This window comes from Maridesulfovibrio sp. (assembly GCF_963677005.1).
In the GTDB taxonomy this organism is placed as follows: Bacteria; Desulfobacterota; Desulfovibrionia; order Desulfovibrionales; family Desulfovibrionaceae; genus Maridesulfovibrio.
In genome coordinates this window covers 1,547,325-1,662,667 of the sequence record NZ_OY781616.1, presented here as the reverse complement: position 1 = coordinate 1,662,667, position 115,343 = coordinate 1,547,325, and the positions used below count along the sequence as shown (strand labels likewise).

Annotated in this window: 96 protein-coding genes, 6 tRNA genes and 3 pseudogenes (2 of these 105 cut by a window edge); 57 read left to right on the top strand and 48 right to left on the bottom strand. The window is 48.8% G+C overall.

Going from position 1 to position 115,343, the window contains the following annotated elements:
• The 8 genes from ACKU4E_RS07615 to ACKU4E_RS07580 all read left to right on the top strand — a co-directional run.
• Positions 1 to 3,360: the final stretch of an Ig-like domain-containing protein gene (locus tag ACKU4E_RS07615; RefSeq protein ID WP_320170477.1), read on the top strand. Its footprint begins 5,949 nt before the window's first position; 3,360 of the gene's 9,309 nt are visible here — the last part of the coding sequence; its start codon lies off the left edge, out of view; the stop codon is at positions 3,358 to 3,360.
• 48 nt (positions 3,361 to 3,408) lie between these two features.
• Positions 3,409 to 4,293, top strand: coding sequence for a hypothetical protein (locus ACKU4E_RS07610; RefSeq protein WP_320170476.1), 885 nt, complete (start codon positions 3,409 to 3,411; stop codon positions 4,291 to 4,293).
• Between the two features lies 1 nt (position 4,294).
• Positions 4,295 to 6,589, top strand: a complete 2,295-nt coding sequence (locus tag ACKU4E_RS07605) for an ATP-binding cassette domain-containing protein (protein WP_320170475.1) — start codon at positions 4,295 to 4,297, stop codon at positions 6,587 to 6,589.
• The gene (locus ACKU4E_RS07600) at positions 6,589 to 7,881 is read left to right on the top strand and encodes an HlyD family type I secretion periplasmic adaptor subunit (protein WP_320170474.1); all 1,293 of its coding nucleotides are present in this window, start codon (positions 6,589 to 6,591) and stop codon (positions 7,879 to 7,881) included. Before ACKU4E_RS07605 ends, ACKU4E_RS07600 begins: the two co-directional genes overlap by 1 nt.
• Before the next feature lie 35 nt (positions 7,882 to 7,916).
• Positions 7,917 to 9,917, top strand: coding sequence for an HD domain-containing phosphohydrolase (locus ACKU4E_RS07595; RefSeq protein ID WP_320170473.1), 2,001 nt, complete (start codon positions 7,917 to 7,919; stop codon positions 9,915 to 9,917).
• 403 nt (positions 9,918 to 10,320) lie between these two features.
• Positions 10,321 to 11,250 (top strand): tyrosine-type recombinase/integrase, encoded by a 930-nt coding sequence (locus ACKU4E_RS07590; protein ID WP_320170472.1) that lies wholly within the window; start codon positions 10,321 to 10,323, stop codon positions 11,248 to 11,250.
• A 20-nt stretch (positions 11,251 to 11,270) separates the two neighbouring features.
• The gene (locus ACKU4E_RS07585; protein ID WP_320170471.1) at positions 11,271 to 12,209 is read left to right on the top strand and encodes a glycosyltransferase family 9 protein; all 939 of its coding nucleotides are present in this window, start codon (positions 11,271 to 11,273) and stop codon (positions 12,207 to 12,209) included.
• 15 nt (positions 12,210 to 12,224) lie between these two features.
• Entirely contained in the window at positions 12,225 to 13,193 is a 969-nt protein-coding gene (locus ACKU4E_RS07580; RefSeq protein WP_320170470.1) for a glycosyltransferase family 8 protein, read from the top strand.
• Between the two features lie 2 nt (positions 13,194 to 13,195).
• Here the strand turns inward: ACKU4E_RS07580 and ACKU4E_RS07575 are convergent, their stop codons facing one another.
• Positions 13,196 to 16,753, bottom strand: coding sequence for a hypothetical protein (locus tag ACKU4E_RS07575; protein WP_320170469.1), 3,558 nt, complete (start codon positions 16,751 to 16,753; stop codon positions 13,196 to 13,198).
• Positions 16,754 to 17,279: 526 nt separating this feature from the next.
• Here ACKU4E_RS07575 and ACKU4E_RS07570 point away from each other — a divergent pair.
• The 3 genes from ACKU4E_RS07570 (at position 17,280) to ACKU4E_RS07560 (ending at position 22,313) form a co-directional block, all read left to right on the top strand.
• Positions 17,280 to 17,573: a hypothetical protein gene (locus ACKU4E_RS07570; RefSeq protein WP_320170468.1), complete on the top strand. Its 294-nt coding sequence runs from the start codon at positions 17,280 to 17,282 to the stop codon at positions 17,571 to 17,573.
• A gap of 522 nt (positions 17,574 to 18,095) precedes the next feature.
• A complete protein-coding gene (locus ACKU4E_RS07565; protein WP_320170467.1) occupies positions 18,096 to 20,237 on the top strand; it encodes a methyl-accepting chemotaxis protein in 2,142 nt (713 codons plus the stop codon).
• A 345-nt stretch (positions 20,238 to 20,582) separates the two neighbouring features.
• The gene (locus tag ACKU4E_RS07560) at positions 20,583 to 22,313 is read left to right on the top strand and encodes a SulP family inorganic anion transporter (RefSeq protein WP_320170466.1); all 1,731 of its coding nucleotides are present in this window, start codon (positions 20,583 to 20,585) and stop codon (positions 22,311 to 22,313) included.
• A gap of 328 nt (positions 22,314 to 22,641) precedes the next feature.
• Here the strand turns inward: ACKU4E_RS07560 and ACKU4E_RS07555 are convergent.
• The 4 genes and pseudogenes from ACKU4E_RS07555 to ACKU4E_RS07540 all read right to left on the bottom strand — a co-directional run bounded on the left by ACKU4E_RS07555 (position 22,642) and on the right by ACKU4E_RS07540 (position 26,100).
• Positions 22,642 to 23,825, bottom strand: a pseudogene (locus ACKU4E_RS07555) (IS3 family transposase).
• Positions 23,826 to 23,856: 31 nt separating this feature from the next.
• Positions 23,857 to 24,996 (bottom strand): TraI/MobA(P) family conjugative relaxase, encoded by a 1,140-nt coding sequence (gene traI / locus ACKU4E_RS07550; RefSeq protein WP_320170465.1) that lies wholly within the window; start codon positions 24,994 to 24,996, stop codon positions 23,857 to 23,859.
• Positions 24,993 to 25,310 (bottom strand): plasmid mobilization protein, encoded by a 318-nt coding sequence (locus tag ACKU4E_RS07545; RefSeq protein ID WP_320170464.1) that lies wholly within the window; start codon positions 25,308 to 25,310, stop codon positions 24,993 to 24,995. The genes traI and ACKU4E_RS07545 overlap by 4 nt, the downstream gene beginning before the upstream one ends.
• A complete protein-coding gene (locus ACKU4E_RS07540) occupies positions 25,285 to 26,100 on the bottom strand; it encodes a Rha family transcriptional regulator (protein ID WP_320170463.1) in 816 nt (271 codons plus the stop codon). The genes ACKU4E_RS07545 and ACKU4E_RS07540 overlap by 26 nt, the downstream gene beginning before the upstream one ends.
• A 425-nt stretch (positions 26,101 to 26,525) precedes the next feature.
• Between ACKU4E_RS07540 and ACKU4E_RS07535 the strand changes: the two genes are divergently transcribed.
• The 11 genes and pseudogenes from ACKU4E_RS07535 (at position 26,526) to ACKU4E_RS07485 (ending at position 40,756) form a co-directional block, all read left to right on the top strand.
• Positions 26,526 to 28,049 (top strand): class I SAM-dependent DNA methyltransferase, encoded by a 1,524-nt coding sequence (locus ACKU4E_RS07535; protein ID WP_320170462.1) that lies wholly within the window; start codon positions 26,526 to 26,528, stop codon positions 28,047 to 28,049.
• Positions 28,037 to 29,302: a hypothetical protein gene (locus ACKU4E_RS07530; protein ID WP_320170461.1), complete on the top strand. Its 1,266-nt coding sequence runs from the start codon at positions 28,037 to 28,039 to the stop codon at positions 29,300 to 29,302. Before ACKU4E_RS07535 ends, ACKU4E_RS07530 begins: the two co-directional genes overlap by 13 nt.
• Positions 29,303 to 29,305: 3 nt before the next feature.
• Complete coding sequence (locus ACKU4E_RS07525; RefSeq protein ID WP_320170460.1) at positions 29,306 to 30,796, top strand: class I SAM-dependent DNA methyltransferase; 1,491 nt, start codon at positions 29,306 to 29,308, stop codon at positions 30,794 to 30,796.
• Positions 30,797 to 30,800: 4 nt separating this feature from the next.
• Positions 30,801 to 31,808 carry a hypothetical protein gene (locus ACKU4E_RS07520; protein ID WP_320170459.1) on the top strand — a complete coding sequence of 336 codons (1,008 nt, stop codon included), beginning with the start codon at positions 30,801 to 30,803 and terminating at the stop codon, positions 31,806 to 31,808.
• A 29-nt stretch (positions 31,809 to 31,837) separates the two neighbouring features.
• A complete protein-coding gene (locus tag ACKU4E_RS07515; RefSeq protein WP_320170458.1) occupies positions 31,838 to 32,539 on the top strand; it encodes a hypothetical protein in 702 nt (233 codons plus the stop codon).
• A gap of 31 nt (positions 32,540 to 32,570) precedes the next feature.
• Positions 32,571 to 33,754, top strand: a pseudogene (locus ACKU4E_RS07510) (IS3 family transposase).
• A gap of 261 nt (positions 33,755 to 34,015) precedes the next feature.
• Complete coding sequence (locus tag ACKU4E_RS07505) at positions 34,016 to 35,491, top strand: hypothetical protein (protein ID WP_320170457.1); 1,476 nt, start codon at positions 34,016 to 34,018, stop codon at positions 35,489 to 35,491.
• 8 nt (positions 35,492 to 35,499) lie between these two features.
• A complete protein-coding gene (locus ACKU4E_RS07500) occupies positions 35,500 to 36,420 on the top strand; it encodes a MoxR family ATPase (RefSeq protein ID WP_320170456.1) in 921 nt (306 codons plus the stop codon).
• Positions 36,421 to 36,427: 7 nt separating this feature from the next.
• A complete protein-coding gene (locus ACKU4E_RS07495; protein WP_320170455.1) occupies positions 36,428 to 39,307 on the top strand; it encodes a formylglycine-generating enzyme family protein in 2,880 nt (959 codons plus the stop codon).
• Positions 39,308 to 39,473: 166 nt separating this feature from the next.
• Positions 39,474 to 40,274: a formylglycine-generating enzyme family protein gene (locus tag ACKU4E_RS07490; protein WP_320170454.1), complete on the top strand. Its 801-nt coding sequence runs from the start codon at positions 39,474 to 39,476 to the stop codon at positions 40,272 to 40,274.
• 131 nt (positions 40,275 to 40,405) lie between these two features.
• A complete protein-coding gene (locus ACKU4E_RS07485; RefSeq protein WP_320170453.1) occupies positions 40,406 to 40,756 on the top strand; it encodes a hypothetical protein in 351 nt (116 codons plus the stop codon).
• Positions 40,757 to 40,823: 67 nt separating this feature from the next.
• Here ACKU4E_RS07485 and ACKU4E_RS07480 read toward each other — a convergent pair whose 3' ends face one another.
• From ACKU4E_RS07480 to ACKU4E_RS07460, 5 genes are all read right to left on the bottom strand, one after another.
• Positions 40,824 to 41,381: a hypothetical protein gene (locus tag ACKU4E_RS07480; RefSeq protein ID WP_320170452.1), complete on the bottom strand. Its 558-nt coding sequence runs from the start codon at positions 41,379 to 41,381 to the stop codon at positions 40,824 to 40,826.
• Positions 41,356 to 41,583 carry a hypothetical protein gene (locus tag ACKU4E_RS07475; RefSeq protein WP_320170451.1) on the bottom strand — a complete coding sequence of 76 codons (228 nt, stop codon included), beginning with the start codon at positions 41,581 to 41,583 and terminating at the stop codon, positions 41,356 to 41,358. The genes ACKU4E_RS07480 and ACKU4E_RS07475 overlap by 26 nt, the downstream gene beginning before the upstream one ends.
• 108 nt (positions 41,584 to 41,691) lie before the next feature.
• A complete protein-coding gene (locus ACKU4E_RS07470) occupies positions 41,692 to 41,910 on the bottom strand; it encodes a hypothetical protein (RefSeq protein ID WP_320170450.1) in 219 nt (72 codons plus the stop codon).
• A gap of 204 nt (positions 41,911 to 42,114) precedes the next feature.
• Positions 42,115 to 42,201: transfer RNA gene (locus ACKU4E_RS07465), tRNA-Leu, on the bottom strand.
• 59 nt (positions 42,202 to 42,260) lie between these two features.
• Positions 42,261 to 43,958, bottom strand: a complete 1,698-nt coding sequence (locus ACKU4E_RS07460; protein WP_320170449.1) for a YcaO-like family protein — start codon at positions 43,956 to 43,958, stop codon at positions 42,261 to 42,263.
• A 151-nt stretch (positions 43,959 to 44,109) separates the two neighbouring features.
• Here ACKU4E_RS07460 and ACKU4E_RS07455 point away from each other — a divergent pair, with 151 nt between their 5' ends.
• Positions 44,110 to 44,787, top strand: coding sequence for a VTT domain-containing protein (locus ACKU4E_RS07455; protein ID WP_320170448.1), 678 nt, complete (start codon positions 44,110 to 44,112; stop codon positions 44,785 to 44,787).
• A gap of 5 nt (positions 44,788 to 44,792) precedes the next feature.
• Here ACKU4E_RS07455 and ACKU4E_RS07450 read toward each other — a convergent pair whose 3' ends face one another.
• The 5 genes from ACKU4E_RS07450 to ACKU4E_RS07430 all read right to left on the bottom strand — a co-directional run bounded on the left by ACKU4E_RS07450 (position 44,793) and on the right by ACKU4E_RS07430 (position 49,018).
• The gene (locus ACKU4E_RS07450; RefSeq protein ID WP_320170447.1) at positions 44,793 to 46,016 is read right to left on the bottom strand and encodes an ABC transporter substrate-binding protein; all 1,224 of its coding nucleotides are present in this window, start codon (positions 46,014 to 46,016) and stop codon (positions 44,793 to 44,795) included.
• Positions 46,013 to 47,131 (bottom strand): patatin-like phospholipase family protein, encoded by a 1,119-nt coding sequence (locus ACKU4E_RS07445; RefSeq protein WP_320170446.1) that lies wholly within the window; start codon positions 47,129 to 47,131, stop codon positions 46,013 to 46,015. Before ACKU4E_RS07445 ends, ACKU4E_RS07450 begins: the two co-directional genes overlap by 4 nt.
• Before the next feature lie 158 nt (positions 47,132 to 47,289).
• Positions 47,290 to 47,847 carry an arylesterase gene (locus tag ACKU4E_RS07440; protein WP_320170445.1) on the bottom strand — a complete coding sequence of 186 codons (558 nt, stop codon included), beginning with the start codon at positions 47,845 to 47,847 and terminating at the stop codon, positions 47,290 to 47,292.
• A gap of 1 nt (position 47,848) precedes the next feature.
• Entirely contained in the window at positions 47,849 to 48,382 is a 534-nt protein-coding gene (locus ACKU4E_RS07435; RefSeq protein ID WP_320170444.1) for a hypothetical protein, read from the bottom strand.
• An 18-nt stretch (positions 48,383 to 48,400) separates the two neighbouring features.
• Positions 48,401 to 49,018 (bottom strand): recombination-associated protein RdgC, encoded by a 618-nt coding sequence (locus ACKU4E_RS07430; protein WP_320170443.1) that lies wholly within the window; start codon positions 49,016 to 49,018, stop codon positions 48,401 to 48,403.
• Between the two features lie 240 nt (positions 49,019 to 49,258).
• On the opposite strand from ACKU4E_RS07430, the gene ACKU4E_RS07425 reads away from it, so the two are divergent.
• The 3 genes from ACKU4E_RS07425 (at position 49,259) to ACKU4E_RS07415 (ending at position 50,546) form a co-directional block, all read left to right on the top strand.
• Complete coding sequence (locus ACKU4E_RS07425) at positions 49,259 to 49,462, top strand: hypothetical protein (protein WP_320170442.1); 204 nt, start codon at positions 49,259 to 49,261, stop codon at positions 49,460 to 49,462.
• 96 nt (positions 49,463 to 49,558) lie between these two features.
• Positions 49,559 to 49,939: a hypothetical protein gene (locus ACKU4E_RS07420; protein ID WP_320170441.1), complete on the top strand. Its 381-nt coding sequence runs from the start codon at positions 49,559 to 49,561 to the stop codon at positions 49,937 to 49,939.
• Positions 49,940 to 50,174: 235 nt separating this feature from the next.
• Entirely contained in the window at positions 50,175 to 50,546 is a 372-nt protein-coding gene (locus tag ACKU4E_RS07415; protein ID WP_320170440.1) for a response regulator, read from the top strand.
• Positions 50,547 to 50,551: 5 nt separating this feature from the next.
• On the opposite strand, the gene ACKU4E_RS07410 is transcribed toward ACKU4E_RS07415, so the two are convergent.
• Both ACKU4E_RS07410 and ACKU4E_RS07405 read right to left on the bottom strand, forming a co-directional pair.
• Complete coding sequence (locus ACKU4E_RS07410; protein ID WP_320170439.1) at positions 50,552 to 51,514, bottom strand: D-2-hydroxyacid dehydrogenase; 963 nt, start codon at positions 51,512 to 51,514, stop codon at positions 50,552 to 50,554.
• A 29-nt stretch (positions 51,515 to 51,543) separates the two neighbouring features.
• Positions 51,544 to 52,089 (bottom strand): PilZ domain-containing protein, encoded by a 546-nt coding sequence (locus ACKU4E_RS07405; protein ID WP_320170438.1) that lies wholly within the window; start codon positions 52,087 to 52,089, stop codon positions 51,544 to 51,546.
• A 218-nt stretch (positions 52,090 to 52,307) separates the two neighbouring features.
• Between ACKU4E_RS07405 and ACKU4E_RS07400 the strand changes: the two genes are divergently transcribed.
• Positions 52,308 to 52,451 carry a hypothetical protein gene (locus ACKU4E_RS07400; protein WP_320170437.1) on the top strand — a complete coding sequence of 48 codons (144 nt, stop codon included), beginning with the start codon at positions 52,308 to 52,310 and terminating at the stop codon, positions 52,449 to 52,451.
• Between the two features lie 78 nt (positions 52,452 to 52,529).
• Here ACKU4E_RS07400 and ACKU4E_RS07395 read toward each other — a convergent pair whose 3' ends face one another.
• Together ACKU4E_RS07395 and rfbA are read right to left on the bottom strand one after the other, a co-directional pair.
• Positions 52,530 to 53,015 (bottom strand): hypothetical protein, encoded by a 486-nt coding sequence (locus ACKU4E_RS07395; RefSeq protein WP_320170436.1) that lies wholly within the window; start codon positions 53,013 to 53,015, stop codon positions 52,530 to 52,532.
• Entirely contained in the window at positions 53,008 to 53,895 is an 888-nt protein-coding gene (gene rfbA / locus ACKU4E_RS07390; RefSeq protein ID WP_320170435.1) for a glucose-1-phosphate thymidylyltransferase RfbA, read from the bottom strand. The genes ACKU4E_RS07395 and rfbA overlap by 8 nt, the downstream gene beginning before the upstream one ends.
• 198 nt (positions 53,896 to 54,093) lie before the next feature.
• Between rfbA and ACKU4E_RS07385 the strand changes: the two genes are divergently transcribed.
• The 6 genes and pseudogenes from ACKU4E_RS07385 to ACKU4E_RS07360 all read left to right on the top strand — a co-directional run bounded on the left by ACKU4E_RS07385 (position 54,094) and on the right by ACKU4E_RS07360 (position 58,836).
• Entirely contained in the window at positions 54,094 to 54,729 is a 636-nt protein-coding gene (locus ACKU4E_RS07385; protein WP_320170434.1) for a DUF1614 domain-containing protein, read from the top strand.
• 27 nt (positions 54,730 to 54,756) lie between these two features.
• Positions 54,757 to 55,527 (top strand): MogA/MoaB family molybdenum cofactor biosynthesis protein, encoded by a 771-nt coding sequence (locus tag ACKU4E_RS07380; protein WP_320170433.1) that lies wholly within the window; start codon positions 54,757 to 54,759, stop codon positions 55,525 to 55,527.
• A 157-nt stretch (positions 55,528 to 55,684) separates the two neighbouring features.
• Positions 55,685 to 57,112, top strand: a complete 1,428-nt coding sequence (locus ACKU4E_RS07375) for a TolC family protein (RefSeq protein WP_320170432.1) — start codon at positions 55,685 to 55,687, stop codon at positions 57,110 to 57,112.
• A 232-nt stretch (positions 57,113 to 57,344) separates the two neighbouring features.
• A pseudogene (locus tag ACKU4E_RS07370) lies at positions 57,345 to 57,449 on the top strand (dual CXXC motif small (seleno)protein); the annotation flags it as partial.
• 12 nt (positions 57,450 to 57,461) lie between these two features.
• Positions 57,462 to 58,373, top strand: a complete 912-nt coding sequence (locus ACKU4E_RS07365) for a lytic murein transglycosylase (RefSeq protein ID WP_320170431.1) — start codon at positions 57,462 to 57,464, stop codon at positions 58,371 to 58,373.
• Positions 58,374 to 58,410: 37 nt separating this feature from the next.
• On the top strand, positions 58,411 to 58,836 hold the full coding sequence (locus ACKU4E_RS07360) for a hypothetical protein (RefSeq protein WP_320170430.1): 426 nt from the start codon (positions 58,411 to 58,413) through the stop codon (positions 58,834 to 58,836).
• A 3-nt stretch (positions 58,837 to 58,839) separates the two neighbouring features.
• Here the strand turns inward: ACKU4E_RS07360 and ACKU4E_RS07355 are convergent, their stop codons facing one another.
• The gene (locus ACKU4E_RS07355; protein WP_320170429.1) at positions 58,840 to 59,946 is read right to left on the bottom strand and encodes a glycosyltransferase family 4 protein; all 1,107 of its coding nucleotides are present in this window, start codon (positions 59,944 to 59,946) and stop codon (positions 58,840 to 58,842) included.
• A gap of 213 nt (positions 59,947 to 60,159) precedes the next feature.
• Here ACKU4E_RS07355 and ACKU4E_RS07350 point away from each other — a divergent pair, with 213 nt between their 5' ends.
• Complete coding sequence (locus ACKU4E_RS07350; RefSeq protein WP_320170428.1) at positions 60,160 to 61,044, top strand: glycosyltransferase family A protein; 885 nt, start codon at positions 60,160 to 60,162, stop codon at positions 61,042 to 61,044.
• A 57-nt stretch (positions 61,045 to 61,101) separates the two neighbouring features.
• Here ACKU4E_RS07350 and ACKU4E_RS07345 read toward each other — a convergent pair whose 3' ends face one another.
• Positions 61,102 to 61,464: a molybdenum cofactor biosynthesis protein MoaE gene (locus tag ACKU4E_RS07345; RefSeq protein WP_320170427.1), complete on the bottom strand. Its 363-nt coding sequence runs from the start codon at positions 61,462 to 61,464 to the stop codon at positions 61,102 to 61,104.
• A gap of 29 nt (positions 61,465 to 61,493) precedes the next feature.
• Between ACKU4E_RS07345 and ACKU4E_RS07340 the strand changes: the two genes are divergently transcribed.
• Both ACKU4E_RS07340 and ACKU4E_RS07335 read left to right on the top strand, forming a co-directional pair.
• Positions 61,494 to 64,127 (top strand): hypothetical protein, encoded by a 2,634-nt coding sequence (locus ACKU4E_RS07340; protein ID WP_320170426.1) that lies wholly within the window; start codon positions 61,494 to 61,496, stop codon positions 64,125 to 64,127.
• Positions 64,128 to 64,307: 180 nt separating this feature from the next.
• Complete coding sequence (locus tag ACKU4E_RS07335; RefSeq protein WP_320170425.1) at positions 64,308 to 65,321, top strand: hypothetical protein; 1,014 nt, start codon at positions 64,308 to 64,310, stop codon at positions 65,319 to 65,321.
• A gap of 14 nt (positions 65,322 to 65,335) precedes the next feature.
• On the opposite strand, the gene ACKU4E_RS07330 is transcribed toward ACKU4E_RS07335, so the two are convergent.
• Positions 65,336 to 66,871, bottom strand: coding sequence for an NFACT RNA binding domain-containing protein (locus tag ACKU4E_RS07330; RefSeq protein ID WP_320170424.1), 1,536 nt, complete (start codon positions 66,869 to 66,871; stop codon positions 65,336 to 65,338).
• 13 nt (positions 66,872 to 66,884) lie between these two features.
• Positions 66,885 to 67,247: an RNA polymerase-binding protein DksA gene (gene dksA / locus ACKU4E_RS07325; RefSeq protein WP_320170423.1), complete on the bottom strand. Its 363-nt coding sequence runs from the start codon at positions 67,245 to 67,247 to the stop codon at positions 66,885 to 66,887.
• A gap of 374 nt (positions 67,248 to 67,621) precedes the next feature.
• Between dksA and ACKU4E_RS07320 the strand changes: the two genes are divergently transcribed.
• The 15 genes from ACKU4E_RS07320 (at position 67,622) to ACKU4E_RS07250 (ending at position 79,652) form a co-directional block, all read left to right on the top strand.
• Positions 67,622 to 67,696, top strand: a tRNA-Gly gene (locus tag ACKU4E_RS07320).
• Positions 67,697 to 67,706: 10 nt separating this feature from the next.
• Positions 67,707 to 67,781 (top strand) — tRNA-Cys (locus tag ACKU4E_RS07315).
• A 3-nt stretch (positions 67,782 to 67,784) separates the two neighbouring features.
• Positions 67,785 to 67,859 (top strand) — tRNA-Gly (locus ACKU4E_RS07310).
• Positions 67,860 to 67,928: 69 nt separating this feature from the next.
• Positions 67,929 to 68,003, top strand: a tRNA-Gly gene (locus ACKU4E_RS07305).
• Positions 68,004 to 68,074: 71 nt separating this feature from the next.
• Positions 68,075 to 68,149, top strand: a tRNA-Gly gene (locus ACKU4E_RS07300).
• Positions 68,150 to 68,350: 201 nt separating this feature from the next.
• Positions 68,351 to 69,064, top strand: coding sequence for a methyltransferase (locus tag ACKU4E_RS07295; protein WP_320170422.1), 714 nt, complete (start codon positions 68,351 to 68,353; stop codon positions 69,062 to 69,064).
• Positions 69,064 to 70,791, top strand: coding sequence for a YcaO-like family protein (locus tag ACKU4E_RS07290; RefSeq protein ID WP_320170421.1), 1,728 nt, complete (start codon positions 69,064 to 69,066; stop codon positions 70,789 to 70,791). Before ACKU4E_RS07295 ends, ACKU4E_RS07290 begins: the two co-directional genes overlap by 1 nt.
• Before the next feature lie 196 nt (positions 70,792 to 70,987).
• Positions 70,988 to 71,305, top strand: a complete 318-nt coding sequence (locus ACKU4E_RS07285; RefSeq protein ID WP_320170420.1) for a TusE/DsrC/DsvC family sulfur relay protein — start codon at positions 70,988 to 70,990, stop codon at positions 71,303 to 71,305.
• A gap of 297 nt (positions 71,306 to 71,602) precedes the next feature.
• Positions 71,603 to 71,833, top strand: coding sequence for a 50S ribosomal protein L31 (rpmE, locus tag ACKU4E_RS07280; protein WP_320170419.1), 231 nt, complete (start codon positions 71,603 to 71,605; stop codon positions 71,831 to 71,833).
• Positions 71,834 to 72,146: 313 nt separating this feature from the next.
• The gene (locus tag ACKU4E_RS07275; protein WP_407944125.1) at positions 72,147 to 73,028 is read left to right on the top strand and encodes a DUF1385 domain-containing protein; all 882 of its coding nucleotides are present in this window, start codon (positions 72,147 to 72,149) and stop codon (positions 73,026 to 73,028) included.
• On the top strand, positions 73,028 to 74,101 hold the full coding sequence (gene prfA / locus ACKU4E_RS07270) for a peptide chain release factor 1 (RefSeq protein ID WP_320170417.1): 1,074 nt from the start codon (positions 73,028 to 73,030) through the stop codon (positions 74,099 to 74,101). The genes ACKU4E_RS07275 and prfA overlap by 1 nt, the downstream gene beginning before the upstream one ends.
• A gap of 200 nt (positions 74,102 to 74,301) precedes the next feature.
• Entirely contained in the window at positions 74,302 to 75,165 is an 864-nt protein-coding gene (prmC, locus tag ACKU4E_RS07265; protein ID WP_320170416.1) for a peptide chain release factor N(5)-glutamine methyltransferase, read from the top strand.
• 176 nt (positions 75,166 to 75,341) lie between these two features.
• A complete protein-coding gene (gene lpxC / locus ACKU4E_RS07260; RefSeq protein ID WP_320170415.1) occupies positions 75,342 to 76,265 on the top strand; it encodes a UDP-3-O-acyl-N-acetylglucosamine deacetylase in 924 nt (307 codons plus the stop codon).
• Between the two features lie 421 nt (positions 76,266 to 76,686).
• Positions 76,687 to 78,819, top strand: coding sequence for a methyl-accepting chemotaxis protein (locus tag ACKU4E_RS07255; protein WP_320170414.1), 2,133 nt, complete (start codon positions 76,687 to 76,689; stop codon positions 78,817 to 78,819).
• 2 nt (positions 78,820 to 78,821) lie between these two features.
• Positions 78,822 to 79,652 (top strand): hypothetical protein, encoded by an 831-nt coding sequence (locus ACKU4E_RS07250; protein ID WP_320170413.1) that lies wholly within the window; start codon positions 78,822 to 78,824, stop codon positions 79,650 to 79,652.
• Between the two features lie 268 nt (positions 79,653 to 79,920).
• Here ACKU4E_RS07250 and ACKU4E_RS07245 read toward each other — a convergent pair whose 3' ends face one another.
• The 12 genes from ACKU4E_RS07245 to ACKU4E_RS07190 form a co-directional block, all read right to left on the bottom strand.
• Entirely contained in the window at positions 79,921 to 80,331 is a 411-nt protein-coding gene (locus ACKU4E_RS07245) for a hypothetical protein (protein ID WP_320170412.1), read from the bottom strand.
• 164 nt (positions 80,332 to 80,495) lie between these two features.
• The gene (locus ACKU4E_RS07240; RefSeq protein ID WP_320170411.1) at positions 80,496 to 80,819 is read right to left on the bottom strand and encodes a hypothetical protein; all 324 of its coding nucleotides are present in this window, start codon (positions 80,817 to 80,819) and stop codon (positions 80,496 to 80,498) included.
• Positions 80,820 to 80,825: 6 nt separating this feature from the next.
• Complete coding sequence (gene fliL / locus ACKU4E_RS07235; RefSeq protein WP_320170410.1) at positions 80,826 to 81,524, bottom strand: flagellar basal body-associated FliL family protein; 699 nt, start codon at positions 81,522 to 81,524, stop codon at positions 80,826 to 80,828.
• Between the two features lie 116 nt (positions 81,525 to 81,640).
• Complete coding sequence (locus ACKU4E_RS07230; protein ID WP_320170409.1) at positions 81,641 to 82,024, bottom strand: chemotaxis response regulator CheY; 384 nt, start codon at positions 82,022 to 82,024, stop codon at positions 81,641 to 81,643.
• Positions 82,025 to 82,034: 10 nt separating this feature from the next.
• Positions 82,035 to 82,826 (bottom strand): FliA/WhiG family RNA polymerase sigma factor, encoded by a 792-nt coding sequence (locus tag ACKU4E_RS07225; protein ID WP_320170408.1) that lies wholly within the window; start codon positions 82,824 to 82,826, stop codon positions 82,035 to 82,037.
• Positions 82,768 to 83,595: a MinD/ParA family protein gene (locus ACKU4E_RS07220; protein WP_320170407.1), complete on the bottom strand. Its 828-nt coding sequence runs from the start codon at positions 83,593 to 83,595 to the stop codon at positions 82,768 to 82,770. The genes ACKU4E_RS07225 and ACKU4E_RS07220 overlap by 59 nt, the downstream gene beginning before the upstream one ends.
• Positions 83,596 to 83,705: 110 nt before the next feature.
• Positions 83,706 to 84,794: a flagellar biosynthesis protein FlhF gene (locus ACKU4E_RS07215; RefSeq protein ID WP_320170406.1), complete on the bottom strand. Its 1,089-nt coding sequence runs from the start codon at positions 84,792 to 84,794 to the stop codon at positions 83,706 to 83,708.
• A 29-nt stretch (positions 84,795 to 84,823) separates the two neighbouring features.
• Positions 84,824 to 86,923 carry a flagellar biosynthesis protein FlhA gene (flhA, locus tag ACKU4E_RS07210; RefSeq protein ID WP_320170405.1) on the bottom strand — a complete coding sequence of 700 codons (2,100 nt, stop codon included), beginning with the start codon at positions 86,921 to 86,923 and terminating at the stop codon, positions 84,824 to 84,826.
• Between the two features lie 63 nt (positions 86,924 to 86,986).
• Positions 86,987 to 88,054 (bottom strand): flagellar biosynthesis protein FlhB, encoded by a 1,068-nt coding sequence (gene flhB, locus ACKU4E_RS07205; protein WP_320170404.1) that lies wholly within the window; start codon positions 88,052 to 88,054, stop codon positions 86,987 to 86,989.
• Positions 88,055 to 88,066: 12 nt separating this feature from the next.
• Positions 88,067 to 88,870 carry a flagellar biosynthetic protein FliR gene (fliR, locus tag ACKU4E_RS07200; protein ID WP_320170403.1) on the bottom strand — a complete coding sequence of 268 codons (804 nt, stop codon included), beginning with the start codon at positions 88,868 to 88,870 and terminating at the stop codon, positions 88,067 to 88,069.
• A gap of 294 nt (positions 88,871 to 89,164) precedes the next feature.
• Positions 89,165 to 90,070, bottom strand: coding sequence for a M23 family metallopeptidase (locus ACKU4E_RS07195; protein WP_320170402.1), 906 nt, complete (start codon positions 90,068 to 90,070; stop codon positions 89,165 to 89,167).
• Between the two features lie 75 nt (positions 90,071 to 90,145).
• Complete coding sequence (locus tag ACKU4E_RS07190) at positions 90,146 to 90,895, bottom strand: tRNA 2-thiocytidine biosynthesis TtcA family protein (protein ID WP_320170401.1); 750 nt, start codon at positions 90,893 to 90,895, stop codon at positions 90,146 to 90,148.
• Between the two features lie 214 nt (positions 90,896 to 91,109).
• On the opposite strand from ACKU4E_RS07190, the gene ACKU4E_RS07185 reads away from it, so the two are divergent.
• The 4 genes from ACKU4E_RS07185 to moaC are packed head-to-tail and all read left to right on the top strand — an operon-like array spanning position 91,110 to position 94,269.
• A complete protein-coding gene (locus ACKU4E_RS07185; protein ID WP_320170400.1) occupies positions 91,110 to 92,417 on the top strand; it encodes a DUF4340 domain-containing protein in 1,308 nt (435 codons plus the stop codon).
• A gap of 36 nt (positions 92,418 to 92,453) precedes the next feature.
• The gene (gene rpoZ, locus ACKU4E_RS07180) at positions 92,454 to 92,675 is read left to right on the top strand and encodes a DNA-directed RNA polymerase subunit omega (protein WP_320170399.1); all 222 of its coding nucleotides are present in this window, start codon (positions 92,454 to 92,456) and stop codon (positions 92,673 to 92,675) included.
• Between the two features lie 3 nt (positions 92,676 to 92,678).
• Complete coding sequence (gene dnaJ, locus ACKU4E_RS07175; RefSeq protein WP_320170398.1) at positions 92,679 to 93,791, top strand: molecular chaperone DnaJ; 1,113 nt, start codon at positions 92,679 to 92,681, stop codon at positions 93,789 to 93,791.
• Position 93,792: 1 nt separating this feature from the next.
• Entirely contained in the window at positions 93,793 to 94,269 is a 477-nt protein-coding gene (gene moaC / locus ACKU4E_RS07170; RefSeq protein WP_320170397.1) for a cyclic pyranopterin monophosphate synthase MoaC, read from the top strand.
• Between the two features lie 428 nt (positions 94,270 to 94,697).
• Here the strand turns inward: moaC and ACKU4E_RS07165 are convergent, their stop codons facing one another.
• The gene (locus ACKU4E_RS07165; RefSeq protein WP_320170396.1) at positions 94,698 to 97,574 is read right to left on the bottom strand and encodes a pitrilysin family protein; all 2,877 of its coding nucleotides are present in this window, start codon (positions 97,572 to 97,574) and stop codon (positions 94,698 to 94,700) included.
• A gap of 443 nt (positions 97,575 to 98,017) precedes the next feature.
• Between ACKU4E_RS07165 and ACKU4E_RS07160 the strand changes: the two genes are divergently transcribed.
• On the top strand, positions 98,018 to 98,668 hold the full coding sequence (locus tag ACKU4E_RS07160) for a succinate dehydrogenase/fumarate reductase cytochrome b subunit (RefSeq protein ID WP_320170395.1): 651 nt from the start codon (positions 98,018 to 98,020) through the stop codon (positions 98,666 to 98,668).
• 81 nt (positions 98,669 to 98,749) lie between these two features.
• Here ACKU4E_RS07160 and gatA read toward each other — a convergent pair whose 3' ends face one another.
• The 7 genes from gatA to ACKU4E_RS07125 all read right to left on the bottom strand — a co-directional run bounded on the left by gatA (position 98,750) and on the right by ACKU4E_RS07125 (position 108,243).
• Positions 98,750 to 100,213 (bottom strand): Asp-tRNA(Asn)/Glu-tRNA(Gln) amidotransferase subunit GatA, encoded by a 1,464-nt coding sequence (gatA, locus tag ACKU4E_RS07155; protein ID WP_320170394.1) that lies wholly within the window; start codon positions 100,211 to 100,213, stop codon positions 98,750 to 98,752.
• Positions 100,214 to 100,236: 23 nt separating this feature from the next.
• Positions 100,237 to 100,530: an Asp-tRNA(Asn)/Glu-tRNA(Gln) amidotransferase subunit GatC gene (gene gatC, locus ACKU4E_RS07150; protein ID WP_320170393.1), complete on the bottom strand. Its 294-nt coding sequence runs from the start codon at positions 100,528 to 100,530 to the stop codon at positions 100,237 to 100,239.
• 86 nt (positions 100,531 to 100,616) lie between these two features.
• Positions 100,617 to 102,662 carry a penicillin-binding protein activator gene (locus ACKU4E_RS07145; protein ID WP_320170392.1) on the bottom strand — a complete coding sequence of 682 codons (2,046 nt, stop codon included), beginning with the start codon at positions 102,660 to 102,662 and terminating at the stop codon, positions 100,617 to 100,619.
• 327 nt (positions 102,663 to 102,989) lie between these two features.
• Positions 102,990 to 104,903: a molecular chaperone DnaK gene (gene dnaK / locus ACKU4E_RS07140; RefSeq protein WP_320170391.1), complete on the bottom strand. Its 1,914-nt coding sequence runs from the start codon at positions 104,901 to 104,903 to the stop codon at positions 102,990 to 102,992.
• A gap of 87 nt (positions 104,904 to 104,990) precedes the next feature.
• Positions 104,991 to 105,569 carry a nucleotide exchange factor GrpE gene (gene grpE, locus ACKU4E_RS07135; protein ID WP_320170390.1) on the bottom strand — a complete coding sequence of 193 codons (579 nt, stop codon included), beginning with the start codon at positions 105,567 to 105,569 and terminating at the stop codon, positions 104,991 to 104,993.
• A 259-nt stretch (positions 105,570 to 105,828) separates the two neighbouring features.
• Positions 105,829 to 108,009: a ferrous iron transport protein B gene (feoB, locus tag ACKU4E_RS07130; RefSeq protein WP_320170389.1), complete on the bottom strand. Its 2,181-nt coding sequence runs from the start codon at positions 108,007 to 108,009 to the stop codon at positions 105,829 to 105,831.
• Positions 108,010 to 108,243 (bottom strand): FeoA family protein, encoded by a 234-nt coding sequence (locus tag ACKU4E_RS07125; RefSeq protein ID WP_320170388.1) that lies wholly within the window; start codon positions 108,241 to 108,243, stop codon positions 108,010 to 108,012.
• A gap of 271 nt (positions 108,244 to 108,514) precedes the next feature.
• On the opposite strand from ACKU4E_RS07125, the gene ACKU4E_RS07120 reads away from it, so the two are divergent.
• The gene (locus tag ACKU4E_RS07120) at positions 108,515 to 109,723 is read left to right on the top strand and encodes an aminopeptidase (protein WP_320170387.1); all 1,209 of its coding nucleotides are present in this window, start codon (positions 108,515 to 108,517) and stop codon (positions 109,721 to 109,723) included.
• Positions 109,724 to 109,888: 165 nt separating this feature from the next.
• On the opposite strand, the gene ACKU4E_RS07115 is transcribed toward ACKU4E_RS07120, so the two are convergent.
• The 5 genes from ACKU4E_RS07115 to ACKU4E_RS07095 all read right to left on the bottom strand — a co-directional run.
• Entirely contained in the window at positions 109,889 to 110,470 is a 582-nt protein-coding gene (locus ACKU4E_RS07115) for a hypothetical protein (protein ID WP_320170386.1), read from the bottom strand.
• 2 nt (positions 110,471 to 110,472) lie between these two features.
• Entirely contained in the window at positions 110,473 to 112,041 is a 1,569-nt protein-coding gene (locus ACKU4E_RS07110; protein ID WP_320170385.1) for a sigma 54-interacting transcriptional regulator, read from the bottom strand.
• A gap of 189 nt (positions 112,042 to 112,230) precedes the next feature.
• Complete coding sequence (locus ACKU4E_RS07105; RefSeq protein ID WP_320170384.1) at positions 112,231 to 112,818, bottom strand: indolepyruvate oxidoreductase subunit beta; 588 nt, start codon at positions 112,816 to 112,818, stop codon at positions 112,231 to 112,233.
• Entirely contained in the window at positions 112,818 to 114,662 is a 1,845-nt protein-coding gene (iorA, locus tag ACKU4E_RS07100; protein WP_320170383.1) for an indolepyruvate ferredoxin oxidoreductase subunit alpha, read from the bottom strand. The genes ACKU4E_RS07105 and iorA overlap by 1 nt, the downstream gene beginning before the upstream one ends.
• A gap of 138 nt (positions 114,663 to 114,800) precedes the next feature.
• Positions 114,801 to 115,343, bottom strand: the 3' portion of a protein-coding gene (locus tag ACKU4E_RS07095; RefSeq protein WP_320170382.1) for a tetratricopeptide repeat protein. Its footprint extends 111 nt past the window's final position; the window shows 543 of its 654 coding nt (coding positions 112-654); its start codon lies beyond the right edge, outside the window — the gene reads right to left on this strand; the stop codon is at positions 114,801 to 114,803.

The window sequence follows — 115,343 nt, the reverse complement described above, 5'->3', positions numbered from 1 at the left end:
GGGGACAGTTATGTTACCGAACTGGTCCTCGCGGATGATGATTCCACATGGGAGTATACTCCTACCGATCTCGGCGAAGACGGGTACTACAAAGTTACTGTGGTTTCCGAAGACGAGGCCGGTAACAGGCAGGTCAAGTACATTATTATCGATCTTGATACCACGCCTCCCCAGACTCCTACTTTCGTGCTTTCAGATGGGGGAGTGGACAACACCATAGAGACCACTACGCGAACGACCGATAACACGCCTTTCTTTGAGGGGGAGGCTGAAGCCAACAGTACACTGACCATCTCCATCAGTGAAATAGGCGTTGAGGGTGATGTGCTGTTCTTCACCACAACTACCGATGCCGATGGTAAATGGTCCTATCAGGTTGAACCCGGAGACGCTCTCAATGACGGTTCTTACAATGTTTCGATTACAAGCACGGATGAAGCCGGTAACGAGGCTGAAGGTTCCGCTCAATTTCAGATTACCGGCGAAACTCCTGTTCCGCCGACTATCAATCTTTCCAGTGCCGATGATTCAAATATCGGCACTGACGCTGTCACCAATCATAACTCCGGGCTTACCCTTACCGGCATAGCTGAGTCATACTGCAACGTTAAAATATACAAGACCACGGAGGGAGATACCGACCGGACCGGCGGAGAACTGCTGGACACAGTGGAGGCCGGAGCCAACGGTGTCTGGACTTATGAGCTTGACGGAACATTGGCGGACGGCAGCTATTATTATTACGCCACCAGTGTATATTCCGACGATGCCGGGTATACTTCCGACGAGCTGTTGACGCTTGTGGTTGATACGCAGACCATTACGCCGACTCTCGAACTGGTTGAAGATACCGGGGTCGATAACGATTGGATTGCCGAGGATTCCAACAATACCGCAACGGACTGGACCACATCTGCTCCCACCATTACCGGGGTCGTTGATGAAGGGGCAACCGTAGTAATAACGGCAACGGACATCTACAACAATGTTACTACAATAACCATTGCCCCCGAAAACCTGACCAAAGACGGAGACACGTGGTCCTATACCTATACGCTTTCCGAACTGTCTGACGGTGAATATGCAATTCAGGTTACAACAACCGATCTCGCAGGTAATGAGGCGTCCAGCTCGGAAGAGACCCTTGTCATAGATACCGGGTTCAGCAAGCCGACAATTGATCTGCCGGATGCTTATGACACGGCGGTGAGTGTAAATGCTGATGGTGCCATTCTTCAGGCCGATGGAACAGTTGCCGGCAATGCCTTGCGCAGCCACCTGCCTGCCGATTTCATCTCGACTATCGTTGACGGCTATACCAGCGAGAATTCATTTCCGCTTAGCGGAACGGCAGACACGGGTTCTCTTGTACAGATTGAGATTTACAAGGACGGAGAGCTGATAACCACCACAGACGTATTTACTGTTACCAATGCAGACGGGACCTGGACTTATGACACAGGCACTCTTTCGGATGGTTTATATACTTTTCAGGTAACCTGTACCGATACCGCCGGGAATGAGTTGCAGGCTGATTCATTGAGTGTGTATGTGGATGCCAATGCAACCAGGACGGCCGAGATTGTCCTTAATGATGATTACGAAGGCAACTATACGCCGGATACAACTCCAACTTTCACCCTTTACGGCGACAGCGATTCCGTCTGGCTGCTGTACATCGACGGCGAGTCAGACCCTGTGGCCACAGGAACATTCAACAGCAGTTCCACGGCAACTTATACCCCCACCTTCACTACTGACGGCGAACATACCTATACACTGGTCACTGTGGATAGAGCCGGGAATGTTCAGGTGGCCGATGATTTAGTTTTTACAATCGATACCGATGCCCCTGATTTTCAGTCCGACCCTAGCATTACCTCAGGAACAAAGGGAACCGGTGAAACATACTACACCAACAGCAATACCGCCGACATAACCATTCAGGTCGAGCCGGGCACAGCGGCCAGAATCCTGAATATAGACGGATACAATGTGGACGGTAGTGATACGGATTTTGAAACAGGCTGGGTATACGATACAGACGGGGACGGATACGTAACCTTCAGTCTTGATTCCGGTGTGTACAAGTTTGACGGCGAGTATTCGGATATCACCATCCAGTACCGTGACCAGGCGCACAACTATGATGCGACCCAGGATTACACGTTCGATATGGTTGTGGACACCGTAAAGCCGGTCACCGATATTGCTCTGGACAGTGGTTCGGATCACGGTTTTTCCGATTCCGACAATCTCACCAGCGGAGACCTGATTACCCTTTCAGGTACTATACAGGAGCTCGGTGCCGGACAGGAAGACGGTGATTTCAGCACCGACATAGCCGATTATCACGTTACCCTGACCAATACCGATACCGGAGTGTCGCAGACTTTCGGGTCGGACCATATAACACTTCATGATGACGGAACCTGGGAGGTTACGTTCGGTTCAGCCGGACATGACCTGGCCAGCGGAGACTATACGGCAACGGTAACCGCTACCGATCTGGCCGGGAATTCCCACACCAGCACAACCGATTTTGTGATTGATAACGATTCAGCCGGGCTGCTTGATCACTCTCCTGAACTTAGCACGCAGTCACTTGGGTCCAGCGGTGTGTTCATAACCGGCGATTATTTCGGAGACGATGTCAGTTTTTCCTCAAGCGATTATAAATGTGAAGTTGTCTACTATACCGATGACGGTGCTTCATCCTCGGAATCATATGTTGATATAGATTCTGACGGTTCTTTCGGGAAATACGTCAGTTCATCCACGATCGGTAACTATGATTATGTGGGTATTACGATCATCGACAGTGCCGGAAACGAGTCGGAAACAACTTATATCGATTTTGACGGCAATTCAGTAACGCCGGATACGGTTTCCGCCTCATCCGAGGACAGTTCGGACCCTTCTTATACTTTCACTGATAGCGACTCTGATGCCGATGTCGCCACCATTAATGTCACCCTGACCGGAGACTATGACAACGACGGTACGACGGATGTTACCATAGAAGGAACTGCCTCCGTCAGCGCGGACAATACATGGACCATGGATTTCCTTTCCGAGTTGCAGGACGGACACTACACCCTGCAGCTGGAAGGACTGGACAGTTCCGGGGATGTCATAACCGCTCAGAGTGAATCCACCTACGACTTTACCCTGCTTGACGGTGTGCTGGATTCCGGCGGCGATGGCGGGGGAACGGATTCCGGAACTGAGTCTGCTGATTCCGGCAGTGATTCAGATGGTGATTCAGGAGGAGATTCAGGCGGGTCCGATGCAATCACAACTGATGATGTGCATCTTGAAGTTACCGTTCATACTGACCATATTGACGGTATTGCATAAGAATAGTTAGTTTGTTGAAATATTTCATAAAATATAAGGTAAATAGATATGTCTGCTGATAGTGGGCCGCCGTGGCCGGGGTTTGTCGATGCGTTGTCGACCGTACTTATGATGATGGTTTTTTTCACACTTCTCATGGTGCTGGTTACCGGTACACTTTCTTACATAGTAGCTTTGAAGGAAGTTACTCCCGGGGCAGCGTCTTCAACAGAACAGGTTGAAACAAAGGTTGCGGCTTCTCAGGATTTGTCTTTTCTGGAGCCTCCTTCTTCCATGGATAGGTTGCAGCAGGCAATGAGCAGCAGTGCCGAACTGAGCAGTGAGGATATTGCTCCGGCGCAGGTTGTGAATGAAGAAGATCTGGACAAATTGCGCCGGGAGAAAAAGGATCTGACCATGCGTGTGGCCGTGGCCGAGAATAAGGCCCGTAAAGCCAGACGTGAACTGGATGAACTCAAGAAGAATTACGATCCCGGAGTGGCTGAGCAACTGAAGCAGGCGCTGGCCAAGATTAAGCGTCTGGAGGCCGAAGGTGCCGTTGATAAGAAAATCAAGACAAAGGAAACCTTCGAACCGGCTCCGTTTGTCACTAAACTGGTTAAGGGTATCAACAACAAGAACAGGGTAATTGTTCTTTTCAATCAGCTCACGAGCACCCTTGAAGATGAGACCAGAAAAGAGCTTCTGGACTGGATTGAACTCAACGAGGCGGCCATCCGGCAGAGCGGATTGCAGCTTACGGCTACACTCAATCACGCAGGGGTCTCTTCCAGCATGTCGAATTCCGTTTCGTTCAAGCGGCTTTACGGCTTGATCCGGGTGATAAATACGGAAGGCGGCATTCCCAAGAATCTTATCCGGTTCAAGGCGCTTAGTGACGGTGTGCCCGGAACAAACCAGGTCGTTATCAGTCTTGGCGGCAGGAAAAAATAGTATGCCGGATAATACTGATTTATCGGTTTCGAATGAAGAGAAAACCTTTGGACAGGACCGCGAAGCCATGGTTGCCGGAGAAGACGCCGCACCGGAAAGGAATAATTTCGGTCGCGTTCAGCCTGTTGGCGGGAATCATGATAATGGCGGGGAGAATGGTCCGGTGTCTGCTGCCGCTGTTGAGCCCTCCGGTATATTCGAGCCCGGCCGGACTGAAGAAAGAGGGGTAGCCATTACGGCCTGCCTTAAAAAGGTGGCAGACAGCTTTGGAATAGTTGTAACGGAAAATTCGTTGCAGTTGGGCAATACCTCACCTCTGTCCGAGTATCTGCGCCTGCAGGGCGATAATATGGGACTTGTTGCGGAAACAGGGGAACTCCCGCCAAAAGTAAGAGCCGACAGCCTGCCGATGATTGTTCAGTATCAGGATGGCAGTTTCGCGGTTATTGAAGAAAAGGTCGGCAGGAGTCTTTCTGTCTGGAACGGACATCAGGAGGTTGTAAAAAATAAAATTTCCGGGCTTGGGCAGTTCAATAACTGGTCCTGTACGATGCAGCAGGAGTTCGAAACCGATAGAGTCCCTTTTTTAAGCCTGCAATGGTTTACCGGGCAGGTCGGACGGATGTGGCCGATTTATTCTCAGGTTGTGCTGGCTACTATTATAGTCCATTGTTTTACGCTGGTTGTCCCGCTGCTGATGGGTATTTTTTATGACCGTATCCTGCCGAATCTGGCTGAAAATTCTCTGAGGGTACTTATAACCGGAGCTGTTTTTGTACTTTTTTTCGATTATATACTGAAAAACGTACGCACAGCTCTAGTGGAAAAGGCCGCCCTGCGTGTAGAGCGGGAGGCGGAACCCCAATTGCTGGCAAAGATACTGGACACGACTTTTTCACGGCTACCTTCCTCTGCCGGACATCTGACTCATGCCATGCAGGAGTTTTCGCGGATCAAGTCGCTCTTCACCACCCAGTTGGTTATAGGGTCCATAGATTTTTCCTTTCTGTTTTTTTTCCTGCTGGTGATTTACCTCAACAGCGGTGTCCTTGTAATCGTCCCGGCGACAGTGTCCTTTCTTGTTCTGGTGGTGTCCGCCGTCTACGGTTTTTTCATAGATCACAATGTTTCGGCTCAGAGCAGGCTCCAGTCCCGCAAGACATCTTTTCTGAACGAGGTCTTTCAGGGAGTGGAATCCATCAAGACCACCAATGCGGCGCGGCTGTTTGTTTCCCGCTGGTCCACCGAGGTGGAAAAAGCCGGGGAGATGTCTTCAAAGTACAGGCTTGCACAGGCCAGATGTTCCATGACGACCGGTCTGCTGGGACAGCTTAATTCGGCCGGACTGCTTATCGTGGCCTTTTTTCTGATCAAAAGCGGGGGAATGAGCAGTGGGGGATTGCTGACGACCATGGTTCTTTCCAGCCGTTGCATTGCCGTAACTGCCAGCACGGCAAATCTGATTACCACATATCTTTTCGCCAGACGGTCCTACAAGGATCTCAAGGAACTGCTCAGCCTTGATAAGGAAAACTGTGAATCCAAGCAGTTCAAGGTGCAGCAACTGCATGGCGGAGTCGAATTTGACAGCGTTTCTTTTCGGTATCATCCCGAATCTCCCTATGCCCTTGAGAATGCTTCCTTCAAAGTGCAGCCCGGTGAGAAGGTAGGGATCATCGGTCCCATGGGCAGCGGGAAGAGCACCCTTATCAAGTTGTTGGCCGGCCTGTCCGATCCCACCGAAGGCATAGTCATGCTGGATGGACACAACATGTCTTTTCTAAACGTGGAGAAGATAAGGGAGTTTATGGGTGTCGTTCCGCAGTCTCCGGTCCTTTTTCACGGAACACTGGAATTCAATCTGCTTATGGGAGCCCGTACGGTAACTCAGGAAACCCTGCAGAACGCATTGACTATTTCAGGTGTGGGCAGATTTGTTTCCCAGCACCCGCTGGGGCTCAAGATGCAGATTCTGGAGGGAGGTAAAAACCTTTCACGCGGACAGAGACAGGCTGTGGCAATCGCCCGGGCTCTTATCGGTAATCCGCCGTTGATGCTTATGGATGAGCCGACCAGTTCCATGGATTCAACACAGGAAAAGCTGCTTATCGAACGCATAAGAAATTCCATGGACGGCAAGACAATGTTCATCGTCACCCATCGGCCCCAGATTCTGCAGATTGTGGATCGGATTATAGTGGTTGATCAGGGACGGATTGTCGCTGACGGTTCGCGTGACGAGATTCTCAAGCAGATGTCCAGAGCTTCTTCTCAGCAGCAGGGCAGGGCGAAATAATGGGACGAAGCTGGAAAAGCAATCTGCTCTGGTCGTTGGAGAACAGTTTCGGCAATTGTATTGTGCTGATTCTCATTTTTGTTTTTATGGTTTCTTTTCTGATCTGGGCTCATTTCAACAAGATTGAAAAGACGGTTCGTGCCCAGGGAGTTGTGGCAACCAATCTTACAGATAAGATTGTCGGACACCTTGAAGGCGGAGTAGTTGAAAAGGTTTTTGTTCAGGAAGGGGATAAGGTTAAAAAGGGGCAGGAGCTTGTAGCCATAGCCAACACCAATATAACCGAGAAGCGCAACAAGTCCCAGATCATGTTGAAACGTCTCCATGCAAGGCTTGCCCGGCTCATGGCGGAAAGTACCGACAGCACCGATGACTTTGAAAAGAGCGTGAGTACCCCGGAAGAGCGCAGTGAATTGCAGTTTGCCCGTTTCCGCCGCGAAGCTCTGGATGAGAAGATCAATATTCTCGAAACAAAGATTCAGCAGACGGAAGCCGCACTTGCAGCTAGTGAGGATCACGTAAGAAACCTGCTGGACGAGCAGAAGGTGCTTAAAGAACAGTATGACATGCTGGCACCTATGGTAAAAAAGGGCATAGGCTCGCGCCAGCTTCTTTTGCAGCGCAAGACCGAACTGGCCAAGATCACGACCAGCATAGCGGAGACCTACAACAAGCGTGACGAGTATGCTCTTGAAATCAGGGAACTGCGTCAGCGCATCAGTCAGGAACGGCTTGATTTCTATCGAGACATCAGGGAGGAGATCAACACTGTAAGCTCCGATCTGCAAGCCGTGCGTGAGGAATTGAAGGCCGCCAACGAACAGATTGTCCGCAGTGTGATCAGAGCCCCGGTTGATGGAACTGTTTACAGGCTCAGCGCCAACACCGTGGGTGGAATAGTGCGCTCCGGAGAGTCGCTTGCGGAAATTGTTCCTTCAAACGCATCCATACGCATTGAGGGCAAGGTCCAGCCCAGTGACCGCACTAAAATCTGGAACGGCATGCAGGCAAAGATCCGCCCTTCGTCATATGAATTTTCCGATGAAACAATGCTCAAAGCTGAAATAGTAAATATTTCGGCCAAGACCTATTTTGATGACCTTACCCGCAGCTGGTATTACCGCGTCATATTGGACACTGTCGGCGATGATTCGGGAAAAGTAAGTGATTTTCTTCCCGGGATGATCGTGGAAGTCAATATTCTGTCCGGAGAGGAAAGTGTACTTGAATATCTGCTCTCTCCCATTACCAGAGGAATGCGCGGGGCGCTTTCGGAAAATCCCACCCGGTAGAGTTTGAGGACAAGAAAAAATTTTATGGTGCCGCAATGTTAATAAAAATATTTGATATAGTGAAAAGATTGTTCAACCTGCGCAATATTGCTCTTCTTCTGCTGTTTCTGGCGGTAGCAGGATGTCTTTACTACGGAGTGGATAAACTTTGGCGGGATAAGGAAGCCGAGGCCGCCAAGCGGTTGAGTGAATATCAGGCGGCAGTAATAAGTGACGACGTAGAATTACTCAGTTCTAGGTTGGTGGAATATGTGATCCGGGGCAGGGAACTGGCCAGGGCTCGAATTTTCAGGTTCGCCGTAAAGGGACTTGCAGGCGCGGATAAAAAACACAGGGAAGAAGCCCGCGAGGACTTTGGCAATTTTGTGAAGGTTTCCGGTTTTGATTCAGCTTATCTGTTTAATCTTGACGGCAGTCTTTACTCCACATCGGGGCGGCAGTTGGAAGGAGGCGCTGGAGAATATCGCCGACTGGTCGAGCTTGTATTGAAAAACAGGATTCCGGTTTTTTCCCCTCTCCGTGAGAATTCAGGAATATTGACTTCGGATCTTTTTCTCCCTGTGTTCCCGGCCGAAGCTCTTTCTACCGAGGTTGAACCAACTAAAGTGCTGGTGCTCACCGTACCCCTGAGTGATATTCTCAGGTCCTTTCTTGCTGCTGCACGCGAACTTGAAAACGGCAGTCGCATACATCTGATACAGCAGTACGGTTCAGCTTATCAGGATGTTATACTGGGACATTCGGATAATCTGGAGTTGCAGGACGTCAGCGCCGACCTTTCGGGGATAACCAAAGTTGAGTTCGGAAAAAGGAAAAATCTGCAGAATTCAGATATGGTATATTCCTCTGCCGAGTTTATCCCTGCGATCAACTGGTGGGTACTCATGGAAACTGATGTTGCGGCTGCAAATGATGATCTGAATATTTTCAAAACAGGGACAGCCCTTATCGCGGCCCTTGCGCTTGGATGCGTAGTCTTTTTTGTCCTGACGATTAAATTCATTGTTTCAACTCGCAGGTATTATTTATCCTCCACAAAAAATGAAGAAAATCTGATTCAGCAGCGGAGCGAAAACAGGCTTCTCAAACTTGTCTGCAACACCATGCCTACCCCTGTCAGTGTAAAAAACAGCGGTGATGGGGGATTTCTGTTCGTAAACAAATCGTTTGCGAAAATGGGTGGGCTGGAAAGCCGGGCTGCACTAGGTTTGACTGATAAACAGGTTTTCGGAGAAATCAATGCGGAAACCATTTCTCACGGGGACCAGATGGCGACCATGTCCAATTCCGCATACAGTGAGGAAATGGTCATGCCCGGCAGAGCCGGTTCTTCGGTTCTCCAGGTTACCTCTGTACCCTGCACCGTAGAAGAGGATGGAGATGCCGTTCTGACTGTTTACAGGGATATTACCTCTGATAAAAACGCATCAAAACGAGCCGTTGAAGTTCGTCAGCAGGTCATAAACGCGCTGATCCGGGCAGTGGAAAGCGTACCTTTCCTTGACGGACACACTTCACTCATGCGTAAAATGGCCCTTGAAATAGCGGAAACACTGCTTCTTTCCGATACTGACTGCGCAACAGTGGAGGCCGCTGCAATTCTTTCTCAGGTGGGCAAAACGTTTGTGCCCAGAGAGATAATGGAAAAACAGGGTAAACTTACTCCGGAAGAGATCAGGGAAACCCAGCGTTACATAGAGCATACCTGCAGGATTCTCGAGGGGGTGGAGTTTGATCTGCCCATTCCACAGACAATATGGCAGATGCAGGAAAATCTTGATGGGTCGGGATATCCCAATGGGCTGTCGGGAAACGAAATTTCCATGTTGGCCAGAATTCTAGGTGTAACCAATACCTTCAGCGCGCTGGTTCAGAAACGATCTTACAGAAAAGCCAAAACCGCAAGGCAGGCAGTAGAAATTCTGCAAAGCATGGCTGACCAGAAATACGACAGTTCTGTAATCGAAGCACTTGGGGCAGTAATCTACACCCCGGCAGGGAAGAGCATATTGCAGGAAAGTCACATCGAATTTTAGATTCTTTTCACGGATAATATTTCCCCGTCATTACTTCTTTCTACAAGCCGGCTTACTGTCCGCAATATGAACATTTTGGCTGACTCTAAGTCAGATTGATTCTGCGGCCCCTGCTGTCCAAGACATCTCATAGCCATTGATCTTCCAGGGGCGGCTGAATATTGACCACCGATCCAAGATTCAAGTGTCCCCACTTACGTTCGAGAAATCAGCTGCACGTTTCCATGAATCCATAATTTTAGCCTTTCCATGCTGATATCCGGCTGCGTGTTACCGACAGTTCTTTTTCCGCTTATTTTCACCGACCAATGTTTCATTTGATCTAAATTATTGAATTTATAGCAATTGTACATCCAATCTTTTTGTCGCATGAAAAAACAACAAAAAGAAGGAGATGCTATATATGAAACTGAATCACGCCATAAAATCATTCCTGCAATACTGTTCTTTAGAAAGATGTCTCTCTTCATTAACTATACAAGCATACAATATGGACTTGGAGCAATTTAAAAAAATAACAAATGTTGGAGAAATAAATGTAACTGATCTGGATAAGGATTTAATAAGGTCTTATCTGGTAGAAATTAATGGAATATATAAACCAAAAACATTAAAGAGAAAGCTGGCAACACTTAAGTCTTTTCTAAATTTTCTTGAAAGAGAAGATAAAATTCAATTTTCACCTTTTAGAAAGCTTCATATAAAGATAGGCAGATCGACAGAGCTGCCAAAAACAATTAAAAAAACATCACTATTGAGACTTATTAAATATGCTTATATAGAAAAAAATAAATTTAATCCGAACAGTATTGGTTATAAACAAACAACCAGAGATATCTGCATAATAGAATTGTTGTTCGCAACGGGGATAAGAGTATCAGAGCTATGCAGCATTTCACCATCTGAAATAGATTTAAAAAATAATACATTAAAAATAAATGGTAAAGGTAACAAACAAAGGCTTATCCCTCTTTGTGAAAAAAGTTCGCTCAATATTTTAAAAGAATATTCCCGCCTATATGCATCAACACTGCATGATTCTCCGTCATTTTTCCTTAATAGAGATATGCGTCCTCTTTCCGACCAGTCCGTAAGAAGAATTATCAAAAAATACAGCCAAATTGCCGGGGTAACCGAGCACATCACCCCGCACATGTTCCGCCATACAATAGCCACAATGTTGCTTGAAAACGGTGTAGATATTAGAAATATCCAAACATTACTAGGTCATAGTTCGTTGTCGGTAACGGAGATCTACACCCACGTAAGCCTCTCGTCTCAACGGGACATACTAGCACAGAAGCATCCGCGGAAGAAATTTTTGAGGGAGTGATGTATCGATAACTAAAAATTATGCTGCAAAAGAATGTGTCGGTTGAATCGGGGCTTTTGCCTTTATCAAAAAGCTATGCACGTAAACATAATGCGGACTTGGCTATTCCAAATTGTGCAGGAAGCGGCCTAGGAAACGTCTTAGTCTACACCAGATTAATAGATGATTACGCAATGAGTCTTGGTAGGCCAATCTCTATAATTACCGCACCTATTTCACCCAAAGTTGGTGTTGTACCTAACGAGTCTCCCTATCCTTTTTTTGAAAACAATCCTTTCATCGGAAAAATAATAAACGCAGATGAAGTCGACCAGGAAGGCTTTATCGGTGTGAATAGTGAAGAACTTTCGTTAGTCCAACTCAGTCATGTCATTGAAAATATATGTTTTGCATATGGCATTCGCCCCCGAGTCTTGCGGCCTTCCCTATACTTAACAAAAACAGAGAAGGCTTGGGCACTAAGAGCATTACAACATTTACCGAGGCCATTAGTTTGCCTGCATCCAGGGGGAACAACCAGCAGTCCGGGTAATTGTCCATGGAATGTGCAAAACTGGCTGAAATTAACAGAGATACTACAAGACAGAGCTTCTTTCTTTCAAATTGGAAGAAAGAATTCTGTAGATCAGGATCTTGGCTTGGAAAACCCTGGACGCACCTTGCGTGAAGCAATTGCACTTATCTGGGCTTCAGACTTCTATATTGGTTTTGATAGTTGTCCAATGCACATTGCAACAGCTTTAAATAAAGATCTTATTTCAATATTTCACATGGAAAACAAATATACTTATGAGGCTAAGTACAAGAAAGTTTTTGTTCCATCTGTGATGTTAAGATGGGCATATCCGTTCAATACAAACCTTGCGATCATGCCGGATGACTACGATGGTGAAAAATTACTATTGCGCATAGTTGATAAAGTCTCAAGTTCAATTAAAAAGCTGAAGTATGAAATCTGATTGGAGTTAGTAAGCATGAGTGCAACAGATCTTAAACCCGCTTTCAATAAAAACAATATTCCCATTTTCTATACTTCTGACGATAATTATGTAGACATGCTGTCTGTGTCTATTCTTTCTTTAGTTGATAATTCATCAGAAGAGAACAACTACGATATCGTTATTCTTGAAGATGGCATAAATAAATATTCTAAACAGATCCTGTTAACCATTTTGCAGGGTAAACCTAACATCTCATTACGTTTTTTTTCAGTAACTGATTTTGTAAAAAAAAGTAATTCCGAAACGTGGAAGTTGCCGCAGTCGCTTTCTCCAGCATCGTACTATATCTTGTTTACCCCACTGGTTGCGTGTAACTATTCAAAAGTAATCTATCTTGACTGTGATACTTTAGTGCAAACTGACATTTCCAACCTGCTGAGAATAGACATTAGAAACCACTGCTGCGCTGCTGCTTTAGATCCTAACTGTGATATTGCAGCTGATCTTAATGTCGCAAAACACTTATGCGATGATCTTGGATTCAAAGATATGTCTAACTATGTTAATTCCGGGATTGTTGTCTTTAATATCCAAAAAATAAATGAAGCAAACATCTACGATAAAGTTGTTGATATTGCACACAAGAACAAAGGATATTTTGGCGATCAGGATGTGCTGAATGCGGCATATGATGGTAAAATATTTGTACTCGACCAATTGTGGAATGTGTTCTGGGGGTTGATTTTTGAAAGAGAAAAAATGCGTAATTTATCTGACTCAGAGATAGAACATCTTTTAGATAATGCTTACATCATACATTTTGCAGGACAAAAGCCGACACAAAAACCCAATGAACCGTATGCAGCAAAGTGGTGGATGTATGCTAGAAGAACGCCGTTTTATGAAAGACTACTCCATAAAAGTTTAACCTACGGGTTTAAACAGATATTTCATGACTCATACTGCTCAAGCATTCAGAACAGTTGGGATAATCTTAAATAAATTTAAACTATTACCAAAAAAGGATAGCTTTCGTTATCCCTATTCATTATTTCACAGAAAATTCCGTTAACCGGACGGGAGACCATGCCGGCGTGACTTTCATGATTTAAAAGGTTGTCAAAATCGTCTGAAAAATGGAAATATTCAGGAAATGCGATAGATAGCGATTTAGCATTGTGAAGAACAGTAAAGAACACACTGGAACAGCTCTTATTGTTATTGGGGATTTGTATGCCTAACTTCGCTGCCAAGGAATCGATGCGAGTGGTTATTTCTTCATCATTTTTTAAAAGCTTTTGCCCACGCAGCAATTCATGGCTTTTATCAATCATACCATTTAAGAGCGTTTCCACTGCTTTGAATTCTGGTTCGGCTAAATTTTCAACACATTGCTTGAGTACAATTTGATATATTTTTTCAGCTTCAGCAAAGCTGTTGTTTTTTACATGGGCTAGCAGTAGATTTTGCCCGGCCTTGAGAGCCTCCAGTCTTTGTCCCAGCCATGAAGCTTTTTCTAATGACCTTTTAAAAGCATCACTTGCAATATGCCACTCTTCTTTGGCTGCGAGCCACATCCCCAGACTTTGATGATAACTGATACTAAGACTGTCCATGCGCAAGTCTTCCATTACTTTTTTTGAAAAACTCAAGCAACTGGAAGCGTCATCTAGGTTTCCGCATATCGTCAAAGAGTCCGCATGGGCTAGGTGGGCGTGAGCCAGTTCACGTTTTGAGGCATGAGGATTATCACATGCAGCTTGGGTGAAGCTTAGTCTGCCTTCTCTGCCAAATTCGGATTCGGCTATAAGAGGCGCTGACATGGCATAGTTTACAGAGAGTAAATCAGAATCCTTTTCATGCGAAACTTCATCGCAAAGAACGATAGAAGCCATAGCTCCTCTTATGCCACAAGAATACATCCCCCAATTCCGGCAGATCAGTATATAGCGATTCAGCATCATGCCGATTTCGTGTATGTCTGTAGTTGAATTCAAGGCTTCTTCAGCTGAGTGAAGGTAGTTCCGCTGATCCAGATTCTGAATGTGAAGCCATGTATTAATCCGGTGTAATTCTGATAACTTGTATTTGTAATATGGGTCTGGATAATCCAGTATACTAATGCTTCCATGAAATTCGATAGCTTCATCGGTCAACGCAATCTGTTCTGTTACGGGTAAAGTGTAATGACCATACCACCCGATAGCAGAAAAATTTTCAAAAAATTCATGATGTCGGCCATGGTCTCTATCTATCTTCAGTAGTTTGTGCATTTCTTTATGAGCATCAATTTTAAATATAAAACTGCTTCCGGCGAAGCTTATTGCTGCATTCAATGCCTCAAATGCTTCAGAGGTCGAATTAAGATATCGCCATATTCTTCCCCTGACTATACACTCTTCGAAACTGACAGGTGCGCATGGCTGTGTCGCATTATTTCTGATCCACGATTTGATTCTAGATTGTTTTTCTAACCAGGGAAGAGCAGCCTCTCTATATGATTCATGCGTAAATTTGTATTGATCTCTACGCTGAACAAGAAACTGTTCATCGACTAGAGCATCTAATTCATCTTGCATTTCAGCAATGGATTTTCCGGTCAAACCTGAAAGCAGCCCCACGCCTGGGCTTAACTGGATAATTGCCAACAAACCAAGCAGGTAGCACCCAAGATTCAGTCCTTCTGCAATTAATTTATCATGTGTCTCTGACAAAAGATTATGGATAGCATTATCACGAACTGAAGGAATGCGAGAAAGGCAATTATCCAAGTTTGTTAAATTCGACACAGCATACGCCGAACACCCTTTCTTGCTGGATGGATGAGCATGCAGTTCTATAGCTCCCCGGTGTAGGAGCGTTTGCAAGTTTACGGTGAGATGTTGTAAGTCTCGTCCGCTTTTTGCAGCGATCTTCTTCGCGACGTTTTTTGCATCAGAGCATAGTAATAACTTTTCTAGTTCTCGGGAAACAAATTGTTCTGATAAAGGTTCTACACTATCACAATCCCAAATACTTGCACCATAGTTGGCATGTATGATTTCCCATAGATTGTTGTTTTGTTCTGCCGGAAATCTTTGTTCAAGGAGAATTTTTATTCTTCCCCAGCCAGTATCGGAAAAACCTTTGATTAGTTTTAAAAGGCATCCGGCAACGGCAGGGCTGGTTTTATGTAGATCATGAGCATAAAAGACAATTGGAATGCCCTTGTTTACAATCATTCTTGATAAATTTTCAAGCAATGCATCAGAAGCAATCTCTTCAATAGTGCCCTTAGTTAGTAGAGTTGTAAGAATTTCAATTTCATATTCCGGTATATCTTCCGTACTGCTAGCTATACACCAAGTCTTAATGAAATCTTTCAATGTCTGCTTATTTTTTTTCAGGATCAATTGCATGTCAGGGCTGACAACAGCCCAGGCAAGGGCTGAAATAAAACCAATATCGACATCGCCTAACATACTTACTTCAATAGCAGTATACCCATCTATAGTTGCTTTTCTGCATATCTCCTTACAAAAATAAGATTTGCCTATCCCACTTTCTCCACTGACAAGAGTCAGGGGCATTCCGGAAATTTTCCATCTTTCATAGGCTGAAGAAGTCTCCTTTTCTCTGAAGTCCGGTAAAACAGGAAAGTATTTGTCTGTAAGAACATTTGGAAAAGGCTTCAGATATATCTTTTCAAGATGTTGTTTTCCAGAATACAGGCACAATTTACAGCTTTCATAGTTTATGTCTGGCGCAAACTGGCTGCCTGCAATCTTGGTCTTGAGATTTAAATTTGTACTCCCTTTCAATCTCTCTATTTCAAGAGGGCTTTGAACCTCATCCCCGGCCTTGCTTGTGACAACTAGATACGCACGATCAATTCTTTTTATTTTAGTATGGGTTGGAGGTGTAATCAGCGCTTTAAACAAAATATGCTGCGTTCGGTTAACTGAAAGGTCATCACCCTTATGCGGGTCAATGTTTATCTTATAAAAAACATCTTCCACATATAGAGAATAATGGACCACATCATATGTGCCGCTAAGCGTTGGATCTTCACTTTCTGCGGCAAGTATATCGGGTAAATGTACACCTGATTTATCTGACAATGGAAGCCATATGTGAAAATCAGTGTTTCCCCAAAACAAACGTGAACCGGTAAAAAAACTCAAATATTCTTCTGCTTGTGAAGATAAATGAGTACGAGTTCCTAATGTTAAAGATTGTGGTTTATGTCTGATAGCAACAAGTATTGATTTAGCCAGTTTGTCTAATTCAATTTTTCTTGAGTAGAATTTACATTCAATAAAATAAGCGTTCTTAAACTCGTTCTTAAGGCCATATGTATAAACCTCTCCATTTAAATTCTCTGTAAAATCAGGTTCACCATTATCTTCAATAAGAACTATATCAACCGGAGACGGTGTTGCATTTTTTATTTTAAACTTTTTTCCAGGATGATACTTAGCTGTCCAGTCTTCTATTATCTCTAAACAATGTTTTTCAAACTCTTTGTCATTACGCGGTGCGGCTGCGTATTCGAGATTATCCTTTTTTTTATTATCATCCATAATTTTTAGTTATTCAAACATAATAGTTTTTTAAAAAATTATTACACCATTAGTCAATCAACAAAAACAGTAACTATGTTATCTGAAAACAAACGTCAAATTCTTTTTAAATACATAGATAAGTATATTTAATAAGCTATAATTTGTGTGTATTAATTTTGTTTCATGTTTACTGACGTTTAATATTGAAGAAATTATTTTATGCTGAACGGCCGGTTCGGCTGTGGATCCTATCCTTTATTTTCAGACGTTAAGCCCTGCCCGAAAGACTATGCCATCCTGGCCGCATCAGGTATAAATTCGGCAGGCGAGGGCACAACCTCCGTATATGAATCAGCTTCCCCGGTCAGAATATATTAGGGTGTTGTTTTTATGGCATTTGTATGGTTCAGTGTCGGCGTGTTGATTTTTGAATACAGTTCAGAGTGTCTTGCCCGGTTGTGATTAATACGTGGTGACTGGCAGCAAGGCATCGGCAGAGGCTTTGTATAGTTAAGTTTTTTCAATAAATTCAGGGAGAGTTGAAATGGATGATATAACAAAAGACATAGATGTCCCATGCATGGCAGAGGGAATTGGGCAGGGAATGTTGACAACCAAGCATCCTTCGGGTTCTTGCGGGCATCCGGTGTTTGTTGCAGATTCCTCCTCAGAAGCTTATGGACCCGCTGATATACTGGCAATCCGTCCTGTTGATGGACATGATTACTCCGAGGAGCAGCTTGAGTATGTGCGCTATCACGGTTTGCAGGTACTCGGTGCCAGAGCATGGTATATGGAAGGATGGGCGCCAAGCAACCATGTCTGCAAAGGACACTAGTCGTTGTTGTCTACTTATGGCGAGATTTTCAAGCCCTGCGGTCTTGTATCGCCCGTTGGTGCCGGATGGTATTTTATTATCCCAGGAATCCTTTATCGGGTAAAGCCGGTTTAGTCTCCGTGCATATTATGGAGATTAAATATAGCATTGTCCTTTACGCATCCAGATTCATAGCTTTTTGTGGCACAGGCATACTATGTCTCTGGTGGATTACATATAGAGATAGTTCTTCTGTGATTTGCTATGATGGTATCAACTGCTGCAGCAGAGGGTAAGAAAAGTTCTCCAAATGTATAGTGTCTTGTACACTATCTGAAGTGGCCGCATCAAATGATGCGGCCATTTTCATTTGCATGATTATTTCCAAATTTCATTGTTTTTCAATTTTATCCCTTATTCCCTTTACTTTTTTTGAAACATTAGCGAATAAATACTCTATGTCGCATAACTATATGTAATAAAAAGAGAAACACGACAGAATAGTCTTGAACACGCCAGAACTGTCATAAAAATGGAGTATTCATGAGTTTTAAAAACTGGAGCCTGAAATCAAAAATTATCATTCCTACCTTTTTTGTTGTGGCCCTTATCCTGGCCGCCAGCACTATGGTTATGACCTATCAGGCAAAAGAGATGGCTGTGAAACAGGCAAGAGAAGCCGCAGGCCACATCGCGAAAGGTTATGGCAATGAAATTTCGGAAACAATGGGAAAAGCCCTGACTGTGACCAGAACATTGGGGGTCATGTTTGACGAGGGTGCAAACTACAGCGTTGTGCCTGACCGGGAATACCTTGACTCTGTCTTGATAGGAGTTCTCGAACGTCATCCGGGCCTTGCTGGATCGTGGTGTGCCTTTCCTCCCGAAGTATATGATGGGAGAGAGGACCATTATAAGGATAAATACAAAGGGGCTTATCGCAACTGGTATCATCGCGATGAAGGACGCATTGCGGAGTTTTTTGTCGGTAATAAGGATGTAAGCAACGTAGGCTGGTATAAGAATCCAATGTCCGGCAATGTGGAGACAATCACCGAACCATACCCGTGGGAGGTGAATGGAAAAACATTCTGGCTCTGCTCTACAGGAATTCCAGTCAAGAAGAACGGCAGAAACATTGGGGTTGTCGGGGTAGATTTCTATCTTAATGACCTTCAGGAAACAGTGCTGAAAATCAAGCCCTTTGAAACCGGCTACGCATATCTGCTGACCAACAAAGGCAATATCGTGGCTCATCCCGATTCAGGGCTTCTGGCCAAGAACCTTCGTGATGTCATAGATGGCAGGAACAAACAGGAAATCATGGATGCCATCCAAAATGGCAGAGAATATTCCTACATCACCGAAGCTGATAACAACGAGTTGCAATACATTATTTACACCCCGATCAAGGTCGGGAAGACGACTTTTCCATGGTCCATCGCACTGGTTATTCCCATGAACAAAGTGGAGGCACAGGCCGATGCCATCGCACACAAGAGCATAATCATCAGTGTAGTCGCCATACTTGTTCTTCTGGGTATTCTTTTTGTTTTGGCCGGGGTGATCAGCAGGCCGATTCTTAAAACTGCCGCATATACCAATAAGGTTTCAGAAGGTAGTCTTGATGCTGTTCTGGATATTAACCAGAAAGATGAGATCGGACGCATGGCCGATTCCCTGCGAGCGATGGTCGGAGAGCTGGAAAAGACCATCAGCAGGGCTGAAGATGAGACAAGTAAGGCCGAAGAGGAATCCGCAAAAGCCCGGAAGGCGACAGCCGAAGCGGAAAAGGCTCGTGTGAAGGCGGATATGGCTAAATCAGAGGGATTGCATCTTGCCGCCGACCGTGTTGAGCAGATCCTGATGCGTGTGGTGGCTGCTTCCGAGCAGATGTCCGTTCAGTCCAATGAGCTTCTCCACGGTGCGGAAATCCAGAGCGACCGAATTACCTCCACAGCAACAGCCATGGAGGAAATGAATGCTACGGTATTGGAGATTGCCCGTAACGCAGGGTCTGCCGCAGAAGCTGGCAATGAGTCTCAGGATAAAGCCAAAAACGGCGCTTCTGTTGTCAAAAAATCTAAAAATGCTCTTGATCAGACGGTGACCGAGGTTAACAATCTTAAAGGAAACATGGGAGAACTGGAAAAGCAGGCCAAGGGAACAGAGGCCATTATCGGCGTAATTACCGATATTGCCGACCAGACCAACCTGCTGGCGCTCAACGCCGCAATTGAAGCGGCCCGTGCCGGGGAAGCTGGCCGTGGTTTCGCAGTTGTTGCCGATGAAGTCCGCAAACTGGCGGAGAAAACCATGATAGCCACCGGTGAAGTTTCCAGCTCCATAGGAGCCATTCAACGAGTCGCCGGGGATAATATCCGATCCATGGAAATTGTTTACAGGCATATTGGTGAGGCCAATGAGTTCTCGGAAAGTTCCGGCGAGGTGCTGCAGGAGATAGTAAAGGATGCAGAAGAAAGTGCGGTTCAGATTCAGAGTATAGCCGCAGCAGCAGAGGAGCAGTCAGCCACTTCGGAAGAGATCAACAGGTCTGTTGATGAAATCAGCCGTATTACCGGGGAAACAGTCCAAGGAACAAGGGAATTTACTATGGCCCTTGAGTCCCTTGCAGAGCAGGTCTCTGAAATGCAGATGGTTGTGGAAGACCTAAAAGCTGAATAGTCGCAACAATATGTAAATATGGAATATTGCCAAACGGCCGTATCGAAGGATGCGGCCGTTTTTTGTGTGAGGCACGGCGGCGAGGTGCAAACCGGAATCAGTTAGGACCGGTGGTTCCATGCGTAGAGCCCCACCGCCATACTACCATATCATAGGAGAATCCGAGCGGAAGCCCGGTTGGCTGTGCAAGCATGTTATTATGTGAGTACTGTTGACAGCGCTGGACAACCCAATTAACAAGGCGATTTTTTTCCGCGTGAGACCCAGCCCCTGGCAATCCTGATTTCAAAACATTACCACTGACTGAGCCCCCCGGAGACACCACCAAACCAGGGAGGTTTCTCAATGGACAGTTGCGTCTTTTCCAGACTGAATCGTTTTATTCCAACCAGCATAAAATATATAAAAGCAGGCAGTCCGGCGACTATACGGCAGGATATTGCAGCGGGTATAACTGTAGGTATTGTGGCACTGCCTTTGTCCATGGCTTTTGCAATCGCTTCAGGGGCGACTCCTGCAACCGGCCTTTTCACTGCGATTATAGCCGGATTTATTATATCTGCTCTCGGGGGAACCAGATTTCAGATAGGCGGGCCTACCGGGGCATTTGTAATTATCATTTCTGGGATTATCTCCCGGCATGGATATGACGGGCTGGTAGTCGCTACCATCATGGCCGGATTGATTCTGGTTGTGATGGGGGCTTTTGGTCTTGGCAAGTTGCTGCAATATATTCCATATCCGGTTACGACAGGTTTTACTTCCGGCATCGGACTGCTTATATTTTCCACTCAGATTAAAGACTTTTTGGGCCTGCAGCTTGCCCATGTTCCTTCTGATTTCCTGCCGCGAATCAAGGCATGTGTGGACGGAATTTCGACAACAGACCCGTCGACTTTGGGATTGGGATTGCTGACAGTAGGTTCGATGCTTCTTGTCAGGAGATTTATTCCAAGAATTCCGGCTCCTTTTGTCGGTATCGCTATTGCAACTATAGTATCATATCTGCTGGGATTGAATACGGAAACCATCGGCAGCAAATTCGGTGGAATTCCGGACTCTTTGCCTAGTTACATATCCTTATCCAATATTGATCTGCAGCATCTGAAAAATTTGATCCCGGAGGCAATGACCATTGCCATTCTTGCTGGTATTGAATCCCTGCTCAGTGCCACAGTTGCGGATGGCATGAGCGGTGACCGTCATAATTCCTCAAATGAACTTGTCGCGCAGGGGTTGGCAAACGTTGCTTCCGCTTTATTCGGAGGGCTGCCCGCCACAGGTGCAATCGCCCGCACAGCCACTAATATCCGTGCCGGGGCGTTTTCGCCTTTGGCAGGAGTTGTACATGTTTTGACCCTTATCCTGTTCGTCAAGGTGTGCGCTCCGCTTGCTTCCATGATTCCACTTGCCAGTCTTGCCGGGGTCCTGATGCTGGTCGCATGGGATATGAGTGAGGTTCACCGCATCAAACGTCTTCTTTTCGCACCGAAGTCGGATTCGGTTGTAATGTTGATAGCTTTGCTGCTGACTGTTTTTGTAGACCTTACAGTCGCCGTTGAGGTCGGCGTTGTTATGGCTGCGATGCTGTTCATGAAGCGCATGAGTCAGCTATCGGATATCCACAGTCTGGACGAAGCCCTGCCGAAAGAGGAAAATATCAACCGCAGCAACGGACAGGAGCGGGTGGTCGTCTATGAAATTTCCGGTCCCATGTTTTTCGGTATGGCCCAGAAATTCGTCAACGTAATGAGCTTCACGCGTAAAAAACCCGAAATAATAGTTCTCTGCATGCGTCTAGTGCCTACTATGGATGCAACCGGCATTGAAGCTTTGGAAACCGTTGTCCGCAAGTCGCAGGATAATGGTATCAAGGTGCTTCTTTCCGGAGTTCACCCCCGCATTATGAAAATAATGCAACGTCTTGGTACGGATAAGTTGATCGGGGATGAGAATATCTTTCCCGATTTTTCTACAGCTATTTCAAAGGGAATACTGCCGGAAAAGGAAGATGATATCGGTGATCGCGGATGTGCCGTGGAGGAAAGCAGAAAAAGACTTGCTGCAGCGGAATAATCGGAAGAACTGTAGAGATTCCGTTAACAGCCGTGGCTGTAATGGCGGCACAGTAATGAAATAAAAATATTGAAAATGGCTTAACATAATAAAAGCGGTTAATTGCAAGGCAATTAACCGCTTTTATTATTTCTTTTGGTACCCAGAGCGGGACTTGAACCCGCACAAGCGTAAGCTCGAGAGATTTTAAGCCCGTAGAAAAAGAATCAGCCATGTGTGATTTAACGTCCCTAGCCGCTTTGAATTCAACGGATTCATTGGATATTACTCTGTCCTTACCGCCGGTAAAGTCTATTAGTGATCCTGCCACACTTTTCTGGACAGTCAGCTAAGCCACAAAGAAATTTTCCTGACAGTTGATTTCAAATTCAGCAGGTGACACCCATCCATTACTGGAGTGTCGTCTTCTGCGGTTATAATAGGCCTCAATGTATTGAAAGAGAGCAATTTCAGCTTCCTGCCTGTGGGCAAATTTTCTATGATAGACCATTTGCGTTTTAAGGGTATGGAAAAAGGATTCGGCAACCGCATTATCCCAGCAATTCCCTTTGCGGCTCATGCTTTGGGTGCAACCATATTTTGCCAGCAATTTTCTAAATTCTCGACTGGCGTACTGCACCCCTCGATCGCTATGAATCATCAATCCTTTCGGTGGTCGACGCCTTGCAATTGCTTTTTTCAAAGCGCGGATTACAGAGCTTCTATCTAATGAGGCACTCAAATCCCAGCCAACTATTATCCTAGAAAATAAATCTATAAAAACAGTGAGATAAAACCATTTCTTGCCAACTTTAATGTATGTAATATCCGTAACCCAAGCAGTATTCGGCTTGTATGCCGAGAACCGACGGTCCAGCAGGTTGGGGGCAACCGGCTCCTTGTGAGAGGAGTCTGTGGTGACCACGAACTTTCTTGTCGTTTTACACTGGAGTCCCATCGCCTTCATTTTTCTAGCAACTCGAGCACGACTGACCGAGCAGAACCGTTCTTCATCATGCAGGTCGGCTGTGATCATGGGACTTCCCGCCATTTGACCATGCTCATAATAAAGCTCCTGAATACGCTGGCACAATACTTTGTTTTCAATAGCTCTTTTTGATTCAGGTCTCGATAACCACGCATAAAAACCGCTCCTGGAAACGTCCAGAGTTAGGCACATCTTCTTCACCGGAAAACTGGAGCGGTTCGCTTTTATAAATTGGAACGTCATTTCGGTGCGCTGCTGAAGATGGCCAATGCTTTTTTTAGGATATCACGCTCAGTTTCCGCATCGCGTAATTTTTTCTCCAGCTCTTTGATCCTTCGTTTCTCATCAGTCAAAATTCCATTTTCCTGTCCGGTAAACGCATTCCCACCGTTACGGAAATATTCACGACGCCACCGATAAAGAATATTGGGGGAGATCCCAAGACTGTCTGCAACTTCGGTATGAGTTCGGGATGGATCTTCACTTAAAAGGACTGCATTTCGTTTAAATTCCGGATCGTAATTCCGACGTTTGGATTTGGTCATTCGCTTCTCCTGTGAAAGTCAGGATAGCGGCTTAAGTTCGTGTCCACAATCTTGTAGCAGGATCAACACGCAGTTCCGCACGTTTTCCGGACATTTCCTTTTTAAGGGCTTCCATAGCCTCGGTCTTTCTGCCGGACGCCAGAGCAATCAACCGGCTGCGATCCTTTGGCCGTAGCTTGCGGTCACTTCTAAGTCCCTTTATCTTGCCGTCCCAATGAGAATAGACCTGGCCACGGCGACTATCCTGTTCTTCACGCAGGTCCTCGTAGGCCTTCTTCCTGCCGGAGATGGCCGCACGGTACTCGGCATACAACTCTCCCTGATGTTTATGCAGGGGCCGGGCAACATATCTTTCCCTCTCCTCTGTCCTCGTCTCAAAAGGAGGCTGAAAACATCCGAGTTTGGACTCAAGCTTGGATTTCGTAAAATTCCGGTCAAGCCTGCTGGCCTTGATGGCCGTCCTGGAATGTCGGTCTTTGATGCTGCAGCCACTCCCGCGCAACCGGACCTCAATCCCGATCTGCACCATGGCTTCGTGAAACTCCTGCCAGTTTTGGGCCTTATCCAGTGATTTCAGAATATAATCCTTGCGTTCCTTCACATACGAATCGAAGGACTGCTGGCCGGAATGGGCCTCATAGGTGGCAGCACGGTCATTGCTGCGCTTGGGTTCTTGATCCTTCTGCCTGCCGTTGTCGAACTTCAGGCCAAACTTCAGCTCCAGTTCGCGGTGTAGCCGGTCACGCTTGTAGAAATCACGGTACGGCTCGTACCGAGTCAATCTTTCCGGATGAACCATGTTGTAAGCGATATGCATGTGGATGTTGTTGGTATTCTTATGAACTCCGCAATGCCGCTGATGATCCTCAAAGCCCAGGGCTTTGGAAAATTCCTGCTCGATTTCTTTGAAATCGTCAGGAGAGAGGACGGCCTCGTCTTCCGGCCTGAAGGAAACTATCAGGTGATAGGTCTTCTCCTTGCCGGTGCGCTGATTCAATTCCTGCGTATCCAGAACTTCCTGAATCGCCAGCTCGTAGTCATCGCCTGCCCAGCAACCGGCACACCAGGACATCAAGGTCTTCTCACCTTTGTTCTTGGCATCGGCAATGTAATCGGCCAGCCTCCGATAGTTATCGTTCTGAGGCTTGCAAGCAATTCGGCGGCTGATCATATGGAACGGACCTTATCAACTATCTGTTTTTGAGTCTGACGGATGTCCTCAAGAAGCCTTTCAACATCCGTACGGTACTGGTCATCATCCAGAATCCACATCTTGAGCAAACCTCCCAGACGACCAAGATCAGCATTTGTTTTCAAAAGCTCACGCCGCGCCTGATGGTCAGTGCGGCTTTTGATTTCATGGCCGAGACAAACAGCTTTGGCAAAAGCGGAAAGAGACAAGCTGCATTGCTGCGCGGTCGCGCTTATCTGCTTATATTCCTCTTTAGAAACGTAGGCTTTAATAACTTGCTTCTTTGAGGGCATTCGTTTTACCTGATTCATGGTTAATGCCTTCCCAGATAAGACTTACAGCATGAGGTACATACGATTTAGGCAGGCACTCCAATGAGTCAATGCACATGTCTCCACATAAATTTGCAAGCAGCTCGTCACGTGTGGACTGGCCGCAATAAGCCCAGTAATCAAGCAACCCGTTGACCGGAGACAATTCGTCTTTCGAGCATATATCCTTACCGCGCATTTTAGGCGGAACAATGCGCATGCACATCCTGAGATAAGTCCATGCACTGCTCATGGCCAACGCATCCATTTCATAAAGATCAGGAACCCGGATTGCCCCTTCTATTTGTCTTTTGCCCTGTTCCCAGTTGAGCCCTTCCAGAAAACACCAGTAACGCGCGACACCCTCAAAGGACTTCACAGCTTCCGGAGTTGCCTTCCTATACTGAATCTTTCCCTCCACTGGAGGAATTGTCAGTTGGGCCTCCATGGCGTTAAAGGCCTCAAGAAACTTGATCTTCCACTCCATTGCCTTCTTGCCGGTAAATCCCATGGCGAGAAGGGAAAAGCCGTCGCGGGTCATGTTGAATGAAGGCTGCTCTTTGTTCTGCTTATTTATATAAGAGGACTCCTGAAAATTAAGGCGTCTAAAATCATCTGGGACATCCAAATCATTTATTGATTGAAGGACGTTATCATGACGTTTTTCAAAGAGTTCAGCCACCAGCAATGAAGAAGCCATCGGCTGATCATTCTCCATAATCAGTTCAATTACAGTCGATAACAATATGTTTTTACTGTCTTTTTCGCTCATCTCACATACTCCACATAGTTTGCAGTTTATATCAGCGCAAAATTCAGGAGTCCTGAATTTCGCAAGCAACTTGCGTTGAGCCGAAGGCGAATAAGTCAACCTCAGCCCCAAGGCTGAGCAGGACGTAAGGGAGACCACCTGAAAAGGTGGTCCTACCTTACCTGTCCTGCCTTCGGACTCCGCAGGAGTATAAGCGATTTAGCGGAAAAATTTAAATTTATTTAATTATTACTGTTATTTCTTGTTGATTCTTGTTTGTTCTCGTTGAGTCTTGTTAAATCCTGAAAGCTCTTGTTAGTTCTTGCATAATCTCGCAAAATATCGATATGTTCGGTCGACAAAATTTCGATTACCTTATAAGTCAGCAGGTCCTATTTATTCATTGGGTCCTAAATACATATTTTCAAACGACAGGTTTTATTTAAGTGAATAAGAATAACGGAAATAATATCTCAACCGACACCGAAACCGGCTCCCTTTCCAATCATCTCTGGGAAGCTGCCAACATCCTGCGCGGTCCTGTTGATGCTGCTGATTTCAAGACTTACATTTTTCCACTGCTCTTCTTTAAACGCGTGTCAGATGTTTATGATGAAGAACTGGCCCTTGCTTTAAAAGAATCAGACGGTGATTTCGAATACGCACAGTTTCCTGAAAACCACCGCTTTCAGATCCCTCCAGAATGCCACTGGAAAGAAGTCCGTGCACGAGTCGATAATGTTGGCTATGCCATCCAAAAGGCAATGCGGTGCATTGAGCAAGCAAACCCTGAGACCCTTCATGGAATTTTCGGTGATGCCCAATGGACAAACAAGGACCGCCTTTCTGACTCGCTCCTCAAAGATCTGATTGAACATTTTTCTTCGTTAGATCTTGGCAACAAAGCTTGCAGGGCCGATATTCTTGGGCATTCATATGAATATCTGATTAAGAAATTTGCCGACCTGACCAACAAAAAAGCCGGTGAATTCTATACCCCGCGTTCCGTTGTATCACTTCTGGTAAAAATACTTGCTCCGCAAACGGGTGAAACAATTTATGACCCTGCATGCGGAACAGGGGGCATGCTGCTTGAGGCTATCCATTATGTAAAAGAGCATGGTGGTGATGAAAATCTCATGCTCGGCAAGCTCTATGGTCAGGAAAAGAACCTCACCACCTCATCCATTGCCCGGATGAACCTTTTTCTACACGGAGCCGAAGATTTTCACATTGAACGTGGAGACACTCTCCGGCAGCCTGCTTTTTATTCTGGCGACAGCATATCTGAATTTGATTGTGTCATAGCCAATCCTCCATTCTCGCTAAAAAAATGGGGAGACGATATCTGGGGCAATGATCCATATGGCCGTTGCTTTGCTGGTATTCCTCCGGCCAATTCCGGAGACTTCGCCTGGGTGCAGCATATGATTAAATCCATGGCCCCCAAGACCGGACGTATGGCGGTTGTACTGCCTCATGGTGTTTTGTTTCGCATGGCAAAAGAAGGTAAAATCCGTAAGGCCTTGCTGGAAATGGACATACTTGAAGCTGTTATCGGGCTTGGACAGAATCTTTTCTATGGAACAGGACTGGCTGCTTGTATTTTAATTTTTCGTAAAAGAAAGCCTGAAGCTAAAAAAGGCAAAATACTTTTCATCGATGCGTCGAATGAATTTAAGAAAGGACGCGCACAAAACGAACTGCTTCCTGCCCATGTAGATGCCATCCACAATTGGTATGAAGATTACCAAGATGTCGAAGGTGCATGCAGGGTTGTTGGGTTAGATGAAATTAAGGAGAACGATTTCAACCTTAATATTCCTCGTTATGTAGAGCCTATTATTGAGGAAGAATCCATCACCGTTGAGGAAGCAGTTGAAAATTTGAAAAAATCTCTGGATGCGGCTTATACGGCTGAAGATAAGCTTTCTGCATTGCTTAAAAAAGAGGGACTATGGCACTCCTAGAACAAAAAATAAGGCGTAAATCGTTCGGACAAGTTATTGAACAACTATTATTCCCATTATTTCCAGGAACAAATTTTAGTGACCCTACGTGGGTTTCCCCTCCTCGACGAAAAATGCGCAAATTGGCTATCCAAGTAAGAAACAGTGGCCAAGCCAGACTAACTCTAAAAAATCACAGAGAAGTCAGATGCCAGATTGAGCGAACACAACCTTTTACTCCTCATGAATTAAAAATCATGGACTGCTTTCTAGACCACATTGAAAGAGTACTAAAAGATTGGAGAAAACCTTTTGCCAAAGATACAGCTCAATCATTTATGTCGGAAGTCGTTTCGAAAAGCATTAATCCATCAAATCCACAGCTCGTGTTAAAGATAATTTCTACTTTGTCTGAATGGTCCCAGCAAACATATGAAGGCGACAGAATTGTTTTTTCTCTTGGCATTTCAGGAAGTAGAAAAGGAGGAAGTCTCCATTTTGAAGACTTAGAAGACCACGATTTTTTTAAAGTAATGAGTAACGGGCATGATACTGCGTTAATCTTCGATGATGAAGGGCTATTAGTTAGTCACAAAATTTTTGATGACGATTATGATGTGAGTGAGTTGTATTCCCCAATTAGATTCTCCAAGTTAGCAGCATGGACCAAAGACACTGAAAACATTATTATTTCGCTGAACCGTGGGGGCGAAATACTCATATTTAAAGATGGGAATTTATGCTTTGCCAAACGAAGAGGATACTGGCGTTACTTTGCTCATGAATCAGTTATCAAAAGGCTTACAAACAAAGCAATGGGAAGGAAATCGTCTGAAACATTGCGGAAAGAAATATATCTAACCGCTCTTGATGTTTCCTTTGCAAAGACAGGAGGGTGTATTGGAGTATTGAACGCAAGGAGTAAGCCCACCGCTATCAGCAAAGGACTTATAAACGACAAGGACCTTTTAGAAAAACAAACAACATCAAAATCCAAAGCTTTAAACTATTTAATCAAAAACACTAAATTTCAAAACCTTGATAGACTCCTCAGGCTTGAACTCGTTTCTATAGATGGTGCGACTGTACTTGATCATGAAGGTAATTTTCTTGCCACAGGTGCTATTCTCTCTGTTGAAGGAGGCAGCTCAAGTGGAGGGAGGCAAGCTGCAACCGTAGCTGTTGCAAAATACGGCCTCGGCATAAAAATTTCTAATGACGGGTATATCAAAGCTATCAATCGTGACAAAGAAGAAATAGTAAGGCTCTCATAACTTATGATCTCCCAAACAGAACTAGAATCATATCTCTGGGGTGCAGCCACCCTTTTACGCGGATACATTGATGCCGGGGACTACAAGCAGTTCATTTTTCCTATGCTCTTTTATAAGCGTCTTTGCGACGTTTATGATGAAGAACTAGCTGAAGCTCTTGAGGAATCCGGCGGCGATAAAGAATATGCAGAGCTGCCGGAACAGCACCGCTTTCAAATTCCTGCTGATGCGCACTGGACTGCTACCCGCGCCAAGGTCAAAGACGTCGGTAAGGCTATTCAGGATTCTCTGCGTGCTATTGAGAAAGCAAATCCGGACACCCTATTTGGTGTCTTTGGCGATGCTCAGTGGACCAACAAAGACCGTTTGCCGGACCACATGCTACGTGAACTGATTGAAAACTTTAGCTCTCAGACTCTTTCTATTGCTAACTGTCCAGAAGACGAACTCGGCATTGGTTATGAATTCCTGATCAAAAAATTTGCTGATGACTCAGGGCACACTGCTGCTGAATTTTACACCAACCGCACAGTTGTCCACTTGATGACGGAAATACTGAAGCCCCAACCTGGTGAATCCATCTATGATCCAACATGCGGATCTGCGGGTATGCTGCTCTCTGCCGTTGCTCATCTCAAGCGGCAGAATAAGGAATGGCGCAACCTTCGCCTGTTCGGGCAGGAACGTAACCTGCTGACCTCCGCCATCGGCAAGATGAACATCTTTCTGCATGGCATTGAAGATTTCAAGGTCGTCCGAGGTGACACTCTGTCCAGTCCAGCCTTCACTGAAGGCGATGAGCTTATGAAGTTCAACGTCGTTCTTGCCAACCCGCCTTACTCAATTAAGCAGTGGGATCGTAAAGCATGGTCTTCTGATGCCTGGGGGCGGAATATTTATGGAACTCCCCCGCAGGGGCGTGCGGACTACGCATTCTGGCAACACATCATCCAAAGCATGAACACTGAAAACGGACGCTGCGCGATTCTTTTCCCTCATGGGGTTCTTTTCCGTAATGAAGAAAGCTCCATGCGTGAAAAATTGATTGAGCATGACGTAGTTGAATGCGTCCTCGGTCTTGGACCTAACCTCTTTTACAACTCACCTATGGAGGCCTGTGTCATCATCTGTGCGATGAACAAGCCTACTGAGCGGAAAGGCAAAGTTCAATTCATCAATGCCGTTAACGAAGTTACACGAGAACGGGCTCAAAGCTTTTTGACTGACGATCACATTAAACGGATTGTTAACGCATACAATAGCTTTAGTGATGAAGATGGCTTCTCAAAAATCATTGGTAATGAAGACATCCTAAAGCAGGGAAGCAATCTCAGCATTCCGCTTTATGTTCGTACGGAGAATGGGAATGGTAACGGGAACTGTAAGACTGAGCAGGTTGATTTGAAAAAGGCTGTTGCGGATTGGCGGGAGAATTCTGTTGCTCTCCGTGAATCTATGGGTGAGCTTTTGGATATGTTGGAGAAGGAGCTCTAAAGTAATGATAAATCTTCTATTTAGAAAGGATGATTCTAATAGGATATTAAGAGCTATTACTTATGCAGTAAACTCTGCCTTTAGTGATATGACTCAAAATGAACCTCAGCTAGTTGCAAATCTAGTATGTCTTTTGCCGCGCTATATTAACCGAATTGCTCAGAGTAATAATATAAGAATTTCGGTAAATGGAGCTTTTGTTCATGCTCTCCCTTTAGTTATTTGTAAAACTTTTCCAGACAAAATTCCTGGATCAGTTGAGATTGGTGATCTGTTGCTTTTACAAACGATGGTTTCAAACGACAGAATCACAAAGCAAAATGCACTACTGTTACAAGCCAAGAAAGGAAATAAATACAGCAAGGCTGACAATAAAAACCAGTGGCACCTATATTCTAACTGGCCACCATTCATATATGGACGCAGGTCGGGGTACCTGATGGGTGAACAAAGATATATTTGCGAACCAGACATGTACGACGCTGCAAAATACTTATTCATCAACGGCGCGGGGTGTGCAGAACAGTATGAACTCGAAAAAGTTGAACTACGCCATCAGATCAGATGTGACAACTGTGGACTGCTAACAGCTCAGCCGACCACTCCCAAATTAAGTCGTCACCAATGCTTCATTCATGAATTATTCAATTTCATTCAAGGTAATGCTGGTAAGCCTTACGATACGTCACGACTAGGAAAAGGTGGGTGGGATCAAGTCGTAAACGACTTAATTTCAGCAACAAAAGACCGTGTAAGTGTTTTTACGGATCGAGCTTCAGCATCCTTTGATGCGATGACCTTTCAAAAAAGCGGAGTATTTCTTGCCGGAGCAAGCTCAAAGCACTCTTTATTAAAAGAGTGCTACGACATGCAAAGCAGTCATAATTTCTCAGACCACAACAGTAATGATGGGCCTCCCAATTTTGATGGGGGCTGGCCAGAAGAGCCGGATTATCCTGAAGACAGTGGTGGAGTTTCAATAGTCGAGTTTATCGTGAATGCCGAAGAATAAGCTCATTCCTCAATATATCTGGAGCACTAATGGACGTTATAAATGACATAGCAAATTGGGTTGAAAAAAAACCTCTCATCCTCATTTCATTTGATGAAGCAGATTCTCACTCTTTGCTATACTCTAGACGAGGGCTAGAGCATATAACTTTCACTAGACGTCATGACAGTTTTAAAAATTTCAGGACACCTACTTTTTGCTTAGTAGAATTCATTGATGATCATGAAGTAAAACTATTCATCGGGGTTGTAGCAAGGAAAAGAGCCGTTTCAACGTTGGAGTCACGGCTAACCTTGACTGGTTTGCAAAGAATCGTTCCTAATTCCTTTGAGGAGCTATCCGACCTCATAACAATTTCAAGATTCTACTCGGCTTTCATGGATAAGATTCCAGTCCAAAATGCTACATCCATGCTTTCACCAAAACTAAGTTCTAACATAATAGAAATTTTGGCTGAATTCCCAGAAAACATTAATGCATTAAACAATACTGTGAGCCAAATTCCTAAACTGCGGCCTACACCAAATAAAGAATGGGCACAGGAAAATGCGATTAAAACAGCATTAAATGCATTCGGCATTGACCAATCATATAAGCCAGAAGAGCTAACCATTAAGACAGGACAAGTGTCTGGGCTTAGTAAATATGGTGAACATGTACTAGAAGATAATGTCCTTATTGATGACGCCCGGCAATTTGATCCTGCTACAAGATTGTGGACACGAACTTAAGCCGCTATCCTGACTTTCACAGGAGAAGCGAATGACCAAATCCAAACGTCGGAATTACGATCCGGAATTTAAACGAAATGCAGTCCTTTTAAGTGAAGATCCATCCCGAACTCATACCGAAGTTGCAGACAGTCTTGGGATCTCCCCCAATATTCTTTATCGGTGGCGTCGTGAATATTTCCGTAACGGTGGGAATGCGTTTACCGGACAGGAAAATGGAATTTTGACTGATGAGAAACGAAGGATCAAAGAGCTGGAGAAAAAATTACGCGATGCGGAAACTGAGCGTGATATCCTAAAAAAAGCATTGGCCATCTTCAGCAGCGCACCGAAATGACGTTCCAATTTATAAAAGCGAACCGCTCCAGTTTTCCGGTGAAGAAGATGTGCCTAACTCTGGACGTTTCCAGGAGCGGTTTTTATGCGTGGTTATCGAGACCTGAATCAAAAAGAGCTATTGAAAACAAAGTATTGTGCCAGCGTATTCAGGAGCTTTATTATGAGCATGGTCAAATGGCGGGAAGTCCCATGATCACAGCCGACCTGCATGATGAAGAACGGTTCTGCTCGGTCAGTCGTGTTCGAGTTGCTAGAAAAATGAAGGCGATGGGACTCCAGTGTAAAACGACAAGAAAGTTCGTGGTCACCACAGACTCCTCTCACAAGGAGCCGGTTGCCCCCAACCTGCTGGACCGTCGGTTCTCGGCATACAAGCCGAATACTGCTTGGGTTACGGATATTACATACATTAAAGTTGGCAAGAAATGGTTTTATCTCACTGTTTTTATAGATTTATTTTCTAGGATAATAGTTGGCTGGGATTTGAGTGCCTCATTAGATAGAAGCTCTGTAATCCGCGCTTTGAAAAAAGCAATTGCAAGGCGTCGACCACCGAAAGGATTGATGATTCATAGCGATCGAGGGGTGCAGTACGCCAGTCGAGAATTTAGAAAATTGCTGGCAAAATATGGTTGCACCCAAAGCATGAGCCGCAAAGGGAATTGCTGGGATAATGCGGTTGCCGAATCCTTTTTCCATACCCTTAAAACGCAAATGGTCTATCATAGAAAATTTACACACAGGCAGGAAGCTGAAATTGCTCTCTTTCAATACATTGAGGCCTATTATAACCGCAGAAGACGACACTCCAGTAATGGATGGGTGTCACCTGCTGAATTTGAAATCAACTGTCAGGAAAATTTCTTTGTGGCTTAGCTGACTGTCCAGAAAAGTGTGGCAGGATCAGTTGCGGGGAATGAAATTCGACGTAAGGGACGTTCTCTTAAGAATGGGCGATGATCTGTTCTAGAATGAATTTGTTGTAAATTTACTATGCCCCTCTGGTCAGTCACACGACAATAGTAATCCTGTTGAAGTTGTTATATTTGTTTGTTAATTATTCTTGTTAGTTTTTAGATAATGACTAGATGGGAATTCAGTAGTCGTTCAGGATATCATAATATTGGCGGGAAAGAGATGACCTTAGACTGGATTGCAATTGGTAAGCTCGCTATTAAGAATGCAAAGCCGATGGTTAGTGTTTTATTCCTTTTGAAAAATATCGCTAGTAGCCGAAAGGGAGAATATGACAGTTCTATCAAAGCAAATATAGAGACATATAGATCTTTAATTTTGCCCTCGGAAGGCTATTTTTCATCTTTCAAATCAAAGTTTGTTCGTAGAATATTTTTTGATGATGAAGTTAATACTGATAAGTGCTTTGAGAGGCTGAACTTAATTGATACTGAACAAATTTTAGATTTAGTAAAAATTTATATTTCTGGAAAAAGTTTTGAGCATAGTGAACTTTATAATGACGTTAAAAGAAAATTTTATGAAGACAGTGGTCTTGATGATAATATCTCCGGAAAATTTATAAGGTGCTTGTGTGGATATTTCAGTGTGTTTGTTTGCAGTAGTTCTAAGAATAGGGATTTACTGTCAATATCTATATTAAGCGATCGAATTGAAGAGAAAGTAAATACTTCAACATCATTTGCAGAGATGCAAACTGTCTGTTCCAGTTGTTCGGCTACAAGTGTGTCTGAATGTATGGACAGTCACTTTAGAGAGAGATTTATAGAAGTTATTTTGAATGTGTCTGCAAGTAAAATAATGTTTCTAGATCATAAATATCTTAATGATAATTTTTACAAAAATAAATTGGCTGATTGTGTTGTGCCAAGTTCGGAAATGCGAAATCCTTCAGAACAAGCATATCTAAAATATTTGCAAGAGGTTGGATTTTGGTCTTTTAAAGATGATATTAATGACGCCTTAGATTTGTGCAAAATGAGCCCAGAAGGAGCTGTTAAAGAGGGTGATAAGGCTCATTTTTATAAGGAAATAGCATTTTGTCTAGCTTTGAAATTTATTTCCGAATGTGAAGAGTTCAAATTGTCTTCTCAAAATATTTACAATGTAAATGCATCCTTTGCGCTTAAGTGCCGAACGGTTGCCAAGCACGAGGTTGAGATAATTATTTCCACTGTTACCATGAGTGTCCCTGATCCGACCAATCCTTGTTCTAAGGTTATTTCTATTGGAGAAGTTGGGATGGGATTAGAAAATATGTCCAGAGAATATTTGGATGAACTAGGCCTTGGCTTAGGAATAAGTTCCGCAGTGCCAAGAGAAACGTATGATTATTTTAACGAGCATTGCCCAAAGGAATTGTGCGTTTCAATGTTTGGATCGAATGATACCGTATTTTCTGATGAAATAATAAAACAAGAGCTGAAGTCTAGCTCAAAGCGTAAACAGCCAAGATATTATTATATTATGTTGGAAGAAGAAGTGCATGGCATTGAAATTATGTCACATTTAAGTAGTAGGTTTCAACCCGTGAGATTTATACTTAGAAGTGAGAGCCAGGATGCTTTGCGTTTGCTTAATATTGATTATTTTACTGCGGCGTTAGGGTCGATCAAGACAACATGTGAAATACAGTGAGGGGAAATATGAGCGACAATTACAATTACGAATGGGACCCCAACCACAAATTTGTTGTTGAGGCGGCAATCGAGTTAGGTAGGCCGTTGCTTGTGCGAGGTGAACCGGGAGTGGGAAAGAGTTCCCTAGCAAGGGCTGCAGCAATAAAATATGGCCGGACGCTTATTTCAGAGGTTGTGACTGCACGAACAGAGCCCAATGATCTTATGTGGCAGTTCGATGGGGTAAAACGTCTAAGCGACGCCCAGTTGAAGTGCTCTTTGGATGACAATGATAAAAAATGCATAAATCTCGATAAGGAAAATTATCTGTCCCCTGGGATTTTGTGGTGGGCCTTTCAGCCTGAGCAGGCTGCAAGTATGTATGAAAAATGTAAAGGGAGCTGTTGCCCATCCTTGCATTACAATAAAGAACAGCCTGTAAATGCTAATGGCTGGGTTGTTCTTATTGATGAAATTGATAAGGCTGATTCAGATGTACCTAATTCCATGCTGGAGGCATTGGCTGAAGGTAAGTTTGAAGTCCCATATCTTGATGACCCGGTAGCTATTAGTGCCGGTGTACCAAATCCATTGATAATAATTACGACAAATGAAGAGCGTGAGTTGCCCAAGGCTTTTTTACGGAGATGCCTTGTCTTGCAAATGGCTATTCCTGATGAAAAAAAAGGAGGCAATCCCGTTAAATGGCTTGTTGATAGGGCTATCGCTCATAAGTTCTCCAATACGCTTCCCTTGGATGATATTGCTAAGTTTGTTTTAAAGGACAGAGAAGGATTTCGGGGAAGATATAAGCCGGGTTTGTCAGAGTATCTGGATTTTGTCAGCGCCTTTGATTTAAGTAACAAGTCTAAGAATCTGACTAAGGATCAGGCAAATGACATCTTTGAGACCATTTCATCCTTCACTTTAAAAAAAGATGCCTTGTAATTGAGTTATGGGTAAGTCAGATAAATTTGGTTCCTCTGGTGCTGTAGGGCGGAGTGACTTAGTCCGTATATTGAATAGATTTCCAGATCCTCCGAAGGATGTTTTAGCGGATATACTGGGGTATAAATATACGGCTCCCCAAAAATCACCTCAGAATAATGCGTTAGGTGGTGAAAAATCTGAAGGGGGGGCATTTATTGGAGAAGCTCCGCTTACTACTGGTTGGGATAGTACGTTGAATCCGCGATTCTGGTATGTCAAAGAGCGGAAAATGCATAACTGGAAGCAAGGTAAGGCTTCAAAGGTACAGGAAAGCAAATCCCAGCCTTCTCTACCCAAGCTGTCTGATAATTCAGTCCCTCCACCAAAAGAACCGATAGTTCCTTGGAGACGGCTTTGGCCTGTCTTGAAAGGGATTTTGCAGGGAGACATTCATTCCACTCAGCCTGATGAGCGGGAAGTTTTGCGTGTTCTTTCCCGCGGTGAGGCTTTTACTCATATCCCATTAAAAAAGCGTAAGACTTGGGCTTCCTTTTCACAGATTATAATGGATGGTTCTCGGTGCTTATCTCCTTTTCGAGATGATTTTCATTGGCTAATTGCCGGTGTGCGGAAGCTTACCGGACCATCGCGGTTGGAATTTTGTTGTCTTAGTGACGGTCCATTACAACGTGCTTTTTATCCTGAATATGGAGAATTCAAGCCTGTCAGAATCAATCAAGGTGGTGCCCCTTTATTAATTTTTTCCGATCTGGGAGTGTTTGGCTCTTCTTTTGAGCGTAGTCAGTGGGTGCAGTTTGGTCGAACTTTGCGTGATTCGGGAATTAAGCCGGTTGTATTGACCCCGGCTTCAAAAGACATGTGGGATGATGATCATTCGAATCTGTTTCGGCAGATTTCATTAGACGATTTTGTTCATCCTTCGGCTAATAAAAGTGAAGAGAAGATTTGGGACGAACAGGGGGATGAAGAAGAGCAGGATTATGTTGAAAGTCTTCTGACATTACTTTCTCCGGCAGTATATATTGATACTGGATTAGTGCGTTCTATGCGTAGTTTTCTTCCAGCAGCCAGTGTCGGAACAGAAGCTTTGGTCTGGAATCATGAGGTTGTTAACACTTTTTATAAATCCATTTTATTCAAACCTGACGAGCAGCGAAGATATAGAAATAGATTTGCTTTGCTCCCGGAGGGACAGAAAGAAAGAGCATTAAAGTTGATAGAAACCCATCATGAATTCTTGGCTCCGGAAGTGCAGTTGGAAGAGAGGTTGACTCAGCATGTTCTGCGCAAGGAGTTTGATGTTCATGCGCCTATTCCTGAAGAACTAAAAGATTATCTTTCGTGGATAGGAGGGTGCCTTGATAAGGCCCATAGTTCGGAGGCATCTGCTTTTAAGGCATGGGTAAAACGTATGTGCTGGCGACAGCTTGATCATGTCAGAGGGGTGGATGGGGCAGATAAATTGCTTAAGACTGCTGCAAAAGTTTTTGAGGAGGAATGGGCTTCCCGCGAGAGTAAGACTATACCATCCTTTTTGACCGAAGAGGATTTTGATTCGGACGAGAGGCAGGATGGTGCAACGGACCAATGGGAAGTGCGTCAGGTCGGGACCGGGCTTCATTTGTTCAGTAAAGCCCATCAGAGGCGGAATGGTCTTCCGCTAGTGTCAATCAAGGGGCATCGGTTAATTAAACATGGATCTCGAGATGCTTTAAAACAATGTACCTTTACTGAGGGACTCAGCATTCCTATTCCTTTTGAAAACAATCTTGTTTTAAAATCAAAGTTTGAATCCATCACTCTTGCTGCCGAACCAAAACCAGACTGGGCCGAATCAATCTATCGCGATGCCACTGGATTGTATGCTGCCCTCCCATTTAACGATTCTATAATAAAACATGTTCTTCCAAGCGAAATTGAATCCGTGGAAACTTTTATATTAGATGAGTCTTCTCTAGGTGGCGAATTAAAGCAAGGCGGATTACCAAAATTAAATGCTACTTCATTATTAAGCGGAATAATTCTCGAACATACATCGGAAAATAATACCGAAAATGGATTCTGGTTTAATCAATCTCAATACGAGAGCATACTGTCTACCGAAATACCTGACATATCCTGGGCAGAATCTTACAGCTTTGATCAATATGGCCTTTATGCTGATCTGAATATTTTAGGCGTAAAACAACGCATGCGCTGGATACAGCCCGGCACATTTATGATGGGTTCCCCGAAAGACGAGCTAGATAGGTCTGCTGATGAAGTCTTGCACAAAGTGACTTTGACTGAAGGTTATTGGCTGGCGGACACGGCCTGCACTCAGGAATTGTGGGACAAGGTTATGGGTAGTAATCCAAGTGAGTTCAAGGGTGAGGGGCAGCTACCAGTTGATTCCGTGTCCTGGGATGACTGTCAGGGATTCTTGAGGATTGCTAACGACAAACTTAACGGGTCGAAGCTTCGGTTTCCGACCGAAGCTCAATGGGAATACGCTTGTAGAGCAGGAACACAAACTCCGTTTTCATTTGGTTATAAGATAACTACGGATCAAGTGAATTATGACGACAATAATCCAGGCAAGGGTGAGGCCAAAGGAGTGTATAGAAAACGTACCGTAGCTGTGAAGGAGCTTCCCAGCAATCAATGGGGACTTTACCAGATGCACGGGAATGTTTGGGAGTGGTGCTCTGATTGGTATGGAAAATATCCGGAGGGTGCCAGCGTTAATCCTGAAGGGCCTGATTCAGGCGAGCTCCGTGTTCTGCGTGGTGGCGGCTGGATCTACGACGGCAGGGACGTGCGTTCCGCCAGCCGCAGCAGGGACCGGCCGGTCATCCGTTTCAGGGATATAGGTTTTCGTTTTTCCCTAGGCCAAAAAGGTTAGCCGGAGGCGCAAAATGGGAGCAAGGCCCTGCCGTGCTGCGTCGCGGAGCAGCAGCCAAGGTCAGGGACGGCGTGGGGTCCGCAAATATGGAGAGTGGAGGTGTGATGAGGTATGCTTTTTTTACCATGCCAGAATTTCGAGATGATGCGATAAGTTCGGGAACAAAATGAGTTCAAATAAGTTAGGTTTTATAGATAATTGCGTGCCTCCAAATCCTTTTCCTCCACTATGGGCCAACTCATGGGGGCAGGATAAGTATGGCCTTTGGGCTTCTTTGCTGATTGAAGGTGTGGTACAGGTCATGCGCTGGATACGTCCTGGTATTTTCTTGATGGGTTCGCCTTTCGGCGAACCAGGGCGTTCTAGTGATGAAGTTTTGCACAAAGTGACTTTGACTGAAGGTTACTGGCTGGCAGACACGCCCTGTACTCAGAAATTGTGGGAAAAGGTTATGGGCAATAACCCTAGCCAGTTCAAGGGAGAGGAGCAGCTTCCAGTTGATTCTGTTTCCTGGAATGACTGTCAGGAATTTTTGAGGATTACGAATGATAAATTAAACGGTCTGAAGCTCTGGCATCCGACCGAATCCCAATGGGAATACGCTTGTAGAGCAGGGACGCTGACTCCGTATTCATTCGGGCATAAAATAACTACAGAGCAAGTTAATTATTACGGTTCTGTCCATATAGATAGTACCGTAGCAGTTAAGGCTCTTCCCTGCAACCAATGGGGGCTTTACCAGATGCACGGTAATCTTTGGGAGTGGTGTCAGGATTGGTATGGAGAATATTCGGAAGGTGCTAGCGTTTATCCTGAAAGGTCTGATTCAGGCGAGTTCCGCATTTTACGTGGTGGCGGCTGGATCGACGTCAGCAGGAACGTGCGTTCTGCCAGTCGTCTCAGATCCCAGCCTGTAGTTCGTTCTAATAGCATCGGTTTTCGTTTTTTTTTAGGCCATAAAGGATAGCCGGAGGCGCAGCAGGAAGAGGTGAGACCCTGGCGGGCTGAGTAGTGGAGCAGCAGCCAAGGTCAGGGACGGGGCTAAAGTACGAATATTTTAAGATTGCCAAAGAACGTCTAACCGAAGTGAAGCGTAATATGAAAGTAATTAATAGGATTGTTGCAATTGTGAAGCCCAGACAGCCTTTTGTGGATTGGGCTAAGTCGCTTCCCGATGCGGGAGAAGTGCCCGATGTAACCTTGGCGGATCTTCGCGATGACTGCATGACTTTTTTGGTTCCGGACTATGAGGACAATGGCAAGGCTCTAGAATATATTTTAAAGAACAGTAGGGAAATATTTGAACTTGAGCTGGAATCATGGGATCTGAGGGTTGACTTGTGGCCCAAGAATCGGGATAGAAGGCTTTTTAAAAAATGGTTTGACGTCGTGATCCATTCTCAGGTGGTTGATCTTGGCAAAAATAGCCTTGAGCATGAAGAATACTAATAAATAAAATAAGTTTTATAGGCTTAATTTTGTGTTTTTTGCAGGAATCCCCCCTCAGAGTTCCCTGCTACCTAGTCATGACCATGCCCTTGGCGTTACCCATGCCGAGGGCTTTTTTCTGTAATTTGATATAGGCCTCATTTGCGACCTTGAGATTGGCCTTGCGTTGCCGGAGGATGTTTTTTTCTTCGTGAGAGCCGTCAGCCTTGAGGCGGTTGGTCAGCCTAGCCTGATGGCTTTTTATGAACTTCCTGAAACCGTCCAGTGGCAGGCCGCCTTGTTTTCGTTTACCGGCGTATGTGGAAGCCGCTTTATGGTACGCTTCGCTGTCATGGACCAGCTCCAGAGATTGTCTGGCCTCATCAAGCTGGGTTAAGCCCGGCTTGATACTGTTGACCATCTCTGCCGAGTTGGCAAATTCCTTTTCCTGAATCAGTGCAATTTGTTCAGCTTTCAGAATGGCTTCGGGATCTTGGTATTCAGCCAGTTCCTTGTACATCCCCAAAGTATCCTTGAGGCCATTCTGGAAAGCAATGGCTTCAGGTGTGTTTTCTTTTTGCTGGTATGCTTCCCAATCATCGTTAAGTTTAGAACCTAACTTAAACAGTAAGCCAGTTTTGCCCATATGCTTCGTTAGCCTCCGAAAGGTCAAATTTTGAACTACGTAACTCCTCAGCTCCAACAGTGTCTTTCAATGCCTTGGCCAAGTGCGGCGCAAGAGGAAGCTTGTATCTCAGTTCATAAGCTTCATCATGCTTGCCTTCTGCATCCAGTTTTCTTATTTCCTGAATGATTTGAAATTTTTCTTCACGGGTCATTTTTGCCATATAATTTCTCCTTGTTTGTACGTATCTCCAACCTACCTTTTACCCTTAGAAAAGAAAAGCCTTCGATCTTTCAGATGGTCCCCCCTCAGAGTCCATCTGAAGTTTTTTTTACATCGCCATGGCCTTAGCCGTGGTCTGTTTCTGAACAACCTTTTTCTGCTGCTTGAACAGCCCTGAGAGCTGATTCTGGACTTCTCCAAGCCCGCTGGACTTGTGCAGATCGTTAAAGTCACTCAGCCCCTGTTCTCGTTCTGATGCGGTAAACCTGGGAACAATGGATATCCCGCCTACAGCCTTTGCTGCAGCTTCGGCTTTTTCAACTCCCACATTGTTCTTGTTTCAAAGAGTTTGCCGTCAGGTGTTATGTTTTCGGGTAATGATAGCATTGTTCAAGATGAATGTTGAAATATCATCAATCGGGCTGGCGCCCCTTTCTTCGGTGTCGCCCCATTAAGGCTCAAAATGGCGCTGCGCACAAAAAAAGGGTTTCCGAACAATCTGTGAAGATTGTTCGGAAACCCTTAATTTTTTTGGTACCCAGAGCGGGACTTGAACCCGCACAAGCGTAAGCTCGAGAGATTTTAAGTCTCTTGCGTCTACCAATTCCGCCATCCGGGCACGGAAAGTAGTGTTTGATATACTTTGTGTTTTACATAGTCAAGTTTGGCTGCAGTTTATTACAGAAGATTCTTGATGTCGAGATAGTTGCGATAAAGCCTCTTGCTTACGCGTGAGAACTTGTCGAAATCGGTGACTATCTCCAGACCCGGAACAACTGCCCTTGTTACAGGAATCTGCAGGTCCTTGCGCGTCAGGTTGGCGTAGTGGGGATAGAATCCGTTTGCGGCGAGGGTCTGTTCCAGCACCATGAGGTCGCCTTCCGCACTTCCGGTTGAAAAGTCGGGCAGGGACTCCAGAGAGCGTACGGGCAATCCTTGCGGAAGCTCGGATGTGGGCGGGCCGGGGAACGGGTAGGGCACTTCGGTCAGGGCTGAGATCAGTGCCCTTTTGGCGTTCAGGGAGCACCCTCCGCCTTTGTTCACGTCGCCGTGCTTGCCGATGGCAAAGGCCTTGTAGCAGGGAATTCCGAACTCGGATGTTGTGTCCTGAAACCATACTTTTATGCCGCAGGACTCAAGGTCTGCAAGATGCTTGCTGATGGCCGGGTCGTCCGTTTCAACGGTGAAGCATCTGTCCATGTCAAAGGGAATGGTGGAATCACTGTCCCTTTCCAGAACTTCCAGCAGGGCACTCAGCCTTGCTTCGGCCATGGTGTTGCCGGATGCGAGCCCTGTGGAGCTCAGCCCACTGAACAGGCTCTGTTCATCAAGGTTGCAGAAAAGAAAAATATGCTGCACCGGAAGCATGGAAGGAACATGCGCGGCCCCGTCAAACATTTCAGAGGGCATCCACCACAGCGGCTGGCCTTCGTACGGCACCTCAAGGCTCAACTGTGCAGGATTCAGCGCTGAACCTTTTGCGCTTATCTCTTCATAAGTGCCCTTTATGACAGGAAGATCTTCTGTGCGGCCCATGACTCCGGATTTTCCGATGTCGGCATAGGAACTTACCCGTTCAACCACTTCCATGGCGCAGGACACGCAGGCCTGCTCAAATGTCAACCCACGTCCGTAACTGGTCTGGATGGCCCGCAGGGAATTACTCAGGGCTCCGTTGCTTGTCCTGTTTTCCACCATCCAGTGATGGAGAACCGCAAAGGGGCTTAAACAGCCCTTCTGCCGCATCTGCGGTCCCATGAAAGCTCCTATGGATTCAAGCTTGCGGTTTGCATTGGACGTCACAAGCTCGATGGGGGAACGCGGTTTTGCCGGAGGAAGCTTGTTTTCCGCCTCAAGGCCTGATTTGATTTCCGCTGCCGTCACAGCAGTCTTTGCGGGCAGTTCGTCTTTTGCGTACAGTGCCGTGGCGCCTGTTTCCCCAGGTAAAGGCAGTTCGGTGTGCATTTCTATGTTGTCGGCGAAAATGGAGGTCCAGCTGTTATGCAGCGGCTGGTCTGTCTGCAGATGAGAGCGCAGATGCAGGGTCGGCGAGTATTCTTTTAACTCCGCGGCATCGAAGCTGTTTTCAACTTCGGCCCGGAGGGACTCAAGGCGGGGATGGGTCAGGACCGCTTCGTAGAGCAGGGCGGCCAGAACTTTTTTGTCGGGATTTCCCTTAACTTCCCCGATCAGCTTCTGAACTTTGCGGGTGCGGTGCTTGCCGAGCATATCCAGCATATGGCGGTGCATGTATTCGTCAAACGGATGGGCTTCAAGATGTTCCAGTACTTCGGAAAAGCTAAGGTTCGGGCCGGGAAAAGCCGCGAAACAACCGGCTCCTGAAAGGGTATCCATCAATTTTAACTCGTAGCGCATTATTTTCCCCTGATTATTGTTTTCTGAAAATGTATTTTTCAGTAATAAAACTGCTGTCGGTCAGCGTGTGTTATCCTTATAAGCGACAGTTGTCACGTAAACTTCGGACTTGTACGGTATGAAATAGTGGTCGACAAAGAAAGGGGAAATTATGGTGAACAGATCTGGGCATGGTCACAAAATAATACTGCACGGGCTTGTGCTGCTGGCTGTTGTGGGCGGAATTTCTTATGCCGCGGAGCATTTCGGCGAGGGGCACCTAAGCGCCATTACGGCATGGATCGAGAAAAGCGGTAACTTTGCTCCGCTGGTATTCATGCTGATCAACGTGGTTTGTATGACTCTGGGGCTGCCGCAGACCATTTTTACGGTTGTCGCCGGGGTTCTGTTCGGGGCGCTGAAGGGGACAGCCATGTGTCTTATCAGCATGGCCGGAGGAGCATCCGTATCCTTTGTGCTCGGGCGTTATATCTTCAGGGGGTTGATACTCAGGAAGTTCGGCTCAGACCCTAATTTCAGACGGATCGAGATGCTCAGCCATCACCACCCGGTAAAGGTGCTGGCCCTGAGCAGGCTTGTCCCGGTCGTGCCTTATTCCATAGCCAACTATCTGTTGTCCGTTACCAGAATCCGTTACATTCCCTACATCATAATGAGCGTGGTCTGCCTCATCCCGGAAACAGTGTTCCTCACGGCCGGGGGCCATATCCTTTCCGCCGGAGTTCTGAAAGGTTCTTTCAACTGGAAATTGCTTGCAGCCCTTCTGGTCGCCGGGGGCATGATTGTCCTGCTGGTCAGGGCCACCCGGCGCAGTATAGAGAAAGATTAGCGGGATCAGTCCACTTCCGCAGCCAGCGAAATCTGTCCTGATTGTGACTGCATGATATAGAGCGGTTTGCTTGCAGCCCGTTCATGGAAAGATATTTTTCCGCTCACCCCTGAAAAATCGGTTATACCGTTCAGGGCCGTGCGCAGGGATTTGCTTTCCGGTCCGCCTTTTTCGGCTGCGTCCGCAAGCAGCATAACCGAATCGAAACCCATGGCCGAATAGCCGGTCTGCGGTGCCGATCCGAAAAGATTCGTATATTTCTGCACGAAATCATCAACAAGGGGATCTTCGCGGGTAAGGGCGGCCTGTGCTGCGTAAAAGACCGTTCCGGGCCAGTTGTTGATGGTGCTGCACATGGTGACGGTGTCGAAAGAACTCCCTCCGATGGTTCGGTATACAAGGTCGTTTTTTTGGAGCATTTTCATAACGGCTGCGGCCATGTGCGCAGGCGCGAAGATCACCACGGTCTCCACCATGGGCGGGGCCGGGGACTGATCACGTTTTCCGGTAATTATCACCGCTCCGTCATCGTCAAAATCGCTGGCTCCGAGAGCATCTTCTGTTACCGTGCTGTTTGATGGCGGCGGAGGAATGAGATCCTTCAGCTTGGCGGCAATGAAACCGAGATCCGCGTTTTGTTCGGTTATGCGCATTTCGGTCATGATTTTCCCGCCGTTGTGCTTGAATCTGCGTGCGAAACTGTCCGCCTGTCTGGCGCATGAATCGCTAAGGTCCGAACGTATGAGAGCTATGTTGCCAGTTTGAATCGTATTGGCGGCAAAATCGGCAAGGAGTTGTCCGATGCGGATGTCCGGGACTGCCAGTGTGAATATGCAGTTTCCTGCTGATTGGGCCAGCCCGTCGGTCTGCGCTCCTGTGCACAGAAATGTGGTATCTGCGGCCTGCATGGCCGGGGCGGCGTTCATGGCTGCATCATCGGAGATCAGCCCGGTTACGGCACTTAATCCCTTGATCTCCTGAAATGAGTTGATCGTTTTCAGCACATCTTCCGGCTGTCCGGATGTGGAACGCATTTCAAGTTTTACGTTGATTCCCCGTTTAGCCCCGTTTATCTGTTTGACAGCCAGCAGGGCTCCGTTCATTGCTTCCTGCGCAGTCGCCTGATTCGGGCCGGATATCTCAAAGACGGTGCCGATAGTTATGTCTGCCGCCATCGCCGGTGAACTGAGCACGAGCAGCGCGATGATCAATCTTAGAAATGTTTTCATACTCCTTTGCCCTTCCTTTCCTTGCGTTTGCTTTTTACTATTTTGAAGGTACGTTTGGGGGTGTCCGGCTGTTTTTGATCTTCCTGCTTATTTTTCTGTTCGGTCAGTTGTTCTTTCTTTTGCGCCTTTGTTTCTTTCCTGTTTTCGGAAGCGATTTTCTCCGCTTCCGCCCGTCTGCGTTTTTCCGCACGTAATTCCATTTTCTTACTGTATTCTTGCACCGCATCCTGAAAATTTTCTTTTTTGTTGCTCAGGGCTACTTTACCGGCATGAACAATTTCATTCAGCTTGTTCACTTCCCATAATTCAATCGGACGGGGGTGCTTTATGTAGACCGGAATGATTTCGTGGTGGTGCATGTCTATGGCAAGGGGGAGCTGGCTGGTCAGGATTGAGCGTTTGAAGATGCGCGATGTATTGAAATAGCTTTCCATGAAGCTTTCAGGCTCCGGGTTGCAGGCATCATCGAAATATATGGCGATGATGATGTCTATCTGTCTTTTTACGCATTCCATTATGGGAACAGGGGAGGAGAAAGCCCCGTCGATGAGTTTTCGCCCGTCAATTTCTCCCGGAGGCATCAGCGGGTATATTGCGCTCCCGGCATAGATTGCCTTGGCCAGATTCCCTCGGTCAAGGATGACGGGTTCTCCTGTGGCAAGCTCGGTTGCGGCTATGAGAGTGCGGGGTTTCAGGTCGGAGATGTCGGTTTTTTTGAACAGGATTTCATACGTTCGTCTCAGGCAGTCCGTTTTCAGTATACCGGAGGAGGATGAAAATCTGCCCATGCCTGTGCTGGCTATTTCAAGGACTGAATCGTAGTCTACATCGGTAAAAAAACGGGGATCGACAGTCTTGGAAAAGATGTCCTGAATCTGGCGCAGGTCGTATCCGGTTCCGAGAAACCCCGCCAGCAGTGCCCCGCCGCTGACTCCGATTACCAGATCTATTCCGACCCCCTCAGCAAGCAGGTATTCGATGAACGGCAGGGCGCAGAAGGACTTTATTCCCTCGGAGCCGATTATAAGGGCGACTGAAGGCTTGTTGGGTGATTTCGGATTTTGGTTCGGGGCAGCTTCTTCCCCGGAAGGTTGGGGACTATTGTTTTCTTCCATTCGTTCTCCGTATTTTATCCCTTAAGATAACTTTGCGGAGAAGAAATTACAATATTAATCAGTCCATTGTCGCTGTCTTTGAACGTACGGTAATGAACTTTCGGGGGCCGGTTCTTATCGTTTCTGTGCTTTTGATGCTGAAAAAAGGAAAATCGAGGCTACAGGGAATCAAGAAAATCCCTGACAGTCGGGAAAATCCTTTCAACCATTATCTGAACTCCCTCGTTGTTCGGATGCACTCCGTCCGGCTGGTAATGTTCAGGATTTTCACCGATTCCGTCCGTAAAACTGGGGTAGAGGGGGATGCCGTACTTTTCGGCCACAGCCGGATAAACGGCCGAGAAGGCGGAGGAGTAGGTATGGGGGGTAAAGTTCATCGGTTTGAAGCCCAGCAGGAGAACAGGTGTTCCTGCCTCCTGAAAAGCCTCGATCATGGCGGACAGGTTCATTTCAAGCTGAGCCGGGTCCAGCAATTGAAAGCAGTCGTTGGCGCCGAATTCCAGGTAGACGCAATCCGGTCTGCTTTCAATCACATCGGCAAGCCGGAGCAATCCGTCTGCGGATGTGTCCCCGGACAGGCCGAAATTGACGATTTCCACATGGCAGCCTTCCTCAAGGAGTCTGCGCTCCAGCTGGGCCGGAAATGAGCTGTACGCGGGGAGACCGTATCCCTCGGTGAGGCTGTCTCCGAATGCCGCCAGTGTGATCTTGGACATGCTAGTTTTCGCCTTCCCGGAGCCAGTGTCGGAATTTTGCCACTTCATCCTGCCACTGCTCCGAAATTCTCAGGGTTATGAATTCCTTGAATACGCGGTCGAAAAGGGTCATACATTTTTCGATCAGGTAGATTTTTTCCAGGAATTTCCCATCCGGGTCGTCTCCTTCCTCATCTTTCATATCCACCTTGGGGGTTTTCAATCCGCCCATGGCGAAATCTTCGGCCTTAATCTGAACCTGCCACACGTTTTCATCGATTTCCATCTTAAGTTGCGCGCGGGTGACTTTTTTCCCCGTACGCAGCCCGTAAAGAACCTCGGTCATGTCGCCGCTGGCCGAGTTTACCGTGGCCGTATCGACATTCTCTCCGTCACCGCCCTGCACGGACATGCGCTGTTCCATATAGAGCATGAAACGTTCACCGTTTTCCTGCTCGAACATACCATCGTTTATTTCGCTTTTGAACCAGAGCCAGGTCAGAAAGTCCTGGCCTAAAAGGGTGTTTTCCCTTTCGGCAAGCATCAAGAGGTCCATGTGTGCTCCTTTAGGCGGTTAGCCTACAAAATAAGTGGGGTCCAGGGATTCGAGCTTTTTGGCGGCGTCTTCGCCGAGCATTTCCATGGCCAGAAAAAATGGCGTCAGCGGTTCCAGGGTCAGGTCGAAGGTTTCCGAAAAATAGTCGGTAAACAGTTCCATGACTTTTGAGTTGGTCGCCGCAAGGTAGAGCCGGTTTTCAGGGACGTTCCAGACCACATCGAAAACTGCGGGAATGGGCAGTGAACGGGCTCTGAGCTTCAGGGTAACCTGGTCCTTGATTTCCCTTTTGCGATCCCGGGAGATGAAATTTTTTCCTTCCTTCTTTGCTTCGGCCATCTCGTGGTTCAGGGCTATCTGGTAGTGTTTTTTTAGTACGGCAGGCTGAACGCGGCGGGTATCAAGCCGCAGGGAAAATGTGAAGTACTGGGCTTTTTCCGGTGGTGAAATCGTCCACTTGTCGTCAAGCATGTCGTCCATGTTCACCCATCCGAACGAACGTTCCTCGGCGGTATGATCTATGTCCATGAAGGCGAATTTGATAAGCCTTTCCGGGATTTCCCGGATAAGGTCGTCGCTGATTTCTTCCAGAACCCTGTATCTGGTTATCCCTGTGCTGGCGGAAAGTATTGGCAAAACATGCTCCTTGAACCGGTCTGGGCACTGGCTTCCAGCCGGGTTGTATTAGCTGCGGTGTTTAACGCAAACGTTAATGGTTAAGATCATTTCATCCGGATGTAAAGAGCAAAGAATTTAATCTGCCGTAACTATGGCATGCTAGGTGCATACTCTATTTCAGTTGATGAAGATTGTAAATCAGGCAACCCCCAAGGAGGATCAAGTCAGTCGCAGCTGATGAAAGCAGTGGAGGTCATTATGACCGTATTGAGCGTAAGAATCGAAGGCAGATCGTTTGTTGTTGGAAACCGTGACAGGAAAATGCTGACCAGAGACGGGTGCAACGAACCTTTCAAGGACAGGTTCTGGTGCCCGCGCAAGAAATGGTTCATGAAGTCGCCGTGTCCGTTTATTAATAAGCAGGAATGCGGTAACTACAGAAACATGTGCGGTTCCCTTTAGACCTGTGTGGAAAGAGTAGCGGCTTTTTTCCAGGCTCTCTTGCCTTTGGTGTTTTGCGGAGGTAGACTGGCGCAAAAATTCATCAGAGGTGTTCTAATGACCGGTTCTTACGAAAAGCTTGCAGACTGGCTGGAAGGGGAAGCCCTTCAGATCAGGGAGATTGAAAAGGAAGCATCCTCTGCCCTGCATGATAACTCAGACGAACAGGCATACCGGGAACTGATGCGCAGTAAAGCTGTGCGGTTGGCGGAGATGGCCGATAATAGCGAATCGTACATGATCGGCCTGAAGGATGATGACCGGAAACGGATTGCCAAAAGGTTGAAAAGGTTTTCTTCCTCGGCCTCTACATCGCTTGAAATAGGAAGTGTTTTTTTCATGTCAGCTCTCCTGTATCCTGAGGATTACGTGGATGGAGAAAAGAACGATCTTGAATCGTTTGCCGACATGGTCAGGTCTTCCGGAGTATCTGGATAGAAATCGAGTTCGGGCTGGCTGTTTTCGGTAGTTTTGTTGTTATTTATTCTTCAAATAAACTGTTTGCCTTTGGGTGACTGATGATTTATTAACTTCGCGGGCAATGGGAGGAATGGGCAACATTGCGGTCCATTTTTTTGACACAATAGATGGGTATCAGATGCATTCAGGTGAGTTGAAAAGTGTTCCGGAATCTGCAGGAGAGAGTGGTAAAAATAATGAGGGTGAAAAATCCTTGAAGATACTCCTGGCAGAAGATTGCGAAAACAACGTATTGTTGGTGCGGCTGTATTTGAAAAAGCTGCCCTATTCTATTGATGTGGCCGAAAACGGTGATATCGCGGTGGAGATGTTCATGCAGAACAAATATGACGTTGTTCTGATGGATATCGAGATGCCTTACACGGACGGATACGAAGCTACCGGACGGATAAGGTCTTACGAAAACGACATGAGCCTTTCAAAAACACCCATCATCGCTGTAACGGCACATGCCCTCCCGGAGAACGAGAACCGTGCCTACGACGTCGGTTGCGATTATTTTATGACCAAACCTGTCAGAAAGGCGGATCTTATCGCGGCGGTAAACAGGTTCACCGCCGATTGATTTTTTTAGAGCCCGTTAACCACGTTTTTAGGTTTCCCGCGCAGATAGGATGCCACATTACCAACCATAATTGATGTCAGTCTGGACCTTGCTTCCAGAGTCGCCCACGCTATGTGCGGAGTTATGATGAGGTTCGGAGCCCCGGAAAGGGGATTTCCCGGCAGCATCGGCTCTTCCTCTACCACGTCCAGTGCCGCCCCGGCTATTTTTCCTTTGCAGAGGGCTTCAGCCAGTGCCGCTTCATCTATCAGTGGTCCTCGGGCGGTATTGATCAGAATCGCTGTCGATTTCATGCTTTCAAGCATGTCCCGGTTGATAAATCTTTCATTGTCGGCAGTAAGCGGGCAGTGCAGCGAGATCACGTCAGCTTCGCGGAAAAGTTCTTCCAATCCTGCAAAACGGAATGGTGCATATGGCGGAGCCTGTTTGGGGCGCGGTGCGTAGGCCAGAACCTCCATACCGAATCCGTGGGCAATTGTTCCGACCATCTGCCCGATTCCGCCGAAACCGACTACCCCCATTTTTTTTCCTGCAAGCTCCAGAAGAGGAGATTTCCAAAAGCAGAAATCTTCCTGCGTGGCCCATTCGCCGTTTTTAACCGCAAGGTCATGCATACTGACTCTGTTGGTGAATTCCAGCAACAGGGCGAAAACGTGCTGCGCAACCGAAGGCGGAGAATATCCCGGAACATTGCAGACCGGAATTTTTCTCTCGGCAGCTGCACCAAGGTCGACCACGTTGTAGCCGGTAGCCAGCACGCCGATGAATGAAAGTTTTGGCAGGGAATTGATTATTTCTGCGGTAAGCAGGGTTTTGTTGGTCAGGATTATTTCGGCATCTGCTGCACGCTCAAGAACTTCATCCTGATCTGTGCGGTCATACACAGTCAGATCACCGAGTTTTTCAAGTTCCGTCCAGGGATTGTCTCCCGGATTGACTGTGTATCCATCTAGAATAACTATTCGCATGTATTGGTCTCGTTAACGGATGTGTGAAATCAGAGTTTTATTTTCCGGCCGTCATGTTTTGCTGAGCCGCGTTTTGCATTCCTGCGCGCCTCATCACAGATATCCTTATCTGCTGAATCGGGCTCCGAGCATTTATGTTTGCGTTCAATCTGCCGCTTTTGGGCTGCCAGCACTATCTTGCTGATCAGTTTCTCCTGGCCGCGTTCAAGGGGTGCAAATTCACAGCCGATATGTTTTTTCGCCTGCCGCATCACCTTGAGCTTCAACCCCTTTATAACCGGCTTTCCGGACCAGAACAGTGCCGTTTCTATTGTCTCACCCACAGGGAATTCCGCGGAACTTAAAAAACCGACTCCAGTAGCGCTTATATCACAGACCCGGCACTTCACTCGCGGAGAGCGGCAGATTATGTGCATGTTGTCCACCTTGATCCGGAAGGACTGCCTTGCACTTGGGGTATCCTGCTTGGGATTATACGAGATGTCGAGTGCTTCACAGGGTTTTCTGCCAAGCATTCTATCCAGTTTGGTTTTCAGTCTGCCCAGCAGGCCCGGATCATTTTTTGATTCAGCCATCACGTTGCTTTGTTTTTTATGCAGGTTGCCGGTCATGTCTTTTCAACAGACCAGAGATTCTTGTGATTCAGATACGGCCAATGAGATAATAATAGTCGGAAGAGCGTTATTGTCAATCTTTATGCAGAAACTAGAGCTTGACATTGCTGTAAATAATGGTGATGAATATCAGACATTTTGGCAAATAAACAGGGTTAAATACTTGGAGGTAACAGGGTATGATCGGTGAACTTCTGCACAACATGGGCCACAGCACTACCGCTGGCTTTGTAGGTGTTTCTCTTATTTTCGTTTATCTTGCGTGGATTCTGTACATGGCTTTTTACAGAATTGAACAGGGCAAAAACGAAGGTCATCATTAGAAAATTTCAAAAGAGTTTTTACGGCTCTTTTCGAAAAGCGGCACAACCTGTGCCGCTTTTCGTTTTTTAGGTTCATAATTAATTCAGTTTGGCGTTGATTTTGGTAAGCTGTTTGACAGCTATGCCGAGTTGCGCATCAAAAATATGGGCTAGATCTCTCAAAGTCTGGTCTTTGGCCTTTTTCAGAATATCCAGAACAAACACACGGCGGCGGTTGAAGTCGTTGAAGGCGTAACCGCACTGTTTTTTCAGCCTGCGGGATTCATCGCTTTCAAACCGCTTTTCCGATTTTATCAGTTTTACTACCGAGAACAGAGAATTCAGACTGTGGACCTGCATTTTGCTGGATTTGCAAAGGCCGGACATATCCTGCATGGCGTAAACCCGGTCCGGCTGTGAGTCCATGCCTGCGGCCTTGTCGATCTGCCGGGACAGGGTCGCAAGGGCTGCTTCTATTCCGGACAGCTTGGCAAATGCCGTATGCAGGGTGGAGTCATCGCATTTTGCCCCTGACGGGGCGGCCAGCATCAGGGCCAGGACAAATATTATCATAAATTTACGCATTGTTTCCCGCCTTTGCTTCTTTGTATATTTCCATAAGGTACTGCCCATAGTCGTTTTTGAGCATATCCGTGGCCATTTCCCGCAATTGATCAGCGCTTATGTAGCCCATGCGGAAGGCTATTTCTTCAAGGCAGGCCAGCAGGAAGCCCTGTCGCTGCTGGATGGCCTCCACGTAAGCCGCGGCCCGCAGCAGTGATTCATGAGTTCCCATGTCCAGCCATGCATAACCGCGGCCGAGCAGTTCCACATTGAGCTGTCCGCGTTTCAGGTATTCATTGTTAACATCTGTTATTTCCAGTTCCCCGCGGGCGGACGGCTTTATCTTTCTGGCAATATCAATAACCGTGTTGTCATAGAAATACAGGCCGGTCACCGCAAATTTTGATTTGGGGACTTCCGGTTTCTCCTCGATGCTAAGCACCGAACGGTTTCTGTCGAACTCCACCACTCCGTACCGTTTTGGGTCCTTCACCGCGTATGCGAATACAGTTCCGCCCTCCTTGAGGGAAGCTGCTTTCTGCAGGATGTACGGCAGGTCGTGCCCATAGTAGATGTTGTCTCCTAGAATAAGGCTTACGCTGTCGTTACCTATAAAATCCTCGCCGATAATGAAAGCCTGGGCCAATCCTTCGGGTCTGGGTTGTTCCTTGTACGAAATGTTGATTCCAAGGTTCGAACCGTCTCCGAGGAGATCCGTGAAGCGGTGCAGGTCATCCGGGGTGGATATGATCAGGACGTCTCTTATCCCAGAAATCATAAGCGTCGAGAGGGGGTAGTAGATCATCGGCTTGTCATAGACCGGCAGCAGTTGCTTGCTGACCACTCTTGTCAGCGGGTAGAGTCTGGTTCCGGAACCTCCGGCCAGAATGATCCCTTTCATATGATTAACCTCCGTTTGATCGAAGTGGAACCTGTTACGGCAATTTAGCAATAAAATCTTGAAGTGTCTGCATTAATATCATTTAATACGAACTTCATGCTGCACGAAAATCAAGGAGTACAATTTATGCGCGGCCCGATGTTTTCTTTGCCGACAGTTATGTTTTTGGGTGTTATTTTTTTTGTTTTCATACTCTTTTTGTTTATATTTGTACAGGTTGGCCTCGTTACGGTTGCTTTTTCCAAACTGGGGCTTACTCCGGGGCAGGGGTTTCTGCTGCTGATCGCCACTCTTCTCGGCAGCGGGGTAAACATTCCGGTTTTCAGGTCTTCAAGACTTGTTCCGGACTTCAGTCTGAGAAGTGTGCGTATGTTCAACCCGCACACAAGAATGTTCACAGCTCCCGTGCAGGACAGGGCCCTCACCAATCAGGTTGTGGCGGTAAATTTTGGCGGCTGCGTGATTCCGGTGCTGTTGTCTCTCTCGCTGTTGTCCCGTAGCGGATTCGATTTTTCCATATTAATATGTATTGCCGTTGTAAGTGCTGCTGCCTACGGACTGGCCCGGCCGGTTCCGGGTGTGGGTATAGGCATCCCGGTCCTGATCCCGCCGCTCATCACTGTTCTGGCGACACTTATTTTTGTGCCGGGTGATCTGGCTCCTGCGGCCGCATACGTGGCCGGTAGTTTGGGGACACTGATCGGTGCGGACCTGCTGCATCTGGCTACGCCTGCAACAAGAAAGGTGCTTGATGCGCCGGTTGTATCCATAGGCGGTGCCGGTACTTTCGACGGAATCTTTATTACCGGGATTCTGGCGGTTCTTCTGGCTTGACGGGGTAATAATTCAAAGGAGCTGGCAATGATCAGATGTGATTTTTCCGTTGTTGAGGATATGAAGATCGGTGACCGTATAGTTCTCGGAAATGCCGCAGCGCTTCCTCCGGGAACTCCCTGTGTTCCTGTAGAGGGTGATCTGCGCGATCTGCGGGCCGGGTTCGGGCTTATGCAGGGCGAGAATTCTTTACTCAGAATCATTTCCGCTTTCTGGGCGGACGGGATTCCGGGGTCAAGGCTTCTCACAGCTCAAATAACCGGTCTTCTTCCTTCAGGACCCACAGATCTCTCAATCGAAAAAACCGGCTATTCGTTGGCTTTTATCACCTTAAGTGACAAGGGTGCGGCCGGACTGCGCATGGATGAGGCCGGTCCGCTTATCGGTGAGATGGTAAAAAAGGCACTTCCGGTCTCCATTGTGCAGGGCTATCTTATCCCGGACGAGCGGGATGAACTGAAAGCCCTGATCATGCATCTTGCCCATGTCTGCAGATTTGATCTAATCCTTACCACCGGCGGAACGGGTGTCGGGCCGCGTGATGTTTCTCCCGAAGCCACGGTTGCTGTTATAGAAAAACGTCTGCCGGGATTTGAACGGGCTGTTACCGCAGCAGGATTGGAAAAAACTCCCCATGCCATGATATCGCGCGCTGTGGCCGGAACTCTCGGGGAGAGTCTTGTCATCAATTTTCCGGGCAGTCCGAAGGCGGTCCGGGAGAGCCTTGAAGCTGTGATACCTGCTTTGAAGCATACGGTGGATAAGCTTCAGGGGGATAAGTCCGACTGCGCATCTTAATAAAAATATCTGTTGTATTCTGATTTATCGCGCTTAAGAGCGTGTTTTAAACGAAATTGCCACTTGATTAGTTGTCCCGGAACAACTATAGATGGGGTAATTTTGTTTTTGTACCTGAGTTAAAATGATAACTTACACGTGTTTTAGGATGTGTATAATGAAATTAAGAATTTTCCTTTTGTCTGCCGCGGTACTGGCTTTAATTTTCGCATCAAGCGCTTTTGCGCAGCAGGCCAAGCCGGAGAGCTCTGTTGGTGAAGTCAAAACTCCAGTGACAATGGAGGGGGCTACCACGCAGGTGCCGCAGGCTGTATCCAAGGACGAGCAGGACGCCGACAGAACCCTGACACTTGAAGACTGCGTCAAGCTTGGCCTCAAGCAGAACCCGACCATTGTAGCTGCCCGCAAGGACCTGCTGGCTTCCGATAGCGCGGTCAAGTCGCAGCGCGGTCAGTTCGGGGGCCCACTTAAGGCAACTTACGGATATACGCATTACAACGATCAGCCCAGGAACGGCGATACCCCATCCGGGTATCAGGATGCCTGGGGATTCACGCTCAATGTAAGCCAGCCTCTCTTCAAGGGGTTTGAACTTCTTTCCAAATACCAGAAAACCAAATTGCAGCGGCAGTCCACCGAGGCCAGCCTCTATAATGCGGAACTTGCACTGATCAGCCAGATTCAGACTTCCTTTCTGACCCTGCTGCAGGGGCGCATGGAAGTAAAAAGCAAGGAAGATTCCGTAGCCAGGCTGAAATCCCAGCTGCAGGTAATTCAGGCTTTTTATCAGGTCGGTCTGCGTCCGCGTGTGGACGTGCTCCAGGCTGAAGTTGAACTGGCTACCGCAGAGCAGAATCTGCTGATCGCCAAGAACACTGTTGACTCTCGCGTTGCCAGGCTGAACACTCTGCTCAACCTGCCGATTGATGAGAAGGTAAACTATACCGGCGAGCTTACTTATCTTCCTTTTTCCATGACTCTTGATCAGTGCATTGCAATTGCCGACAAGAAACGGCCTGATCTCGAGATTGCCCAGAAAGCTGTTGAGATCGCTCAGGAAGATGTGACAATATCTGAAAGCGGTTTTTATCCCGATATCACTGCCGATTTGAACTATTCCAGTACCGGCGGTGATCCTTCCGTAAGCAAGAACCAATACAACTACAGAAATCGTCCCGATTCATGGAACGTGGGTGCAAACCTCAACTGGGAGCTTTTCAGCTGGGGACAGACATATTACGATGCCCAGAGGGCGAAAGACAATGTCCTGAAAATCAAAGCCGAGTTTGACAATACCAAGCTTGAGGCTTCTTACGAAATTAAGGACCAGCTTTTAAGCCTGAAGGCTGCCGCAGACCGTATAGGTGTCGGCCGCAAATCTGTTGAAGCCGGTCGCGAAGGCTACAGGATGGCTATGGCCCGTTATCAGGCTCAGGTCAGCACCAACAACGAAGTGCTGAACGCTCAGTCCCGTCTCAGTGACAGTGAAGCACAGCTTATTCAGGCTCTGTCCGACTATCAGGTTGCACTGGCCAAACTCTACGTGGCCATGGGTGAAAAGAACCCTTCGCTCAAGACGAACTGATCTGGTTGCAGATAAATCCGGCCGGATTTCCAAATTGGAAATCCGGCTTTTTTTTTGGGGTAGACATTGGGTCCGATTCAACACTAATATGATCGGGGAGGAAATAATGTTTAATCAAAGAAAAGTTTTCAGGAATATTTTGCGGGAAGACAGCTCTTCCAATGAGGATTGCCGTTGCAGTGCATGCGGTGGAGAACTCTACGTTCAGCGTAGTTGAACATCCGTTTTTTTATGCTGCGGGTCCTGCGGCAGGCATTATGAAATTTCCGATTATTCCATGTTTATCGATGACGACTTTGAAGACGAAATGGCAGATGTTCCCATGAACAGGTTGTAAGGTTTTGTGGTTATGAGTAAGAAGCTTGTACTATTGATTTTTATCTATCTGCTTGCCTTTTCTGCTGCCGTTGCCGCAGCGGCAGATAATGGATGGGACCCACTCAAAGACAGGCTTGTGGCTGACGGATTCAACAGAGAGTATGTGGATACTGTTTTTGCAGCAAGTTCCGTTAAGTTTGATTCCGGAATAATGGCCAGAAAGATGAAAGCCCTGCTGAGACTCAAGTTTGAGCCTCCCGCGAAAAAAAAGAAACGGGAAGCTTCTTTCGATTCCAGATATGTCGGGCCGGTGCTTTTGGCCGGAGCTTATTCATATCTCAGAGAGCATTATGACCTGCTGACCTCGATAGACAAGAAGTACGGTGTTGCGCCTTCGGTTGTGGTGGCTTTGCTCCTTGTGGAAACAAAACTGGGATTTACTCTGGGGGACAATCCGGCTTTCAGCAATCTTGCCAATATGGCGGCAAGTCAGGACCCGGTGCTTTTTTTTGATGAACTGGGTTATGATAAACTTGATGCAAAAGATATGGACTGGCTCAAAAGGCGCACGAAAAAGAAAGCTGACTGGGCTTACCGTGAACTCGCCGCTCTGCTTACATTTTCCTCTGCAAATTCTGTAAATCCAGCAGAGATTCCGGGGTCCCCGTACGGTGCTTTCGGAATCTGCCAGTTTATGCCTACGACTGCCTTGAATTACGCCGTGGATGGCGATGGGGACGGGCGCATTGACCTGTTCGGCAGGGAGGACGCCCTTGCCAGCATGGCAAATTTTCTGAAGCGCCACGGCTGGCGCAACTCTCTGGGCAAAGAGAAAAAGCTGAAGGTCATATACCGCTACAACCATTCCAAGGTGTATGCCCTGACTATCTACGAAGTTGCGGAGCAACTGGAACGGATTAGGTCTGTTTTCGGGCCCAGCTGATCAGCAAAGTCAGGAATACAGGGGCAGGGGGGATTATATGAGCAGGCTGGTCCTGTTTTTTTATCGAGTGGCTTTTTGGCTTTACCGAAAAAAAGTTCCGGTCCTTCCGCAACTGATCAACAAGTTATTCATCCGGATAATATTCAGCTGTCAGATCGGTCTCGGCGCACAGATCGGCAAAGGGGTAGACCTCGGCTACGGAGGGCTCGGCATTGTCATACACCACGATGCGGTGATCGGTGACAATGTAAGTGTCGGAAGTTGTGTGACCATTGGCGGCAGGTCCGGTATGGCTGAAGTTCCGGTCATAGGCAGCGGAACGCTTATAGGCAGCGGAGCCAGGGTTCTAGGTCCTGTCACCGTGGGGAAAAACTGCCGCATAGGGGCCAATGCCGTTGTCCTGCAGGATGTTCCGGACAACCATCTTGCCGTGGGTGTTCCAGCGAAGATTCGCCCGATCTGATTTCTATTCCAGCACGCCCTGATATAAGGTCATGGTCCTTTTCAGAAAATCCCTGCCGGTAAGTTGAGACATGGTCCTGGCGTGCTCTGATAGAAGTTTTTCCAGAAATTCCGGTTTGTTTACCGCGTCGGTCAGTTTCATGGACAGGGCATTTGCATCCTGAGCCGGGACGAGTGCCTCTGCCGGAAGCAGGTCCGGCATCACTCCCACATCCGTTGAGATAAGAGGCCTGCGGCAGGCCATTATTTCAAGTGCTGCCCGGGCAATGGTTTCCGACCACAGCGAAGCTATGACTCCGAGATCAAGTGCGGAAATGCAGGCAGCCACGTCATCCACCACGCCGCTTATGACCGTTATGTCCCCGAGTTGCTTTTCTGCAATCCACGTATCCACTTCGTGTTTGCTGGTGGCTGTGGGAAATCCTATAAGAAAGAGTTTTATCGGCCTGTCTTTGACGTTGAGACGGGTCTTGGCTACGGCTTCTATGAGCTCTTTCTGCCCTTTGACCCGGTCGAAGCGTCCCAGCATGCCTATCACAAAGTCGTCTTTTTCAAATCCGAATTCCCTGCGGACATTTTCCCTGCCTTCGGGGTCGAACCGGAAACGGTCTGTATCGACCCCGCCGTGAATAAGCCAGAGTCTGCTTTCGGCGAGTTCCATTTTCTTCAGAAAATGTTCCGCCATGCGTTTGTTTGTAACCACCACGCCATCGGCAATGGTGGAATGCAGGTGGCGGTTTATGAAATCGCTTTTGGGCAGGCGTTGATCTCCCCTGGTCCTTATAAGCTTGAAACCCAGACGCATTTTTCTGAGTATCCCCCACCAGAAAAATGCCTCGCCCCTGTGGCAGTTGACTATATGCGGTTTTTTCTGGTGTACGAGAGCCAGTACTTTGGAGCAGGCTTTGAAAAGCGTGACCGGACTGGTGGAATTGAGTTCAATTGTTTCCACCGTTAGGCCCATCTGACGGGCTTTTGTCTCCGTTTCGGAGTCCGGGACGGTTATGACCAGAACTTCGTGTCCCGCATCCTGCAGCAAACGGCTGAGGTAGAGGGCATACCATGATGTGGCATTGAACCAGCGGACGTTGATGACTTGAAAGATACGCATGCAGGTAAATGACAATCCGTTTATTAAAGAGTCAAGAAAAAAAGATTGTTAGGAATACGTCTATTCCCTTTGACCAGTGTGGAATTCCTGTTGCGGACTGACATTTGTGGGTGAAAATATTCATGCTCACATGGGATATGACTGTCCGTCAGCCTTTTCAATTACATAAAAAATACTGTTTTTTTATTATAACATCTGCGATGGAAAATCCGTATGGTTAAAAAAATTGAATATTCCGTTCCCGAGGTTTCGGTTATTATACCTACATATAATCGTTCTGCAATGGTTATGAGGGCCGTACAATCCGTTCTGGCACAGACCTGGAGGAATTTTGAATGCATCGTGGTGGATGACGGTTCTACAGATGATACCTTTTCCGTGCTCGCCGAAATAGATGACCGTAGACTGCGGGTTGTTTCCCGCGAGAACGGTGGGGTTTCCGCAGCCCGTAACCATGCACTGAATATTTCAGGCGGACGGTTTATCGCTCTTCTGGATTCAGATGATGAATGGCTGGCAGAGAAGCTTGAAAAACAGCTTGATTTTATGAAGCGGGGCGGGTGGCAGATTAGCCAGACCGAGGAAATATGGATTCGTAACGGCAGGCGGGTGAATCAGTGCAAAAAGCATGAGAAACCGGAAGGATTCTTCTGGGAACGCTCCCTTGAAATGTGCATGGTAAGTCCTTCGTGCGTGATGTTTACCCGATCTTTTCTGGAGCAGATCGGTCTGTTTGACGAACGGATGTCCGCGTGTGAGGACTACGACCTCTGGATTCGGTCCGGCCTCAAGTACCCGGTAGGACTGCTCCGGGAGAGCCTTACGGTAAAACACGGAGGAAGGCCGGATCAGCTATCCAATTCAGTGCCCTGTCTTGACCTGCTACGCATTTATTCCATGGCCAAAATGCTTGCCGGTGGTGATTTAAACGTTGGACAACGTGAATCCGTTCTTACCGAGATCCGGCGCAAGGCCGGTTTTTATGCCGGAGGATGCCGTAAAAGAGGCAGAGAGCATGATGCTTTGAGGATTGAGGAGCTGGTGGAAAAACTGGTGCAGGGATACTCGGTTGACCCTGCCGAATTTATTGGAAATTAAAACTGGTCCGGGCTATACTCCAGCCGGAGTTGACCCGGACCGCGATGTATTGTCGGATCAGGCGAAAATTTCTTTTTTGGTGAAGGCTTCCGACTTTACTCTGTCGAGCAGGCTTGCGAGGCATGCTTTTACGTTTTCGCGGATGTCACCGGCAACAATCAGGAAGAGCACGTCGTCACCGGGCTTGAAGGTGCCTTCGTTGGCGTGGACAACAATTTTATAAATGCCGTCCATCTGCTCGTGTTCCTGGCGGAGTTCTTCAATTTTTTTATGGTCCGCCTGGATTTCAATTCCGCTGACATCGGCATGAGTCCCGCGTGACCAGCCGCGGACTATTCCGTTGTGGATGAGTATCATGCCTACGTTGGCGGCAAATTCAGGGTCTTGTTTCAGTTCGGCAATTTTTTTAGAAATGTCCATTATTCCTCCGCAGATAAGGAGTTGTTGTTTTGTTTCAGATTTCCACCTTATTTGAAAATTTCCCCATTGTCAGCCATTCACGCATGGTTAACCGTGGGTATGGTGTCTGGCTCGCTTGGGGAGAGGATCTGGATGAATCTATTGTGCGCAGCCTGAGTGATTTCGGCGGATTGCTTATGAGCGAATCGCGTAATCAGGCATACTGGTTTTTTTTCAGCAGCGATGTCTTCCGGGTTGCAGCGCGGCTTGAAATATGGGCCAGGCTGAATCCGATGGCCGTGTTCATGCAGATAATGCCGGCCACTCTTCTTGTGGATTACAGTCTTGATCTTTCGCTCAAGGTTGCCGATGAGTTCACTTCCCAGGAAGTGGCAACCCCTAAAGAGTTCGAGGTAATGGTTCATCCCCAGTTATCGGATGAAATCAAGAAGATTGCCGGGCTTAACCTTGAGGAAACAAGGACTCCAACCGGTATTTCGAAGTCGGGATGGGTGACGCTGGTTCCTGATCAGGGTTTGGTGTACGATTCCCTGTTGAGCTGGTATTTCATAATTATCCCGGTAGGCAATCAGTCTGACAAGGAATTTATACGCGGCTGGCGTTCTTTTTTTTCCGATATCCAACTGCTGCTTCAGAAACTCGGTATTCAGTACATTACTTCCGAAGTGCGGGTAATACTACCCATCGGCTCACTTTCCCTGCTGCGCACTTTCCTGCGCGAGCTTCTTTCTATCATAACAAAGGCCAGAGGCAACGATGAAGAGGGGCACTACTGGCCTACAGTAATGGCACTGGTCCCGCAGATGAACATGAGCTTCAATGACGAGATTCTGCGCAAGGTCCACCTTGACTGGGACAAGCTCACTCCGGACAGCCCCCACCTGCGTTATCGGGATGCCTACCTCCTCGGGGCGGATTTCGCCATCAACGAAGTCCGTTTCGGCAGCGAGCAGGAAACCGTGGAGAGCTGGTGCCATGTAAGTCTGAAGCAAGGTGCGCAGGATGTTTCTTCCAGCGCTATTGAAGTCACCATTTCCCGCAGGGTTTCCGTCGGTGAGAACGATGACTGCTTCTATTGCGGAATGAAAAACCATACCCCGGCGGAATGTCCCAGCCGGCAGCTCAAAGGGCTGGATTTGAGGGCCTGGAAAAATCTGGCGGCCATTGACAGCGATAAATTCAATGAAGGGTTCCAGAATATTGATTTGAGCATGCAGGGCAAGGAGAATGTTGCCGAAGAATTTTCCAAACTGGTCGCCGGTGGAAACGGCTACGAAGGAATCATTACCAAGGCTCTGTTTTCCATCAATGCCGTTTCGCAGCTGCGGACACTTTACATGGTCTGGCGCAGCAGAGGCAAGGAATGGCCGCGCGGAATTATGGATCAGGGACCGGAAGAGGGCGAGCTTATCTGGTCGGCATATGATGCCATGGTCAACGGTTCTCTTACAGATGCCGAGCTGCTGACCAAGAACGCCATGATTCGATTCAGCCGAAGCTACCAGCCCAGAGCCCTTATCGGTTTTATAGAACTTGAGAACGGCAATGGAGAACAGGCCTACTTTTACTGGCAGGAAGCGGAACGCCTGAGCTTTTCTCCCCTGCAGCAGGGATATTTCATTTATCTTCAGGCCCGCATGCAGGAGGTCGGAGGAGATTTCGGGGACGCAAGCAATACGTATCGGCGGGCGGCCAGGCTGTGTCCGGAATGGCTTGATCCGCTTTATCGCCGGGCTGTGTGCATGGTTAAAATGGGCTTTGCGGAGCAGGCCGTGCCGTATTTCGAAGATCTCATCGAGCGTGATCCTCATTATTTCAACAGAGTGGCCATTGATCCGGAACTTGATCGAGGACGACTGACCGTCCTGCAGGCTCTGGGACAACTCTGGGAAATTGCCGAGGCCGAGGCCAAGGAGATTGCCGCAGGCATGGATTCGCTGGCGGAAGATATTTCACAGTGGTTTGAGGAAGGACATGAATTTGCGGACGACGCCGCCAAGTTTATGGATAGGATGCGTAAGCTGGCCAAGATAAATAACTATGTGGCCTTCCGGCATCTTACTTCCGGGGTTGCCCGGCTCACCCAGGAAATTGAAAAACGGGTGGAGTATGAGATCAAGGTCATCAATAAGAAATTGGAAATATATCGTGAGGAACTGCTGGATATCCAGCGGGAAGCTTCATGGTTTCCGTTTCCTAAGCTTCTTACCGAGTTCAACGGTGATTTCAACTACTGTGCAGACAAGATTTACTGGATAAAGACTCAGAATCTTAATCAGGCGGAAACATTCCGCAAGACCCAGCAGTACCTTTCCCGTATTGACGAACGGTTGAAAAAACTGCGCCACAGGCTGGTAACCCTGCGTGTTATTCGTGATTCCACCCTGTTCGTGATGCTTCTCGGAAGGAGTTTTATCTGGCTGGAAGTTCTTTTTCTGGGGATGGCGCTTCTGTGCGTTCCGGCTCTTATTTATTACTCTAAGAATTTCCCATCCAACTTTGTCATAGATATGATTATCCGCCAGAAATGGGAGTTTCAGCAGGGCATGATCCTGATACTAAGCATCCTTGCTCTGGCTATATCCGCGTTCCGTGCGGCGGTTGTCTTTGAGAAGAAGAAGCGTGAGCTGTTCCTGATCGAAGATGATAAAGAAGAGAAATGATAAAATCAGTTTGTTAAAAAAACATTCAGCTCGTTAAATACGATGTGTTTTTATGCCTATAGAATCACCTGTGTCTGAGGATGCGGGTGATTTCCTTTTTTATTCAAGTAGATAGCTCGTTTGGCATGAGCGGTGCATTTATACCTGTCAAGAAGATGTATTTTTGACAGAGGTATTGCCATGTCCAGTGTTAGTAATGATGTTTCCGCAATTTTGAGGATGCTTGGAACCGGCCCGTCCGGAGGTCCTTCCGGGGTTTCTGGGAAAGGTTCGTCCACAGCCGGTGCGGCTGCGGTAAAAGGTGAGCAGCAGATGTTCGACATGGAAATGTCCATGGCGAACAAACTCCTTTCCGGTTCATCTGATGATGAGGGGTTCCCTTCTTCGGATATGGACATGGGGGTTATGAACAACCTGCTTGTGCTGGAAGCTCTCAGCGCCCTCAACTCGGTAAAAGGGATCAACCCGTCAGGAAGCCTGGCCAGGTTGCGGAACAATCCGTACCCGGCTCCCCAGTCCGTTACCCATGAAAGTCCTGTCAAAAAAATGTCGGCAAATGACGTGACCGGGAGCCTCTCGGCAAAATTCGAATCCGGGAACAAAGGAGCTGCCGCCATCGGGTATGACAGGGTCGGCGGAACGTCATACGGAAAGTATCAGATCGCTTCGAACACCGGCACCATGGACAGATTCATCAGCTTCTTGAAGGAAAAGGCTCCTGAGATAGCGGATAAGCTGAGCGGGGCTGGGCCTGCTAACACGGGGTCCAAATCCGGTCTGATGCCGGATGTGTGGAAAAAAATAGCATTCGCAGATCCGGCCGGATTTGAAAAGCTGCAGCACGATTTTATCCAGAAGAGCCACTACGATCCGGCTGTGAAAATGATATTTGAAATGACCGGGGTGGACATGAATTCTCTTCCGGGACCTGTTCGCGAGGTGCTTTGGTCCACATCGGTTCAGCATGGCCCCACAGGCGCTTCCCAGTTGATTTCCCGGGCCATAGACAAACTTGCAGCCGGAGCGGAAAGCAAGGGGTTTCCCGCTGATCTGGTGAAAGAGATCTACGGAGAACGCACAGGGCAGTTTTCATCCTCCACAAGTGCCGTCAGGCAGAGTGTGGACAACCGCCTCAAGCAGGAACGGAACATGGTTCTGGCAATGCTTGGAGAGAGCGTTTCCCGCACTGCATAGCCTGTCGGAATGGATCAGTCGTCCGATTCCCGGTCCGGCTGGCGGGTCAGTCTGTCTTCCAGTTCGGGGTCAATTCCGACGTGCAGGTTCATAAGCACGTTATCCACAGCCACCTGCCCGTGGGCATACCCTTTGACCTTGCGCACATCCTTGACCAGTGCGCACATCACATCCGCTTTTGAATCATTGTTCCGGTAGCTTTTCAGCGCGGCAAGAGCCGCGGCTTCGCGCATGGATTCTTCCGGCACATCCTGCCCGGGATGGTCGCGCTTGAGTATGACGTGCGATCCCGGACCATCCTGTACATGGAACCAGTAATCGAAAACGGATGAAACCTTGCTCAGGATTTCGTGGTTGGCCTTGCTGTTCTTTCCGCGAATAATCAGAAAACCGTCCGATGAAACGAATATGGCCGCAGGGATGTTCTTGTATTTTTTTGGAATTTCTACGGCGTGTTTCTTTTTGCCGCCACGAGATTCTGCGGGCATCATGTTTGAATTCAGAAATTTTTCGTGTTCAGCCTCAACTTCACTGCGTCTGCGTTCCATGTGCTTGAGACCTCTGGTGGCCTTTGCCGCGAACCGGAAGATTCGTTCCATGTTTTCGGTCGGGGTCATGGAAGGGCCCAGGCTGATTTCCATCTCACCTTTTTCCGGATGGCATACTGTAATCCGGTCCAGCTCTCGCATATCCCGAATGCGGTACATCTCAGCCTGAAGTGCCTCAGCTTCAACCTTGCGCCCAAGCAGTTCCTTAAGCCTTTTTTCTTCCTGTTCTATACGGGCCAGCACCTTACGATATTTTCTGTTTCCGGATTTAAGCAGGTTTCTCTGCTCAGCATTTTCCATGCGCTCCATGACCGGAAAAAGAATTTTTTCCCCGTATACTGCGGCAGCTTCTATTGCGGAATGAAATATTTCCGGATTTTTCCCGGAGCGCCATACCCTGGGCGGGGACGGTTCTCCCTTTTTTCCTGCGGAGATGTAGAACTTGTCCGGAGATCCATTTTCCAGCGACAGGAGCAGACTGCTGCCTTCTTCTGCCGGAATGATGCTTAGATGTCTGCGCAGGGGAGGGGATATCTGCGGATAGTCTTTCCAGATGTCTTCTTCTGATTTGATTGCGGAAAGGTCCGGCCAGCGTACAGAACCGCCGAAATCGTCAGGCAATTCATGTACAAGGGAGACACCTTTTTTCATGTCCAGCAGCAGATAGCGGTATTTATCCGGCTGCCTGAACGGCGAGAGGGTAAAAGCGATGCGCAGATTGATCCAGTCGTGCTCGGCTTCGAAAAGTCTGCGTCCGGCCAGTCTCTTGCGCAGCCACATTACCTGCGCCGGAGGATTGGCCGGATTCACTGGTTTCACTCTTGATATAAAAAGCAGGCCTGCCGATTTGGCAGGCCTGAACAGAAGATATTCCTTTCCCCCCTTTGACTGGAGTACAAAAGTCCACACTCCGTCAGCCGGGGAAAATATTTTTTCAACCCTGCGTCCCTTGAGGTATTCCTCAAGTTCGCAGCACAGGGCTCGAAAGAAATGGGCGTCCATTATTGATCCGGGGTTAGTCCCCGCGGTTTTTTTCGTCTTCTTCCTGCTTGCTTTTGCAGGCTATACAGAGAGTTGTCACCGGACGGGCTTTGAGGCGAGCTATCGAAATATCTTCGCCGCAGGAGTGGCATATGCCGAAATCCCCGTCGTCAATGCGCTGAATGGCTCTCTGAATTTTTTTGATGAGCTTGCGTTCCCTGTCGCGCAGGCGCAGGGTAAACGCCCGGTCCGACTCGGCCGTTGCACGGTCTGCGGGGTCGGCATAGTTCTCACCGGACTCGGTCATATCCTCTATGGTTTCCTGGCCCTTCTGCAGGATGTCATCAAGCATCTTGTTCAGGGTTTCACGGAAAAACGCGAGATCCTTTTGTTCCATATCATTAACCTCTCGTCATGAACTGTGAGGTGGGGTTACGAAATTACCAGAACTACTTCTCTTCAATTTTTAAGATGAATGGTATTAGCCTAAACTACCCCTGAAAGTAAAGGGCGTGATAAAAAAAAACAAAAATATAAAAAAATAAAATGGTTGACAAATATCTTGGGCTGCCATAAACACTTTCTCCATCGGGCGCATCGCCCGGTTCTTTGAAAAAAAGTGTCAATTTTCAGGTTGATTGCGGGGTCGATTTCGTATAATTTATCCACTTCTCAATTTGTCTGAATGACAGAAAATAAAGTTAAAAAATAAATTAAAAAAGTGTTGACAGTTTCGTTGCAGGACGATAAAAACTGCTTCGCTTTTCGTGAGCGGGAATAACTCAGTGGTAGAGTGCAACCTTGCCAAGGTTGAAGTCGCGGGTTCAAATCCCGTTTCCCGCTCCAGAAAAATTTAGGCGGCATAGCCAAGTGGTAAGGCAGAGGTCTGCAAAACCTCCATTCTCCGGTTCAAATCCGGATGCCGCCTCCACACGCGGGAATAACTCAGTGGTAGAGTGCAACCTTGCCAAGGTTGAAGTCGCGGGTTCAAATCCCGTTTCCCGCTCCACCGAATATTAAAAGGCCGGTCTGTGTGACCGGCCTTTCTTCGGATACCGCCCGGAGCATGAAATTTTCTGCGGGAATAACTCAGTGGTAGAGTGCAACCTTGCCAAGGTTGAAGTCGCGGGTTCAAATCCCGTTTCCCGCTCCAATTAGTTTTCTTCAGGCCATATCCTCAGGATAGGCCTGTTTTTTTATCGCTTGCTGAGAGCCGTTTTTCCTGCGGGAATAACTCAGTGGTAGAGTGCAACCTTCCCAAGGTTGAGGTCGCGGGTTCAAATCCCGTTTCCCGCTCCAGAATTTTTTAAGGCCGGTCATGTGAATGACGGGCCTTTTTTTTTGCATCGGCAGGAGCTGCCCGGCTGCGGAGTTGACCGTGCGCCATGAAATGATTACTCCTCATCCTCGTGGGGCACTATTGTTTCATATCTGATTGATGTGAAAATATTCGCTTGAATTTTATTTAATGTTACGGAAATTTTTTTGCGGAGGAATCCCTTGAAAAATATAGCGTTAAAGCCCGGAGCGAGTTTTGATGAACTCCTCGCTGCTGCCAGAAACAAATTCGGGGCCATCAAGTTTGAGCCCGTTAAAGTCGGTAACGTTGAACTGGAGCTGGCCCAGATTGCGGATATGCAGGCTTATCTTGACAAACTGGTGGACAAGGCCAGGGGCGGCAAGAATATAGAATTGCCGCTGTGGGCCAAGATCTGGCCGTCCTGTCTGGTGCTCGGTTTTTACATATTGAAGTTCAAGGCCGCAGAAAACGCATCTCTTCTTGATGTCGGGTCCGATGGCGGGCTTTGCGGAATGCTTGCAGCCTCCAGAGGGTTTGACGTGGTCCTGGCCGAGACAGATGAGGACGCGCTTCTCTTTGCCCGGCTGAATGCTGTGCGCAACGGACTGGATGACAAAGTATCCGTAGCCGGGGTGGATTTTGCCGAGACCGATCTCGGCAGGAAGTTCGACTACATTACCGGATGTGAGATTCTGCATCGCGATGATGTGGCAGAGGCCTTTCCCGGCTTCATCAAACGTCATCTTGCCGATGTAAACGGTTCGGAAGTCCTGTTATCCATGGATAAGAAGCGCGGCGGAAGAAAATTTTTCGAAAGCACCAAGGACAGTTACCACCTGATGAAGCAGGAGGTGCCGTTTGCCGGTGACAAGGGCAAGAGCATTGTTTCTCTGGTCAGAATGGGAGTGCGCTGATGCTTGAGCTTAAATCGTGTCCTAAAATATACTCTACAGATCAGGATAAGGCCGCCAGCCCCGCTGAAACCGTTGCCCGCGTCAAAGGGCTGCTGGATGAGAAATGCAGCGGCGTTCTTAAATGTACCCGGAAAGTCGATACCGGCAGGCTTGGCATTCCCGTTTTCATCAGCGAATGCGGTGATGCCGCGCGTGAAATTATGCCCACCCGCAAGCAGATGGGTAAAGGTGCCTCCGTGGCTCAGGCCGAAGCTTCAGCCTTGATGGAACTGGTGGAGCGGTTCAGTTTTTTCAGCTTCTGGAATACTGCCGAAAATTTCATTCTGGCCACTTACAGCGAAGCCGAACAGATGTGGCCCGGCAAGGTCATCCCCATAGAGAGGATTCTCCAGTCCGTGGGTGAGGATCTTGACACGGCCAGAGCACGTGTCCTTCTGGATCTTGTGCGCTGGCATTTTCACCCGGCCCTTAACGTGCACACCGGAAAAACGGAATACGTCCCGCTGGACTGGTTCAAGATACTTAATGAATTCAACGGTGCTTCTGCCGGGAACACCCCGGAAGAGTCTGTGCTGCAGGGCGGAAGCGAACTGGTGGAACGGCATGTCTGCGCGGTTATTGACCGTGAAAGACCATCCGTTCCGGTTATTGATCCAGCTTCCTGCAAGGATGATGTTCTTTCCGGATTGTGCAAGTGTTTTGAAGAAAACGGCATCGAATTCATCATTAATGATTTTTCTCTGGGAATGCCTTTGCCGACCGTGGCGGTTACCGCCTGGGACCCGGCTTCCTTTCCCGGTATGAGCGAAATAGTATTTACTGCCGGAACCTCAGCTTCCCCCGTCAAGGCCGCTATCCGGGCTTTTACCGAAGTGGCCCAGTTGGCCGGAGATTTTGAAACCGGACGTGTGTACGAGGCTTCCGGGCTGCCCAAGTTTACGGAAATCGATCAGACCGGGTGGCTTGCCTGCGGCGGGAGTGTCGGAATAGATTCTCTGCCTTCAGTTGAGCAGAACGATATATACGACGAACTGAAAGCTTTTGCGGCCGGGCTGAATGACCGCGGTTTCAATCTTTACACCGTGGATACCACCAACCCCGAACTCGGAGTACCCGCCAACTACAGTTTCGTTCCCGGATTCTGTTTCCGTGAGCGGACACCGCACGCCAGTCTGGGGCTTTTTGTCGGCAGGATTCTGTCGGAAAAAGTTGATCTGGATATTGCGGGCGAAGGACTTGATGTCATTGCCGACATCTACGGAGATCCGTATTACGTTCCTTTCTTCGAAGGTATGATTGCCCTGCGCGGCGGGGATACGTCCCGTGCCGTGGATATGTTCTCCATTGCCGTGGACATGCAGCCGGCTGACGAGGAGAAGGCTCTTGCCGCTTTCTACACCGCTTATGCCCTGTCGCTTGAGGAAAGGTGGCCTGAAACAGTGCCGTATCTGGACAGGGCGATAGAGCTTGACTGCGAGGCCAAGGAGTATTTCAACCTGCGCGGTGTTGCCAGATTCAAGGCCGGGGAGTACCGGGTTGCGGCCGAGGATTTCAAGGGTGCGCTGGCGCTGGACAGCGGTTCCGCTTCGGATCTCGCAAACCTCGGGCTCTGCCACAAGTTTCTGGGTGAAAAAGACGAGGCCGTAGAATTTCTGAGCACCGCGCTTGAACTGGACCCTTCGCTGGAGTATGCTCAGGACCATCTTCAGGAATTGTTGGATAAATAATAGCCGGTTTTATGTGTTTCTTTTTGATAACATCATTGACAAGAAAGCGGTTTCGATATTATCGCATTACGAGCAAAACGCGCCAAGGTTTTGTTCTGAAAAAGTCGTGAAACAGCGGATCGCTGTTTTTGGATATGGCGGGTTCGGCCCCGGCTGAATCTCAAGTAAATTACATATATTCCTAAGGAGTATTATTATGGCTCTCGTAGAATATCAGGGCAAAAGCTTTGACGTTGATGAGGACGGCTTCCTTCTGAAATTCGAAGACTGGTGCCCCGAGTGGGTTGACTTCGTTAAAGAAAGCGAAGGCATCAAAGACCTGAATGAAGAACACCAGAAAGTTATCGACTTTCTGCAGGATTACTACAAGAAGAACGGTATTGCTCCCATGGTGCGTATCCTCTCCAAAGTAACCGGTTATAAACTGAAACACATCTATGAACTGTTCCCCTCCGGACCCGGTAAGGGAGCATGTAAGATGGCTGGTCTGCCCAAGCCCACCGGCTGCGTTTAGCACCAGTTTGCTTGCAGAATATTCAGGCGGGATCCTCGCGGTCCCGCCTTTTTTGTTCGCAGGTGACTGATAAAGGTCCGGTTACTATAAAGGAATGGGGATGGTAACTGGTAACGGCCCGGTAGTCGAATCTTTAACAGGCATCTGCTGTCCGAGGTAAGCCTTCTTGACCATGGTCAGGCAGGGCTGATAATAGTATAAATGAAAATTATGAAACCGTGCAGATAACCCTTGCAAATTATCCGCGCCGGGGGTATTGGGCTTTGTTTCCACGGTTAACAAAGACAGGAGAAAGTCATGAAAAAAGATATCCATCCTAAACTCTATAAGGCGAAAATCCGCTGCCACTGCGGTTATGAATCTGAAATCTACTCTACCATGGGTGAAGAGATAAGCACTGAAATTTGTTCCAACTGCCATCCCTTCTACACCGGTAAGCAGCGTTTTGTTGATACCGCAGGTCGCATCGACCGCTTCAAGAAAAAATTCGCCAACTTCGACGCTACTGCCAAAGTCAAAGGCAACTAGCTCATATTTTTGCGGTTTTACCGCATTCACATGCCTCTGTCGTGTAATTACGGCAGAGGCATATTGTTTTTCTAAATATTTCAATTTGTTACTGTGAGGTCCCGCGGGCCGGGTCGGCTCTTTCTGCCCTTTGATTACAGATTGATTATTGCGCTGCTCAGTCTTGCCTGAATTTTCTAAGTGATTAATTGCTGAGAATCAGTACTAATTAGTCGCGGTGTTTACCGCAACGAGCGAGGAAACGGATTTGAAATTACCACTCATACTGTCAGCCGCCAAAACCGTAGGCGGTCAGGCCGTTATCGAAGGCGTAATGATGCGCGCCAGAAACAATCTGGCTATTGCCGTTCGCCGTCCTGACGGAGAAATTACCGTTGAACTTCGTCCCTGGTTCTCAATGACGCCGAACTTCATGAAAAAACCATTCCTGCGCGGGTTTCCTATCTTTATGGAAACAATGGTAAACGGAGTAAAGGCTCTCAACTATTCCGCCACGCAGGCCCTTGACGAGGAAGACGGAGAACTGACCAGCTTTCATCTGATCCTGACCATGGTGGTCGCCATAGGAGCAGCGCTGGGACTTTTTGTTGTCCTGCCGCATTTTTTCAGTGTCGCCATGGAGTGGTGGGGTGTTTCCGGTGATGTGGACTCCCTGAGTTTTCATGTCTGGGACGGTTTTTTCAAGATGATCATGTTTCTCGGATACATAGTGTCAATCTCTATGGTGCCGGACATCAAGCGGGTGTTCCAGTACCACGGGGCCGAGCATAAGGTAATCTGGGCTTACGAGGCCGGTGGTAATCTGGAGGCCTGCCGCATAAAGGATTTCAGCAGGCTGCATCCCCGCTGCGGAACGGCGTTTCTGCTTTTCGTTCTGGTCGTAAGTATCCTGCTTTTCACCGTACTGGTTCCCCTTATCGTTTCGATCTGGGCTCCCAAGGTATTTATTCTTAAGCATTTATATATAGTTGGGATCAAGTTGCTGCTTATGGTTCCCGTAAGTGCCGTTGCTTATGAAATGATCAAGGCTTCCGGCAAGTTCGAGAACAACCCGGTCTGCAAAGTGATGTGCCTTCCCGGCCTGGGAATGCAGCTTCTGACCACCCGCGAACCGGATGAAAGCCAGATTGAAGTAGCCCTGGCCGCCCTCAACAAAGCAGTGGCAGCCGACTCAGCAGATGGAGGAGAGTGCTAATGTTTGCAAAGCTTGAGGAACTTGAACGTTCCTTCATGGATCTGGAGCAGGAGCTTGCTGATCCTGAAGTATACAATAATCAGGAACGCTACAAAAAGGTGACCATGGCCCATGCCGAACTCGGTGATGTGGTCGCAGCCTTCAGGGAATACAAGCAGTTGTCCTCAGACCTTGAAGACAACAAGGAAATGGCCATGGATTCCGACCCGGAAATTCGCGAAATGGCCCAGATGGAGATTTCCGAAATCAAGGCCCGCCTGCCGAAGCTTGAGGAAGAACTCAAGCTGCTGCTTCTGCCCAAGGATCCTATGGACGGCAAGAACATCATTCTTGAAATCCGTGCCGGTACCGGTGGAGAAGAAGCAGCTCTTTTTGCTGCGGACCTGTTCCGCATGTATTCCAGATTCGCCGAACAGAACGGCTGGAAGGTTGAAGTAATGAACTCCAACCCCACCGGAACAGGCGGTTTTAAGGAAATCATCGCTTCTGTAAGCGGCAGCAACATTTTTTCCAAAATGAAGTTCGAGTCCGGGACACACCGCGTGCAGCGCGTGCCGGCAACCGAAACACAGGGACGTATCCATACTTCTGCAGCAACTGTGGCCATTATGCCGGAAGCTGAAGAAGTGGATGTGCAGGTGCGCAACGAAGATCTGCGTGTCGATGTGTTCCGTGCTTCCGGTCCCGGAGGACAGTCGGTCAACACCACTGACTCCGCAATCCGCATCACCCATCTGCCTACCGGGCTGGTTGTTATCTGCCAGGACGAAAAATCCCAGCACAAGAACAAGGCCAAGGCAATGAAGGTTCTCTGCTCCCGTCTGCTGCAGGCCGAGCAGGATAAGCAGCATGCGGAACTTGCTGAGCAGCGCCGGGCACAGGTCGGCTCGGGTGACCGCTCCGAACGCATCCGTACCTATAACTTTCCGCAGGGCCGTGTAACCGACCACCGCATCAACCTGACCCTGTACAAACTCGATGCTGTGATGGAAGGCGATATGGGAGAGCTCGTCGATTCTCTGGTCAGCCATTATCAGTCCGAGGCACTCAAGCAGCAGGCTCAGGACGGTTAATCCTTGTTTCCAGTCATGCTTATGGCGGTGAGATAAGGCAATCAAGAGCGCAAAGCGCATTGAATTTAGACGGGATATTTTGGATCGAACCGGTCGGAATATCCCGTTTTTCTTTGATAGTGCTATCCTAACCGTTTCGGATCTGGACTGGATATTGTATTAATCTTTGTTAAAAGCGCGAAGCGCAACAATAGTAACTGATGAAGAACCCGACCCTCAAAGACATTATTTCAACCGCCACGGCCCGGCTTTCAAAGGCCGGAGTCGATTCTCCAGCTTTGTCGGCGCAACTGCTTGCCGAGAAGGTCTTCGGACTGGACCGGCTGGGGCTGATCATGGAGATGGGGCGTGCTGTAGATATAGAAGCGGCGGCACGGTTCGAAGTGCTTGTGCAGCGCAGGGCTGCCGGGGAACCGGTAGCGTATATTCTGGGTATAAAGGGATTTTACGGACTGGATTTCAAGGTCGGTCCCGGGGTGCTGATTCCGCGCCCTGAAACTGAAGAGATGGTCGAGAAGGTTCAGGATAGTTTTGACCGGAACGCTGAATTTTTCTTTGCCGACTTCGGAACCGGTTCCGGGATTCTTGCCGTGACCGTGGCCGTGTTGTTTCCATCAGCCCGTGGCATAGCTCTGGACCTCAGTCCGGAGGCCATGACCCTAGCACGCGAAAACGCGGTGCAACACGGTGTGGCGGACCGGGTCCAGTTTGTCAGGGCTGATTTCAATAAGCCTGTCCTTGCTATGGAAAGCATGGATCTGATCATGGCTAATCCTCCATATCTTAGCGAAGCCGAGTTGCAGGAAGTCAGCTTCGAAGTCTCGCAGTTCGAACCGGTTTCCGCGCTGGTGGGTGGGGCGGTCGGCGATGAGGATATACGCGCAAGTGTGCCCCTGATCGCCGGGGCTTTGAAAAAGGGCGGGACCGTTTTCATGGAAATAGGATATCTGCAGGGCAGGGCTGCCAGGGATATTTTTGAATCATGTGCGGAATTTTCCGGAAGCGTAGATGTTCTTGCAGACCTTTCAGGGCATGACAGAATTGTTGTGGCAAAAAAGAAATGAATGCTGTTGCACGGTTGCAAAAAAACCACAGTGAATGTTTACAGTTGTTGTAAAATAACAACTGGTTATGTTTTTTCAAAATGGCTATATTAAAAATGTCTAATAAATATAATATGTTGAAAGTATGTCTGTTTTGGGCATGGTTTTTGCTTGTTGGAGAGTAATAAGGAGATATTATGCTGCAGACAACTATTCATAACACAGTAAGGTGCAAGGGGATCGGACTCCACAGCGGTAAGCAGGTGGAGATTGTTTTACGCCCTGCTGCTGAAAATACCGGTATTCTTTTTTCCATTCACACCGGTTCCGGAAGTTCCTTTATTTCACCGAATCCCGATCTTGTTGTAGCCACAGGTCTCGCAACCACCCTCGGAAACGGTCAGGACGCCGTTTCTACCGTTGAACATCTCCTTGCCGCTCTGCGCGGTATGGGTATTGATAATATTCATGTGGAAGTCAGAGGTAACGAGCTTCCCATCATGGACGGCAGTGCCGGTCCGTTTGTATATCTGCTGCGTCAGGCCGGTGTCCGCAGACTTTCCAAAGAGCGCAAGGTTTTCGCCGTGAAGAAGTCCATCAACTTTGAGCAGGATGGAAAATATGTGCGCGCTTTTCCGCATGACGGTTTTGCCGTGGACTATACCATTGATTTCGAACATCCGCAGATAGGAAGGCAGACTCTTTCCCTTGAAATTACTCCTGAAGTTTTCATGGAAGAACTTGCCAAGGCCAGAACCTTCGGGTTCCTCAAGGAAGTTGAGTACCTTCATGCTAACGGCCTTGCTCTGGGCGGTTCGCTTGATAATGCTGTTGTTCTTGATGAATACGGTGTCATCAACGAGGGCGGCCTGCGTTTTGCCGATGAATTTGTCAGACACAAAATTCTCGATTTCGTCGGGGACATGGCTGTAATGGATATGCCGCTGCATGGACGTTTCGAAGTCTACGCATCCGGTCATGCCCTTAACAACTCGTTTCTCCGTTATCTGCATGCAAATGCCGAGGACTATCTTGAAGAACGTGTTCTTGCTCCTGCCGCCGGAAAGGTCAAGGAACAGGTCTACGTTCCGGACAGTTCCGCAGTTCCTTCTCCTGCTTAGATTTTTTCCCCGGTTTTGACTATACAAGCTTACAGCCCGCCTCTGGCGGGCTCAGACAGCTGATAACGCACCATCTGCTGCGTTGCTGCGAAAAAGCATGAAACTCACGTATGTCTATATACGCTTCGTTCCATGCTTTTTCTTGCGTCTTGCATCCGGCACATTCTCAGCCGTCTGATCTTTTGACTTTGCCATCAATCTGAGCCCGCCTTCGGCGGGCTTTTTTTGGCACTATGCAGTAAATACGCCGGGAAAGACGGTCCGGGTTGGAGACGTGCTTGACTCCGTGCTGTTCCGGGGTAAATATAATCGGCACTAAGGACCGGGGAATTCGGATTTGAGCCGCTAATGCATTAATCCAACCTGCTGTCCACAAGGGTGTCAAAGTCGCTTTCGGTTATATCGATTCAAGGAGTAATGCATGTTCCGGTCTATCAGCACCAGAATTTCATATATTGTCGCAGCTGTTGTGGTTGTTTCCTCTCTTGTTACCCTGCTGTTTATCAGCACTTCGCTGAGGGAAGACAATGTTACTGCCCAGGGGCGCACAGCGCGCAACACCATTCGGATGGGGCTTCTTTACCTGCAGGAAGGCAGTCAGGCCATAGAAAGATACCGGGAACATGCTTACGCTGATCGCAAACAGGCCATAAAGGATGCGATGGATATTTTCATCTCGGAACTTGATTCCCTGTATGGTCTGTACAAGGCGGGCAGACTATCCGAGCACGATGCCAAGGAGGCCGCCTACAATCTCGCCCGGACCACCCGTTTTTTTAACAATGACTATTTTTTCATATATACCGAGAAGCTCAAGTCCCTTGCTCATCCGGACCGCTCCATAGAGGGCCATGTCCTTTATGATGCAGTGGACAAGAACGGTTATGCATTCGGTCCCGATATGGTCCGCAAGGCTACCCGTGAGGGAGGGGGGTATGTTCATTTGTGGTGGACGCGTCTTGGCGATTCCAATCCTGTTCCCAAGATTCTTTATATGAAGGGCTTTCCGCAGTGGAACTGGGTCATCGGTACCGGTACTTATGTGGATGATATAGAAGCCTCGGTAAACAGCCAGAAGCAGGGGCTTATTGATGACCTGCGCAAAGGATTCAGCAAGATACGCCTTGCAGACACGGGAAGGCTGTTCATTTTTGATGATCACAAGAATGTTCTTGTGCCTCCGCTCGGTGCTGCCCAGAATTTCGGTCAGAACATAAACCTCAATACCGGTAAAACAGTTATCCACGACCTGAAGGAAATCGGTAAGCTTGGTGAATGGAAACTTGATTACCGTGTACGCCGCAGGGATGGGGAGGAAGTGGAGAGACAGTCCTATGTCCGGTATTTTGCTCCTCTGGGCTGGTATGTTGCGTCAACCGTTCCTGTTGCAGAAATATACGCCCCCGTATCCGAACTCATAAGCAAACAGGCGATTATCAGCCTTGTTGTTCTAATCCTGACCATCTGGGTGATTTACTACCTCATCAGGCGTATCTGTCAGCCTATCCGCAGTGTATCAAAGGCGGCCTTTTATGTCTCGCAGGGCGATCTGCGCAAAGCTCGCAAGGTCTTTTCCTCGGCAACGGACAAGGGCCATCTTAAACGGGTGGTAGAATCATTCGGAACTGAAGGGGAGAAGGGATTTGACGAGGTCGATCAATTGGTGAAATCAATCCACACCATGCTCAATACCCTAAATTCACTGGTCAGCCAGGTGCAGGTGTCCGGTGATCAGGTTACCGGTTCTGCATTGAAGCTCGGAAGCGCTATCAGCCAGCTTGAAGCTGCGGTTGAAAATCAGGCTGCGGCTACACAGGAACTGGGGAGTACATCACGGGAGATTTCCGCAACTTCACAGGAACTGGCCCGAACCATGAACGAGTCGACTCAGGTAGCCGTTTCCACCGGAGATCTCGCGGCGCAGGGCATGCGTGATTTGAGTGTAATGGGGCAGACCATGGACGCCATGCGCGATGCTTCCGGTGGAATATTCACCAAACTGTCAGTAATCAACTCCAAGGCCGCGAATATCAGCAAGGTGGTATCCTCCATTTCAAAGATTTCCGAACAGATTAACCTGCTTTCCCTCAATGCCGCTATTGAGGCTGAAAAAGCAGGTGAGTTCGGGCAGGGCTTTTCTGTTGTAGCCAGGGAGATAAGGCGGCTTGCGGATCAGACGGCCATGTCCACCCTTGATATCGAGAAGATTGTTTCCGAAATGCTCTCTGCCGTTTCGTCCGGAGTGATGGAGATGGATAAATTCAGACAGCAGGTTGAAAACGGGGTGAGCAATGTGGACACTCTCGGCAGCGGTATTTCCGGTGTTGTCGATCAGGTTCGTTCACTCAGTCCGCAGTTTGAGTCGGTCAACGAAGGTATGCAGAACCAGAGCGAAGGTGCGGAGCAGATAAGCATGGCCATGATCCAGCTTTCGGAGACTTCCATCCAGACAAAAGATGCTCTTGTGGATTTTATTTCCATCACTGAGCAACTCTCGAATTCCGTTTCACTGCTTGAAGAGGAAGTGGCCGCATTCAAGGTTGATAAGGGCTGATCATGCGCATTTCCAGATATGGCGGAGGCAAGTTTCAGTCCGGCGGTGGCGGGGCTTCAGAACGATCGGCAAAGTTCCGCAAGAAATATAAGGTCGGAGAAATAGTTCAGGGTACCCTGCTTCGCTGGGAACAATCCGGGCTGGGGTGGGTTCAGATTGACGAATTATTGCTGCTTGCCAGCATTGCGACCTCTCCGGCTCCCGGAGATGTGCTCACTTTTGTGGTTCTGCAGCTTTATCCTGATATTGTTTTAAAGGAAGTCGGTCCGGATGATTTCAACGAGCAGGGCAGGTACATCAGCCCTGTTGATGCAACTCGTAATTTTGTGCGCACCAGAGCAGCCTTCCAGTCCCGCGCAAGGGCTGTTTTTGAAGAACTCTCTGCCCGTAAGGAACTTGATGCTGATGGCCGCATGAAACTCATGCTGGAGTTGCTGGAGGCGGATAGAGATTCGACTGTCCTGTTTTTTGAAACCCAGCGCTGCGTTGCCGACCTGAACTCCGTTCTGCGTTCATCACGTCTTTACTACATGCCATGGCTTGTGCCGTCCGCCCTGAATGTGGAAATTGTCTTGAAGATAAAAGAGCCGGATGAACCGGAAACCTCCTTTTACGAACTCCTTTTGTCCATGGATGTCCCTCCGGCAGTACCGGTCCGTTATCGCATGATGTACAAAAAACCCGGATGTTCATTCAAGCTGCTGGCCGATGACGCAAATATCAGAACCCTGCTCGGAGTGCATTTCAAGCACTGTTTTCCGGAATTCATCGGTGCGGAGAAGATACCCGCGCAGAGTTCAGGCGGTTTTCTGGCGGAACTGCTGTCCGCATAAAGGGGGGCGAAATTTGATGCGCTTCGCGCTTTTTGACGATCTGATTTCGCCTCCGGCGGCCACAGGAACTAAGTCATCTCTGCTCTCCACATCCCTAAGACTCGAAGCGAAGCTTCTCGCCTAATGGCTGCTGGGCCTTTGGAATCCCTAATAGTTTCAATTTGTTATCTTGAAAGCAATTGCTGTGATCAAAAGTTTTGCGTAACTAAGTAAATAACCATATTTGTCAAAAGGGTTTAAGGCCCCCGGCAGGGCCGTCGGAGCCATATTATCCGTGCTGATCGATAATCATTTCGACTTCTTCAATGGAAAGCCCGGTCGCCTTTGCCAGCCTGCTGACCGGTTTTCCTTCTTTGTGTCCGGTAAGGATGATCTGCCGCAGGAACTGTGGTGAGCGGGAAAATTCTTCGGCCTGTGCGAGTATCTTATGGAGTTTTTTAGTTTTCTGGTCGAGTTGCCTGTCCAGGCTGGCCAGTTCTTCCTGCCTTTCTTCAAAGGTATTCATCAATTCTGTTTCCAACTGGGCATTGAAGTGCAGCTTGTTGATGAATTCCTGCTGCTTGCTTTGTAGCTGGGTGACCAGTTCTTCTGATTTCCTGAGTCTCATGAAGAAAAAAATGATGGCTATAAGCAGGATTATTTCAGTAACGGAAAAGAAAACCAATAGAAATACAGTCATTTTTTTGAAATTCCGGTGTTGCTGGTTGGGCTTTTTTTTAAGTATTTTGCCCTGTTTGTCCGTTTTGGGCAACACGCAAGAGAGGCTGTTTTGTATTTGTCAGGCAGGTGAAGGGGGCAAGATAGGAATATTTCTGGAAATGGCCGTTAACAGGCTGTTGCCGACTATATTTTTACATTGATGATGTTGCCGGACCAGGGAGAGGGCTTTGCCTCTTTTTTGGGTTCCTCTTCCGGGGTGTCTCTTTTCCTTTTCCGGGGGGAAGCATGTTGTTCGGCATTTCCGCCACCATCTTCATTGACGGACTGCGAGCCTTCGTCTTTTTCAATATGCTGAATCTGCTTCTGTGCTTCTTTGTTCTTTTCCTGTTCGGCAGGGTTGATCATCAGTGACTGCTGCATCTGGGCTTTGGTCACTTCCGAGTTGGATATTTTCTGTACATTTGCCAACTGGGAGATGATCAGTGGCATATCTATTGTGCCGGGCATTATTTTTTACCTCACAAGATATTGCTCAAACAGGATTTCATCGAACTGACCCGCTACTATGTATTGGTTGATAACCATGAGCAGGTCCTTTTTCAATGTCTCCACGTTTTTCTTATCGGACAGAAACTGCAAATCTTTATTTTTAAGGTAAAAATAGACGGCATCGCGCAGGGTCAGGGTTTTGCGTCCGTATTCGGCAACAACCTGCGGGTCTGTTGTGGTCAGGGCAAAGCGTGCTATAAGGAACCGTATATTGCTTTTCTTGTCCCTTTGTTCGACCCAGAACGGCTCCATGCGCAACAGGGTAACACCCGGTTCTTCCGGGGGCGGTGGCGGTGCTTCGGCCGGAATTTCTTCCGCGGTTTGTTCGAGGGGTTCTTCGATGGGTGTTTCCTGTTTCGGCGGTGGCGTAGCGTCGCTGAACAGGAACAGTTTTATAAGGATTGCACTGAGCAGCAGGATTATGACCCCGATTCCGATCAGTACAAAAAGTTTGGTCTTGGATTTTTTGGGGGCCGGTTCGGCTTCGAGCTGCGGGAGTTCTTCCGGTTCTTCTTCCGGAATTTCCTCCTCTTCGTCTTCGTCTTCCAGAAATGGGGCGTCATCAAGGTCCAGCTCAACCTTCTGGGTTGCCTTGTTCGCTGCTGCCGAAGAAGTTATTTCTTCCCCGGAATCATCGTTATCGCTTACCGCGAGGAAGATCATTCATTCAACCCTGTGACATTGTGCCGCCTGAGCTGTTTCCGGCCTGTGAAGTTTGATTATGTATACGTCTGAAAAACCGGGCAGGCATATGGAGGTGCCCACCCGGTTTTCATACTCTATTCGAAAATTTTGTTGATTTTCTGGCCGAGAGTGTCAGGTGTGAACGGTTTTACAATGTAGTTTGAAACCTTGGCCTGAACTGCCTCAATGATGTTTTCCTGCTGTGCTTCAGCGGTGACCATGAGGAAAGGGATGTCCGCAAATTCTTCGCTGGCCCTTACTTTGCGCAGAAGTTCAATTCCGGTCATCTGGGGCATGTTCCAGTCGGAAACGATGAACTGAATACTGTCGTCCTTGTTGAGAGCTTCCCATGCTGTTGTTCCGTCATCGGCTTCCACTATGTTTGTGAAGCCAATCTGGCGGAGGATGTTTTTGATAATACGACGCATGGTTGCGAAGTCATCCACAACAAGAACTTTCATAGAGTAATCAATGGCCATTTATTTCTCCTTAAGGTTCCGAATTGTATTTATCCTGGAACATTTGTCTCAATTTTTTTAGTGCCTGCGAGTGTAGCTGGGAAACCCTGCCCTCAGTTATCTCCATTACTTCCGAGGTCTCCTTCATATTCAGTTCCTCACCGTAATAGAGCGATAATACCAGTTTTTCCCTTGGCGTCAAATTATCAATCAGATCAGCCACCTTGTCCACTGTTTCCTTGAACAGTGCGGACTGGAAAGGCTCATCGTCCATGGCGGTGTCTTTATTGCTGGGAATATTGTCATTGAAGGCGTCGAGATTGACACAGAGCTGGTTCTGGAGAGCCTCAAGTCCCTGCTGGACTTCCTTTGCCGAAAGTCCCGAGGCCTCCTCAATCTGTTCGCTTGTCGGGGTCTGTCCTGTTTCGTGCTCCAGATCCCTTATGCAGCTCTCGATGGTCTTGACCCGCTGGCGCAGGCCTCGTGAAAACCAGTCCATGCGCCGGAGCTCGTCAAGCATGGCTCCTTTTACCCGGCTTTCAGCATACGTCTCGAATTTTATATTCAGATCGGGTCTGAATTTGCCAAGCGACTCTACAAGCCCCAGACTTCCGGCACTGATCAACTCTCCAAGCTCCACATTCTGCGGCAGCTTGCTTTTCATTCGGAGAGCTATGATACGGATTTTCGGTGAGTAATGCCGTACAATAGCTTCCTGATCTGCGGGTGAAAAATCTTCCCAATCGGTAGCCCCTGACTCAAGGTCAAGCCACGGACTGTTCCTGGAAGAGAAGCTTTTTCCAGAAGAACTTGATATTTCCATCTAGCTCGGACGTCGCTTTCCATTTGGTTATTTTTTTGGCCGCTTCTGCAATCTGAATACATGCCGGGCTCGACGGAGCTATCGTGCACAGAGGAGTCTGTTTTATTACAGCTTTCCTCATGTTGGGATCACGGGGAATGACTCCGACCAGGTCCAACGAGACTCCGCTCAGAAAATGATCGCAGGCCATGTAGAGTTTCTTGAAAACTTCCTTTGCCGATTTCATGTCAGGCGCCATATTGACCATAACCTTGAACCTGTCAACTCCGTGATGCAGCTTCATGACCTTGATCAGCGCGTAGGCGTCGGTCAGAGAAGTCGGCTCTGGGGTGAGTACCAGCAGCCTTTCCTGTACCGCCAGGTTGAAATAAAGAACGTTGTCATTGATTCCCGCGCCGGTGTCGACAATCAGGTAATCAATTTCCTCGTCCAGGTGGTCCATTGCTTCCAGCAGTTCCAGCTTCTGACCTGTATCCAGTGAAACCATGTCACTCACTCCGGACGAAGCGGGAAGAATATCGAATCCGTATTCTGTCCTGTACAGCACTTCCCTGATTCCGGTCCCTTCGTGGAACAGATGAAACAGGTTGTGCTTCGGGGCTATGCCCAGAAGAACATCTACGTTGGCCAGTCCCAGGTCCGCGTCCAGCAGCACTACTTTTTTGCCCATGCGGCTGAGATTGCAGGCCAGGTTAACGGATATGTTGGTCTTGCCTACGCCCCCCTTGCCGGAGGTTACTGAAAATACCATGGGAAGATTGGAATTCATTTGGATCACCTGTTTATTTATCTCTACTGTTTACGTTGACAGCGACATTTATGCAACGAGTAATGAGCCATAATTTATATTTAAAACTGTTTAAACAAGCCGTATACGGGTCATACCGCCCTGGCCAGAACTTCCTGATCGGAGCAGGGAAGCTGATGTTTGAAAACAAGCCTCCAGAAATCTTTTTCGCAGGCCGGTTTCATGCTGTTTCTAAGGGTGGACCCGTAGGAAAGCAGTGAAACCGGAAGACCGCTTTCATATGCGGTGTTGACCAGTGCTCCGTAATTGCAGGCCTCGTCCAGCTTGGTCCATATAAGGCTTTTCAGCTTTGCCGATTTGTATTTTTTAAGAAACGCACAGTATTGCGCCTGTGAATAGTAGGGATTGAGGACCAGGTGCACCGCCAGATCGCAGGGTCCGTTTATCCCGCATGCCGAGAGCCAGCCATCCAGTTCTGCGTTCGCGGCAAGTCCGGGGAGGTCTATAAACACCCTGTCAAAATTCCGGCTTTCGCCGATCAGCCTTGCAAAATCCTCTCTGGTGCCCAGTTCCCTGAAATCCAGTCCGGAAAGGTCGGCATAATGACGCAGTACCAGTCGTCCCTTTCCCTGCCCCTGATCGGCGGAGGCAAGACAGATGCGGGCTGTCGGGTTCTCCCTTTTTTCCTTGAGGGCAAGGCGGATTATAGTTGAAGTCTTTCCGGCTCCGTGCGGTCCTGCCAGGGCGTGAAATTTCTCTTTCCACAAATTGCCGTCCAGAGGGCGGACCGGGGCGATCTTTTCAAGTTCGGGAAGAATGGCTTTGGATTTGTTCCCGCGCAGTTGCTGGAACAGGTCCAGTATCACCTTGTTGTCCACTCCTTCCCTTTCAAGGTATTCAAGTGCAAGACGCTGGCGGGGAGCGAGGAGATTCATGTTCATTTGCGGTTTCAGCAGGGCCATCATGTGTCCCTTGATCTGATTCCACTCCCGGTTCCAGTCGGGGATACTGTCCATGGCGGCATCAATGACTTCGTCTCGGGTATCCCCGGTTTTGACCTCGGATTCCGGTTTGTCCACGCCGACCATGATTTCATGGATTCTGCGTCCGTTTTCCTCGGTGGTCTTGTTACTGAGGATTACGGCATCGTCACCGAATTCGGCCTTGATCTCGGCGAAGACTGCCGCCGTGCTCTTTCCCCTGAATGTTTTTACCCGCATAATAACAACCTTTCCAGATACCTACTGGGTTAGATCTCCACTGTTCCCGCAGACATGATTCTTACGCTTGCTGGAATCTCGGCCTGCGATATTACTGGTACGGTAGGCAAGAAGCGTACCAACAGTTGTGCCAGGTGGCTTCGCAGCTGGGGAGCGCAGAGTATGACCGGTTGACCGTCAGTATTCAGTACATTCTCGGCCGCAGCGTTTATGCTCTGAATTATCTGCTGAGCCGTTCCGGGGTTGAGGGCCAGGAATGATCCGCCTTCCGATGCTCTGAGGGCCTCGGTGAGCTGGTTGTCAGCATTCGGGCCGAAGGTCAGTATGGGCAGGCTGCCGTCACTTGCCAGGTAGGGCTTGATGATGGTCCTGCTCATGTGTGAGCGTACGTACTCGGTCAGCTGAACCGGATCGTGGATGGACGGGCCGTAGTCGGCCAGTGCTTCAACGATGGTCAGCAGGTCGCGTATGGATACGTTCTCGCGTACGAGGTTCTGCAGTACCTTCTGAACCGTTCCCAGTGAAAGGATGTTGGGTACCAGATCCTCAACAGCCTTGGGAGCACGCTTGGAAAGGTTGTCCAGCAGTTCCTGTGTTTCCTGTCTTCCGAGGAATTCTCCAAGATTGCGGCGAAATACTTCGGTCAGGTGCGTGGCGATAACGGTCGAGGGGTCGACGACCGTGTAGCCCGCGAGCATGGCTTCTTCCTTCTGGCTGTCCGGAATCCATACGGCCGGAAGGTTGAAAGCCGGTTCGACTGTTTCGATACCCTTGATGCGGTGTTTTGCATCTCCCGGATCCATGGCGAGCTGGTGGTCGATGAGGATTTCCGCAGAAGCCATCACGTTTCCTTTTACCAGTACACGGTATTCGCCGGGCTTGAGTTGCAGGTTGTCGCGCAGATGCAGTGACGGAATAATGACACCCATATCCAGTGCGAACTGACGCCTGATGGAGCGTATCCGTGAGAGCAGGTTGCCGCTCTGTTCCTCGTCCACCAGCGGAATGAGTCCGTAGCCGACTTCGAGTTCCAGCTGATCCAGAGGCAGCAGGGCCTGAACTTCTTCGGGGCTGTCCAGAGACGGAGCTTCTTCCTTGGCTTTCAGGGCCTTTTCTTCCTGCTTCTGCTGTTCGGCAGCAGTATCGCGTCCTATGCGGGAGACTCCGAATACCAGCCCGGAGAGGCAGAGGAACGGGATGGTGGGCATGCCCGGAACAATCCCGAAGATGAGAAGAATGATTGATACGAGTTTGAGTGCTCTGGAATGGAAGGTCAGCTGTCCGATGAATTCTTCACCCATCTTGGCTTCGGCAGCTGCTCTGGAAACTATGATACCGGCGGACGTTGAAATGATCAGTGAAGGGATGGTCGAAACAAGACCGTCACCGATGGTCAGCAGGGTGTAGGTTTCGGCTGCGTCCTGCCAGGCCATGCCTTTCTGGAGCATACCGATCAGGATTCCGCCGATAATGTTGATGCCGGTAATGATCATGCCGGCGCTTACGTCCCCCTGAACGAACTTGCCGGCACCGTCCATGGCTCCGTAGAAGTCTGCTTCACGACGCAGGTTGGTGCGCTGGTCCTTGGCTTCATCTTCATCGATGAGTCCGGCGTTCAGGTCGGCTTCAATCGCCATCTGCTTACCGGGCATGGCGTCAAGAGTGAATCGTGCTGCGACTTCTGCAATACGTGTTGTACCGGCAACGATAACCGTTTTGTTCAGAATGAACAGGATCATGAAGATTACGATACCGACGAGGTAGTTACCGCCGACAACGAATTCACCGAAGCTCTGGATAACCGAACCGGCTGCGGATGTACCTTCATCCCCGTGCAGGAGGATGGCACGTGTAGTTGCCACGTTAAGGGCCAGGCGCAGCAGGGTGGTTACCAGCAGCAGTGATGGAAATATGGAAAATTCAAGGGGAGACTGCATGAACATGGATGTGACCAGAATCACCAGTCCCAGTGAAATACTGACACTGAGCATGAAGTCTATGAACAGTGTAGGCAGCGGGATCAGCATGACGAAGAGAATTACTACAACGCCGGCCGCAAGAAGAATGTCTCCCTGCTTGGCAAATCTCTCGTAATTTACATTGATGGTCTTGGAATTGGCTCCGGCCATGATTTTGACACCCCTTTATTTCTTTAGATTGGGTGAATTCTGAATCCGGAAGTTTTTCTGTAACTATCTTTTTTTGCGTGAGAATTTGTTCAGTTTCGCAAGAATGGCAGCTACAGCCTGGTACAGTTCTTCCGGGATTATGTCACCGATCTCAACCTGTTTATACAAGGCCTGTGCCAACGGCTTGTTTTCGCGGATGGGGATATTGTTTTCGCGTGCCACTTCCTTGATGCGTTCCGCAACCTTGTTCATGCCTTTGGCCAGAACCTGCGGAGCAGGGGCCTGCATGGCGTCGTAGCGCAGGGCTATGGCATAGTGGGTGGGGTTGGTTATGATCACGTCCGCCTTGGGAACATCCGCCATCATGCGCTGCTGGAGAACAGCCATCATTTTCTGTTTCTGCTGGGCTTTGATCTGCGGGTCGCCTTCCGCCTGTTTGCGTTCGTCCTTGATCTCGTCCTTGGTCATTTTCATTTCTTCCTGATAGTTCCAGCGCTGGTACCAGAGGTCTGCTATTGCCAGAACGATCATGGGAATCATGGCGTAGGTGATCATTTTATAGCCGACACGCAGTATGAATATGGCCAGTTGGTGGGCATCGGAGTAAAAAAGAGGGATTATATTGGGGAGTTCCTGCTTGATGACAATGTAAGGAGCAATTGCCACAATCACGGCCATAAGGATACTTTTGCCCATTCTAATAAGGGTCTTTATGTCGAACAGCAACCTTTTGACGCCGGCCATCAGGTTGAACATTTTGGAAAATTTCGGTTCGAATACTTTTGTGGTCCACAGCTTGCCCACCTGCAGTCGCAACACCAGGAAAGCGATAAAAGCTATGAAGAGAAAAAGGGGAAGCAGGAGTATGGCAAGTTTTTGGGAGCACCATATAAAAAGTGTGTATACGGAGTTTTTGTCCAGTTCCGTAAAGATTCCCTTGGTCAGGAACCACCTGAATATTTCATAAAACTGATTATAGTACATGTCGACAAGAGCCCTTAAGCCGAATACTCCGGCGATAAGGGTCATTATCTTGCCCATTTCCTCTCCCTTGGCGACACTCCCGTCTTTTCTGGCTTTTTTTATTCGCTTGGGGGTCGCCTTCTCGGTTTTACTGGGGTCTTTCGACATCTGTCGACCTCCCTAGTTTCCGAGCATCAGGTCCGGCGGTGAACCGGCTTTGAGGATGTTGAGCAGCAGCGATGGAAGCCCCACCACGTAGTCGCCGACGTATAGCGCAAGGACGGTGAACACCAGGCTAAGGAAAAAGAATCCGACCATGATCTTGAGCGGAAAACCAAGCATGAGCACGTTCATCTGCGGTGCCATTTTGCTGATGAGCGCCAGCGACAGGTCAACAACGAATATGGAGGCGATTATTGGCGAGGCCACCTTTACAGCCAGCACAAACAGGTCTTTTGAAATGGTCATGATCTGGGCAGTGAGCTTAGACGAGATGAAAAGTTGTCCCGGAGGTATATATTTGAAGCTCTCCACCATGGCTGAGAGAAGGTAGAGGTGCCCGTTAAGGGAAAGGAACACCAGCAGGGCTGTCATGTATAAAAAGTGGGCGGTAACGGCTTCGTTTGTCCCGGTCAGCGGGTCAAGCACGTTGACCATGGAAAAACCCATCTGCACACCTATAAAGTTGCCGCCGGTCTGGATCGCCGAAAACATGACATTGACAGATATTCCCAGTACCAGTCCCAGTACCATCTCGCCAAGAATCATTATGGCAATATTCCACGGACTCGAAGGCATGAGTGCTCCGTCAACATGTACATAGGGCCATATGGCAACGGTTACCACAATGGTTAAGGCAGCTTTTACCATTGTGGGGATGGATTGTCCGCCGAAAAAAGGGAGCAGGAAAAGCACGATGCTCACCCGAAAAAGGGTGAGGTAGAAGCTCATCAGGTCACCGGGATTGAAATTAAATAGATTCATGCTTTCCTCTTTAACGGAAACGCTTGCAAAAACAGTTCCCGTACTTCAGAGAGTTCTACCATCAAGCCGTGCATAGAGCAAAGGTTTACAGGCCCGGCTGTAATGCAGCTCCTTCGAATTATAGTGGAATGTGGTTTATCCCGGTAAGTGGAGCATCATGCGAAACTTTTTTGTGTCTGTCTTTCGGGTAATTATGTGAAGCGCTTTTCAAGGCTTTTTTTGCAGGAGTAGGGGCATCAAAAAGGCCCGCTGGATGTCATTCCGGCGGGCCTTGAAAGTCATATCTGCATCAACTCAGTTAAGTATGTAGCGCATGGGGTTGACCGGTACATTGCCCAGTCTGACTTCGTAGTGCACGTGAGGACCGGTCGAGCGGCCGGTATTACCCGCATAGCCGATAAGTTCACCGCGGGTTACTTCCTGTCCGGTCTTGACCATCTGCTGTTTCATATGTGCGTAGCGGGTGGATATGTTGGCTCCATGGCTGATTTTAACCATTTTGCCGTAGCCGCCCTGAGTTCCGACAAAAGAAACTGTCCCTTGTGCGGGGGCGTAAATAGGTGTTCCCAACGGACACGAAATATCTATACCCTTGTGGTATTCGCGTTTCCCTGTAAACGGAGAGCTTCTCCAGCCGAACGGAGAGGTTACCCAGCCTTCAGCCGGCCAGATTGAGGGGGTGGCGTCCAGCGCATCCTGTTTGGAGCGCATCGAGTGTATGATTTCCTGCTGCCTGACTTCTTCAAGTTTTGCTTCGGTACTCAGCTGAGTAAGGAAATCATGCATTTTGCGGACAAGCAGTTCCTGTCTGTAGAGGGGCAGATAGTCTTTTGAGAAATCCGCTCCTGTGGAACCGCCTTTGGGGGCTACACTCTGGACATTGCCCTGATCCAGATTGATCATGACCCGCAGCTTGGAATCGAAGTTTCTTACCCGGTCGAGATCCTGCGAAATATTCTGCATTTTCTGGGAAAGGGACAGCAGCTGTGCTTTCTGCTCCTGTACCGCTTTTTCCGCTCTTGCCAGGTTTGTTTCAAGACTGGAATAATTTTCGTAGTATTTCCAGAGGAATACGTTCCCGCCTACAAGGCCTGCCACCAACGCGAAGATGAAGAAAAATATCCATCCGCGGAGTTGAAATTTACGGGCGTTATCGCAGGGGTTTTTGAAGATGACTACATGATATTTTTTTAGCAGCATAATTTTAGGTCAGCCCAGGTTGTCATGAAGTTTATGAAAGTTTCAGAGTAACTGGCTTTATAAATTTGTAGATTTTTATGTCGTTTTTGTATTTAAGTCAAGTTGCCAGCGTTTCAATGCATTGAAAGTATTGTTTCTTGCACCGGGGAATTTTTTCCATTCCTCCTCAAGCCAGTCGTTTATTTCGCTGCGTTTCGTGTTGCTGTTGGATGGGCATCTGTTGGCCCATACAGGAAGCTCCCACTGTCTTGCCGCTGCTTTGATGTATTTTTTTTCCAGCATCAGAGCGGGGCGGATTACCTGGAGTTCTCCTCCGAAGAAAGGCTCGCAGGCCGAAAGGCCGTCTATTCTGCCGTTCTGAATCATGTTCATATGAAATGTAGTAACCAGATCATCTGCAGTGTGCCCCAGAGCAAGGTGCGAAAGAGAATACTGGGCGCAAAGTTCGAAAAGCCTTTTGCGCCGCAGTCTGCTGCAGTAAAAGCAGGCCGACTTTTTGCGGTTTTCCGGTCCGTGGGCACGCGGTCCGTAATCGGTCAGTTCAATATGGGATGCCACTCCGTTCTGCCTGCACCAGTCCGCCAGCGGCAGGTGGCTTTCAGGTTCGAATCCGGGGTTTACGTGCAGGACCATCAGTTCAATGTCGAAAGGCATGATGGCCTGCCTTATGAGCATGGTTCTTATCAGGACAAAACTGTCCACTCCGCCTGATACTGCAATTCCTACTCGCGAACCGCTTTGGACCATTTCCGTTTTCTGCATGAGCATGCCGGTGGTGGAAACGCATTTTTTCTGGGCGAAACTGAGCTTACCCCATTTTGCCATAAATCCTACTCCGCCCCGATCCATTTAATTATGGAAAAAATCGGGTTAATATTTTAGATAAGTATTGATTAATATGGGCAGGAGTAATATCCGACCCCGAAGACGGGGTATACTGCCTTAAAAAAGGTTGACATGCAAGCTTATGGCGTTTATTTTGGTAAATTGCTCCATTGCTGAATAATGTTGCGAGTCTACAAATTCCAGGGTGCTGTCTGTGCTGAAAAGGTTCTTTATTTTTCTGGCTCTTGTTTCCATTCTCTGCGGAGCCTTTTTTTTGAACTCGCCTGATAAGCAGGTAGAGCAGGCAGAACCTGTATGGCCTGTTGTGGATACCTCCCGGGTTGACCGGGTGGACGTGTGTCTGCCGCAGAAAGACTGTTTTTCCCTGGTCAGGCGTGCGGACGGCTGGGATGTTGCGCAGCATGGGTGGAATATAAGTCCGGAAGCCGATCCCGACAGGGTGCGAGCCCTGCTGGAGGCTCTGGGACAGGCCAAAGCTTTGCGCTATCTGGGGCGCATGGCAGAAGGGCATGAGGCTGAATACGGACTCGATTTTCCTGCGGTACGCATTGCCACCGGCGGTGGACAGGAACTGGCCGTGGCCGTAGGGGCTGAGAATCCGTCCGGAGAAGGGCGCTTTGCTTCCAATTCCCGCGAGAAGGGTGACTTATTCCTGATTCCCGGAAGTTTTGTCAGGCAATGCGAATTCCCGGCCGAACATTATTACAATCTGCTCCTGCTGAGCGGTAAACCGGAAAATATCACATCCATATCTTTGGACGGCGGTTCGTTTCTGTGGACTCTTAACCGAGTTGACGGAAATTTTGTTTTTTCTTTTCCTGCGTCACTGAATGGGAAGATCGCCAGCAGCGGGGATGTGAACCTGCTTCTGCATTCCCTGCTGGAAACCCCGGCAAAAGGGATTGTTCCGGACGGCGTAAAGGAACGTGGATCGCAGGTTCTAAATATCGAAGTCGGTTTTTCCGACAAGAGAACAGAGAAAGTCGAGATATGTGAGCTTTCCGGCACTGTGGATTTTTTTCTGGCCAATTCCACTGTTCGCAAGGGAAATTTCGTGCTGAGCAAAGAACATTTTGAGCAGCTCGATAAAAAAGCTTTTCAGATGCGCCAGCGCACTGTGCTTTCCATTGAAACCGGGAAAGTAGGTTCCATGCGGGTCCTGCAGGGCAATCAGACCTTTACGGGGATGAAAAACGGCAAGACCTGGGTAAATTTCGAGGATAAAAAGCCGCTGTTGGGCATTGACATGTCATTATGGCGACTTAATGAATTAAAATTCGAGGCGGAACCGGCGGAGACCCTTTCGGCCAGTGCTGAAAAGGTCATGGAGCTTGAACTGATGAACGAGGACGGGCGCAGTCTTGTAACTGTAGACTTTTTCTCCGATCCGGAGCTCCCTACCGGCCAATGCTGGCTCTCGCTTGGCGACGGCAGCGGTTACTATCCTGTATCCGATAAACTGCTTGAAGACCTGCAGGGTCAGATTCCTCTCAGAAAATAACCGGCGATCCGGTCTAAACATCGTGTTGGAGATAACATGGCAAGAATCACGGTTGAAGATTGTCTGGCTGAAGTAGGTAACAGATTCCTTATCGTCCAGATGGCCATTAAAAGAGTGAAGCAGTACCGCGAAGGATACAGCCCGCTTATTGAATCCAAAAACAAAGAAATCGTAACCGCTCTCAGGGAAGTTGCCGCAGGCAAGGTTCTCCCGGAGGATTACCACACGGCTACCGGTAAAAAGCCCGGCGCTGAATAAGTCATGTCAAAACGTTGTTATTACGAAGTATTAGAAGTTTCAAGAGACGCTCAGGAAGGGGAAATCAAAAGAGCCTACCGCAAGAAGGCTTTTGAATTCCATCCCGACCGCAACCCCGGTGACGAAGAAGCGGAATCCAAATTCAAGGAAGCTGCGGAAGCATATGAAGTTCTGCGCGACCCTGAAAAAAGGAGCCGGTACGACAGGTTCGGCCATGAGGGTATGAACGGCGGCGGTTTCGGCGGTTTTCAGTCCTCAGAGGATATTTTCGGTGCTTTCGGGGATATTTTCGGGGATATTTTCGGTTTCGGCTCTGCCCGCAGTGCCAACCGCATGCAGGCCGGTTCCGACCTTCGATACAACCTGACCGTTTCTTTCCGTGATGCGGCCAAGGGAGCCGAAGTTGAGCTCGACATCCCGGTGACAGATACATGCGACGCATGCGGAGGAAGCGGGGCTGCTCCCGGCTCAACTCCGGAAACCTGTTCCCGTTGCGGAGGCCGGGGGTCAATCGAGCAGACTCAGGGATTTTTTCGTATTTCCGTTCCCTGTCCGACCTGTAACGGCAAGGGAAGGGTCAATACCGATCCGTGTCGTGAATGTCGCGGTTCCGGATATGTACGCAAGCAGAAGAATCTCAATGTCCGCATACCCGCCGGAGTGGACAACGGTTCCAGACTGAGGTTGCGCGGAGAAGGTGAAGCCGGGATCAACGGCGGACCTCACGGCGATCTGTATGTCGTGATTACTGTCGAGCCGGACAAGGTCTTCAGGCGGCAGGGTCAGGATCTTATCCTTTCCACCGAAATAACTTTCGTACAGGCCGCTCTGGGACATAAAATCGAAATTCCCACGCTTGATGAGCCTGTGGAAATGGATATCCCCAAAGGCACACAGTCCGGAGAGGTCTTTCAGCTCCGGGGGCTGGGCATGCCGTACCTTGGCAGCAATCACAAGGGAGATCTCCTTGTTGAAGTCAAGGTTACGACACCGACAGGTCTGAGCAGCAGGCAGGAAGAGCTTCTCCGCGAATTCGAGGCCCTTGATGAGGAGAAGCCGATCAAAAAGGTGAAAAAGTTTTTCAAGAAAGCCAAAGACAAGGTCATGGGTGAGTAAGATGAGTGAGTTCTCCCACATTGATGCCGACGGCAATGCCGTTATGGTTGATGTGTCCGGCAAGATGGATACAGTCCGTAAGGCTATTGCAAGAGGCAAGGTCATTCTCAATGAGAAGACGTTTTCAATGCTGCAGAAGCAGGCTCTGCCCAAAGGTGATGCTTTTGCCGCAGCCAAGCTTGCAGGTATCATGGGAGCAAAGGAAACTCATCGCCTCATTCCTTTGTGTCATCCACTGGCACTGAGTTATGTCGACGTGCGTTTTGCTGTTGACGAAAAGAACCTGACCATTGAAGTCGAGGCCGAGGCCCGTACCACCGGCAAGACCGGGGTGGAAATGGAAGCGCTGATTGCGGTTCAGATCGCAGCAGCAACCATTTATGATATGTGCAAGGCTGTTCAGAAGGATGTGATTATTTCCGACTGCAGGCTTGTGTACAAGGAAGGCGGTAAATCCGGAGTCTTCCGGGCCGAGTAGATTCAGCCTTTTATACAAAAGCAAAAACGCTGCTGTGCCCTTTGTCGGCATGGCAGCTTTTTTTTATTATGGCTATAGCCTTGGCTCCGCAGGCCTTTTGATCGCAGCAATTACTTTCAAGGTAATAATTTGAGACTATTAAGGATTCCAAAGGGGATTATCCATCTCTGCTCTCCATATCCCTAAGACTCGAAGCTAGCTTCTCGTCTAAGGGCTAGTGGGCCTTTGGCTGCCAGCGGCGAAATTAGTTTATTAAAAGCGCAAAGCGCAACAAATTCAATATCTTAAATGCATTTTTTTGTGGAGTGAAGGAAATAGCTTCTTTTTATTGGTCTGAAAGATTTTGAAGGGATGGAGCCGATGGAAGGGGAACCCTTGCGAAGGCTCCCCTTCCACTATTGTAGGCGGCAGAGTCAGATAAAACCGTATCAGGGCTTTACCGTCAGTGTGTATCTGCCGTCCCAGTTAATATATTTGTTTATTAATTCCCGCACCTGTGCCCCGGTCATTTGGCCGGCCTGCTCAATTATCCTGATGTCCAGATCCGGTTCGAACCCTTTGACCATAAGGCTGGCGGATTCGCGGCTGCGTGAGATCAGGCTTTGATGATCCTGAAAGTACTCGCCGTTAAGGATATTTCTGGCCCGCTCAAGCTCATTTTCGGGAAGGTCTTTTGACTTGAGTTTTTTAACCGTATTTTCGAATCCTTTCATGGCCTGTTCAAGCTGTTCCGGCTTGGTGCCGATGTAGAAAGCCATAAAACCTGTTTCAGGTGCCTGCCAGAGAAAAGCCGTCACCGTGTAGCCCAGTCCCTGCTTGTCGCGCAGATCGCGGAACAGGAGTCCGCTTTGCCCGGCAAGAGTGGCTCGCAGAAGAGAAAGCCCTGCTGTGGCTTCCCTGTCGGAGAGTCCGGGAACCGGGAAAATGACCATCAGGTGAGCCTGATTGCGCTCCGGAAGTTCCAGAGTAAGTTCTTTTTTGTCTCCCCAGTTTGCGGTCGGAAGTGTGGCAAGATCATCCTGTTTTACAAGTGTTTCATCAATTGCGCGGGCAAATTTTTCAATTGCGGCACGGTCGTAATCTCCGCAAACGGCGATAACGAACGGCCTTGATGCCTGCTTTTTCCAGTAACCGAGGACGTCTTCTTCGGTAAATTCGGCAACCCTTTTCTGCTTGCCCAGATGGAAGTAGGAATAGCATCCGTCCTTGAACAGGAATGGAAAAATATTCCTGAACGCGAGACTTAAGGGCCGATCTTCCTTGCGGTCGATTGAGGCAATCTGGTCCTGCCGTGCGCGGTCAAGTTCCTGGGGGTCGAAACGCGGGGAGCTGATCAGCTCCTTGATAAGCGGCAGCATGTCTCCGGTGAAACGGGATGGGAACTTGGAGTTTATGGCAAAAACTTCGCGTCCTGCAGTTGCGTCTATGGACGCCGCCCTGTCCGAGACAAAGTCTTCCAGTTCCGTTGCGTTCATGGATTTAGTCCCGCGGGTCAGGCTTTGCGCTGTCAGCGCAGCCAGCCCCTGCCGGTCTTTGGTAATGTCTGAGTCTCCACCCATCCAGTACATTGATATGGCCGTGTAGGGGAGTGTTTCATCGGGGATGAATACCAGTTTGCTGCCGTTGGACAGATTTATGGTTTCAGCTTTGCCCGGTCCGGAGAGGCTTTTTTCGGCAGAGGATTTGTTTTTGGCGGGCCAGAATTCGTTTACTGTTTTTTCGAATTTCCTTGCTTCGCCTTCTGTCCCTTCCGGTAACAGCATGCAGGCGGCCAGCTTTTCAGGAACGAAAAACTCATCATAAAGTTTCTGCAGTTGTTCGCGGGTGATGTTGCGCAGGTCATAGAGGTAGTTTTCTTCTGCCTGTTGGCCGCCTTCGAAGAATTGGAAGTAGCCCAGCTTCGAGGCCAGGCCGGAGAGGGTTTCCTTGGTAAGAAACAGGGAGTCTTCAAGGTTGAGCGCTACACGTTCCATCTCGCGGTCCGTGAACTCGTCTATATTTACGGAGGACAGTTCGTTCATGAGTTCTTTCCAGAATTCATCAACCTTGTCCGCATCAAGTGTGGCAAAGACATACAACATGCCCGCCCGTTCAAGGGTGAGCGAAGAAACCGAGATGCTGTCCACCATTCTCTTTTCGTATTTGAACTTACGGTACAGGCGGGAAGTCTCACCGCCGCCGAGAAGGTCGCACAGCATTTCAAGCCCGGCCGTTTTGGCGGAGTTCAACCCCGGAATGGGGAACGCGATGCCGATATATGCCTTGTTCCACTTGCCGGAAATAATCTTGACGGTAGTTGACCCTGTTGATTTCAGTTTGAAATTCGTGGGTGGGACTACGGGGTTTTTGTCTGAAATGGAGCCGCAGATGCGTTCCGCTTCCTTGACGACCTCTTCGGGATTGATTTTACCGACAACGGTCAGAAGCATGGATTGCGGCTGATAGAGCCTGTCGATGTATGCGTGGATGTCTTCGGAGGTGAGCCCCTTGACCGTATCCCGGTATCCGATGATCGGCCATTGGTAGCTTGTGCCGTTCCAGACTATGGATTGCAGGGTCTTGAAAATTCTGCTGCCGGGATTGTCTTCTCCCCGTTCGAGTTCAGAGAGGACTACTTCCCGTTCAGATTTGAGTTCCTCAGGATCAACTGCGGCGTTGAAGGTCATGTCGGTGACTATGTCCATGCCCAGTTTCCATTCCTTCTCCGGAACTTCAACATAATATACCGTGTAGTCGAAGCTGGTGGCGGCGTTCATATCTCCGCCCACGGATTCTATTTCCCGTGCCGTCTGACCGGGGCCGCGTGAAGTGGTGCCCTTGAATACCATGTGCTCAAGCAGATGGCTTATCCCGGCCTGCTTGGGGTCTTCGTACGCGGAACCCGCGTGCACGAACAGCCTCACATTAACCAGCGGAAAGCGGTTGTCCTGTTTGATCAGCAGTGACATGCCGTTTTTCAGCTTAATCACGTGCGGTCCGGTTCCGGAGGCCAGCGCCTGTGAAATTTCGGCACTCAATTCCGCATCAGCTGACCGCATGGCTTCCTGCGCTGTGGCGTCAGCAGTCCGGACCGCTTTTGCGGATGAATTTTCAGCGGAATTTTTCTGCGCAGGGCTTGCCTGTTCCGACCCTCCGGTTCCGTGCATGACCGCTGCGGCGCTTTCGGCTCTGCCTGAGTCTGTTTTTTCAATTCTGCATCCCGTGCTCATCAGCAGAACTCCGAGCAGCAGAATAAGGATGGGCAATTTTTCAAATCTGAATCCTTTGAGGACCGATTCGGTCCTGACGTTTTGTTGTGGGAACATGTCTTGTAAACTCCCGTATGTCAATCCGGTTGAGGTGAAATTTATAATCAGACTGGAGAAATCAAACAGCAATATACCTTGATGACAGGAAATATATTTAAGCATGTGAACAAGGCTGGTCAACGATTGAGCGCAGCTAAATACAGGACAATATTTGCCCCGGCTATAAATTATTGTGCCGCTGTGCTTTGTCCGCAAAAGAATCAGCGTGTAATTTCAATAAATACAGGCGAAACATCTCTGAAATATCATTTCAAAACGGTATTTTTAGGCAGCACTTGCTAAAAACGTAAAACAATTCGAAAGAATGCACAAAAACAGCCGGTTATCTTCGAGGGTGTATGTTTAAGTTGATTGACAAAACAACATTGCGGGGGGCATTATCGCAGGTCTCTGAATACCGGTTGCGAGGTATTTTAGTTCAATTATTAATGGAGGTGCTGATGTCTTTCAACTCTACCGTAGCTCCTGCCCGGCGGGGCAGGAGCGATGCGATCATGGATTGGTTGCAGATGTTTTCAGGAGTGGCTCTTATCATTTTTGTATTCATGCATATGAGCCTTGTTTCCAGCGTTATTGTGAATCCGTCCATTATGGATACAATCGCTGAGACCTATGAAAAGAATTACATGGCCCAGATTGGCGGGCCGATTCTTTTTCTGCTTTTCCTTTTTCATTTTTATCTTGCAGCACGCAAGATACCTTTCAGACTGGAAGGGCAGAAAACCATCTGGAAGCATGCCAGAATGCTTAAACACAGGGATACATGGCTTTGGGTTGTGCAGGTTGTTTCGGCTATGCTCATCCTTATAATGGGAGCCATTCATATGTGGGCTGTCCTCAGCGATCTGCCTATCACCGCAGCCCGTTCCGCTCATAGGATTCAATCCGGGCCGTGGATTTACTTTTATCTGGTCCTTGCTCCGCTTGTTGTTCTGCATGTTGTTGCCGGGCTTTACCGCATTGCGGTGAAGTGGGGATTCATCAAGGACAAACAGCGCGGCGGACTGAACAAGTTTGCAACCGGCCTTGCAGTTGTATTTATCTGCATAGGCCTGGCAACGCTGGTGCGTTTCATGACCATGAGCGCTTAGCGTCTGATTTGCTGACGGTAAAAAAGGCCCTGCACGTTTTTTCGTGCAGGGCCTTTTGGTTTTTTCTTTTCCGGGTGAAGCTTAGATCTTGACTCTGGGAATCGTGGGAAGATTCTGTTCAAGGACATGTGCTGCCTGAAGCATTGTTTTTTCTTCGAATGCCGGAGCCATTATCTGCAGCCCCACAGGCATCCCTGTATCCTTGCCGAAGCCTACCGGCAGGGACATTCCGGGCATCCCCACAAGGTTCAGGGAGATGGTGAAAATGTCCATGAGGTACATCTGCAGAGGATCAGCGGTAAGTTCTCCTACCGGAAATGCCGTAGTAGGGCACGCCGGTCCGGCTATGAGGTCGCAGGATTCGAATGCCTTGAGAAAGTCTTCGCGCAGCAGTCTCCGTATCTGGGCGGCCTTGCGGTAATAGGCATCGTAGTACCCGGCGGAAAGAACGTATGTGCCGATGATGATGCGGCGCTGCACTTCATCACCGAAAGCTTCGGTACGTGATTTGGTGTAGAGATCCAGAAGCTCCTTGGCATCTGAAGTCCGGTGACCGTAACGCACTCCGTCAAAGCGGGAAAGGTTGGAGCTGGCTTCCGCCATTGCTATTATGTAGTAGGTGGCAATAGCGTACTCGGTCATGGAGAGCTTTACCGGGACGGTTTTAGCTCCCAGTTCTTCGGCCCTGGCTATAGCTGCCCGGCAGGACTCGGACACCTCTTCGGAAATTCCTTCGCCCCAGTACTCTTCGGGCATGCCGATGGTCAGGCCGGAAAGATCTTTGCGTTCGGACAGGGCTGCTGCAAAGTCCTCCATGGGTTTGTCCACGGAAGTGGAGTCACGGCGGTCATGCCCGCCTATGACATTCAGTACCCTTGCGGCATCTTCTACCGTGCGGGTCATGGGACCGATCTGGTCGAGAGAGGACCCGTAGGCGATCATTCCGTAACGGGAAACACGGCCGTATGTGGGCTTAACCCCTACGCAGCCGCAGAATGAAGCTGGCAGGCGGATGGAACCTCCGGTATCTGTGCCGAGTGCGGCAAAGCATTGGCCTGCGGCAATCGTGGCGCCCGAACCTCCGGAAGAACCGCCCGGCACGCGTCCGGTATCCCAGGGGTTGGTGGTTGTCTGATAGGCCGAGTTTTCGGTTGTGGAGCCCATGGCAAATTCATCCATGTTCGATTTGCCGAGGATGATTGCTCCGGCTTCTTTCAGTTTTGCCACTGCGGTTGCATCATAAAACGGGACAAAGCCTTCAAGAATTTTGGAGCCGCAGGTTGTGGGAACACCCTTGGTGGTCAGTACATCCTTGATCACAACGGGAACGCCCCAGAGAGGCTTGGATGAATCCGGGCCTTGTGCATCCATTTTTTCAGCAAGGCTGATGGCTTCGTCAGCACAGACTGTCAGCAATGCTTTTGTTTCGGGTTCTGTCGCAGCAATCCTTTCTAGGCAGGCTTTGACTGTTTCAACAACGGTCACTTCCCTGCCCATAAGCATGGCATGAAGTTCTGTAAGAGATTTTTCTATGAGTGAGGACATTTTTATGATCCGTGAAGTTCAGGTTAAACAATTCTGGGGACAATGAAATACTGGCCGTCGGAATCCGGGGCATTGGAGAGTATTTCTTCCCTTGAATGTTCTTTGGTTATTTCATCCTTGCGCAGTACGGTAGTGTGTTCAACCGGGCTGAACATCGGTTCCACGCTGCTGGTATCGATTTCATTAAGTTTATCCATATAGGCCAGGATGTTGTTCAGCTGTCCGGCAAACAGGGCTGATTTTTCTTCAGACAGGTCCAGTCGGGCCAGGCGCGCCACACGGGCAACTTCCTCCAGATTGAGTTTGTCGTCACTCATTGAGGTCTCCTTATATTGTAAACATTATTTAATTTTATTCTGTTCTTACGCCTAATTGCTTCAGGCTGATTCTCAGGACCGGTAATCTACTGTCCGGCCGTTTCCTGTTTTGCCTTCAACTCTTCCTGCTTTTCTTCCCAGGCCTTCACGCGGGCTCCTCTTCTGGCCTTGGCCCGGGAAAGTGTCGTGCTTACGATTGATGCGTCAATGCGGGTTTTCCCATTCTGTTCCGGCCTGAAGAGGTAAAGATTCTGGCTGGCGTGTCCGTCCTTGGTCCAACTGATCGGAGCAAGACTGAAATCCATGTGCTGAGCCTCTGCGATCCTGCTGTTGACCGTCTCCGGTGTCCAGCCCGTGGAAAATGTTCCGAGCCTTCCGGCAAAACGGACAAAGTCATACCCCAGTGCAATCCAGAAATCAGGAGTACCGAGTCCTTCCTCGTTCATTGCTTCCTTAAGCCTTTCAGCCCCGTCACTAGCTGCCCACCATGCTCCGGGTGCAACGGTCAGCTTGAGGTTCTGAGCTTCCACATCGCGGGCGGAGTTCAGCGCCTGGCTCCACAGTTCTGGACCGAGGAAGACCAGTGTGTCGGCTTCATGGAAAAAGAAGTGGGGAATCAGCAGCTGTGCCTGATGCCAGGTGTCGGGAATGAATACAGCCCCGAAGTCCGGTTCCGGCAGGGGAGCGTCTTCACCCAGCCCCTCGGCAATGTTCTGGGCCTTTTTCTCCGGAGCCCGGACCAGTTTGCCTACAATCTTGCCCCATTTGGGAAAGTCGCTGGGGGGGTAGGATTCCATGCCGGTGATTTTCGCTCCGCGTTCGGATGCCAGGTCAAAGAAAATACGGGACATCTTCCGCCCGAATTTTTCCTGCGGATACAGGATTGCGAAATTGGTGATCCCGAGGTCATCAACAGCAAGATTGAGGGTAGAGCGAATCTGGTCTTCCGGGCTTGAAAAAAATCTCCAGGCATCCTTACCCTCTTCAAGATTGCCGGGTTTGGCCAGAAAAGAAAAGGTAACCTTGTCGGTATATATTCCGGCCTGTTCAAGTTCCTTGAAGGCAGTGACGCTGATGGGTCCTCCGATCACAGTGTACCACGGAGGCATGTTTTTGACCTTCTCAATCCATCCCGGAGATTCGGTGTTGATTACCTGCACGTCAATGTCCAGACCGGCTTTGGTCATCTCCCATTGTGCGGCTCCGGCACCCCGGATAATTTTCCAGCCGTATTCCTGAAAGCGTCCGGAAATGGGCAGGATAAGGGTTATGCCTACACGCGGTATGCCGTATTTGCCTTCAAGTTCGGCAACAATACCGCTGAACCATGTTTTATCTTCGATCTGTCCGTTCTGGATTATACCGGTCATAGTACGCCAGGACATGGGCCAGTATTCCTTGGCCTGTGCCTTGCGGACAGCCTGTTCAAAGCTGATCAGTTCGTATGGAAATTTCAGCCCCGACCCGGACGGAATCATTCCTGATAAGGAAGCAAGTTCCGCATCCGATTTATCGGCGAGTCCTTCAGTAAACCAGTGTTCAAGCTCCTTCTGGCCGTTTGCATCCGGGGCAATGGCATAAAGGCGCTCAAGGGCCGTGAGAGATTCGGCATTCTGTGCCATGGAAGAAAGACGTTTTCCGGATGCGGACCTTACCGCCCATGGCAGAAAAGGATCTTCCATGGTTGCGGAAAGGTGAGCGCGCAATCTGTCCGTTGCCTTTGTGGCAGTCAGCGTTTCATAATAGAGCTGTTGCCATTCGGGGGAGGATGTCGCTTCCGGGGAAAGTTTTTTCCATTGTTCAAGCCGGGCTTCGGCTTCATGATAATGGCCCGATTTGAAAGAACTCACGGCCAGTCGTTCGGTGGCCGGAAGAACCGCATTGGCGGGAATATCTTTTCGTTCCAGCAGTCTCGTGTAGAAGAGTTCGCTGGTTACGTAGTCCTTTTTCTGCCATGCCTGGTCAGCCTTCTGAACAAGTTCAGGGGTCGGCAGCATGTCTACTGAAATAGATGGAGATTTGACCTGGGGCTTCTGCAGACCAACGCAGCCTGCTCCGGCCGTGGCGAACAAGGCCAGCATGAACAGGATGCAAATCTGCGGTAACAGACGCACAGTCTTATCTTTTTTCATTGAATATCTCATGTGAAGTTTGTGTATCATGTAACCGGATTCGTCAAGGACTTGGGACAAATGGGTATTTTATTTTGATGATTTGATTTCGCCGCCGGAATGACAAGTTGTCATTGGCAGAAACAGGGGAGTGCGTCCCGGCTGTTTGTTCAAATTTATAAAATATTCCTTCCTGCCTGGGATGCTGGAGCATGTCGGTCCGACCATCATCCTCAGCATGCCGAAAGCATAAAAAAATCCGGCCCTGCCGCAGGGGCAAGGCCGGATAAAGTTATACCGAACCGGCGTGGCATGCAAGTGCCGGGGCCGTGTTTTTACTGGCTGGAATTAGTTCTTAACTTCGGTGAAGTCAGCATCGACAACATCGTCATCGTCCTTTGCGGAGCCTGCTGCGCCTTCGGGACCTGCAGCACCTTCTGCTCCGGCGGATCCGGCCTGATTCTGCTGTGCGTAGAGCTGTTCGGCGAGCTTGTGGGAAGCCTGTGCAAGAGCATCGGTTGCCTGCTTGATGGCATCAGGATCGTCGCTGTCCTGAACTTTCTTGAGGTCCTCAATCTTGGTTTCGATATCAGCCTTCAGGGCGGCGTCCACATTTTCGCCAACTTCACGCAGAGACTTCTCGGTGGTGTAGATCAGCGAGTCGGCCTGGTTGCGTGCTTCGATGAGTTCCTGCTTCTTCTTGTCATCATCGGCATGTGCTTCAGCATCCTTGACCATTCTTTCGATATCGTCTTCGGACAGGCCGCTGGAAGCAGTGATCCGGATGGACTGTTCCTTGCCGGTGCCCATATCCTTGGCGGATACGTTGACAATGCCGTTGGCGTCGATATCAAAGGTAACTTCGATCTGCGGTACGCCGCGGGGTGCTGCGGGAAGCCCGGTCAGTTCAAAGCGGCCCAGGGTCATGTTGTCTGCCGCCATGGGGCGTTCACCCTGCAGAACGTGGATGGACACGGAGGGCTGGTTGTCAGCCGCAGTCGTGAACACCTGGCTCTTGCGGGTGGGGATGGTGGTGTTCCTTTCAATAAGGTTGGTGAAAACACCGCCCATGGTTTCAATACCCAGAGACAGCGGGGTTACGTCCAGAAGCAGTACGTCCTTGACATCACCTGCGAGGATACCGCCCTGGATGGATGCGCCCATGGCAACAACTTCATCAGGGTTCACGGAACGGTTGGGTTCCTTGCCGAAGAATTCCTTAACCTTCTGCTGAACCAGGGGCATACGGGTCATGCCGCCGACGAGAATGACTTCGTCGATATCGGAAGCAGTGAGACCGGCGTCCTTGAGAGCTTTCTGGCAGGGAGCCTTGGTGCGGTCCACCAGGTCTTCAACCAGTTTTTCCAGCTTGGCGCGGGAAAGCTTGACCATAAGGTGCTTGGGGCCGTTCTGGTCTGCGGTGATGAAGGGCAGGTTGACTTCCGTTTCCATGGAGGAGGAAAGTTCCTTTTTGGCCTTTTCACCGGCTTCTTTCAGGCGCTGCAGGGCCATACGGTCCTTAGAAAGGTCAATGCTGTTTTCACGCTTGAACTCGTCCACGAGATATTTGATTACCGCGTTGTCGAAATCTTCACCGCCAAGGAAGGTATCGCCGTTGGTTGCACGTACTTCAACAACATTGTCGCCGACCTCGAGAATGGAAATATCGAATGTTCCGCCGCCGAGGTCGAATACAGCGATTTTTTCGTTGGCTTTCTTGTCGAAGCCGTAAGCGAGAGACGCTGCGGTCGGTTCGTTGATGATACGTTTTACTTCAAGACCGGCGATTCGTCCTGCGTCTTTGGTTGCCTGGCGCTGAGAGTCGTTGAAATATGCGGGAACTGTGATGACCGCTTCCGAGACTGTTTCACCGAGGTAGGTTTCGGCGTCCTTTTTCAGCTGCTGCAGGATGATTGCGGAAATTTCGGACGGGCTGTATTTTTTGCCGCCGATTTCAACCCATGCATCGCCGCCCTTGCCGTCCACGATGGGGTAGGGGCAGTGTTCGGACCATTTCTTGACGTCGGGAGAGCTTGCCTGACGGCCCATGAGACGTTTGATGGCGAAAACGGTCTTTTCAGGGTTGGTTACGGCCTGACGTTTGGCGATTTCACCAACGAGGCGTTCCTTGTCGGTGAAGCCCACGATGGACGGGGTGGTGCGGCCGCCTTCGGGGTTGGTTACGCATTTGGGGTCTTTGCCTTCCATTACGTAAACACAGGAGTTGGTGGTTCCGAGGTCGATTCCGATAATTTTGGACATATATAATTTCCTCCAGATAAAATTTCAGTTTCACTGCATTATCAAGTAATGCCTTATTTCCACTTGTAAAGTACCGGGCAAAAAAATCTAGGACAATTTGTTTACCATTACTTTTGCAGGGCGGATGACACGTCCTTTCAGAACGTATCCTCTCTGCATAATCTGGGCGATGCTTCCGTCGGGGAGATCCGGGGACTGCGCCATGCCCATTGCTTCATGAAAATTGGGGTCGAATTCGTCTCCGGCTTTACCAACGGCTTCGAGCCCGTGTTTTGCAAGAGTGTCCAGAAACATCTTTCTTGTCATGTCCACGCCGGTTACAAAGTTTTTGCATGCGTCCTGCGTTTTTGCATGATCAAGGGCAAGGTCAAGGTTATCCAGCACAGGCAGCAGGTCGGAAAGAATTGCGTCCGCCGCGAACTTCTTGAGTTCCTCAGTCTCGCGGGCGAGCCTTTTCTTTATGTTTTCCGTTTCCGCCAGCGCCCGAAGCCTCTCTTCCTTGGCTTCTCCCATAACATCGCATCCGGGGCAGACATGTTCACGGCAGAGAGCCTTGAGCTCGTCTTCGCTAAGGGTCACTTCGTTTTCCGCTTCCGCGCCTTCACCGGTTACGGTTTCAGCGTTTTCCTGTTCGGTCATTTCGTTTTTATCTTCTTTTCCAGACATGGATTCTCCGGTGTCGTGAATTCGCGGCAGGCGGGCAGAACTGCTTGCCTTGCCGCACAAACGGACAAATAAGCATCCCACTTATGTTGTCAACACATCTAAGCGGATCAAATAATATTTTTTTGGTTTTTCGGGATACAGAACAGGCCTTGGCAGAGCGGTATTTTTCGTTTCTTGTAATGCATGCGAAGGCGTTTGGGCGTGGAAAAAATAAAAGGCCGCGCGTACGCGACCTTCATGGAATTCTGATTCAGTCCGGTTATCCGGCCATTGAGCCCAGTTGGTAGATAACCACGGCCAGGGAATATCCGAATGCTATGGAGCCGAAGACGGAGAAAAGTCCCCATTTCCAGTCTGTTTCACGGATGATGACCGCCACGGTAACCATGCAGGGCACGTAGACCATCAGGAATACGAATACAGACCAGACTACCGGGGTGGTCCAGGCCTTGTCTGCGGCTATTTTTTCGCTCAGGGAAAGGGCGTTTTCCGGGTCCTCTTCTCCGAGAGAATAGGCGGTGGACATGGTTGAGACAAAAACTTCCTTGGCTGCGAAGGCTCCGATGAAGGCAATGTTTGCCTGCCACGGAAAACCTGCCAGATCGGTGACCGGCGAGATGGTTTCGCTCAGGCGTCCTGCGTAGGATTGCTTGAGCGCTTCTTCGCCCTGCTCATAGGTCAGGCGGTTCATGATTTTATTCAGCCTGTCTGTTCGTTCCTGTGCGGAACAATCCCACTGCTCACTTTGTTCTATTGCATGTACACGCTGGGTTTCGTAGGCCTCAACTCTGTCATTCGGCAGTTGCGGAAAGGTCATCAGAGCCCACATGATAATTGAAATGGCAAGGATTACCGTTCCTGCTTTCTTCACGTATTCCCACACCCTGTCCCAGGTGTGGATGAGCACGCCGTGGAGGGTGGGGATGCGGTAGGGCGGCAGTTCCATGACAAACGGAGTGGACTCCCCGCGCAGGACTGTCCAGCGCAGCAGTCTTCCGAAACAAAGTGCCAGTACCCATGAAAGAAGCACCAGACAGAACATGACTGTGGTTGCGTTATCCGGGTAGAAGGCTCCCACCAGCATTATGTATGCGGTGGTCTTGGCTCCGCAGATCATGAACGGTGCCGTGAGAATTGTTGCGATCCTCTCTTTGGGGCTGCGCAGGGTACGGCAGGTCATGACCCCAGGGACAGCACATCCGCCGGGCAGGCCGCCGGACATGATGAAAGGCATGATGGACATGCCGTGGAGGCCGAACATCCGGAACACCCTGTCTACCATGTAGGAAACACGCGCCATGTAGCCGAGGTCTTCCAGAAATACGAGCATGGAAAACATGATCAGGATAAGCGGAGTGAAACCCATTACCGCGCCCACTCCGTCAATTACCCCGGACACGATCATGGACTTCAGCAGTCCGTCCGGCAGGATGGATGCAATTGTTCGTGACAGCCACGCGAATCCGTCTTCCACCCAGCCCTGCGGAATGGCACCGAGCGTGAACGTGACGTAAAACATGCCGTACATGGTCAGCAGCATGATCACCGGGCCGAGAAATTTGTGGGTCAGTACCAGATCTACCTTGTCCGAAAAATCGAAACGCAGGTCGTCCTCACGGCTGATGACTCCCTGTTTCAGGATGGAATTTATGAAACCGTAGCGATAATCGGCGAGGACTGCTTCGGGGTATGTATTCAGGGTCTTCTGGATATGCTCGGACACTTTGTGGACGCGCTGCTCCAGTTCGGCGGAAAGAGGACCTGTGTTGCGTCCGTTTTTTATTACGATTTCATCTTCTTCAAGGTATTTTACCGCCAGCCAATGAGGATCGTAGCGGTCGGTCATGAAATTGTTTTCGGTAATCAGCGCAGTCATTTCCTCAATCACCGGATCAAGGTCGTGACCGTATGAGATATTGACCGGCGACCATTTCCCGTCAGTCCGGTCGGCGACCTCCTTGACAGCTCCCATCAACTCGTCCCTGCCGACTCCTCTGCGGGCGATGCATTCTACAACAGGTACGCCCATTAGTTTGGAAAGCTTGTCGGAGTCTATGCGGATTCCCTTTTTGCGGACCTCGTCCATCATGTTGAGCCCGAGAACAACCGGGACTCCGATTTCCATGAACTGGACAGCAAGGTAGAGGGACCGTTCAAGAGATGTGGCATCAAGCATGTTGATGACCACGTCCGGTTTTTCGTCGACGATGACATTCCGGGCCACCACCTCTTCCATTGAATAGGAAGTCAGCGAGTATGTACCGGGCAGGTCCACCAGATTTGCACAGAAATTCTCGGCACAGTAGCGCCCTTCGGTGCGGTCTACCGTGATGCCCGGATAGTTGCCGACCCGTGCGGTTGCCCCGGTCAGGGCGTTGAACATGGTGCTTTTGCCGCAGTTGGGCTGCCCGGATACGGCAACGAAATATTCCCTGCCCATCTAATCCTCCGCCTTGACGGAAATAAAGTCTGCTTCGTTGTTGCGCAGGGTCAGGGTGAATCCTTTCATACGCAGGGCCACAGGATCTTCCAGCGGAGCCCGGCCCACAACCATGAATTCCGTTCCGGGAACAAGACCCATGTCACGTATTCTTCTGCCCAGTTCTCCGCTGGCAGTAACAGCAACCACGACCCCTTTCTGGTCTTTTTTCATTGTTCTGAGTGATACAGACATAGCCTTCCCCCGTATATGATTGAACTTGAAATTTTAATTCCTGTGCTGCGTCCGTTCCGCCTCGTCCGCGCGAATCCTGTGTATATTCACAGGTGATTGAAAGTCAATCTCATATCCGCCATTTACATTAAAAGAAACAAAATATACTAAAAAAGTATAGTTTTTTCGACCAGTCTCGGTGCCTGAATATTAATTCTGGCTAAGAACAGCGTTACCTATTAGGATAAGTAACCAGTAAACAGGCTTTTTCAAGATCCTACAAAAAATTTATATGAAAAGTATCATCTCCTACGAAGACCTTCACGAATACGCTAAAGTCCTGCTCTGGGGCCTGGAAAGCCAGCGCGGTACTAAGTTTAAAAACATGGACATCGTGGTCGTGAAATATGACCGCCTTGCAACCCCCTTGGCCGAGGCTCTCTTTGCCCTGCTCATTGAGCGGCATCTGCATCCGGTCATGGAAACTTCGCTGACCCCGGCCATGAAGGCGGAGTTGTATATAAATTCCAGTTACGGGCAGTTGGTGTTCAATCCTCCGGGAAAAAGCGAATTGTATAAAACTGCGGCGGCAATGGTCCGAATCCATGCCCCGGAGGAGGTCGGTGCCCTTGCCGAGGTCGACCCTCGCGCGATTATGGAGAACAGGAAGGCGTCGGGTCCGTTTAAGCAGGAGATCGAAAAGCGCCGGGTTCGCGGGCAGATGGTCCGCACGGAATGTGTGTATCCCACCGAAGCACTGGCCGCACGCGCCGGTTTCACTCTGGAAGAATATAGCTCCAGACTCTTGCGGGCCTGCTATCTGAATATGCCGGATCCGGTCCGGGAATGGCGCAATATTGCGAGACGTACCCGTGAGATTGCTGACCAGCTGACATCCATGGACATCAAGTCGATACACATGAAGTCCGAACTGTGCGACCTGAGTTTCTCCCCCGGCGAGAATCGCAGGTGGATGGGCTCGTCCGGGGAGAACATTCCCGGTTACGAGGTCTATGTTTCCCCCGACCACCGGACGGTGAACGGAGTTTATTTCGCGGACCTGCCGTCCCTTTTCATGGACAAGAATGTGTACGGGGTTCAGCTGGAATTCATGGACGGTATTGCCGTGCGGGTCAAGGCCATGGGCGGGGAAAGGTTTATTCTCGATCAGTTGCGAGCCGATGCTGGAGCCCGCAGGATTGGGGAATTCTCACTCAGTGACAACTCTATTTCCCGCATGGATCATTTCATGGCTCAGACCATACTGGATGAAAATTTCGGTGGCGAGAACGGCAGTTGCCACATTGCCCTCGGGCAGTCGCTGGGCGGAACCTTTTCCGGGCCGCCAGAGATTCTCGACAGGATGATGCTGGATTCTCTAGGATTCAACACCTCCTCCATACACTGGGATCTGGTCAATACAGAAGACAAGCTGGTCAAAGCAACACTTGTTGACGGGAGAAGGGTAACAATTTACGAGAACGGGCGTTTTTGTCTGTGATCAATAACGTTGTCTCGAAATCTGCCGCTTATGAAACATGCCGGATAGAAAGATAAGACCGCGGCGAAGCCATAACAAAAGGTTTTGAAGAGTCCGGAGAAACTTTTGCAAAAGTTTCTCCGGCCCCCGGATGGCCCCCGGAGAGCCTCCGGCGGCGACTGTCTTTTACCTGTAGCTGAAATAAGAATCGGATGTGGTGTTGAAATCTTCCACCATGGCTTCCTGATCCGGGGAAAGGTTGTCGAACTCCCATTGCTCGCAGAGTTCCTGAGGTTCGCGTGCTCTGTTGCGGACTTTTATTACGGCCAGACTGCGCTCACCGGTTCTGATGAAGGTTGTGCGCACAAGGTGGCAGTCTATGTGCGCGGTGAAGCACTTCACATCATCTTCTTTTGACAGGCAGTTTCCCGTAGAGACCGTGGACCATTGTCCTATTTCGGGTATCTGAACATCAGCCTTGCGGTTGAGCAGGACCATGACTCTGGCCGTGGCATTTTTGTTTTCAAAGAAATATGTCTGCTGGGTGATGGACAGAAAGCTGCGGTCCGAGCTTCCGTCGGTTTTCAGGGCAGGGGATACGGACAGGGTCCGGTTGGTTGTAATGAAGTCGGAGTCAAATGGAATGACAACGGGTTGCCCCGGTCCTTTTCGACCGGAACAACCCGTAATAATCAGCAGTGCCAGAATACAGACGGCAGTGTGTACGGTAAACCGGAATGCCTTTCCGTCAGATATGGCCATCTTCATTTTTATTTCTTCTTTTTGGACCCGGCGTATTTTTTCACATCGATATTGTACTTTTTAACTTTGTAGTTGACAATGCGATAGCTTACGCGCAGGTCTCTGGCGGCCTGGAGCATGTTGCCGCGTGCTTTCTTCAGTGAATCTACAAGCAGTTCCTGCTCGAATTTTGCTACAGCCTCACCGAATGACAGGGAGGTATCCGTTGCCGTGGACTCTGCAGTCTGCAGGGTCGGAGGCAGGTGGTACGTCCTGATTACTTCTTCTTCGCAGATCAGCACGGCCCGTTCGATGCAGTTCTTGAGTTCGCGCACGTTTCCCGGCCAGTGGTACTGGGTGAAAAGATCTATTGCGGGGCTGGAAATTCTTTTTATTTCCTTGTCATACTCTTTGGCGAACACATCGAGGAATTTTTCGGCAAGGGGCAGAATATCTTCACGCCGTTCGCGCAACGGAGGGATGAAAATGGGGAAAACGTTTATGCGGTAGAAAAGGTCCTCGCGGAATTTGCCTTCACGCAGCAGGGTTTCCAGCGGCTGGTGGGTGGCGCATATGAGCCTTACGTCAACAGTGATCGGCTGTTCGGAACCTACACGCTGGATTTCCTTTTCCTGAATTGCCCGCAGCACCTTGGCCTGGGCATCCATGGATAATTCGCCTATTTCATCAAGAAAGAGGGTGCCGTTGTTGGCGACTTCAAAGAGGCCGCGTTTGTTCTGGTATGCACCGGTGAACGCGCCTTTCTGGTGTCCGAAGAGTTCGCTTTCAACCAGTTCTGCGGGAAGAGCCGCACAGTTGAGTTTGACAAGCGGCTTATCTCTTCTGGGGCTGCATCCGTGGATTGCTTCGGCAAGCAGTTCCTTGCCGGTGCCGGATTCGCCTCTAAGCAGTGCGGTGGCCCGGCTGGGGCCTACCTGACGGGCCTGCCTGAGCACCTGTTTCATGCTTTTTGATGTGGCCACGAAATCTGACGGCGGAGGGGCGTCCGCGCTTCCGGGCATCATCCCCTGTGACAGGAGTTGAGCCTGCAGTGACATTTCTTCCTGCAGCCGGGAGACCTGATTTGAGATCAGGGCGGCCACTACTTCAAGGAAATGCTGGTGTTCAAGCAGGTGGTCCATGGGCAGTACCGGTGAATCAACACTCAGTGTGCCGAGAACTTCCTGATTTCCGTCCGAGTCGGTGGTTTTTATCGGTACGCAGATGTAGGAGGAAGTCCTGAGTTCTTCTTCCGACCTGCTGAAGGCCTTGTTTATGAGTTCGTTGTCGTCTGCCATTCTGGGAATGACGACGGATTCTCCGGACTCGTATACCCGGCCGATAACGCCTTTGCCCGGCTGATAGGTGACAGAATAGTCCTTGGCCGGGCTGTGGGTTATGGAAAGTTTCAGCCTTTCCGACTCGGTGTCCATGATGGCAAGGAAAACACGCGGAAAGTTGAGGTCCTTGGACAGGACTTGAAGAATCGCATTGAGGCTCGGCTCCAGGTCATGATGGGGAGCTATAGAATCAAGAATTTCACTCAAAGTCGAAAGATAAATGTTTTCCACGCGTTCCTGCAGTCCTTTCATACTCATTTTATTACTCACGCCGTCCAGGCTGTTTTCTGTTTCAGCATGTGCTGATTATCCCGTTGTTCGGGAGGTCCGTGGTTCCGGCCTAAAAAGATGCCGACATAATAATGCTGCCCGGCATTTTAAACTACGACTGAATTATCTGCAATGTCGACAGCCGCATTTGTATGCGGCTGTCGACTGATCGGATAATTATGATACTGCCTTGACCCCAAGCTCCAGTGCGCGGAGGTTGATGTCGGCTATTTTGGGCTTCATGGCTTTTTTTATTGTTTCAGCCAGTTGTTCCGGTTTGAGCGGAATGCCTCCGGTGGCACAGAGTGCTCCGAGCATGGCGATGTTTCCGCTTTGGACCGCTCCGGCTTCCAAACCCAGTGATTGGCAGGGCAGGTAGTATGCTTTTCCGGCACGGGCCGCAACCTTTTCCTTGATTGTTTCAAGGGGAGTGTTTTCGGCCTTTCCCGCGCATACACTGAGCGGAGGAAGGTATTCCGTACTTGAAAGCACTGTTCCTCCGGGCCTGAGATAAGGCAGGGCCCGTAGTGTTTCCAGCGGTTCGAATCCGAGAATTATGTCTGCTTCGCCATGACCTATTTTGGGTGAGGCCAGGCCGATGAGGAGAGTGGATTCAACAACTCCGCCGCGCTGGGCCATGCCGTGAATTTCCCCGGCAGTGACATCTGTGCCGCTGTCAAGAACAGCCTGCGCAAGCAGGTTGGTGGCGGTAAGGGTTCCCTGTCCGCCCACCCCGGTCATGAATATACGCAACCTTGTACTCATTAGCTGCTCCTTTTCCGGGCTTTGATGTCCTTGGTCAGCTGCAGACAGAGCATGCAGCCGGAGCAAAGAATCTCGTTTATTTCCACTCCTGCCTCGGTCTTTTCAAAAGCGGGACAGGCCAGTTCTTCCATTACCTTGAGAACTTCTTCGCTCTGGTTTTCAACGTACGCGGTACGAACGGGTTTCTTGCCTAGTGTACGGCGTGCGAACAGCGGACAGGGGTCTTTGGCGACCAGAACGCGTACTCCGGCCATTTCCTTAAGCTCTTCAAGAGCTCCGGTGATGGCTTTCTGATTCAGCGGACTTACGGTGCGGACTTCGGTTACCCCGCATCCTCTGACAATGGCTTCGATATCAATCTGGGCCGGGTTGGAGCCGAGTGCAGTGGTTTCCACGCCGGGGTTGGGTTGGTGCCCGGTCATGGCCGTGGTGGAGTTGTCAAGGATCACCAGCAGGATATTATGCCTGTTGAATACCGCGTTGACCAGACCGGTTATTCCGGAATGGAAAAATGTGGAGTCCCCGATGAATCCGACCACTGTCTGGCCTGCGGCCATTGCCGCTCCCGAGCCTGCAGAAATGGACGAGCCCATGCAGAGCAGAAAATCCGCTGCGTTCAGGGGAGGAAGAATCCCGAGAGTGTAGCAGCCGATATCCGAAGAACAGACCGCATCCGGGCCGAAGACTTTTTTTACAGCATAGTAGGCTGCCCGGTGAGTACAGCCGGCACAGAGGTTCGGCGGTCTTCCGGGAAGGTCTTCCGCAGCGGTGCAGGACCCTTTTGTTTCCTGTGCCATACCGAGAACTTCGAAGATGGCAGAGGTTACATTGAGGGTTGAATATTCGTCATTGAGAGGCAGGTTCGGGCTGTTTTTGCCGATCACCTCAATATTGACTCCGTTTTTCTGCGCAAGAATGCGGACTTCATTTTCAATGAGCGGTTCCAGTTCTTCAAGTATGAGCACCTTTTCAACGGAAGAGATGAAGTTGGTGATCATGCCGCTGGGCAGAGGGTAGGTGAAGCCGAGTTCGAGAATTTTGAACTTGTCTGCAAGTCCGGTGTCCGCAAGGGCGTCGGCGAGATATGCCCGGCTGATGCCGGAGGCTACTATGCCGATGCTGCCTGTTCCGCTGACTTTGTTGTAAACGGATTTTTCGGACATTTCACGCAGCTTTTCGAGCTTTTCGAGCAGATCGATATGCATGCGCCGGGCAAATGCCGGGATGGGAACGAACTGAGGCGGATTTTTCTTGAAGCCCTGCGGTTTGGCCGGGCTGGCCGTTTTTCCGAACTCGACCGGACCGCGCAGATGGTTCACGCGGGTTGTGGTCCGGAGCAGAAAAGGCGCACTCATTTCGCGGGACATGGTGAGCGCGTCACGGGTCATGTCCTTGGCTTCCTGAGCGGTTGCCGGTTCCATGCAGGGCATTCCGGCGATGCGTGCGTAATAGCGGTTGTCCTGCTCGTTCTGGCTGGAATGGCAGCCGGGGTCGTCCGCGGAAAGCAGAACCATTCCACCGGGCGTTCCGACATAAGAAAGAGTCATGAGCGGGTCGGCAGCCACGTTGACACCAACGTGTTTCATCGTGGTCAGGGTCATTGCCCCGGCAAGTGATGCGCCGCCTCCGACCTCAAGGGCGACCTTTTCATTGACGGAGTATTCGAAATAGTAATCTCCTTCAGGAGAAAGGCGGAAGAATGTGTCCGGAACCTCTGAAGAAGGTGTGCCGGGATAACAGGTCACGACCTGTATACCGGCTTCTATGGCTCCTCTGACAATGGCTTCATTGCCGAGAAGCAGGCGTTTAGTGCCCGGACTGTCCGCGAGAAGTGGATGAGCCATGGATGTGCTCCTTAAATCATTTGTTTGGCATATTCTTCACAGGTATGGCCAGGCATTGCAGTAAGAGGTTTTCTTCTCTCCCTCTTTCCAGTGAACGCCGCCGACCTGTGATTCCTAGCTGAAATCAGTCTCGGTCCTCTAAAGCTTTGCCTTGAGTTCCCTGATTTTGCCCTCAAGGTACATGCGCTCGTTGGGATTGCTGACCATGAGTCCCTGGTATGCCTGTACGGCAACCTGGATATTTCCAGAAGTTTCGGCAGCTTCTCCGAGCATCCTGTTTATGGTCGGGGCATAACCCTCGGCTCCGCCGTTGTTGAGAGCCTGGAGAATTTTCACCGCATCGGCGGGCTTGCCGGAAAGCATGGCGCACTTGGCTTTGCCCAGTTCGGCGATGGGTGCCATTTCTTTCGCTTCGGCTGCAATAGCAGACCATGCGGTTTCGGCCTTGGCGTAATCACCGGCATCCATCCATGCCTTGGCTGTGGCGAGGATAACCGCCGGTTTCATTTCTGCGGGAGCGTCTTTTTCAAAGGCGGTCAGAGCTTCAGCCTGCTTGGCTCCGCTGTACTTGATGAGGATCACCCCGAGGTCAGTCTCAGCCTTGAGCTTTTTCTGCTGGTTCATGTACTTGACGCCGGAAACACCGGCTGCGATGAGAATGATGACAGCGATTGCGGCGGA

What these genes read in the sequence shown, in the direction of transcription:
- ACKU4E_RS07610 (WP_320170476.1), top strand. Translation starts at nt 3,409, where the DNA reads ATGTCTGCTGATAGTGGGCCGCCGTGGCCGGGGTTTGTCGATGCGTTG.
- ACKU4E_RS07605 (WP_320170475.1), top strand. Translation starts at nt 4,295, where the DNA reads ATGCCGGATAATACTGATTTATCGGTTTCGAATGAAGAGAAAACCTTT.
- ACKU4E_RS07600 (WP_320170474.1), top strand. Translation starts at nt 6,589, where the DNA reads ATGGGACGAAGCTGGAAAAGCAATCTGCTCTGGTCGTTGGAGAACAGT.
- ACKU4E_RS07595 (WP_320170473.1), top strand. Translation starts at nt 7,917, where the DNA reads ATGTTAATAAAAATATTTGATATAGTGAAAAGATTGTTCAACCTGCGC.
- ACKU4E_RS07590 (WP_320170472.1), top strand. Translation starts at nt 10,321, where the DNA reads ATGAAACTGAATCACGCCATAAAATCATTCCTGCAATACTGTTCTTTA.
- ACKU4E_RS07585 (WP_320170471.1), top strand. Translation starts at nt 11,271, where the DNA reads ATGCTGCAAAAGAATGTGTCGGTTGAATCGGGGCTTTTGCCTTTATCA.
- ACKU4E_RS07580 (WP_320170470.1), top strand. Translation starts at nt 12,225, where the DNA reads ATGAGTGCAACAGATCTTAAACCCGCTTTCAATAAAAACAATATTCCC.
- ACKU4E_RS07575 (WP_320170469.1), bottom strand. Translation starts at nt 16,753, where the DNA reads ATGGATGATAATAAAAAAAAGGATAATCTCGAATACGCAGCCGCACCG.
- ACKU4E_RS07570 (WP_320170468.1), top strand. Translation starts at nt 17,280, where the DNA reads ATGGATGATATAACAAAAGACATAGATGTCCCATGCATGGCAGAGGGA.
- ACKU4E_RS07565 (WP_320170467.1), top strand. Translation starts at nt 18,096, where the DNA reads ATGAGTTTTAAAAACTGGAGCCTGAAATCAAAAATTATCATTCCTACC.
- ACKU4E_RS07560 (WP_320170466.1), top strand. Translation starts at nt 20,583, where the DNA reads ATGGACAGTTGCGTCTTTTCCAGACTGAATCGTTTTATTCCAACCAGC.
- traI (WP_320170465.1), bottom strand. Translation starts at nt 24,996, where the DNA reads ATGATCAGCCGCCGAATTGCTTGCAAGCCTCAGAACGATAACTATCGG.
- ACKU4E_RS07545 (WP_320170464.1), bottom strand. Translation starts at nt 25,310, where the DNA reads ATGCCCTCAAAGAAGCAAGTTATTAAAGCCTACGTTTCTAAAGAGGAA.
- ACKU4E_RS07540 (WP_320170463.1), bottom strand. Translation starts at nt 26,100, where the DNA reads ATGAGCGAAAAAGACAGTAAAAACATATTGTTATCGACTGTAATTGAA.
- ACKU4E_RS07530 (WP_320170461.1), top strand. Translation starts at nt 28,037, where the DNA reads ATGGCACTCCTAGAACAAAAAATAAGGCGTAAATCGTTCGGACAAGTT.
- ACKU4E_RS07525 (WP_320170460.1), top strand. Translation starts at nt 29,306, where the DNA reads ATGATCTCCCAAACAGAACTAGAATCATATCTCTGGGGTGCAGCCACC.
- ACKU4E_RS07520 (WP_320170459.1), top strand. Translation starts at nt 30,801, where the DNA reads ATGATAAATCTTCTATTTAGAAAGGATGATTCTAATAGGATATTAAGA.
- ACKU4E_RS07515 (WP_320170458.1), top strand. Translation starts at nt 31,838, where the DNA reads ATGGACGTTATAAATGACATAGCAAATTGGGTTGAAAAAAAACCTCTC.
- ACKU4E_RS07505 (WP_320170457.1), top strand. Translation starts at nt 34,016, where the DNA reads ATGACCTTAGACTGGATTGCAATTGGTAAGCTCGCTATTAAGAATGCA.
- ACKU4E_RS07500 (WP_320170456.1), top strand. Translation starts at nt 35,500, where the DNA reads ATGAGCGACAATTACAATTACGAATGGGACCCCAACCACAAATTTGTT.
- ACKU4E_RS07495 (WP_320170455.1), top strand. Translation starts at nt 36,428, where the DNA reads ATGGGTAAGTCAGATAAATTTGGTTCCTCTGGTGCTGTAGGGCGGAGT.
- ACKU4E_RS07490 (WP_320170454.1), top strand. Translation starts at nt 39,474, where the DNA reads ATGAGTTCAAATAAGTTAGGTTTTATAGATAATTGCGTGCCTCCAAAT.
- ACKU4E_RS07485 (WP_320170453.1), top strand. Translation starts at nt 40,406, where the DNA reads ATGAAAGTAATTAATAGGATTGTTGCAATTGTGAAGCCCAGACAGCCT.
- ACKU4E_RS07480 (WP_320170452.1), bottom strand. Translation starts at nt 41,381, where the DNA reads ATGGGCAAAACTGGCTTACTGTTTAAGTTAGGTTCTAAACTTAACGAT.
- ACKU4E_RS07475 (WP_320170451.1), bottom strand. Translation starts at nt 41,583, where the DNA reads ATGGCAAAAATGACCCGTGAAGAAAAATTTCAAATCATTCAGGAAATA.
- ACKU4E_RS07460 (WP_320170449.1), bottom strand. Translation starts at nt 43,958, where the DNA reads ATGCGCTACGAGTTAAAATTGATGGATACCCTTTCAGGAGCCGGTTGT.
- ACKU4E_RS07455 (WP_320170448.1), top strand. Translation starts at nt 44,110, where the DNA reads ATGGTGAACAGATCTGGGCATGGTCACAAAATAATACTGCACGGGCTT.
- ACKU4E_RS07450 (WP_320170447.1), bottom strand. Translation starts at nt 46,016, where the DNA reads ATGAAAACATTTCTAAGATTGATCATCGCGCTGCTCGTGCTCAGTTCA.
- ACKU4E_RS07445 (WP_320170446.1), bottom strand. Translation starts at nt 47,131, where the DNA reads ATGGAAGAAAACAATAGTCCCCAACCTTCCGGGGAAGAAGCTGCCCCG.
- ACKU4E_RS07440 (WP_320170445.1), bottom strand. Translation starts at nt 47,847, where the DNA reads ATGTCCAAGATCACACTGGCGGCATTCGGAGACAGCCTCACCGAGGGA.
- ACKU4E_RS07435 (WP_320170444.1), bottom strand. Translation starts at nt 48,382, where the DNA reads ATGGACCTCTTGATGCTTGCCGAAAGGGAAAACACCCTTTTAGGCCAG.
- ACKU4E_RS07425 (WP_320170442.1), top strand. Translation starts at nt 49,259, where the DNA reads ATGACCGTATTGAGCGTAAGAATCGAAGGCAGATCGTTTGTTGTTGGA.
- ACKU4E_RS07420 (WP_320170441.1), top strand. Translation starts at nt 49,559, where the DNA reads ATGACCGGTTCTTACGAAAAGCTTGCAGACTGGCTGGAAGGGGAAGCC.
- ACKU4E_RS07410 (WP_320170439.1), bottom strand. Translation starts at nt 51,514, where the DNA reads ATGCGAATAGTTATTCTAGATGGATACACAGTCAATCCGGGAGACAAT.
- ACKU4E_RS07405 (WP_320170438.1), bottom strand. Translation starts at nt 52,089, where the DNA reads ATGGCTGAATCAAAAAATGATCCGGGCCTGCTGGGCAGACTGAAAACC.
- ACKU4E_RS07400 (WP_320170437.1), top strand. Translation starts at nt 52,308, where the DNA reads ATGATCGGTGAACTTCTGCACAACATGGGCCACAGCACTACCGCTGGC.
- ACKU4E_RS07395 (WP_320170436.1), bottom strand. Translation starts at nt 53,015, where the DNA reads ATGCGTAAATTTATGATAATATTTGTCCTGGCCCTGATGCTGGCCGCC.
- rfbA (WP_320170435.1), bottom strand. Translation starts at nt 53,895, where the DNA reads ATGAAAGGGATCATTCTGGCCGGAGGTTCCGGAACCAGACTCTACCCG.
- ACKU4E_RS07380 (WP_320170433.1), top strand. Translation starts at nt 54,757, where the DNA reads ATGATCAGATGTGATTTTTCCGTTGTTGAGGATATGAAGATCGGTGAC.
- ACKU4E_RS07375 (WP_320170432.1), top strand. Translation starts at nt 55,685, where the DNA reads ATGAAATTAAGAATTTTCCTTTTGTCTGCCGCGGTACTGGCTTTAATT.
- ACKU4E_RS07365 (WP_320170431.1), top strand. Translation starts at nt 57,462, where the DNA reads ATGAGTAAGAAGCTTGTACTATTGATTTTTATCTATCTGCTTGCCTTT.
- ACKU4E_RS07360 (WP_320170430.1), top strand. Translation starts at nt 58,411, where the DNA reads ATGAGCAGGCTGGTCCTGTTTTTTTATCGAGTGGCTTTTTGGCTTTAC.
- ACKU4E_RS07355 (WP_320170429.1), bottom strand. Translation starts at nt 59,946, where the DNA reads ATGCGTATCTTTCAAGTCATCAACGTCCGCTGGTTCAATGCCACATCA.
- ACKU4E_RS07350 (WP_320170428.1), top strand. Translation starts at nt 60,160, where the DNA reads ATGGTTAAAAAAATTGAATATTCCGTTCCCGAGGTTTCGGTTATTATA.
- ACKU4E_RS07345 (WP_320170427.1), bottom strand. Translation starts at nt 61,464, where the DNA reads ATGGACATTTCTAAAAAAATTGCCGAACTGAAACAAGACCCTGAATTT.
- ACKU4E_RS07335 (WP_320170425.1), top strand. Translation starts at nt 64,308, where the DNA reads ATGTCCAGTGTTAGTAATGATGTTTCCGCAATTTTGAGGATGCTTGGA.
- ACKU4E_RS07330 (WP_320170424.1), bottom strand. Translation starts at nt 66,871, where the DNA reads ATGGACGCCCATTTCTTTCGAGCCCTGTGCTGCGAACTTGAGGAATAC.
- dksA (WP_320170423.1), bottom strand. Translation starts at nt 67,247, where the DNA reads ATGGAACAAAAGGATCTCGCGTTTTTCCGTGAAACCCTGAACAAGATG.
- ACKU4E_RS07290 (WP_320170421.1), top strand. Translation starts at nt 69,064, where the DNA reads ATGCTTGAGCTTAAATCGTGTCCTAAAATATACTCTACAGATCAGGAT.
- ACKU4E_RS07285 (WP_320170420.1), top strand. Translation starts at nt 70,988, where the DNA reads ATGGCTCTCGTAGAATATCAGGGCAAAAGCTTTGACGTTGATGAGGAC.
- rpmE (WP_320170419.1), top strand. Translation starts at nt 71,603, where the DNA reads ATGAAAAAAGATATCCATCCTAAACTCTATAAGGCGAAAATCCGCTGC.
- ACKU4E_RS07275 (WP_407944125.1), top strand. Translation starts at nt 72,147, where the DNA reads ATGATGCGCGCCAGAAACAATCTGGCTATTGCCGTTCGCCGTCCTGAC.
- prfA (WP_320170417.1), top strand. Translation starts at nt 73,028, where the DNA reads ATGTTTGCAAAGCTTGAGGAACTTGAACGTTCCTTCATGGATCTGGAG.
- prmC (WP_320170416.1), top strand. Translation starts at nt 74,302, where the DNA reads ATGAAGAACCCGACCCTCAAAGACATTATTTCAACCGCCACGGCCCGG.
- lpxC (WP_320170415.1), top strand. Translation starts at nt 75,342, where the DNA reads ATGCTGCAGACAACTATTCATAACACAGTAAGGTGCAAGGGGATCGGA.
- ACKU4E_RS07255 (WP_320170414.1), top strand. Translation starts at nt 76,687, where the DNA reads ATGTTCCGGTCTATCAGCACCAGAATTTCATATATTGTCGCAGCTGTT.
- ACKU4E_RS07250 (WP_320170413.1), top strand. Translation starts at nt 78,822, where the DNA reads ATGCGCATTTCCAGATATGGCGGAGGCAAGTTTCAGTCCGGCGGTGGC.
- ACKU4E_RS07245 (WP_320170412.1), bottom strand. Translation starts at nt 80,331, where the DNA reads ATGACTGTATTTCTATTGGTTTTCTTTTCCGTTACTGAAATAATCCTG.
- ACKU4E_RS07240 (WP_320170411.1), bottom strand. Translation starts at nt 80,819, where the DNA reads ATGCCCGGCACAATAGATATGCCACTGATCATCTCCCAGTTGGCAAAT.
- fliL (WP_320170410.1), bottom strand. Translation starts at nt 81,524, where the DNA reads ATGATCTTCCTCGCGGTAAGCGATAACGATGATTCCGGGGAAGAAATA.
- ACKU4E_RS07230 (WP_320170409.1), bottom strand. Translation starts at nt 82,024, where the DNA reads ATGGCCATTGATTACTCTATGAAAGTTCTTGTTGTGGATGACTTCGCA.
- ACKU4E_RS07225 (WP_320170408.1), bottom strand. Translation starts at nt 82,826, where the DNA reads ATGGAAATATCAAGTTCTTCTGGAAAAAGCTTCTCTTCCAGGAACAGT.
- ACKU4E_RS07220 (WP_320170407.1), bottom strand. Translation starts at nt 83,595, where the DNA reads ATGAATTCCAATCTTCCCATGGTATTTTCAGTAACCTCCGGCAAGGGG.
- ACKU4E_RS07215 (WP_320170406.1), bottom strand. Translation starts at nt 84,794, where the DNA reads ATGCGGGTAAAAACATTCAGGGGAAAGAGCACGGCGGCAGTCTTCGCC.
- flhA (WP_320170405.1), bottom strand. Translation starts at nt 86,923, where the DNA reads ATGGCCGGAGCCAATTCCAAGACCATCAATGTAAATTACGAGAGATTT.
- flhB (WP_320170404.1), bottom strand. Translation starts at nt 88,054, where the DNA reads ATGTCGAAAGACCCCAGTAAAACCGAGAAGGCGACCCCCAAGCGAATA.
- fliR (WP_320170403.1), bottom strand. Translation starts at nt 88,870, where the DNA reads ATGAATCTATTTAATTTCAATCCCGGTGACCTGATGAGCTTCTACCTC.
- ACKU4E_RS07195 (WP_320170402.1), bottom strand. Translation starts at nt 90,070, where the DNA reads ATGCTGCTAAAAAAATATCATGTAGTCATCTTCAAAAACCCCTGCGAT.
- ACKU4E_RS07190 (WP_320170401.1), bottom strand. Translation starts at nt 90,895, where the DNA reads ATGGCAAAATGGGGTAAGCTCAGTTTCGCCCAGAAAAAATGCGTTTCC.
- rpoZ (WP_320170399.1), top strand. Translation starts at nt 92,454, where the DNA reads ATGGCAAGAATCACGGTTGAAGATTGTCTGGCTGAAGTAGGTAACAGA.
- dnaJ (WP_320170398.1), top strand. Translation starts at nt 92,679, where the DNA reads ATGTCAAAACGTTGTTATTACGAAGTATTAGAAGTTTCAAGAGACGCT.
- moaC (WP_320170397.1), top strand. Translation starts at nt 93,793, where the DNA reads ATGAGTGAGTTCTCCCACATTGATGCCGACGGCAATGCCGTTATGGTT.
- ACKU4E_RS07165 (WP_320170396.1), bottom strand. Translation starts at nt 97,574, where the DNA reads ATGTTCCCACAACAAAACGTCAGGACCGAATCGGTCCTCAAAGGATTC.
- ACKU4E_RS07160 (WP_320170395.1), top strand. Translation starts at nt 98,018, where the DNA reads ATGTCTTTCAACTCTACCGTAGCTCCTGCCCGGCGGGGCAGGAGCGAT.
- gatA (WP_320170394.1), bottom strand. Translation starts at nt 100,213, where the DNA reads ATGTCCTCACTCATAGAAAAATCTCTTACAGAACTTCATGCCATGCTT.
- gatC (WP_320170393.1), bottom strand. Translation starts at nt 100,530, where the DNA reads ATGAGTGACGACAAACTCAATCTGGAGGAAGTTGCCCGTGTGGCGCGC.
- ACKU4E_RS07145 (WP_320170392.1), bottom strand. Translation starts at nt 102,662, where the DNA reads ATGAAAAAAGATAAGACTGTGCGTCTGTTACCGCAGATTTGCATCCTG.
- dnaK (WP_320170391.1), bottom strand. Translation starts at nt 104,903, where the DNA reads ATGTCCAAAATTATCGGAATCGACCTCGGAACCACCAACTCCTGTGTT.
- grpE (WP_320170390.1), bottom strand. Translation starts at nt 105,569, where the DNA reads ATGTCTGGAAAAGAAGATAAAAACGAAATGACCGAACAGGAAAACGCT.
- feoB (WP_320170389.1), bottom strand. Translation starts at nt 108,009, where the DNA reads ATGGGCAGGGAATATTTCGTTGCCGTATCCGGGCAGCCCAACTGCGGC.
- ACKU4E_RS07125 (WP_320170388.1), bottom strand. Translation starts at nt 108,243, where the DNA reads ATGTCTGTATCACTCAGAACAATGAAAAAAGACCAGAAAGGGGTCGTG.
- ACKU4E_RS07120 (WP_320170387.1), top strand. Translation starts at nt 108,515, where the DNA reads ATGAAAAGTATCATCTCCTACGAAGACCTTCACGAATACGCTAAAGTC.
- ACKU4E_RS07115 (WP_320170386.1), bottom strand. Translation starts at nt 110,470, where the DNA reads ATGAAGATGGCCATATCTGACGGAAAGGCATTCCGGTTTACCGTACAC.
- ACKU4E_RS07110 (WP_320170385.1), bottom strand. Translation starts at nt 112,041, where the DNA reads ATGAGTATGAAAGGACTGCAGGAACGCGTGGAAAACATTTATCTTTCG.
- ACKU4E_RS07105 (WP_320170384.1), bottom strand. Translation starts at nt 112,818, where the DNA reads ATGAGTACAAGGTTGCGTATATTCATGACCGGGGTGGGCGGACAGGGA.
- iorA (WP_320170383.1), bottom strand. Translation starts at nt 114,662, where the DNA reads ATGGCTCATCCACTTCTCGCGGACAGTCCGGGCACTAAACGCCTGCTT.